This window comes from Kushneria sinocarnis, from assembly GCF_003633775.1.
Taxonomy (GTDB): Bacteria; Pseudomonadota; Gammaproteobacteria; order Pseudomonadales; family Halomonadaceae; genus Kushneria; species Kushneria sinocarnis.
Genome location: NZ_RBIN01000002.1, coordinates 340,621 through 454,944, shown reverse-complemented (window position 1 = coordinate 454,944; position 114,324 = coordinate 340,621). Strand labels below are relative to the sequence as shown.

The 114,324-nt window shown below is 65.3% G+C and carries 102 protein-coding genes and 1 tRNA gene (2 of these 103 cut by a window edge); 43 read left to right on the top strand and 60 right to left on the bottom strand.

Features of this window, described 5'->3' with window-relative positions; all coding sequences use genetic code 11:
* From C7446_RS04640 to C7446_RS04625, 4 genes are all read left to right on the top strand, one after another.
* Nucleotides 1-720 carry the 3' portion of an SIR2 family NAD-dependent protein deacylase gene (locus C7446_RS04640; RefSeq protein WP_121171706.1) on the top strand. The gene continues 3 nt to the left of window position 1, outside the view, so the window shows 720 of its 723 coding nt (coding positions 4-723); its start codon lies off the left edge, out of view; the stop codon is at nucleotides 718-720.
* A 115-nt stretch (nucleotides 721-835) separates the two neighbouring features.
* Nucleotides 836-1,783: a bile acid:sodium symporter family protein gene (locus tag C7446_RS04635; protein ID WP_121171704.1), complete on the top strand. Its 948-nt coding sequence runs from the start codon at nucleotides 836-838 to the stop codon at nucleotides 1,781-1,783.
* A complete protein-coding gene (locus C7446_RS04630) occupies nucleotides 1,780-2,553 on the top strand; it encodes a tRNA-uridine aminocarboxypropyltransferase (RefSeq protein ID WP_121171702.1) in 774 nt (257 codons plus the stop codon). Before C7446_RS04635 ends, C7446_RS04630 begins: the two co-directional genes overlap by 4 nt.
* Nucleotides 2,554-2,579: 26 nt before the next feature.
* Nucleotides 2,580-2,867 (top strand): putative quinol monooxygenase, encoded by a 288-nt coding sequence (locus C7446_RS04625; protein ID WP_121171700.1) that lies wholly within the window; start codon nucleotides 2,580-2,582, stop codon nucleotides 2,865-2,867.
* 12 nt (nucleotides 2,868-2,879) lie between these two features.
* Here the strand turns inward: C7446_RS04625 and trkA are convergent, their stop codons facing one another.
* The 6 genes from trkA to def all read right to left on the bottom strand — a co-directional run bounded on the left by trkA (nucleotide 2,880) and on the right by def (nucleotide 8,306).
* Nucleotides 2,880-4,253, bottom strand: a complete 1,374-nt coding sequence (gene trkA, locus C7446_RS04620) for a Trk system potassium transporter TrkA (protein ID WP_121171698.1) — start codon at nucleotides 4,251-4,253, stop codon at nucleotides 2,880-2,882.
* Between the two features lie 151 nt (nucleotides 4,254-4,404).
* Nucleotides 4,405-4,611, bottom strand: coding sequence for a dodecin (locus C7446_RS04615; protein ID WP_121171696.1), 207 nt, complete (start codon nucleotides 4,609-4,611; stop codon nucleotides 4,405-4,407).
* Nucleotides 4,612-4,657: 46 nt separating this feature from the next.
* Nucleotides 4,658-5,347, bottom strand: coding sequence for a nicotinamidase (locus tag C7446_RS04610; RefSeq protein ID WP_121171695.1), 690 nt, complete (start codon nucleotides 5,345-5,347; stop codon nucleotides 4,658-4,660).
* Nucleotides 5,348-5,425: 78 nt separating this feature from the next.
* Nucleotides 5,426-6,754 (bottom strand): 16S rRNA (cytosine(967)-C(5))-methyltransferase RsmB, encoded by a 1,329-nt coding sequence (gene rsmB / locus C7446_RS04605; protein ID WP_121171693.1) that lies wholly within the window; start codon nucleotides 6,752-6,754, stop codon nucleotides 5,426-5,428.
* Nucleotides 6,751-7,716, bottom strand: coding sequence for a methionyl-tRNA formyltransferase (gene fmt / locus C7446_RS04600; RefSeq protein WP_121171691.1), 966 nt, complete (start codon nucleotides 7,714-7,716; stop codon nucleotides 6,751-6,753). The genes rsmB and fmt overlap by 4 nt, the downstream gene beginning before the upstream one ends.
* 83 nt (nucleotides 7,717-7,799) lie before the next feature.
* Nucleotides 7,800-8,306, bottom strand: coding sequence for a peptide deformylase (def, locus tag C7446_RS04595; RefSeq protein ID WP_121171689.1), 507 nt, complete (start codon nucleotides 8,304-8,306; stop codon nucleotides 7,800-7,802).
* 223 nt (nucleotides 8,307-8,529) lie between these two features.
* Here def and C7446_RS04590 point away from each other — a divergent pair, with 223 nt between their 5' ends.
* From C7446_RS04590 to aroE, 5 genes are all read left to right on the top strand, one after another.
* Entirely contained in the window at nucleotides 8,530-9,486 is a 957-nt protein-coding gene (locus C7446_RS04590) for a LysM peptidoglycan-binding domain-containing protein (RefSeq protein WP_121171687.1), read from the top strand.
* 11 nt (nucleotides 9,487-9,497) lie between these two features.
* Nucleotides 9,498-10,610, top strand: coding sequence for a DNA-processing protein DprA (gene dprA, locus C7446_RS04585; RefSeq protein WP_121171685.1), 1,113 nt, complete (start codon nucleotides 9,498-9,500; stop codon nucleotides 10,608-10,610).
* A 90-nt stretch (nucleotides 10,611-10,700) separates the two neighbouring features.
* Nucleotides 10,701-11,273, top strand: coding sequence for an L-threonylcarbamoyladenylate synthase type 1 TsaC (gene tsaC / locus C7446_RS04580; RefSeq protein WP_121171683.1), 573 nt, complete (start codon nucleotides 10,701-10,703; stop codon nucleotides 11,271-11,273).
* Nucleotides 11,274-11,305: 32 nt separating this feature from the next.
* Nucleotides 11,306-12,253 carry an oxygen-dependent coproporphyrinogen oxidase gene (gene hemF / locus C7446_RS04575; RefSeq protein WP_121171681.1) on the top strand — a complete coding sequence of 316 codons (948 nt, stop codon included), beginning with the start codon at nucleotides 11,306-11,308 and terminating at the stop codon, nucleotides 12,251-12,253.
* Entirely contained in the window at nucleotides 12,253-13,086 is an 834-nt protein-coding gene (gene aroE, locus C7446_RS04570) for a shikimate dehydrogenase (protein ID WP_121171679.1), read from the top strand. Before hemF ends, aroE begins: the two co-directional genes overlap by 1 nt.
* Nucleotides 13,087-13,101: 15 nt before the next feature.
* Here aroE and C7446_RS04565 read toward each other — a convergent pair whose 3' ends face one another.
* On the bottom strand, nucleotides 13,102-13,899 hold the full coding sequence (locus tag C7446_RS04565) for a M48 family metallopeptidase (protein WP_121171677.1): 798 nt from the start codon (nucleotides 13,897-13,899) through the stop codon (nucleotides 13,102-13,104).
* A gap of 101 nt (nucleotides 13,900-14,000) precedes the next feature.
* Here C7446_RS04565 and C7446_RS04560 point away from each other — a divergent pair, with 101 nt between their 5' ends.
* Complete coding sequence (locus tag C7446_RS04560) at nucleotides 14,001-14,855, top strand: ATP-binding protein (protein WP_121171675.1); 855 nt, start codon at nucleotides 14,001-14,003, stop codon at nucleotides 14,853-14,855.
* Between the two features lie 14 nt (nucleotides 14,856-14,869).
* On the opposite strand, the gene C7446_RS04555 is transcribed toward C7446_RS04560, so the two are convergent.
* The 15 genes from C7446_RS04555 to C7446_RS04485 all read right to left on the bottom strand — a co-directional run bounded on the left by C7446_RS04555 (nucleotide 14,870) and on the right by C7446_RS04485 (nucleotide 29,284).
* Nucleotides 14,870-15,574 carry a TVP38/TMEM64 family protein gene (locus C7446_RS04555; RefSeq protein WP_121171673.1) on the bottom strand — a complete coding sequence of 235 codons (705 nt, stop codon included), beginning with the start codon at nucleotides 15,572-15,574 and terminating at the stop codon, nucleotides 14,870-14,872.
* A 57-nt stretch (nucleotides 15,575-15,631) separates the two neighbouring features.
* On the bottom strand, nucleotides 15,632-17,035 hold the full coding sequence (der, locus tag C7446_RS04550) for a ribosome biogenesis GTPase Der (RefSeq protein ID WP_121171671.1): 1,404 nt from the start codon (nucleotides 17,033-17,035) through the stop codon (nucleotides 15,632-15,634).
* Between the two features lie 134 nt (nucleotides 17,036-17,169).
* A complete protein-coding gene (bamB, locus tag C7446_RS04545; protein ID WP_121171669.1) occupies nucleotides 17,170-18,348 on the bottom strand; it encodes an outer membrane protein assembly factor BamB in 1,179 nt (392 codons plus the stop codon).
* Nucleotides 18,345-19,019 carry a YfgM family protein gene (locus C7446_RS04540; RefSeq protein ID WP_121171667.1) on the bottom strand — a complete coding sequence of 225 codons (675 nt, stop codon included), beginning with the start codon at nucleotides 19,017-19,019 and terminating at the stop codon, nucleotides 18,345-18,347. The genes bamB and C7446_RS04540 overlap by 4 nt, the downstream gene beginning before the upstream one ends.
* A 60-nt stretch (nucleotides 19,020-19,079) precedes the next feature.
* Nucleotides 19,080-20,372: a histidine--tRNA ligase gene (hisS, locus tag C7446_RS04535; RefSeq protein WP_121171665.1), complete on the bottom strand. Its 1,293-nt coding sequence runs from the start codon at nucleotides 20,370-20,372 to the stop codon at nucleotides 19,080-19,082.
* Nucleotides 20,373-20,429: 57 nt separating this feature from the next.
* Nucleotides 20,430-21,545, bottom strand: coding sequence for a flavodoxin-dependent (E)-4-hydroxy-3-methylbut-2-enyl-diphosphate synthase (gene ispG, locus C7446_RS04530; protein WP_121171664.1), 1,116 nt, complete (start codon nucleotides 21,543-21,545; stop codon nucleotides 20,430-20,432).
* Complete coding sequence (locus C7446_RS04525) at nucleotides 21,542-22,579, bottom strand: RodZ domain-containing protein (RefSeq protein ID WP_121171662.1); 1,038 nt, start codon at nucleotides 22,577-22,579, stop codon at nucleotides 21,542-21,544. Before C7446_RS04525 ends, ispG begins: the two co-directional genes overlap by 4 nt.
* An 11-nt stretch (nucleotides 22,580-22,590) precedes the next feature.
* Nucleotides 22,591-23,355, bottom strand: coding sequence for a tetratricopeptide repeat protein (locus C7446_RS04520; RefSeq protein WP_121171660.1), 765 nt, complete (start codon nucleotides 23,353-23,355; stop codon nucleotides 22,591-22,593).
* Between the two features lie 158 nt (nucleotides 23,356-23,513).
* Nucleotides 23,514-24,677: a dual-specificity RNA methyltransferase RlmN gene (rlmN, locus tag C7446_RS04515; RefSeq protein ID WP_121171658.1), complete on the bottom strand. Its 1,164-nt coding sequence runs from the start codon at nucleotides 24,675-24,677 to the stop codon at nucleotides 23,514-23,516.
* Nucleotides 24,678-24,776: 99 nt separating this feature from the next.
* Complete coding sequence (ndk, locus tag C7446_RS04510) at nucleotides 24,777-25,205, bottom strand: nucleoside-diphosphate kinase (RefSeq protein WP_121171656.1); 429 nt, start codon at nucleotides 25,203-25,205, stop codon at nucleotides 24,777-24,779.
* A gap of 155 nt (nucleotides 25,206-25,360) precedes the next feature.
* Nucleotides 25,361-25,687, bottom strand: coding sequence for a HesB/IscA family protein (locus C7446_RS04505; RefSeq protein WP_121171654.1), 327 nt, complete (start codon nucleotides 25,685-25,687; stop codon nucleotides 25,361-25,363).
* A 110-nt stretch (nucleotides 25,688-25,797) separates the two neighbouring features.
* The gene (locus C7446_RS04500; protein ID WP_121171652.1) at nucleotides 25,798-26,955 is read right to left on the bottom strand and encodes a cysteine desulfurase family protein; all 1,158 of its coding nucleotides are present in this window, start codon (nucleotides 26,953-26,955) and stop codon (nucleotides 25,798-25,800) included.
* Between the two features lie 58 nt (nucleotides 26,956-27,013).
* On the bottom strand, nucleotides 27,014-27,481 hold the full coding sequence (iscR, locus tag C7446_RS04495) for a Fe-S cluster assembly transcriptional regulator IscR (protein ID WP_121171650.1): 468 nt from the start codon (nucleotides 27,479-27,481) through the stop codon (nucleotides 27,014-27,016).
* Between the two features lie 60 nt (nucleotides 27,482-27,541).
* Nucleotides 27,542-28,438, bottom strand: coding sequence for a serine O-acetyltransferase (cysE, locus tag C7446_RS04490; RefSeq protein ID WP_121171648.1), 897 nt, complete (start codon nucleotides 28,436-28,438; stop codon nucleotides 27,542-27,544).
* Between the two features lie 78 nt (nucleotides 28,439-28,516).
* Nucleotides 28,517-29,284, bottom strand: a complete 768-nt coding sequence (locus C7446_RS04485) for an RNA methyltransferase (protein ID WP_121171646.1) — start codon at nucleotides 29,282-29,284, stop codon at nucleotides 28,517-28,519.
* Nucleotides 29,285-29,587: 303 nt separating this feature from the next.
* Here C7446_RS04485 and C7446_RS04480 point away from each other — a divergent pair, with 303 nt between their 5' ends.
* Nucleotides 29,588-30,382, top strand: a complete 795-nt coding sequence (locus C7446_RS04480) for an inositol monophosphatase family protein (RefSeq protein ID WP_121171644.1) — start codon at nucleotides 29,588-29,590, stop codon at nucleotides 30,380-30,382.
* Between the two features lie 108 nt (nucleotides 30,383-30,490).
* Here C7446_RS04480 and secF read toward each other — a convergent pair whose 3' ends face one another.
* The 5 genes from secF to queA form a co-directional block, all read right to left on the bottom strand.
* Nucleotides 30,491-31,399 (bottom strand): protein translocase subunit SecF, encoded by a 909-nt coding sequence (gene secF / locus C7446_RS04475; RefSeq protein ID WP_121171642.1) that lies wholly within the window; start codon nucleotides 31,397-31,399, stop codon nucleotides 30,491-30,493.
* Nucleotides 31,400-31,410: 11 nt separating this feature from the next.
* Entirely contained in the window at nucleotides 31,411-33,261 is a 1,851-nt protein-coding gene (gene secD / locus C7446_RS04470; RefSeq protein ID WP_121171640.1) for a protein translocase subunit SecD, read from the bottom strand.
* Nucleotides 33,262-33,411: 150 nt separating this feature from the next.
* A complete protein-coding gene (yajC, locus tag C7446_RS04465) occupies nucleotides 33,412-33,753 on the bottom strand; it encodes a preprotein translocase subunit YajC (RefSeq protein ID WP_121171638.1) in 342 nt (113 codons plus the stop codon).
* 114 nt (nucleotides 33,754-33,867) lie between these two features.
* Entirely contained in the window at nucleotides 33,868-34,986 is a 1,119-nt protein-coding gene (tgt, locus tag C7446_RS04460; RefSeq protein ID WP_211327852.1) for a tRNA guanosine(34) transglycosylase Tgt, read from the bottom strand.
* A 126-nt stretch (nucleotides 34,987-35,112) separates the two neighbouring features.
* The gene (queA, locus tag C7446_RS04455) at nucleotides 35,113-36,153 is read right to left on the bottom strand and encodes a tRNA preQ1(34) S-adenosylmethionine ribosyltransferase-isomerase QueA (RefSeq protein WP_121171634.1); all 1,041 of its coding nucleotides are present in this window, start codon (nucleotides 36,151-36,153) and stop codon (nucleotides 35,113-35,115) included.
* A gap of 149 nt (nucleotides 36,154-36,302) precedes the next feature.
* On the opposite strand from queA, the gene C7446_RS04450 reads away from it, so the two are divergent.
* Nucleotides 36,303-36,390 (top strand) — tRNA-Leu (locus tag C7446_RS04450).
* A gap of 605 nt (nucleotides 36,391-36,995) precedes the next feature.
* Here C7446_RS04450 and C7446_RS04445 read toward each other — a convergent pair.
* Both C7446_RS04445 and C7446_RS04435 read right to left on the bottom strand, forming a co-directional pair.
* Nucleotides 36,996-37,847 carry an aldo/keto reductase gene (locus C7446_RS04445; RefSeq protein ID WP_121171632.1) on the bottom strand — a complete coding sequence of 284 codons (852 nt, stop codon included), beginning with the start codon at nucleotides 37,845-37,847 and terminating at the stop codon, nucleotides 36,996-36,998.
* A gap of 685 nt (nucleotides 37,848-38,532) precedes the next feature.
* Nucleotides 38,533-38,829 carry a DUF4282 domain-containing protein gene (locus tag C7446_RS04435; RefSeq protein ID WP_170150000.1) on the bottom strand — a complete coding sequence of 99 codons (297 nt, stop codon included), beginning with the start codon at nucleotides 38,827-38,829 and terminating at the stop codon, nucleotides 38,533-38,535.
* Nucleotides 38,830-39,057: 228 nt separating this feature from the next.
* Between C7446_RS04435 and C7446_RS04430 the strand changes: the two genes are divergently transcribed.
* Nucleotides 39,058-39,258 (top strand): DUF2158 domain-containing protein, encoded by a 201-nt coding sequence (locus tag C7446_RS04430; protein ID WP_121171626.1) that lies wholly within the window; start codon nucleotides 39,058-39,060, stop codon nucleotides 39,256-39,258.
* Between the two features lie 77 nt (nucleotides 39,259-39,335).
* On the opposite strand, the gene C7446_RS04425 is transcribed toward C7446_RS04430, so the two are convergent.
* From C7446_RS04425 to C7446_RS04410, 4 genes are all read right to left on the bottom strand, one after another.
* Nucleotides 39,336-40,124: an OBAP family protein gene (locus tag C7446_RS04425; RefSeq protein WP_121171625.1), complete on the bottom strand. Its 789-nt coding sequence runs from the start codon at nucleotides 40,122-40,124 to the stop codon at nucleotides 39,336-39,338.
* Nucleotides 40,125-40,372: 248 nt separating this feature from the next.
* A complete protein-coding gene (locus C7446_RS04420) occupies nucleotides 40,373-40,801 on the bottom strand; it encodes a universal stress protein (protein ID WP_121171623.1) in 429 nt (142 codons plus the stop codon).
* A 201-nt stretch (nucleotides 40,802-41,002) separates the two neighbouring features.
* Nucleotides 41,003-42,112, bottom strand: coding sequence for a Gfo/Idh/MocA family protein (locus C7446_RS04415; protein WP_121171621.1), 1,110 nt, complete (start codon nucleotides 42,110-42,112; stop codon nucleotides 41,003-41,005).
* A gap of 84 nt (nucleotides 42,113-42,196) precedes the next feature.
* Nucleotides 42,197-42,547, bottom strand: a complete 351-nt coding sequence (locus C7446_RS04410; RefSeq protein WP_170149999.1) for a glycine zipper domain-containing protein — start codon at nucleotides 42,545-42,547, stop codon at nucleotides 42,197-42,199.
* A gap of 417 nt (nucleotides 42,548-42,964) precedes the next feature.
* Between C7446_RS04410 and C7446_RS04405 the strand changes: the two genes are divergently transcribed.
* A complete protein-coding gene (locus tag C7446_RS04405; RefSeq protein WP_245977672.1) occupies nucleotides 42,965-43,462 on the top strand; it encodes an NUDIX hydrolase in 498 nt (165 codons plus the stop codon).
* A gap of 6 nt (nucleotides 43,463-43,468) precedes the next feature.
* Here the strand turns inward: C7446_RS04405 and ehuA are convergent, their stop codons facing one another.
* The 4 genes from ehuA to ehuB form a co-directional block, all read right to left on the bottom strand.
* Nucleotides 43,469-44,254 (bottom strand): ectoine/hydroxyectoine ABC transporter ATP-binding protein EhuA, encoded by a 786-nt coding sequence (ehuA, locus tag C7446_RS04400; RefSeq protein ID WP_121171615.1) that lies wholly within the window; start codon nucleotides 44,252-44,254, stop codon nucleotides 43,469-43,471.
* A 40-nt stretch (nucleotides 44,255-44,294) separates the two neighbouring features.
* Nucleotides 44,295-44,987: an ectoine/hydroxyectoine ABC transporter permease subunit EhuD gene (ehuD, locus tag C7446_RS04395; RefSeq protein ID WP_121171613.1), complete on the bottom strand. Its 693-nt coding sequence runs from the start codon at nucleotides 44,985-44,987 to the stop codon at nucleotides 44,295-44,297.
* 2 nt (nucleotides 44,988-44,989) lie between these two features.
* Nucleotides 44,990-45,658, bottom strand: a complete 669-nt coding sequence (gene ehuC / locus C7446_RS04390) for an ectoine/hydroxyectoine ABC transporter permease subunit EhuC (protein ID WP_121171611.1) — start codon at nucleotides 45,656-45,658, stop codon at nucleotides 44,990-44,992.
* Nucleotides 45,659-45,777: 119 nt separating this feature from the next.
* Nucleotides 45,778-46,650: an ectoine/hydroxyectoine ABC transporter substrate-binding protein EhuB gene (gene ehuB / locus C7446_RS04385; RefSeq protein ID WP_121171609.1), complete on the bottom strand. Its 873-nt coding sequence runs from the start codon at nucleotides 46,648-46,650 to the stop codon at nucleotides 45,778-45,780.
* A 246-nt stretch (nucleotides 46,651-46,896) separates the two neighbouring features.
* Between ehuB and C7446_RS04380 the strand changes: the two genes are divergently transcribed.
* Together C7446_RS04380 and ybiO are read left to right on the top strand one after the other, a co-directional pair.
* Nucleotides 46,897-47,391: a glutathione peroxidase gene (locus C7446_RS04380; RefSeq protein ID WP_121171838.1), complete on the top strand. Its 495-nt coding sequence runs from the start codon at nucleotides 46,897-46,899 to the stop codon at nucleotides 47,389-47,391.
* Between the two features lie 260 nt (nucleotides 47,392-47,651).
* Nucleotides 47,652-50,075: a mechanosensitive channel protein gene (gene ybiO, locus C7446_RS04375; protein WP_245977669.1), complete on the top strand. Its 2,424-nt coding sequence runs from the start codon at nucleotides 47,652-47,654 to the stop codon at nucleotides 50,073-50,075.
* Between the two features lie 51 nt (nucleotides 50,076-50,126).
* Here the strand turns inward: ybiO and C7446_RS04370 are convergent, their stop codons facing one another.
* Nucleotides 50,127-50,528, bottom strand: a complete 402-nt coding sequence (locus C7446_RS04370; RefSeq protein WP_121171605.1) for a DUF7079 family protein — start codon at nucleotides 50,526-50,528, stop codon at nucleotides 50,127-50,129.
* Between the two features lie 164 nt (nucleotides 50,529-50,692).
* Here C7446_RS04370 and fabV point away from each other — a divergent pair, with 164 nt between their 5' ends.
* The 18 genes from fabV to C7446_RS04280 all read left to right on the top strand — a co-directional run bounded on the left by fabV (nucleotide 50,693) and on the right by C7446_RS04280 (nucleotide 83,733).
* Nucleotides 50,693-51,895 (top strand): enoyl-ACP reductase FabV, encoded by a 1,203-nt coding sequence (gene fabV, locus C7446_RS04365; RefSeq protein WP_121171603.1) that lies wholly within the window; start codon nucleotides 50,693-50,695, stop codon nucleotides 51,893-51,895.
* Nucleotides 51,896-51,947: 52 nt separating this feature from the next.
* A complete protein-coding gene (locus tag C7446_RS04360; protein ID WP_121171602.1) occupies nucleotides 51,948-52,598 on the top strand; it encodes a DUF2959 family protein in 651 nt (216 codons plus the stop codon).
* A 302-nt stretch (nucleotides 52,599-52,900) separates the two neighbouring features.
* Nucleotides 52,901-53,251, top strand: coding sequence for a hypothetical protein (locus C7446_RS04355; protein ID WP_121171600.1), 351 nt, complete (start codon nucleotides 52,901-52,903; stop codon nucleotides 53,249-53,251).
* Between the two features lie 355 nt (nucleotides 53,252-53,606).
* Nucleotides 53,607-65,345: an Ig-like domain-containing protein gene (locus tag C7446_RS04350; RefSeq protein ID WP_147408722.1), complete on the top strand. Its 11,739-nt coding sequence runs from the start codon at nucleotides 53,607-53,609 to the stop codon at nucleotides 65,343-65,345.
* Between the two features lie 134 nt (nucleotides 65,346-65,479).
* Nucleotides 65,480-67,723, top strand: coding sequence for a type I secretion system permease/ATPase (locus tag C7446_RS04345; protein WP_211327851.1), 2,244 nt, complete (start codon nucleotides 65,480-65,482; stop codon nucleotides 67,721-67,723).
* Nucleotides 67,707-69,110, top strand: coding sequence for an HlyD family type I secretion periplasmic adaptor subunit (locus tag C7446_RS04340; RefSeq protein ID WP_170149998.1), 1,404 nt, complete (start codon nucleotides 67,707-67,709; stop codon nucleotides 69,108-69,110). The genes C7446_RS04345 and C7446_RS04340 overlap by 17 nt, the downstream gene beginning before the upstream one ends.
* Nucleotides 69,111-69,190: 80 nt before the next feature.
* On the top strand, nucleotides 69,191-70,540 hold the full coding sequence (locus tag C7446_RS04335) for a TolC family outer membrane protein (protein ID WP_121171594.1): 1,350 nt from the start codon (nucleotides 69,191-69,193) through the stop codon (nucleotides 70,538-70,540).
* Between the two features lie 83 nt (nucleotides 70,541-70,623).
* Nucleotides 70,624-72,591: an EAL domain-containing protein gene (locus C7446_RS04330; protein WP_121171592.1), complete on the top strand. Its 1,968-nt coding sequence runs from the start codon at nucleotides 70,624-70,626 to the stop codon at nucleotides 72,589-72,591.
* The gene (locus C7446_RS04325; RefSeq protein ID WP_211327850.1) at nucleotides 72,588-73,346 is read left to right on the top strand and encodes a transglutaminase-like cysteine peptidase; all 759 of its coding nucleotides are present in this window, start codon (nucleotides 72,588-72,590) and stop codon (nucleotides 73,344-73,346) included. The genes C7446_RS04330 and C7446_RS04325 overlap by 4 nt, the downstream gene beginning before the upstream one ends.
* 181 nt (nucleotides 73,347-73,527) lie before the next feature.
* Nucleotides 73,528-74,736 carry an aspartate aminotransferase family protein gene (locus C7446_RS04320; protein WP_121171591.1) on the top strand — a complete coding sequence of 403 codons (1,209 nt, stop codon included), beginning with the start codon at nucleotides 73,528-73,530 and terminating at the stop codon, nucleotides 74,734-74,736.
* Nucleotides 74,737-74,749: 13 nt separating this feature from the next.
* A complete protein-coding gene (locus C7446_RS04315) occupies nucleotides 74,750-75,808 on the top strand; it encodes an arginine N-succinyltransferase (protein WP_121171589.1) in 1,059 nt (352 codons plus the stop codon).
* A complete protein-coding gene (gene astA, locus C7446_RS04310) occupies nucleotides 75,802-76,860 on the top strand; it encodes an arginine N-succinyltransferase (protein ID WP_121171587.1) in 1,059 nt (352 codons plus the stop codon). The genes C7446_RS04315 and astA overlap by 7 nt, the downstream gene beginning before the upstream one ends.
* Nucleotides 76,861-76,895: 35 nt before the next feature.
* Nucleotides 76,896-78,395, top strand: coding sequence for a succinylglutamate-semialdehyde dehydrogenase (astD, locus tag C7446_RS04305; protein WP_121171832.1), 1,500 nt, complete (start codon nucleotides 76,896-76,898; stop codon nucleotides 78,393-78,395).
* A complete protein-coding gene (gene astB, locus C7446_RS04300) occupies nucleotides 78,392-79,756 on the top strand; it encodes an N-succinylarginine dihydrolase (protein ID WP_245977667.1) in 1,365 nt (454 codons plus the stop codon). The genes astD and astB overlap by 4 nt, the downstream gene beginning before the upstream one ends.
* Nucleotides 79,757-79,839: 83 nt before the next feature.
* A complete protein-coding gene (locus tag C7446_RS04295; RefSeq protein ID WP_121171585.1) occupies nucleotides 79,840-80,799 on the top strand; it encodes a carbohydrate kinase family protein in 960 nt (319 codons plus the stop codon).
* Nucleotides 80,800-80,923: 124 nt separating this feature from the next.
* Complete coding sequence (copM, locus tag C7446_RS04290) at nucleotides 80,924-81,322, top strand: CopM family metallochaperone (protein ID WP_211327849.1); 399 nt, start codon at nucleotides 80,924-80,926, stop codon at nucleotides 81,320-81,322.
* A 191-nt stretch (nucleotides 81,323-81,513) separates the two neighbouring features.
* The gene (eat, locus tag C7446_RS04285; protein WP_121171581.1) at nucleotides 81,514-82,947 is read left to right on the top strand and encodes an ethanolamine permease; all 1,434 of its coding nucleotides are present in this window, start codon (nucleotides 81,514-81,516) and stop codon (nucleotides 82,945-82,947) included.
* Between the two features lie 69 nt (nucleotides 82,948-83,016).
* Nucleotides 83,017-83,733 (top strand): type 1 glutamine amidotransferase, encoded by a 717-nt coding sequence (locus tag C7446_RS04280; RefSeq protein WP_121171579.1) that lies wholly within the window; start codon nucleotides 83,017-83,019, stop codon nucleotides 83,731-83,733.
* Between the two features lie 10 nt (nucleotides 83,734-83,743).
* Here C7446_RS04280 and C7446_RS04275 read toward each other — a convergent pair whose 3' ends face one another.
* Entirely contained in the window at nucleotides 83,744-84,973 is a 1,230-nt protein-coding gene (locus C7446_RS04275; protein WP_121171577.1) for a mechanosensitive ion channel family protein, read from the bottom strand.
* A 65-nt stretch (nucleotides 84,974-85,038) separates the two neighbouring features.
* Nucleotides 85,039-86,115, bottom strand: a complete 1,077-nt coding sequence (locus tag C7446_RS04270) for an FAD:protein FMN transferase (protein ID WP_170149997.1) — start codon at nucleotides 86,113-86,115, stop codon at nucleotides 85,039-85,041.
* A 292-nt stretch (nucleotides 86,116-86,407) separates the two neighbouring features.
* On the opposite strand from C7446_RS04270, the gene C7446_RS04265 reads away from it, so the two are divergent.
* Nucleotides 86,408-87,880: a carbon starvation CstA family protein gene (locus tag C7446_RS04265; RefSeq protein ID WP_121171573.1), complete on the top strand. Its 1,473-nt coding sequence runs from the start codon at nucleotides 86,408-86,410 to the stop codon at nucleotides 87,878-87,880.
* 139 nt (nucleotides 87,881-88,019) lie between these two features.
* Here C7446_RS04265 and C7446_RS04260 read toward each other — a convergent pair whose 3' ends face one another.
* From C7446_RS04260 to C7446_RS04235, 6 genes are all read right to left on the bottom strand, one after another.
* Nucleotides 88,020-88,814, bottom strand: a complete 795-nt coding sequence (locus tag C7446_RS04260; RefSeq protein WP_121171571.1) for a transporter substrate-binding domain-containing protein — start codon at nucleotides 88,812-88,814, stop codon at nucleotides 88,020-88,022.
* A gap of 111 nt (nucleotides 88,815-88,925) precedes the next feature.
* The gene (locus C7446_RS04255) at nucleotides 88,926-89,753 is read right to left on the bottom strand and encodes a transporter substrate-binding domain-containing protein (RefSeq protein ID WP_245977665.1); all 828 of its coding nucleotides are present in this window, start codon (nucleotides 89,751-89,753) and stop codon (nucleotides 88,926-88,928) included.
* Between the two features lie 66 nt (nucleotides 89,754-89,819).
* Nucleotides 89,820-90,548 carry an ABC transporter permease gene (locus C7446_RS04250; RefSeq protein WP_121171570.1) on the bottom strand — a complete coding sequence of 243 codons (729 nt, stop codon included), beginning with the start codon at nucleotides 90,546-90,548 and terminating at the stop codon, nucleotides 89,820-89,822.
* A complete protein-coding gene (locus C7446_RS04245) occupies nucleotides 90,548-91,252 on the bottom strand; it encodes an ABC transporter permease (protein WP_121171568.1) in 705 nt (234 codons plus the stop codon). The genes C7446_RS04250 and C7446_RS04245 overlap by 1 nt, the downstream gene beginning before the upstream one ends.
* A gap of 9 nt (nucleotides 91,253-91,261) precedes the next feature.
* Nucleotides 91,262-92,032, bottom strand: a complete 771-nt coding sequence (locus C7446_RS04240; RefSeq protein WP_121171566.1) for an ABC transporter ATP-binding protein — start codon at nucleotides 92,030-92,032, stop codon at nucleotides 91,262-91,264.
* A 229-nt stretch (nucleotides 92,033-92,261) separates the two neighbouring features.
* The gene (locus C7446_RS04235) at nucleotides 92,262-93,332 is read right to left on the bottom strand and encodes a succinylglutamate desuccinylase (RefSeq protein ID WP_121171564.1); all 1,071 of its coding nucleotides are present in this window, start codon (nucleotides 93,330-93,332) and stop codon (nucleotides 92,262-92,264) included.
* Nucleotides 93,333-93,448: 116 nt separating this feature from the next.
* Here C7446_RS04235 and C7446_RS04230 point away from each other — a divergent pair, with 116 nt between their 5' ends.
* A complete protein-coding gene (locus C7446_RS04230; RefSeq protein ID WP_121171562.1) occupies nucleotides 93,449-93,955 on the top strand; it encodes a shikimate kinase in 507 nt (168 codons plus the stop codon).
* Here C7446_RS04230 and C7446_RS04225 read toward each other — a convergent pair.
* On the bottom strand, nucleotides 93,945-94,262 hold the full coding sequence (locus C7446_RS04225; protein WP_121171560.1) for a DMT family transporter: 318 nt from the start codon (nucleotides 94,260-94,262) through the stop codon (nucleotides 93,945-93,947). The two genes, C7446_RS04230 and C7446_RS04225, sit on opposite strands and share 11 nt — an antisense overlap.
* 28 nt (nucleotides 94,263-94,290) lie before the next feature.
* Nucleotides 94,291-94,629: a DMT family transporter gene (locus tag C7446_RS04220; protein WP_121171558.1), complete on the bottom strand. Its 339-nt coding sequence runs from the start codon at nucleotides 94,627-94,629 to the stop codon at nucleotides 94,291-94,293.
* A 151-nt stretch (nucleotides 94,630-94,780) separates the two neighbouring features.
* Here C7446_RS04220 and C7446_RS04215 point away from each other — a divergent pair, with 151 nt between their 5' ends.
* Complete coding sequence (locus C7446_RS04215) at nucleotides 94,781-95,362, top strand: TetR/AcrR family transcriptional regulator (RefSeq protein ID WP_121171557.1); 582 nt, start codon at nucleotides 94,781-94,783, stop codon at nucleotides 95,360-95,362.
* A 6-nt stretch (nucleotides 95,363-95,368) separates the two neighbouring features.
* Here C7446_RS04215 and C7446_RS04210 read toward each other — a convergent pair whose 3' ends face one another.
* Nucleotides 95,369-95,914, bottom strand: a complete 546-nt coding sequence (locus C7446_RS04210; protein WP_245977664.1) for a lipocalin family protein — start codon at nucleotides 95,912-95,914, stop codon at nucleotides 95,369-95,371.
* Between the two features lie 219 nt (nucleotides 95,915-96,133).
* Between C7446_RS04210 and C7446_RS04205 the strand changes: the two genes are divergently transcribed.
* The gene (locus tag C7446_RS04205) at nucleotides 96,134-97,798 is read left to right on the top strand and encodes a methyl-accepting chemotaxis protein (RefSeq protein WP_245977663.1); all 1,665 of its coding nucleotides are present in this window, start codon (nucleotides 96,134-96,136) and stop codon (nucleotides 97,796-97,798) included.
* Nucleotides 97,799-97,862: 64 nt separating this feature from the next.
* Here the strand turns inward: C7446_RS04205 and C7446_RS04200 are convergent, their stop codons facing one another.
* From C7446_RS04200 to C7446_RS04180, 5 genes are all read right to left on the bottom strand, one after another.
* A complete protein-coding gene (locus C7446_RS04200; RefSeq protein ID WP_121171553.1) occupies nucleotides 97,863-98,951 on the bottom strand; it encodes a tartrate dehydrogenase in 1,089 nt (362 codons plus the stop codon).
* 131 nt (nucleotides 98,952-99,082) lie between these two features.
* Entirely contained in the window at nucleotides 99,083-99,733 is a 651-nt protein-coding gene (thiE, locus tag C7446_RS04195) for a thiamine phosphate synthase (RefSeq protein WP_121171551.1), read from the bottom strand.
* A gap of 13 nt (nucleotides 99,734-99,746) precedes the next feature.
* On the bottom strand, nucleotides 99,747-100,532 hold the full coding sequence (gene thiM / locus C7446_RS04190; RefSeq protein WP_211327848.1) for a hydroxyethylthiazole kinase: 786 nt from the start codon (nucleotides 100,530-100,532) through the stop codon (nucleotides 99,747-99,749).
* A 54-nt stretch (nucleotides 100,533-100,586) separates the two neighbouring features.
* A complete protein-coding gene (locus C7446_RS04185) occupies nucleotides 100,587-101,030 on the bottom strand; it encodes a hemerythrin domain-containing protein (protein ID WP_121171549.1) in 444 nt (147 codons plus the stop codon).
* Nucleotides 101,031-101,225: 195 nt separating this feature from the next.
* The gene (locus C7446_RS04180; protein WP_121171547.1) at nucleotides 101,226-102,404 is read right to left on the bottom strand and encodes a TauD/TfdA family dioxygenase; all 1,179 of its coding nucleotides are present in this window, start codon (nucleotides 102,402-102,404) and stop codon (nucleotides 101,226-101,228) included.
* Nucleotides 102,405-102,698: 294 nt separating this feature from the next.
* Between C7446_RS04180 and C7446_RS04175 the strand changes: the two genes are divergently transcribed.
* The gene (locus C7446_RS04175) at nucleotides 102,699-104,054 is read left to right on the top strand and encodes a glycosyltransferase (RefSeq protein ID WP_245977662.1); all 1,356 of its coding nucleotides are present in this window, start codon (nucleotides 102,699-102,701) and stop codon (nucleotides 104,052-104,054) included.
* Nucleotides 104,055-104,131: 77 nt separating this feature from the next.
* Here C7446_RS04175 and C7446_RS04170 read toward each other — a convergent pair whose 3' ends face one another.
* A complete protein-coding gene (locus tag C7446_RS04170; protein WP_121171545.1) occupies nucleotides 104,132-104,809 on the bottom strand; it encodes a TVP38/TMEM64 family protein in 678 nt (225 codons plus the stop codon).
* Between the two features lie 194 nt (nucleotides 104,810-105,003).
* Between C7446_RS04170 and C7446_RS04165 the strand changes: the two genes are divergently transcribed.
* Nucleotides 105,004-105,882, top strand: a complete 879-nt coding sequence (locus tag C7446_RS04165) for a LysR substrate-binding domain-containing protein (protein ID WP_121171543.1) — start codon at nucleotides 105,004-105,006, stop codon at nucleotides 105,880-105,882.
* A gap of 24 nt (nucleotides 105,883-105,906) precedes the next feature.
* On the opposite strand, the gene C7446_RS04160 is transcribed toward C7446_RS04165, so the two are convergent.
* Nucleotides 105,907-106,716 (bottom strand): M90 family metallopeptidase, encoded by an 810-nt coding sequence (locus C7446_RS04160; protein ID WP_121171541.1) that lies wholly within the window; start codon nucleotides 106,714-106,716, stop codon nucleotides 105,907-105,909.
* A gap of 40 nt (nucleotides 106,717-106,756) precedes the next feature.
* Nucleotides 106,757-108,313 (bottom strand): bifunctional GNAT family N-acetyltransferase/carbon-nitrogen hydrolase family protein, encoded by a 1,557-nt coding sequence (locus C7446_RS04155; protein WP_121171539.1) that lies wholly within the window; start codon nucleotides 108,311-108,313, stop codon nucleotides 106,757-106,759.
* 201 nt (nucleotides 108,314-108,514) lie between these two features.
* Here C7446_RS04155 and C7446_RS04150 point away from each other — a divergent pair, with 201 nt between their 5' ends.
* Nucleotides 108,515-109,234, top strand: coding sequence for a glutathione S-transferase family protein (locus C7446_RS04150; protein WP_121171537.1), 720 nt, complete (start codon nucleotides 108,515-108,517; stop codon nucleotides 109,232-109,234).
* A 107-nt stretch (nucleotides 109,235-109,341) separates the two neighbouring features.
* Here C7446_RS04150 and cadR read toward each other — a convergent pair whose 3' ends face one another.
* The gene (gene cadR, locus C7446_RS04145; RefSeq protein WP_121171534.1) at nucleotides 109,342-109,773 is read right to left on the bottom strand and encodes a Cd(II)/Pb(II)-responsive transcriptional regulator; all 432 of its coding nucleotides are present in this window, start codon (nucleotides 109,771-109,773) and stop codon (nucleotides 109,342-109,344) included.
* A 78-nt stretch (nucleotides 109,774-109,851) separates the two neighbouring features.
* Here cadR and C7446_RS04140 point away from each other — a divergent pair, with 78 nt between their 5' ends.
* Nucleotides 109,852-112,188, top strand: a complete 2,337-nt coding sequence (locus tag C7446_RS04140) for a heavy metal translocating P-type ATPase (protein WP_121171820.1) — start codon at nucleotides 109,852-109,854, stop codon at nucleotides 112,186-112,188.
* A gap of 19 nt (nucleotides 112,189-112,207) precedes the next feature.
* On the opposite strand, the gene C7446_RS04135 is transcribed toward C7446_RS04140, so the two are convergent.
* The gene (locus tag C7446_RS04135) at nucleotides 112,208-112,789 is read right to left on the bottom strand and encodes an acetate uptake transporter (protein WP_121171532.1); all 582 of its coding nucleotides are present in this window, start codon (nucleotides 112,787-112,789) and stop codon (nucleotides 112,208-112,210) included.
* A gap of 318 nt (nucleotides 112,790-113,107) precedes the next feature.
* On the opposite strand from C7446_RS04135, the gene C7446_RS04130 reads away from it, so the two are divergent.
* The gene (locus C7446_RS04130; RefSeq protein ID WP_170149996.1) at nucleotides 113,108-114,160 is read left to right on the top strand and encodes a YncE family protein; all 1,053 of its coding nucleotides are present in this window, start codon (nucleotides 113,108-113,110) and stop codon (nucleotides 114,158-114,160) included.
* A 14-nt stretch (nucleotides 114,161-114,174) separates the two neighbouring features.
* Here the strand turns inward: C7446_RS04130 and C7446_RS04125 are convergent, their stop codons facing one another.
* On the bottom strand, nucleotides 114,175-114,324 hold the final stretch of the coding sequence (locus C7446_RS04125) for a LysR family transcriptional regulator (protein ID WP_121171529.1). The gene runs 798 nt beyond the window's last position; 150 of the gene's 948 nt are visible here — the last part of the coding sequence; its start codon lies beyond the right edge, outside the window — the gene reads right to left on this strand; the stop codon is at nucleotides 114,175-114,177.

Here is a 114,324-nt window from a genome sequence, read left to right as displayed (position 1 = left end):
TCGCATCTGGTCGTGCTGACCGGTGCCGGAGTCAGCGCCGAAAGCGGGATCCGCACCTTCCGCGATGGCAATGGCCTGTGGGAAAACCATCGGGTCGAGGATGTCGCCACGCCGGAAGGCTGGCATCGCGATCCCGAAACGGTACTGGCCTTTTACAACGAGCGCCGCCGTCAGGTGCGGGCAGCGCAGCCCAACGCGGCCCACAGGGCTCTGGCCGCGCTCGAAAGCGATGGCTTCCGGGTCAGCATCGTGACCCAGAACATCGATGATCTGCATGAACGGGCGGGCTCGCGCTCGGTGCTGCATCTGCACGGTGAAATCCTCAAGGCCCGTTCCAGCGCCGATCCGCGATTGATCTACCGGCTCGACGAAGACCAGGAGATCCGCATCGGCGATCACTGCGATCGTGGCAGTCAGCTGCGTCCGCACGTGGTCTGGTTCGGCGAGTCGGTGCCGCTGTTTCCGACGGCCTGTGAGCTGGTGGCCGAGGCCGATCTGGTGCTGGTGGTGGGCACCTCGCTGGCGGTGGCACCGGCCTCCGGGCTGGTCAACGAGGCCGACTGGCACGTGCCCCGCATTCTCGTTGATCCGGCTGCTGCCGAACTGACTCCGGCAGGCATTACTGCCATGACCACCAGCGCGACCGAGGGCGTCTCGCAGCTGGTCGATTACTGGCGGCAACACCGTCGACTCGAACTGCCCGATTTTCTCGCCGACTGAACCGGCCTGAGCCGGCGACCCCGCCGGTCGGCCCACCCGGGTGTGATCCACCGAAGGTGCCGTGGCGATCCGTGCTGCCCGTGCGCGGCAATCTGTTGTTGACCGGATGACTAGCATGTTCACGACACTCAATCGTCTTTTTCCGCTCTGGGCCATTGGTGCGGCGGCCATCGCCGCCTTCATGCCCGGCCTGTTCCAGCCTGGGGCCGTCGCCATTCAGCCGCTGCTGGCACTGATCATGTTCACCATGGGGCTGACGCTGTCGCGGGCCGATTTTGCCGGGGTGCTGCGCTCGCCACGGGCGATCGTGATCGGCGTGGTGCTGCAGTATGCGCTGATGCCGGCAGCGGCTTTCGTGATTGCCTCGGTGCTCGGTCTGTCGCCGGCACTGACCATCGGCATGGTGCTGGTCGGGGCGACCTCGGGCGGCACGGCCTCCAACGTGATGGCCTGGCTGGCCGGCGGCAATGTCGCCCTGTCGGTCAGCATGACGCTGGTCTCGACGCTGCTGTCGATCTTCCTGACGCCGCTGCTGGTCTGGCTGTGGATGGGCGCCTCGATCGATGTGCCCGTGCTCGGTCTTTTGTGGAGCATCGCGAAGCTGGTGGTACTGCCGATCGTGGCCGGCTGTCTCGTGCATCACTGGCTGGCGGCCACGATCCGCCGTATCGAGCCGGCGCTGGCCACGGTAGCGATGGTGGCCATCGTGCTCATCATTGCCATCGTGGTGTCGCTCAATGCCGATCGCCTGACGTCGCTGGGGCCGATGGTCGCGCTGGCGGTCGTGCTGCACAACGTCAGCGGGCTGGCCATGGGCTATGGGCTGGCCCGGGCGCTGCGTCTCGACCGGCGCGACAGCCGCACCGTGGCGATCGAGGTCGGCATGCAGAACTCCGGGCTGGCTGCGTCGCTGGCGGCCCAGTTCTTCTCGCCCGTGGCGGCGCTGCCCGGTGCGCTGTTTTCGGTCTGGCACAATATCTCCGGGTCACTGCTGGCGGGCTACTGGAAGCGGCGTGAACTGCCTCCGGCCGAACCCCGTCAGCCCCGTGAGGTGAGCTCATGAGTCGCGACGCCGGCCGGCTGCTGAACGAGGAAGCGGATGCCGAGGAGGGGACGTCGCCGCCGCGACGGCCCTTCACGGCGCGCGGCAGTTTCGTCGTGCGCTGCGACGAGTGCCGGCTGCCGGCGCTCAACTGCCTCTGCCCCTATCGGGTGGCGGTCGTCAGCCATGCCCGGTTCTGGCTGATCACTCATCGCCTGGAGCACTACAAGCCGACCAACACCGGGCGACTGATCGGCGACTGCCTGACGCATACCGAGACCTTTACCTGGTCGCGCACCGAGCCCGATCCGCGGCTGCTCGAGCGGCTGGCCGACCCGCGCTTTCAGCCGTTCCTGGTCTATCCTGATGACCAGTCGGACTATGCCGAGCGGGTGGTCACTGCGCTGGAGGATCACCGTGACGAGGGGCGCATTCCGGTATTCGTGCTGCTGGACGGGACTTGGCGTCAGGCGCGCAAGATGTTTCGCCAGAGCCCGTATCTGCAGCAGCTGCCGATCGTGGCCCTGCGCTCCGACCGGGTCACCCGCTACCATCTGCGCAAGCCGAGCTCGCCCCACCATCTGTGTACCGCCGAGGTGGCCGCCGAGCTGCTGCGCCTGAATCACGAGCCCGGGCCCGCGGCGGTGCTGGACGATTACTTCGAAGCCTTCAACGACTGCTACGCCGCCAGCCGGGTACACCGCCGCCTGCACGAGGATACGCCGGCGATGGCACGACTGCGGGCGCGGCACGCTTTCGCGGACGAGGCGGGCGGCTATACTGGTGAGTGATCATTCCACCCGCTGAGGAGCCATCCATGGCACTGGGCATCATCGCCACCATCGAGGCGCAGGCCGATCAGGTCGAGTTCGTCGGGCAGACCCTGCAGGAGGTCGTGCCTCCCTCGCGCCGGGATGACGGCTGTGAACACTATACGCTGACCCGCGATCGCGAGAACGAGCGGGTGTTCGTCATGGTCGAGCAGTGGCGCGATCGCGCGGCGCTCGAGGCGCACCTCGCCACCGAGCACTACCGACAGATGGCCGCGACCCTCGAAAACCGCATCGCGCAGATGTCGGTCCGCGAGTACGACATCCTGACCTGACCTCACCCCCGCTCAGAAGAAGGTCAGGCCCACCTGGAAGAGACGCTCGACCTCGCGCATGCGGCGCTTGTCGACGACGAACAGGATGACGTGGTCGGCACTCTCGATGCGCAGGTCGTGATGGGCAATCAGCACTTCGCGGCCACGCACGATGGCACCGATCGACACGCCATCGGGGAGGGCGATCTCCTCGATGGTGCGGCCCACCACCTTCGAGGAGCGCGCATCGCCGTGGGCGATGGCCTCGATCGCCTCGGCGGCGCCGCGCCGCAGCGAGTGCACATTGACGATGTCGCCACGCCGCACATGGGTCAGCAGGCTGCCGATGGTGGCCTGCTGGGGCGAGATGGCGATATCGATCTCGCCGCCCTGCACCAGGTCGACGTAGGCCGGGTTGTTGATCAGGGTCAAAACCTTCTTGGCACCGAGCCGCTTGGCCAGCATCGAGGACATCACGTTGACCTCGTCATCGTTGGTCAGCGCGCAGAAGATGTCGCACTCCTCGATGTTCTCCTCGAGCAGCAGTCGCTTGCTGGTGGCGCTGCCATGCAGCACCACGGTGCGATCGAGCCGCTCGGAGAGCTGGGTACAGCGCTCCAGACTCTGTTCGAGAATCTTGACCTGGTGGCCCTGCTCGAGCGTTTCGGCGAGCCGTTCGCCGATGTGACCGCCACCGGCCACCATGACGCGCCGGAAACCGCGATCGATGCGTCGCAGCTCGCCCATCACGGTCCGGATATCCTTGCGCGCGGCAATGAAGAAGACCTCGTCATCCGCCTCGATGACGGTATCACCATGCGGAATGATGGGGCGGTTGCGGCGGTAGATGGCGGCCACCCGGGTATCCACGTTGGGCATGTGACGCCGCAGGAAGCCGAGCTCCTGACCGACCAGCGGTCCGCCATAGTACGCCTTGACCGCCACCAGCTGGGCAAGCCCGCCGGCGAAGTCGAGCACCTGCAGGGCGCCGGGATACTCGATCAGCCGGCGAATGTGATTGGTCACGACCTGCTCGGGGCTGATCAGCACATCGACCGGAATCGCATCCTGGGAGAACAGCCCCTTGCGGGTGAGGTAGGCGGTGGAGCGCACCCGGGCAATCTTGGTGGGGGTGCTGAACAGGGTATGCGCCACCTGACAGGCCACCATGTTGACCTCATCGGAGTTGGTCACGGCGATCAGCATGTCGGCATCCTCGCCGCCTGCCTGGCGCAGGATGGCGGGATAGGAGGCGGGGCCCTGGACGGTGCGGATGTCGAGCCGGTTGTGCAGGTCACGCAGCATCGTGGTGTCGGTGTCCACCACGGTGATGTCGTTCTCCTCGTGCGCCAGGTGCTCGGCAAGCGTGCCACCGACCTGACCGGCGCCCAGAATGATGATTTTCATGGTAGCCCGGGAAGTTGGGAAAGCGGATCACGGTATCCGCGCAAGGATAAACCACTGTCCGTGTCAGCGCCCAGCCTGGCGTCGGGGCGGGTAGCGAACGACAGCGCCCCGGACGGACCGGGGCGCTGTGACCATCGTGACGGCGGCGGTATCAGTCCAGCCGGAAGCCGACTTTGAGGCTGACCTGCCAGTGCCCGACACTGCCGTTCTCGATGTGGCCACGGGTTTCGGTCACCTCGAACCACTCCATGTTGCGGATGGTCTGACTGGCCTTGGTGAGGGCGTTCTGTACCGCATCCTCGATGCTGCTCTCGGAGGAGCCGGTCAGTTCGACGGACTTGTAGACGTGATCGCTCATTGCACTCTTCCCTGATCGGGGTCTGAAGGGCCTGCGGCGCAGGGATTCAGACAGGGTCCATGAAATCGGCATCGACGATGTCGATACCCTGCTGCTGCAGTCGCTGACGCGTGTCGGCATCGCTTTCGAAGCTGACCGGACGCGTCAGCGACCATAGAAAACGGGTTTCGAAGCCGGCCAGCACGGCATCCTCGGCGGTCCACAGCACGCAGACATCGCGGGCCAGTCCGCAGAGCCAGACGTGGGTCACGCCGCGCTCGCGCAGCCAGCCGGCCAGCCCGGTCGGCGGGCGGCTGCCATCGGGAGCGAGGTTGTGACGAAAGCCGCTGTAGCTGTCGATCCGGCGATCGGTACCCTTGCGAATGATGGTATCGGCCCGCGACCAGTCGATCGCCGGATGCAGCGCCGCGCCGGGCGAACCCTGCAGGCAGTGATCCGGCCACAGGGTCTGGGACTCGCCATACAGCTGCGTCGATTCAAAGGGCCGCCAGCCGGGGTGGCGGCTGGCAAACGAGATATGATCCGCCGGATGCCAGTCCTGGGTGGCCACGACATGACCGAAATGGTGCGCGCTCAGCAGTGCCTGCAGGCCGGGCAGGAGAGCATCGCCCTCGGCACAGGCCAGCGGGCCGCCGGGCATGAAGTCGGGCTGCACGTCGACCACGATCAGGGCGCGCTGTCCGGGGTCGATGCCCTCGGCTTGCAGGGCGGATTGGCCACTTGTGGTTTCGGTCATGGTATCTCGGCCGGCGATGGTCCCGGCAGTCAGTATCGAAGCTGGCGGCGAAGCTGACAAGCCGGCATGTGCAACGTCTCAGCCGTCGGCGCTGCGCGTCAGGACAGCGTAGAAGAAGCCATCGTGTCCGTTGATCGCCGGCAGCAGCTGACGCCCCGGGCCGGCCGGACTGCCCCAGTCGGCTTCGATCGGCAGGGTACGGGCATCCGGCGTTCGCGCCAGAAAGGCCTCGATGCGCTGCTGGTTCTCTTCGGGCATCACCGAGCAGGTGGCATATACCAGCCGGCCACCGGGGGCGAGCATCGGCCACAGGGTATCAAGCAGGCGATCCTGCAGCTCGGCCAGGCTGGCGATATCGCTGTCGCGCCGCAGCTGCTTGATGTCCGGATGGCGCCGGATCACGCCGGTGCCGGAACAGGGGGCATCCAGCAGCAGGGCATCAAAGGGCGTGCCATCCCACCACCGGGTGCCGGTCGCATCGGCGTGACGCAGGGTGGCCGTCAGTCCCAGCCGACGCAGGGTCGCTTCGACGCGGGTCAGGCGTTCGCCATCGCTGTCCAGCCCCGTCAGTGCCAGATCGGGACGCTGTTCGAGCAGATGCGCGGTCTTGCCCCCCGGCGCACAGCAGGCATCGAGCACCCGCGCCGCTGCCGGCAGATCGCGCAGCAGTAGCGGTGCGGCCAGCTGGGCGGCTTCATCCTGAACACTGAGCTCACCCTCGGCGAAGCCGGGCAGCTGCTCCACATCGCAGGCCTGGGTCAGGCTGATGCCTTCACTGCTGTGGAGACAGGGCGTTGCGCCGATGCCCGCGGCGTCGAGGCGTTCAAGGCAGCTGTCACGGCTGATGCGCCGGGTATTGACGCGCAGCGTCATCGGGCCGGGCACGTTGTTGGCCGTGGCAATGGCTTCCCACTGCTGCGGCCAGGCACGGCGCAACCGCTCGAGCAGCCACTGCGGGTGGGACCAGTACGCCTCGGGGTGCTCGTCGACCCGGGCGAGCAGGGCGTCGCGTTCACGGTCGGCGCGGCGCAGACAGCCGTTGAGCACCCGTGTCGCCCAGGCCTTGTTGAGGCTGCGGGCGGCACCGGCGGTTTCGCCCACTGCGGCATGGGTCGGTACCCGCATCTCGTAGAGCTGGTAGAGCCCGATCAGCAGCAGTGCCTGGATGTCGAGATCGCGCTGACGCAGCGGGCTGCGCAGCAGCTCACCGGCGAGTGCCTGCAGGCGGGGCAGCTGGCGGCAGACGCCGAAGCAGAGCGCACGCATCAGGCCGCGATCGCGCTCGCCGACCGAGGAGGTATCGAGTCCGGCCAGCGAACCCTGGCGGGAGAGCACCGGTACCAGTGCCCGGGCCGCAGCGGCGCGCACATTGGTCGTCTCTGTGCGGGAACGGGTGGTGGACGTCATGAGTGCCGGCCCAGGCGCATGCCAGCGCCGTGCAGGTGGCGTCGATTGTGCATCAGCTGCTGTATAGGCATGGGGCGGCCGCCGGGCAGCTGGGCGGTGGTAACGCGCAGCACGCCATGGCCGCAGGCAATGCGCAGGGCATCGGTCGGCCCCGGCAGCAGGGTGCCCGGCGCGGTAGCGCTGTCGGTCGCCGCCCGCGGTTCGGCGACGGCTTCCCAGATGCGCAGACGCTCCTCGCCCAGCCGGGTCCAGGCGACCGGCACCGGATTGAAGGCGCGCACCCGGGCGGCCAGTTCGTCGGCGGCGCGGCTGAAGTCCAGCTCGGCTTCCGCCTTGCTGACCTTGGCGGCGTAGGTTACGCCATCACCGGGTTGCGGGGTGGCCGGGAGCTCGCCCGCGGCCAGCCGGTCCAGGCCCTCGATCAGGGTCTCGCTGCCGAGTTCGGCCAGCCGGTCATGCAGCGTGGCCGCCGTGGTGTGTTCATCGATGGGCGTTTCCCGCACCAGCAGCATGTCGCCGGTATCCAGCCCTTCGTCCATCGCCATCAGGGTGATGCCGCTGCGCGCATCGCGTGCCTCGATGGCGCGCTGGATGGGGGCCGCTCCCCGCCAGCGCGGCAGCAGCGAGGCGTGTACGTTGATCGCGCCGAGACGGGGCAGGTCGAGCACGGCGCGTGGCAGGATCAGCCCGTAGGCCACCACCACCAGGACGTCGATGTCGGCTTCGACAAGCGGGGCCTGGTCCGCTGGCTCTTTCAGGCGTTCGGGCTGATGCACCGGCAGGGCATGCTCGAGTGCCAGCGCCTTGACCGGGGACGGCGTCAGCTGACGCCCGCGTCCGGCCGGCCGGTCCGGCTGGGTCAGGACCAGCGCGATTTCGTGTCGACTGTCGAGCAGGGCACGCAGATGGCCGGCGGCAAATTCGGGCGTGCCGGCAAAGGCGACGCGAAGGCTTCGGGACATGGTCGGATCCGGATGGTGGGCCCGATGCCGGGGCAGCGGGCCTGTCGTGGCAGATGGAGCGCGGCGCTCCCGGCGTGCGGTGCTCAGGTCGTGGCGCGGTGGCGTTTCTGCATCTTCTTTCTGACTCGTTCGCGCTTGAGCGGCGAGAGATAATCGACGAACAGCACGCCGTCGAGGTGATCGCACTCATGCTGGATGCAGTGGGCGAGCAGGCCATCGGCATCGAGCTGCCAGGGCTGGCCGTGGCGATCGAGCGCGCTGAGCCGTACCCGCAGCGCCCTGGGGACCTCGGCATAGTAATCGGGGATCGACAGGCAGCCCTCCTGCAGGGGGGCACGTTCGTCGTCCAGCGCCTCCCATTCGGGATTGATCAGCACCATGGGCTGATTCTTCTGCTCGCTGATATCCATGACGACGATGCGACGGTGCACATCCACCTGGGGCGCGGCCAGGCCGATACCCGGCGCGTCGTACATGGTCTCGAACATGTCGTCGACCAGTCGGCGCACCTCGTCATCGACCTGCTCGACGGGCGCTGCCCGGGTACGCAGGCGCTCATCGGGATATTCGAGAATGTCCAGTAGGGCCATGAATAGTGTTCCGGTGTCGGGATTGCGGCGCGACCGGGGCGATCGCCATCAAGTGATCCCCCGGTGCTGCCGTAAAATCAGTCAGGAAGCATGCGGCGCTGCGGGAAGCCACAGCGTCGTGCGCACTGACCTTATTGTAGTGCGCGCGACCGGGCAACGGAACCGGCGCGACGCAAGAGGAGCTTCGATGCCGCGGGTTGCGGGAAGGAGATGGACAGCCGTCGTGCTGGGACTCTGGCTGTGGCCGGGGGTGGGGCTGGCCGCGGCCGGCGCAAGCCATACCGTACAGCCGGGGGAAACCCTCTGGGAGATTGCCGAACAGCTGCAGGCGCCGCCCTGGGCGTGGGAGACGGCTGACCCGGCGCGACCCCTGACGCCGCGCCCGGGGGATCGGGTGCACCGCACCCCGGCCGGCCTGAGCGTGGAACGGGTGGAGTCGGCGGTGGTAAGACTCTCGCCACAGATGCGTCGGCTGCCGCCGCGCGAGGAGATTACCCCGGTGCCGATGGCACCGATCCGGGTCTGGCTGACCGAACATCGGATCGTGACGGCCTGCTGTGACCGGCTGCCCCGGGTCGTCGCCGGGGAGCAGGGGCAGCTGCTCAGCGTGCCCGGGCAGCGCATTCTGGCGCGCGGGCTGCAGGGAGAGCCGGGGCGCTATTACGGTCTTTACACGCCGGCCGGCACGATCCGCGATGCCAGTGGCAGCGTCCGCGGATATTCGCTGGAGGGGGTGGGGGAAGCGCGGCTGGAACGGGTCGACTCATCGCTTGCGATGCTGACCCTGGTTCGCAGCCAGCGGGAAGTGGCGGCCGGCGCTCTGCTGCTGCCCCGCGAGGATGATATTCCCCCGGAAAGCCTGTGGCCGCATGCGCCGCCTTCCGGCGTTACCGGTCATGTCATCCGTGATCCGGACGCTGCCGATGTCATCGCGCCCCATGACGTCATCACCATTGACCTGGGGCGGCGCGACGGCATAACGCCCGGTACGGTGCTGGGGATCTACCGGGATGACCCCGGGGTGCGTGATCCGCGTACTCGCGAGCCACTTGCGCTGCCACCGCGCCGGATCGGCCTGGCACTGGTCTTTCGCAGCGATGAAGGTGCCGGTCATGCGCTGGTCATGCAGGCCGATGAGCCGATCGCGCCCGGGGATCGGCTGGCGGCCCCGCGCTCATGAGCGGCGCACGGATGTCATCGCGGCACTGGCTGGCCCTCTCGCTCTTGCCGCGGGTGGGGGCCAATCGGCTGGCCGCCATGCGTCTGCAGCAGCCGGGGTGGCCGGACGGCTGGCTGGCGGCGCTGCCGGGAGAGGCCCGCCATCAGCTGATGGCCTGGCTGCAGGCCCCGTCACGCAGTCCCCTGAATGCCCCCATCGAACGTGCCATGGCCTGGCTCGAGGCGGGGCCCGATCGGCATCTGCTGACGCCGGATCACCCCGCCTGGCCACGCCTGCTTGATGAACTGCCCGATCCGCCGCCCCTGCTCTGGGGCTGGGGAGAGCTGGCGGCCCTGACGCCGCCGGCGCTGGCCATGGTTGGCACCCGCCGGCCGACCCGGGAGGGGCGCGACAATGCGCTCGGTTTCAGCCGGGCGCTGGCGGAGTACGGACTGACGATCGTCAGCGGCCTGGCGCTGGGCATCGATGGTCATGCCCACGAAGCGGCCCTCGATGCCGGGGGACGTACCGTGGCCGTGCTGGGCTGCGGGGTCGATGTGCTCTATCCGCGCAGTCACCGGCGGCTGCGCCAGCGCCTGCTCGACAGCGGTGGCCTGCTGCTGTCGGAGCATCTGCCGGGGACTCCGGCGCGGGCACCGTTCTTTCCTCGCCGCAATCGCATCATTACCGGACTCTCGCTGGGCGTGCTGGTGGTTGAAGCGGCCTTCAGGAGCGGTTCGCTGGTCAGCGCCCGGCTGGCCATGGAGCAGAACCGGGAGGTGTTCGCGCTGCCCGGCTCGCTGCACAACCCCCAGGCCGGGGGCTGTCTGTGGCTGATCCAGGAGGGGGCCCGCCTGGTCACCTGTCGGGATGACCTGCTCAGCGAGCTGCCGGCGCTGGCCGGACGAACGGTATCGGCGAGCCCGCCCGCCACGGCGGCGCCGGCTACGGCTGCGGCCGGCGAGGGAGCTCCGGACGATCCGCTCTGGCGTCATCTGACCGGCGAGCCCTGTCCGCTGGATCGGCTGGTCGAGCTCAGCGGGGTGGCCGTCGGCGAGTGTCAGCAGCGGCTGCTGATGCTCGAGCTGGAAGGCTGGGCGGCGCAGGCCCCGGGTGGCTGGGTGCGGCGAAATACCACCGCATGAACCGGGGCGGGCCTCGACCGGACGGTAGAGACGCCGGCAGGCGAGCGTTACACTTGGGTCTACCCGGTTAGCGGCTGCGAAACTGTCCCGATGTCCTTTTCCGATACCCGGCCGGAAGCGGCCATGCTGCAGCAGGCACTCACCGCCCTGAGCCAGGGGCAGGTGGTGGCCTATCCGACTGAAACCGTCTGGGGGCTGGGGTGCGATCCGGATCATGACCGGGCGCTCGAACAGGTGCTGGTACTCAAGTCGCGTCCGGCGGACAAGGGGCTGATTCTGGTGGCGGACAGCGTTGAGCGCTGTGCGCCCTGGCTCGAGGGGCTCGATCCGGCCCTGAAGGCGCGTTTTGCAGCCCCGACCGAGGTGCCGACCACCTGGCTGGTGCCGGACAACGGTCGGGCGCATCCGCTGGTGCGCGGCCGTTTCGACAGCGTGGCGCTGCGCCTCAGCGCGCATCCGGTGGTGGTGGCGCTGGTACAGGCAATGGGCAGGCCGCTGGTGTCGACCTCGGCCAACCGGGCCGGTGAATCCCCCTGCCGCAGCCTGGCCGAGATCCGAACCGTGTTCGGCGAGCAGCTCGTGGCGTTCGATGGCGCCACGGGTAATCATGATCGCCCCAGCCGCATCCGTGACCTTGTCACCGGGGCCACCCTGCGTGACTGAATCCCCTCCTCTCCCTGCATGGAGCCATACGCGTGTCACATGCCTATCTCGAACCGGTCAAGAGCTTTCTGCTGGATTTTCAGGACCGCCTCTGCGCGGCGCTGGAGCAGGAGGATGGCAGTACCCGCTTTCACGAGGACAGCTGGACGCGCGAGGAGGGCGGCGGTGGCCGCACCCGGGTGTTGACCGACGGTGATCTGATCGAGAAGGGCGGGGTCAACTTCTCGCATGTCTTCGGTCATGAACTGCCGCCCTCGGCGTCGGCCTCTCGGCCGGAGCTGGCCGGGCGCAGCTTTCATGCCGTGGGTGTCTCCTGGGTACTGCATCCGCGCAGCCCCCATATCCCGACCACGCATGGCAATGTCCGCTTCTTCATCGCCGAGAAGGAAGGGGAGGAGCCGGTCTGGTGGTTCGGCGGCGGTATCGACCTGACACCCTACTATCCCTGTCTTGAAGATGTGCTGCACTGGCACCGCACCATCCGCGACGCCTGTGCGCCGTTCGGAGACGAGGTCTATCCGCGTTACAAGGCCTGGTGTGACGAATATTTCTACCTGCGTCATCGTGATGAAACCCGGGGCGTGGGCGGGCTCTTCTTCGATGATGTCAACGAGGGCGGCTTCGAGACCTGCCTGGCCTTTTTGCAGGCAGTGGCCGAGAGCTTCCTGCCGGCCTGGCAGCCGATTGCCCGGGCGCGCCGGCAGCTCGACTGGGGGCAGCGCGAGCGCGACTTCCAGACCTACCGGCGCGGTCGTTACGTCGAGTTCAATCTGGTCTATGATCGCGGCACCCTGTTCGGACTGCAGAGCGGTGGCCGTACCGAGTCGATCCTGATGTCGATGCCGCCGGTGGCGCGCTGGATCTATCAGTATCAGCCCGAGCCGGATACACCGGAAGCCGAACTCTATCGGGATTATCTCCGCCCCCGGGACTGGTTGGGGGAACACACCGAAGCCGAGCAAGGAGGGCCGCGGGCCTGATGAATCTCCCGACCGATCTTTATGCCGTCTTCGGCAATCCGGTCAAGCACTCGCTGTCACCGGACATTCACAACATCTTTGCCGAGCAGCTGGGCGAGACCCTGCACTATGAGGCGCGTCTGGCCCCGGTGGACGATTTTGCCGGCGCCTGGCGCAGCTTTCTCGATGACGGCGGCTACGGGGCCAACGTGACCCTGCCGTTCAAGCAGGAGGCGCTGGATCTGGCCGATACCCTGGGCGTGCGGGCGCGTCGCGCCGGGGCCGTGAATACCCTGATGCTGGGCCGGCGCGGGGATATCTTCGGTGACAATACCGATGGCGTTGGCCTGATCCGCGATCTGCAGCGGGCCCGGGCGCCGCTTGCCGGCGCCCGGGTGCTGGTGCTCGGCGCCGGCGGTGCCGTGCGCGGGGTGGTTGAGCCGCTGCTCAACGAGGGGCCCGAGCAGCTGGTGATTGCCAACCGGACCGAGGCAAGGGCCGTCGAGCTGGCCGAGGATTTCAGTGATCTCGGTACGGTCAGCGGAATCGGGCTGCCGGCCATCAGCGGCGGGTTCGATCTGGTGATCAATGCCACCAGTGCCAGTCTGGCCGGTGACCTGCCGCCGCTGCCGGACGATCTCTTCAACGAAGGCGCCCTGGCCTACGACATGATGTATGGTGTCGAGTCCACCGTTTTCATGCAGTGGGCCAGGGCGCGTGGCGTGCGGGGCACCGACGGGCTCGGCATGCTGGTCGAACAGGCTGCCGAATCCTTCTTCCTGTGGCGCCAGCGCCGCCCCCTGACGGCGCCGGTGCTGATGGCGCTGCGTGCCAGGCTCATCTCCCGGCGCTGATTGCCAGCCACCGCTTCAGGGGCGCTGACAGTCGGGACGAAGGCTTGCCTCGCGGGCCCGGGCGGCCGTCTGCTGCGCTTCGCTCATGTGGCTTTCAAGGGCGTTGATGCGCTGGCCGTTGCTCGGGTGGGTCGAGGCCCAGGCCGGTGGTTCATTGCTTCCGGAGGCCTGCGACATGTTCTGCCACAGCTGGAGGCTGGCTTCGGGGTTGAACCCGGCGCGTGCCATCAGCCGCAGGCCCAGCACGTCGGCTTCGCTCTCCTGCTTGCGTGAATAGGGCAGCAGGATGCCGTACTGGGCGCCGGCTCCCAGCAGGGTGGCAAGCTGTTCGCCGCCGCTTCCGGCAACCGCCTGGATGACCCCGAGACCGGACTGGGTCAGTGTCTGGGTAGAGGTCCGCTCGTTGGCATGATCGGCCAGCACGTGTGCCATTTCATGGCCGACCACGGTGGCCAGCTGATCCTGGTTCTCGGCGACCTTCAGCATACCGCTGTTGATCACGACATAGCCGCCCGGCAGGGCGAAGGCATTGGGAGAGTCATCCTTGAATACGCCCACCTGCCACTGCTCCGGGCCATCTCCCTGCGGCAGCTCCCTGATGATGGCATTGGCCACACAGCTGGCGTAATCGGCCGTGGCGCCGGTGGCCCGCTCATGGCTGCCGGCATACTGCTGATAGGCTTCGGCTCCCTGCTGCTGGAGCTGGCTGTCATCAAACAGGGCCAGCTGCGAGCGTCCCAGCGGGGACGTGGCGCAGGCGCCCAGCCCCAGCGGCAACAGCATGACCAGCAGGATGGTAAGGCGACGACACATGATGGGTGAAACTCCCTTTTTGACATGATGGTGGGCGCAGCCCGTGACACGCATCTTGAATGATGCCATCCGAGAGGGTGGCATGGGGATGGAAAAGACGCATGGATGAGAGACTGAACGAACGACTGGCCAATCTGCTGGACCGGCTGGAACCCCTGCTGCCACCGGAGAGCGTACCGATCGACTGGCACAGTGACGTGGCCGCCCTGTGGGAGCGTCACGCCCTGGGGGGCCGACTGGTGCCGGTGGTGCCGCGCGATACGCTGCAGCTGTCGGCGCTGGTGGGCATCGACCGCCAGAAACGGGCGCTGGTGGATAATACCCGCGCCTTTCTGGCCGGTCGACCGGCCAACCACGTGCTGCTGTGGGGCGCCCGGGGTACCGGCAAATCCTCGGTCGTCCGGGCGCTGATCAATGATCTGGCTGCAGAGGGGCTGCGCCTGATCCAGGTGGATCGTCATGACCTTGGCAGCCTGCCGACGCTGGTCAATCGGTTGCGGGACAGTGAGTACCGCTTTGTCGTCTACTGTGACGATCTCTCCTTCGAGAGCAATGACGATGCCTACAAGGCGCTCAAGAGCGTACTGGACGGGGCACTGACCGGTCCGCCGGACAATGTGCTGCTCTATGCCACCTCGAACCGGCGCCATCTGATGCCGGAGTCCAGCGCCGACAATCAGGAGACACACATCGAGAACGGCGAACTTCATCACGGCGATGCCGTGGAGGAGAAGATCTCGCTTTCCGATCGTTTCGGGCTGTGGCTGTCGTTCTACCCCTTCAACCAGGAGACCTATCTCGAGGCCTGTGGCTGGTGGGTCGAGCAGCTCGGCGGCACCTTCGACGAGGCGGCCCGGGAAGCGGCCCACCGCCATGCCATTGCCCGCGGTGTGCGCAGCGGACGGGCGGCCTGGCAGTTCGCGGCCGGCTGGGTAGGCGATCCCTCGCACGGTTGAGGTTGGCGGTCACGCTATGATTCGTGGCGTGATTGGTCGGCCGGGCGCCAGCGATTGCGCCGGCGCTGCAGCAGATAGAGTGTCAGCTGCAGCGTTGCCAGCAGCGCCAGAGCGCCCAGCAGATCGGGTGAAAGCAGGTCGTGAAAGTCCTGCAGTTCGCTGATCTGCTGGCCGGCATTGACGAAAACCACGATGCCGGGCAGCAGACCGAGCTGGGTGGCCGCATAGAAGACCGCCGGGCGCAGCCGGGTTACCCCCATGGCCAGGTTGACCACGGCAAAGGGGAAGATCGGCAGCAGGCGCAGCATGAACAGATAGTGTCCGCCTTCGCGTTCGATGCCGCGATTGATGATGCCGATATGCCGGGCCAGCCGCCTTTCAACACTGCTGCGCAGCAGGGTACGGGCGAGCAGGAAGGCCAGCATGGCGCCCAGGGCGCTGGCGAAGGAGACGATCGGCACGCCCCAGCCCAGCCCGAACAGCGCCCCGGCCAGCAGGTTGAGCGGCGTGGCGCCGGGCAGCATCAGTACTGCAAACAGCAGATAGCCGCCGAAGAAGGCGCCGGCGATCAGCCAGGGGGAGTGATCGAACCACGCGCGAAAGTGCGCCTGGCCGCTTTGCAGGTTGTGCAGGGACAGCGCCTCGTTCAGCCCGGTGGCAAAGAACAGCACCATCACGGTAATCAGCACCAGTATGACCAGCAGCTTGGCTCTGCTCATGACGGGTCTGGTGGTTCGATGGGCCACCCGCAAGGGTCGTGCATCCGCCAATGCGAATCAGCGTTTGCCGCGTCGGGACTGGCGTGTACGCGCCAGCTGACGCTCGCGCGCCCGCTCGCGGTCACTGGCGTCGGGGTTGCTGTCATAGGGGTTGCGGCCCGAACGGAACTCGAAGCGCATTGGCGTGCCTCGCACCTTCAGTACCTTGCGGAAGGTGTTGGTCAGATAGCGCTTGTAGGCTTCCGGCAGCGCATCGGTCTGGTTGCCGTGCACCACGATCAGCGGCGGATTGGCACCCCCCTGGTGGGCCATGCGCAGCTTGATGCGACGCCCGTTGACCATGGGTGGCTGATGTTCGCTGACGGCGTCATGCAGCAGATTGGTCAGGCGATTGGTCGACCAGCGGGTGGTGGAGGAGGCAAAGGCGCGCTCGATCGAGGGATAGAGATCGCCGACCGCGGTGCCGTGCAGCGCCGAGATGAAGTGCAGGTCGGCGTAATCGGCAAAGCCGAGCCGGCGCTTGAGCTCGCTGCGCATCTTGTCCTTCACGTCGGCTTCTAGGCCGTCCCACTTATTGACCGCCAGCACCAGCGCCCGCCCGCTGGAGAGCACGAAATCCAGCAGATGCAGGTCCTGCTCGACCAGCCCGGTGCGGGCATCGAGGACCATGACGGCGACATGGCACTCCTTGATCGCCTCCAGGGTCTTGATGATGGAGAACTTCTCGGCGGTCAGGCTGACGTTCTTGCGCCGTCGCACGCCGGCGGTATCGATCAGCACATAGGGCCGGCCGCGCCGCTCGAAGGGGATTTCGATGGCATCCCGGGTCGTGCCGGCCTCGTCATAGACGACCACCCGCTCTTCACCGAGCAGCCGGTTGACCAGCGTGGACTTGCCGACATTGGGACGGCCGACGATGCCGATGCGAATGCCTTCATCAAGCAGCTCCGGATGCGCTTCCTCCTCGGGTTCGGGGAAGGGCTCGAGCACATGCTCGATCAGGGTGGTCACGTTGCGACCGTGGGCGGCCGCAATGGGATGCGGGTCGCCCAGCCCCAGTGCCCAGAACTCGGCGCCGGCCACCTCTTCCTGCATGCCGTCGGACTTGTTGACCACCAGCCAGGTCTTCTTCTGGTTGACCCGCAGATGGTTGGCGATCGCTTCGTCATCGGGCATCAGGCCGGCCCGGGCATCGACCATGAACAGCACGATGTCGGCCTCGTCGATCGCCAGCAGCGACTGATCGGCCATGGCAGCCTCGATGCCGGCCTCTTCCTCGCCGATGCCACCGGTATCGATGACCGTGTAGGCCTTGCCGCCCAGCACGCCGTTGCCGTACTGGCGGTCGCGGGTCAGGCCGGGATAGTCGGCGACGATGGCGTCACGCGACCGCGTCAGGCGGTTGAACAGCGTGGACTTGCCGACATTGGGTCGGCCGACGAGGGCGATAACGGGATTCATGATGGTCCGACGGGCAGTGGATCGGGAAAAAAGCGATGGCGCGCGACCGTTGCCGGCCACGCGCCACCATTGTAACCGAATCGGCGGGAAACGCCGACCCTGTCGATCTGCCCGCCAGGGGCGGGCAAACCGGGTCAGCCGCCGTTGCCGGAGAGCTGTTTCAGGTCGTAGTCGATCAGCTCGCCGTCATTGGTGAAGACGTAGAGCTGGTTGCCGTCGGTCAGCGGGCGGACGCTGATGCCGTCGCCGCCGGCATGGGTGCGGCCGGCAATTTCGCCCGTTTCGGCGTCCAGCAGATGGACATAGCCCTGGTAGTCGCCCATGGCCAGTTCGCCGTCGATGAAGACGGGAGCGGTCAGGTTGCGCCCGCTGAGCGCGTCCTGCTTCCAGATCACCCGCCCGGTATCGACATCCAGCGCCAGCACCTCACTTCTGGAATTGACGGTAAACAGGTGATCGCCGACCCGCACCGGCGTCAGATAGCTGGATTCATCACGGCTCCAGAGGGTATCTCCATTGCGGGCGTTGAGTGCCATCACGCGGCCATTGTAGCTGGTCACGAACAGCCGGCCGTCCTCGGTCAGCACCGGCTGGCCGTCGAGATCGACCAGCTGCTCGACGGCCGTACGTCCCTTCGGGACCGCCACGCGCATGTCCCAGAGCTGCTGGCCGTTGCGATTGTCGAAGACACCGAGACGGCCGTTGGCAAATCCGGCAAAGGTGACCGGTTCGATGGTCCGGGGAGTACCGGTGCCCCGCAGGGTCAGCGCCGGCTGGCTCGAGGTATAGAGCCACTGCTGCTCGCCCGAGAAACGATCCAGCGCCGTCAGCGCACCGTCCACGCTCTGTACCACTACCAGCGAGCTGTTGAGCTGCGGTGGCGCCAGTACCTCACTGGAGACGGTACTCTGCCAGGCGACATCGCCGCTCTCGCCATCGAGGGCCATTACCTCGCCGTTGCGGGTACCGAAGTAGAGCCGTCCGGAATCGAAGGTCAGCCCGCTGGAGATCCTGGCATCGAGATCCTGCTCCCAGCGGACCTCGCCGCTGTCGATATCGATGGCCTTGAGATGACCGCTGGCGCTGGCGGCATAGATGGTATCGGAGGAGATGGCCGGGGTAATGGGATAGCGTGCCCGGCTCAGTGAGCCGATACCCGCTGACCACTGGCCGTCGAGCTCGGCGCTCGGCGTAAAGTCGGTCAGCGGCTTGGGCGGATTCTCCTGAACGTTGCCGGAGCACCCGGCCAGCAGCGTCAGGGCGGCTGCACAGGTCAGGATGCGCAGGGCAGGGCGCGAAGCAGAAACAGTCATGAGGCCTCCGCAGGTGCCAGATCGTCGAGCTTGAGTTGAATGCCGAAGGCCGGCTGGTCGTTCTCCTGTGCCGTCTGCAGTGCCTGCTGCCAAGCCTTGCGAGCATCGGCAGGGCGGTCGAGCGCCTTCAGGATATCCCCGCGGACATCCAGTGCCCGGGCGCCGAGGGCGCCGGAGAAATCATGCTGATCGAGGGTCGCCAGCGCCTGCTCCGGATTGGAGCGGGCCAGCTGGATGCGTGCCAGATCCAGCCGAGCCAGCGACTGTACATAGCCACGCTCGGTGCGGTCCATCAGGTTGTTCAGCGCCTGGGCGGCCCTGTCGAGACTGTCGCCCTCGACCAGCACCCGGGCTTCGATCAGACCTGCCAGATCGGCATAGAGGCTGCCGCCGAACTCGCTCTCGAGCTGACTGGCCAGTTCGAGCGCATTGCTGCGCGCGCCCTCATCGAGCGACTGGCCGCTGACCAGCGTCACGAGCTGACTGTAGCGCAGTGATGCGGCCTGCTGACGCTCGGCCTGGTGGTTCTGCCACCACTGCCAGCCCAGCACGGCGATCACGGCGATGATCACGCCACCGAGGATCGGTTTGCCGTAGTTGCGCCACATCTGTTTGGCGCGTTCGAGCTCCTGATCCTCGTCGTCTTCCAGATGATTCCTGATTTCCGCCACGGGCGGTCTCCTGTTCGACTCTCGGTCCTGTCACCGCACGTCCGTCGGACGTCGGAGGGCTCAGGCCCGCGGGGCGGATGAGCACGGGGCCAGCGTGGTGACCAGCGTTTCGAAGTCCAGTGTCTGCTGTTCGGCTTCGCTGCGCAGGTCCTTGACGCCGACCATGCCGCTGCGCTGCTCCTCTTCACCCAGAATCAGGGCGTAGCGGGCACCGCTGCGATCGGCCCTGCGGATCCGGCTTTTGAAACTGCCGCCGCCGCAGTGTACCTGTACGCGCAGCTCAGGCAAGCGGCTGCGCAACTGCTCGCCGAGGGCGAGGGCATGACGGGTGCCATCATCGCCGAGTGCCATGACATAGACATCCAGGGTGTCATGCGCCTGTTCGGGGATCAGGGCCAGCGTCTCCAGCAGCAGGATCAGCCGCTCGACCCCCATCGCAAACCCGACCGCGGGGGTAGCACGGCCGCCGAGCTGTTCCACCAGCCCATCATACCGACCGCCGGCGCAGATGGTGCCCTGACTGCCCAGCGCGGTCGTGGTCCACTCGAACACGGTGCGATCGTAATAGTCCAGCCCGCGCACCAGCCGCGGATTGATGACGTATTCGATGCCGATGGTATCCAGCAGGGTGCGCAGGGCATCGAAGTGCGCCTGCGATTCGGCATCGAGATGATCGATCAGCTGCGGCGCCCCCTCGACCAGCGTCTGCATGTCGGGATTCTTGGTATCGAGGATGCGCATCGGATTGCTGTGCAGGCGGCGTCTGGCATCGTCATCGAGCTGATCGTGGTGTGCTTCGAAATACTCGACCAGCTGCTGGCGATAGGCCGCCCGGGCCTCGGCCGAACCGAGCGAATTGAGCTCGAGCTGCACATGCTCGTAGAGCCCGAGCTGCTGCCACAGGCGTGCCGACATCAGAATGACCTCGGCGTCGATGTCCGGGCCTTCCAGACCGAAGGTCTCCACGCCGACCTGATGGAACTGGCGGTAGCGACCCTTCTGCGGCCGCTCGTGGCGGAACATCGGTCCGGCATACCAGAGGCGCTGGGTCTGATTGTGCAGCAGACCGTTTTCAATCGCGGCGCGCACCACCGAGGCGGTACCTTCCGGACGCAGGGTCAGGCTGTCGCCGTTGCGATCCTCGAAGGTATACATTTCCTTTTCGACGATGTCGGTAACCTCGCCGATGGAGCGCTTGAACAGGGCAGTCTGCTCGAGGGTGGGCGTACGGATCTCGAGATAGCCGTAGCGCGCCATGAGCCGGCGCACCTGATCTTCGAAATACTGCCAGAGCGGCGAGCGCTCCGGCAGCAGGTCGTTCATGCCACGGATGGCCTGGAGTTTGCTGGACACGATATTGCTCGGTGACTGAAGGTTGACGGTCGTCGCTTCACGACGAGCTGACGCGGATCAGGCTTCGCGCGTGATCACGTTCTGTTCCTCGGCCTCTTTCTGGGCCACGCGCTCGCGGATCATGGCTTCCAGATCATCGACGAGGTGGTCGTTGCGCAGCTTGCGGGCCGGCTTGCCGTCGATGTAGATGAGGTTGTTGGGGCTGCCGCCGGTCAGGCCCAGATCGGCTTCCTTCGCCTCGCCGGGGCCGTTGACCACGCAGCCGATCACGGCCACGTCCAGCGGCGTCATGACGTCCTCGAGCCGTTCCTCGAGCTGGTTCATGGTGCCGATGACATCGAAGTTCTGACGCGAGCAGCTCGGGCAGGCAATGAAGTTGATGCCCTTGCTGCGCAGTCGCAGGCTCTTGAGGATGTCATAACCGACCTTGATCTCCTCGACCGGGTCGGCCGCCAGCGAGATGCGCACGGTATCGCCGATACCGTCCATCAGCAGCGAGCCCAGTCCGATCGAGGACTTGACGGTACCGCTGCGCAGACCGCCGGCCTCGGTGATGCCCAGATGCAGGGGCTGCTCGATGCGATCGGCAATCTGGCGATAGGCCTCGACGGCCATGAAGACATCACTGGCCTTGAGCGAAACCTTGAAGTCGTGGAAGTCCAGGCGATCGAGGTACTCGATGTGACGCAGGGCGGACTCGACCAGCGCGGCGGCGGTCGGTTCGCCGTATTTTTTCTGCAGGTCCTTCTCCAGCGAACCGGCGTTGACCCCGATGCGGATCGGGATGCCGTTGTCACGGGCGGCCTGGACCACCGCCCGCACCCGGTCCTCGCGACCGATGTTGCCGGGGTTGATGCGCAGGCAGTCGGCGCCCAGTTCGGCAACCCGCAGGGCGATGCGGTAGTCGAAGTGGATATCGGTGACCAGCGGCACCGAGGTGCGCTGCTTGATCTGGCCGAACGCCTCGGCACACTCCATGTCCGGCACCGAAACGCGGACGATGTCGCCGCCGGCGGCAGCGATGCGCTCGATCTGTTCGACCGTGGCTTCGACATCGAGGGTGTTGGTGTTGGTCATGCTCTGTACCGAGATCGGCGCGTTACCGCCGACCGGAACATTGCCGACATGAATCTGACGGGACTGGCGACGGTTGATCGGGGACTGGCTGATCATGATGTGGAATCACTCCCCAGGCTGAAACGGGCAACATTGTTGCCACCGGCATGCGAGGACAGATCGACCGGCTCGTTCAGATAGTCAAGCTCGACCTGACTGGCATTGCCGATGGTCAGATGAAAGGGTGGATTACCCCTGATCGTGGTTGAGGTACCGCCCTGTTGTAAACCGCGTAGTACGGTCGTGCCGCTGGCATCGCGGATATCCACCCAGGAGTCGCCGTTGAAGACGAGCCGGGCCTGACGGGGGTTGGGAGCATCATCCTGCTCGCTGCTTTGCGAGGTGGCGGTCTCTTCCGCTCCGGAGAGCCCGGCGGTGGCGCCATCACGCCCCTCGGGGGTGGAAACCTGCAGATTGTTCCGCTCGCTGTCCGCGTTGTTCAACGGGCGATTGGCAACAATCAGGGCAGCGGCCAGGTTGATGTCCTCGCTGCCCATCGACAGCGACGCGGCATTGCTGTCGCTGCTTTCCGGCGGTGGACCGCCGGTTTCGATGTTCTGCTCGGGCAGCGGGGGCAGCGAGCTGTCCTCGCCGCTGCTGTTCGACTCGACGCTTTCCTGTGCTGCCGCGTCACCGTTGCCGGCACTGTCGTAATCGGGCGAGCTGTCGCGATTCTGCCACCAGCTCAGGGTCAGCACGATCAGCGCGATCACCACGATCAGTGTCACCAGCCTAAAAAGGATACGCCCCCAGCGGTTGGGGGGCTTGATGGTGGTGACCGGCTTGACCTGGCGGGCATCGAGGTCCTGGCGGCCGTGAGTGCGGTCATGCGCCGCCACGACCTTCGAGTCGTTGATTCCCAGCAGGCGCGCATAGGCGCGCAGGTAGCCGCGCCGATAGGTGGCAACGGGGACCTGCTCGTAGTTGTCCTGCTCCAGATCGGCGACCAGCGAGGGGCGCAGATTGAGCTGTTCGGCAACTTCTTCCCGGGAGAGGCGCTGCTGTTCACGCTCCGCACGCAGCAGTTCACCGGGACTCTGTGCAGTGTCCTCGGAATCGGTCGAAACTGTCGAGACGTGAGGATCGCTCATGCAGGAGGTCCTTATCGGTTATTGGTGGCAGGGACATCGCTCGCCGCCCCGGCAGGCTGCGATGACGATGGTACAGGACGAAAACCCGGATCGGCGGCGTCCCTGTCACCGGATAGCTCGCGGGCCAGCCGGCGGGTTGCCTCGTTCGGACCGGCCATCTGTTCATATCTTGCCAGCTGACGACTGGCAGTCGTTCGATCACCCAGCTGCCAGGCCAGCTCGGCCACGGCCAGATAGCTGTCGGTCATTTCCGGGGCGATGGTCTGGGCGCGCTGCCAGGCAGCCAGGGCGCGGCGGGGCTGGCCGAGCTGACGGCGGCACTGGCCGAGGTTGGCGTAGAGCCGGGCGCGCTTGTCATAGCGCAGATTACCGGTGGCCTGCTCCAGCTGCTCGCAGGCGCGGGCGATGTCGCCGCGTTCGTAGAGAAAGGCGGCATAGTTGTTGTGAATCCGGGTAGCCTGCCCGTCTGCCGCCAGTGCGCGCTGGAAATAACGCTCGGCGGCCTCATGCTCACCCTGGCGCTGATAGAGCAGGGCCAGACCCTGGAGGACATCGGGATTGCCGGCGGAAAGATCGAGCGCCCGATCCAGCGCCTGCTGGGCGCGCTCAAGCTCGTTGCGCTGCAGGTAGGCCATGCCGAGTCGGGTATAGGCCCCGACGGCGTCATCATCTCCCCGGGTGTGCGCATCACCGGTGGTGGCGCAGCCGACGACCCAGGTACTGACAAGCAGTACGCAGGCCACCAGGGTCGGCGTCCGGCAGAAACGATGAATCATGTGCTCCTCGGTCGGTAGCGGGGGCAGGATCGGTTACCCCGCGATCGATGCATGGCCCCTGACGGGTCGCGATGATCGCACCGGTGGCCTCGAACGACGACCATCAAAGCGCCGGCTGCCAGTGAAGTCAAGGCGTGGCGAGCGAACGGCAGCCGCTTTTACCCGGCATCCAGCTGCACGGTGCTGATATAGCGCTGCGAGCGTTTGGTGCGATCCTTGACCCGGCCCACCAGCTGACCGCAGGCGGCGTCGATGTCGTCACCGCGGGTCATGCGGATGGGCGCGGTATAGCCCAGCTCGTAGAGCCACTGCTGAAAGCGCATGATCTGGTTGCGGGATGGCTTCTCGTACCCGGAACCGGGGAAGGGGTTGAACGGAATCAGATTGATCTTGCAGGGCAGATCGGCAAGGATTTCGGCCAGCCCTTCGGCATGCTCGCGCTGATCGTTGACATCCTTGATCAGGGTGTACTCGACGGTGAGCATGCGGGTGTCATCACACTTGGCCAGATAGCGACGACAGGCATCGAGCAGGGTGTCGATGTTGTACTTGCGGTTGAGCGGTACCAGGGTATTGCGCAACTCATCAGTAGGCGCGTGCAGCGAGATGGCCAGGCTGACATCCATGATGTCACCGAGCTGATCAATGCGCGGCACCACACCGGAGGTCGACAGCGTGACCCGGCGCTTGGAGAGGCCATAGGCATTGTCATCAAGCATCAGCTGCATCGCCGAGACGACATTGTCGAAGTTCATCAGCGGCTCGCCCATGCCCATCATCACCACGTTGGTCACGGCCTTGCGGCCGTCGCCGGAGCCTTCCCGGCCGCCGGCACTGCGCTGCGCCACCCAGACCTGACCGATGATCTCGGCGCTGGTCAGGTTGCGCTGATAACCCTGCTTGCCGGTCGAGCAGAAGCTGCAGTCCAGGGTACAGCCGACCTGGGAAGAGACACACAGGGTGCGGCGATGACCGTTCTCGGAAGGGATCAGCACCGTCTCCACATAGCTGCCGTCCTCGACTTCCAGCACCCACTTGCGGGTGCCATCCTTCGAGTCGCCCTCATAGACCACCCCGGGGGCGCGCACTTCGGCCCGCTGCTCGAGTTTGGCGCGCAGTGCCTTGGACAGGTTGGTCATGTCGGCGAAGCTGTCGACCCCTTCCTGGTGGATCCACTTCATGACCTGGGTGGCACGAAACGGCTTTTCACCGAGCTCGGCGAAGAATGTTCGCAGCTGCTCGCGCGAGAGACCGAGCAGGTTGACGCGCGACGTCTCGGCCGCATCGGCCTGAACGTGGGTCGGTTGCGTGTCTCGAGTCATGGCAGCGGATACCTCATGGCAGGGGCGACGGCGTCGGTGACCGACGGCTGAAACGGCGGTATGGCGATGGCCGCAGGGCGGGCCATCGCCGTGCCTGCTTCAGCCGCGCGCGCAGATCTCGGCGTCGCCGAAGAAATAATGAATTTCGCGCTCGGCCGACTCCGGCGAATCGGAGCCATGAACGGCGTTGGCATCGATCGAGGAGGCGAAATCGGCGCGGATGGTGCCGGCATCGGCTTCCTTCGGGTTGGTGGCGCCCATCAGCTCGCGGTTGCGGGCGATGGCGTTGTCACCCTCGAGTACCTGAACAATGACCGGACCGGAGGTCATGAAGGCGACCAGATCATTGAAGAAGGGACGCTCCCTGTGTTCCGCGTAAAAGCCTTCGGCCTGCTCGCGGGTCAGACGCATCATGCGTGCTGCGACCACACTCAGACCACCCTTTTCGAAGCGGCTGATGATCTCGCCGATGGCATTTTTGGCAATGGCGTCGGGCTTGATGATGGACAGGGTGCGTTCCTGGGCCATGAACTCTCTCCTTGATTGAAAGTGGCCACGCAAGTGCGTGAAGAAGATGAAACGGCGCCCATCGGCGCTGCATGAACGCGATGGGCGCGATCAAAATCGCGGCATTATACCGGCCACGCGGGGTGCTTGCATCCCCCGGGGCCGGGGATGCGCGATCAGACGCTGAAGCTCTCGCCGCAGCCGCACTCGTCCGTGACATTGGGGTTGTTGAAGCGGAAGAACCGGTTCAGACCCTCGTTGACATAGTCGACTTCGGTACCGTCGAGGATTTCCAGCGCTTCGGGATCGACGATGAGTCTGACACCATGATCCTCGAACACCTCATCGCCGGAGGCGACTTCATCGGCGAAATCGAGCACATAGCTGTAACCCGAACAGCCGCTGGGTTTGACGGCGACACGCAGCCCCATGCCTTCGCCGCGCTCGTCGAGCACGTGCCTGATCTGGTGGGCTGCCGATTCGGTAATGCTGATCCGGGCCATCTGGCTCTCCTCCCGGTGGTTGGCTACCGCTCATCAGTGAAGGTAGCAGTCAGTAATGTCAATCCTGTTGCCGGACATGCGTGCGCTCGATGCGTCCTTCGGCAACGGACTCAGGCACTGGTCGGCTGGCGCAACGAGGCGAGGGCCTGCTGCAGGGCCTCGCCGGCCCGGTCGATCTCCTCCGGCGTGGTGAACCGGCCGAAGCTGAAGCGCAGCGAGGCCAGCGCCCGTTCGCGCGGCAGGCCGATCTCGGTCAGCACGTAGGAAGGATCCACGCTGGCCGAGTTGCAGGCCGAGCCGGTAGACACTGCCACATCGCGCAGCGCCATCAGCAGGGCCTCGCCATCAACGCCATCGAAGCCGAGACTGAGGATATTGGGCACGCTGACATTGCCGTCACCATTGATGTGGATACCGTCCTGATCGCTCAGTGACGAAAGCAGGCGTTTTCTCATGGCCTCGGCATGACGGCGATCCTGCTCGATGGCATCGGCCGCGAGGGCAAAGGCCTGCCCCATGCCGACGATCTGATGGGTCGCCAGGGTGCCCGAGCGCATGCCGCGCTCGTGACCGCCGCCGTGAATCAGCGCCTCGAGTCGGATGCCGCGGCGGACATGGAGTGCTCCGATGCCCTTGGGTCCATAGACCTTGTGGCCCGACAGCGACAGCAGGTCGATCGGTTGTTCGGCCATGTCGAGTTCGAGCCGGCCGGCTGCCTGGGCGGCATCGACGTGAAAGGCGGCGCCATGGTCCCGGACGACACGCCCCAGCGCAGTGATGTCATTGATGCTGCCGAGCTCGTTGTTCACCGCCATCAGCGATACCAGCACGGTATCGGGGCGCAGGGCGGCCTGCAGGTCAGCCGGGTCGATCCGGCCATCGGCGCGGGGCGTCAGGCGGGTCACCTCGAAGCCTTCCTGTTCGAGCATGGCCGCCGTGTCGAGCACCGCCTTGTGCTCGATGGCGGAGGTGACCAGGTGGCGGCCGCGGGCACGATTGGCGCGCATGTAGCCGGTCAGCGCCAGGTTGTCGGCTTCGGTGGCGCCCGAGGTCCAGACGATTTCACGCGGGTCGGCCCCGATCAGGTCACTGACCTGACGGCGGGCGCCCTCGACGGCCTGTTCCGCCATCCAGCCGGCCATGTGCGAGCGCGACGCCGGGTTGGCAAAGGTGCCCTCACGGGTCAGATGACGGGCCATGACCTCGGCCACCTGGGGATCGACCGGCGTGGTAGCCGCATAATCGAGATAGATGAGTGACGTGTTCATGGTTTCGTTTCCGGCATCCGGCAGGGTGGCTTTCAGCGTAGCAGCCGCCGGATGTGTGCTATTGGGCAACGATGGTATCGGCATCGGTGCTGCTGCGCTGCTGGCGCAGGGCCACGGCGCGTATATCCTGACGCCGGAGCAGTTCACCGAGCGTGATACCGCTCAGAAAATCGTGGATGGCATCGGAGAGATCGCTCCACAGGAAGTGGGTCAGACAGGTCTCCCCGTTGTGACAGTTCCCGGCGCCCTGACAACGGGTGGCGTCGATCGACTCGTTGACGGCGTCAATGATGCAGGCCACCGAGATGTCATCGGCATCATCGGCCAGCAGGTAACCGCCACCCGGGCCACGCACGCTTCTGACCAGCGACTGGCGACGCAGTCGGGCGAACAGCTGTTCCAGGTAGGAGAGCGAGATCTGCTGGCGGCGCGAGATGTCGGCAAGACTGACGGGCGTGCCGTTACCCTGCAGGGCCAGGTCCAGCATCGCCGTTACCGCATATCGCCCCTTGGTCGTCAGACGCATGGAATACTCTCGAGCAGGAGTGGCCGAATGACGAAATTATGAGAAGTCTGAGTGTTTTGGTCAACTATCGGGCCGCGGGTTCGAGGCCGCTTGCCTGGCATCGCCGTCGTTTCCGGTATGGCGCTGTCGGGCGGGATCATCATGGCGGGGCGGTGAGCAGGGGAAGTCGAGCTCATCGAGCATGGCATCGAAGTCCTCGCGCTCCAGCGGTGGCAGTTCACGAATGCGATCGGCACCGTCGAGTCGCCGCAGTACCCGGCACATCTGCTCCATGCGCTCGTCGACGGCATGCATGTGATCGAGCATGGCCTGCACCGAGCGGGCCATCGGGTCGGGCATCTCTTCGCTCATGCCGTAGGCGTCGAAGCCGAACTTGTCCTGCATGGCCTGACGCCGGGCCGGGTCGACCCCATGCCGCAGGTCAGCCCCGGCCTGCCGGTCGTCGGACTGGCGCACCACCTTGCCGGGAATGCCGACCACCGTTGCCCCGGCGGGTACTTCCCGGGTGACCACGGCATTGGCGCCGACCCGCGCATCGGCACCGACCGTGAACGGGCCGAGGATCTTGGCGCCGGCACCGACGATGACTCCCTTTTCCAGCGTGGGGTGACGCTTGCCGGCGCTCCAGCTGGTCCCGCCCAGGGTCACGCCGTGATAGAGGGTGACATCATCGCCGATTTCGGCGGTTTCGCCGATCACTACTCCCATGCCATGGTCGATGAAGAAACGCCGGCCGATGACCGCGCCGGGGTGGATCTCGATGCCGGTCAACCAGCGCATCAGGGTCGAGAGGGTACGCGCCAGCCAGCGCGCGCCGCGCTGCCACAGCCAGTGTGCCAGGCGGTGGGCGAGCAGGGCGTGCAGGCCGGGATAGTTGGTCAGTACTTCGAAGAAGTTGCGGGCCGCCGGATCGCGGCTGAACACGCTATCAATGTCTTCGCGCAGACGTGCAAACATGGGGTGATCCTGGCGTTGCCTCGGGAAACCGGTCCCGCTTTTTTTCAGCATAGCGGCGCGGTGTGGCGCAGGGAATGGTCAGCGGGAGTGCTCGCTGTCGCCCTTCTGCGTGGCCCGGTCGATCCGGGTCAGAATGCCGCGCAGGATATTCAGTTCCATGCTGTCCAGACGTGAACGCAGCAGCAGCCGCCGCAGTCGCGCCATCAGCTGACGGGGATTGGCGGGGTCGTGAAAGCCGATCCCGGTCAGGGTGTGCTCGAGATGGGTGAAAAGCCGCTCGGTATCGTCATGGCTGGCCAGCGGGTTGTCCCACTCGACGCCGAACGGCTCCGGGGCGGAGGCGGGCGCAGTGGTCAGCCAGGCCTGACGGCACTCGTAGGCCAGTACCTGGACGGCCGCCGCCAGGTTGAGCGAGCCGTAGGAGTCGCTGGTGGGAATGTGCACGTGACTGTGACAGCGCTGCAGCTCTTCGTTGGAGAGTCCGACATCCTCGCGGCCGAACACCAGGGCTGCCCGCGCCTCTGCCGGGCGCAGCTCGCCGGGCAGTCGCGCGGAGAGTTCGCGCGGTGAGCACAGCGGCCAGGGCAGGGTCCGCGAGCGGGCGCTGGCGCCGACCACCAGCGTGCAGTCGGCAACCGCCTGCTCGAGGGTGTCGTCATGGCGCATGCGATCGAGTATGTCCTCTGATCCCGAGGAGCGGGCATGGGCTTCCCCATCCCGGGGATCACAGCGTGGCGCTACCACCGCCAGATCACCGAGCCCCATGGTTTTCATGGCGCGGGCGGCGCCACCGATGTTGCCGGGGTGGCTGGTGCCGATGAGGACGATACGGATACGGTCGAGCATGAAACGGGCTCACGGAGTTCAGGGGCGGGACGAACGAAACGGTGCGCGACGATTCTATCATGGGCGCAAGGGCTCTGCCGGGGTGACTGGCCGACGGGGAACGGGTCTGGTAGCATCGCGGCACTTCTGCTGTCACCCGAGCCCGGATTCAGTGGCGCTCGTCTCCCGGACAGCTTCCGATCCCGTTGCCACGAACATGAGATCACTGCATCGCAGCGACGGTGTATCGAACCGGCACCGATCGCTTGTCTCGGTGCCAGCGTGTCCGCTCTTTAAAAGTCTTCCGATGCCCAGGGGTTGATGATGCAACCGATGGTTCAATTCGCGCTGCGTGCGCTGCGCGGTGCCCAGGAACAGTTCGTGCGTATCCGCGAACGTCTCGAAATCGCCCGCGAGGACAACACCCTCGATGAACTGCTGGCCGACGCCGGCGGTCGTGCCGAGTCACTGATCGCCTCGCATTTTGCGCGCGGCTATCCGCAGCACGGCCTGTCGGGGCGCTATATCCCCCGCCGCGAGAGCAGCGGCGAAAGCCGGGGCTGGGAGTGGCAGATCGAGCTCTTTCACGGCTATCCCAATCTGGCCATCGGGGCGCCGGGCTGTGCCATTTCACTGGTTTGTCTGCACAACGGCCGCCCCGAGTGCGCCGTGGTCATCTCGCCCTTTACCGACGAGGAGTTCGTCGCCAGCCGTGGTCGCGGTGTGCAGATGAACGGGCATCGGCTGCGTGTGACCCGCCGGACGGCGGTTGATGGGGCGCGGCTGGCGATGGGGCTGCCCGAGAGCTGGATGCAGGCGCGTCACATTGATCGCTGGCAGTCGCTGAGTACCCGGCTGGGACCCCGCATGGGGCTGCTGCGAACCTCCGGCTGCCCGCTGCTCGATCTGCTCGAACTCGCCTCCGGCCGCGTGGATGCGGCGCTGGTGCTGGGTATCGATGAGCAGGATCTGCATATCGCCAATCTGATGCTCAAGGAGGCCGGGGCGCTGATGGGCTCTCCCGAAGGGCATCCTCAGGTGGCCCCGGAAGGGGTGCTGATGGCGGCTGCGCCGCGTCTCTACAAGCAGCTGGTACAGCTGGTAGGCACCGCCGCCTGACATGGCCTGCTCTCGCATCTGCCGGGAGGATTGAAAGCAAAAGCCCGCCTCGAAAGAGGCGGGCTTTTTTTGATGGCGCGACGACGGTGATGACGCTGCGGTGGTGTTTCAGGGCAGTTCGTCGTCCTCGGCGTTCTCCTTCTTCGCCGGGATCAGGTCGGCACGCTGCAGGCCGAAGACCAGCAGCAGCGCCGCGGCAACATAGACCGACGAGAAGGTGCCCAGTACCACGCCGATGATCAGGGCCAGCGAGAAGCCGTGGATCATGTCGCCGCCCAGGAAGAAGAGGGCGAACAGCACCAGCAGCGTGGTGCCCGATGTCGACAGGGTTCTGGCCAGCGTCTGGTTGATGGCGTCGTTGTAGATCGCGGCCATGTCGGTGGTACGGGATTTGCGGATGTTCTCGCGTATCCGGTCATAGACGATGATGGTGTCGTTGAGCGAGTATCCGATCACCGCCAGTACCGCCGCCAGCACCGTCAGGTCGAAGTCGATCCGGAACAGCGAAAACACGCCCAGCAGGATGACCACATCGTGGCCCAGCGACAGCAGTACGCCGAGGGCAAACTTGTACTGGAAGCGGAAGGCCACGTACAGCGAGACTATCCCGAGCGCGACCAGCAGGCCGAGCCCGCTCTGATCGCGCAGCTGGTCGCCGACCTGGGCGCCGACGAATTCGGCACGTACCAGATCGACGCTCTCGCCATCGGCGCCCAGGGTCTGCGTGACCTGGTTGCCGATGCTCTGATCATAGCTCTGCTGCAGGCGTACCATGATCTCGCTCGGCGAGCCGAAGGTCTGCACCGAGAAGTTGCTGTAGCCGGCGGTCGACAGGGTACTGCGCACCTGGTCGAGCTCCGGCGGCGTATCGTAACGGACCTCGACCAGCGTCCCCCCGGTGAAATCCAGCCCCAGATTGAGGTGCTGGATCGCCAGCGACCCCAGGGCCACGATCAGCAGCAGCAGAGAGACGGCGTAGGCAATCCGGCGTTTGCCCATGAAATCGATTTGCGGCATTCCGGGCGTCCTCATATCCAGAGTTTCTTCAACGGCTTGCCGCCGATGGTCAGATTGGTGATGGCGCGGCTGACGAAGACGCCGGTGAATACCGAAGTGATGATCCCCAGCGACAGGGTCACCGCAAAGCCCTTGACCGGACCGCTGCCGATCGAGAACAGGATGACGGCCACCAGCAGGGTGGTGATGTTGGCATCCAGGATCGAGGTAAAGGCGCGATCATAACCATTGTGAATCGCCTGCTGTACCGAGGCCCTGCCGCGCAGCTCCTCGCGGATGCGCTCGTAGATCAGGACGTTGGCGTCGACCGCCATCCCCAGCGTCAGGACGATCCCGGCAATCCCCGGCAGTGTCAGGGTAGCGCCGAGCAGTGACATCGCCGCGATCAGCAGGGTCAGGTTGATGGTCAGGGCGGCATTGGCAATCAGCCCGAAGGCCTTGTAGCGAATTACCATGAAGACCAGCAGCAGGGCAGCGCCCACCAGCACCGACATGATACCGCGATCGATGTTCTGCTGGCCGAGGCTGGGGCCGATGGTGCGTTCTTGGGCAAAGTAGATCGGTGCCGCCAGCGAGCCGGAGCGCAGCAGCAGCGACAGCTCGCGGGCCTCGGTCGGGGAGTCCAGCCCGGTGATGCGGAACTGATTGCCCAGCGTGCTCTGAATGGTCGCCAGGCTGATGATTCGGCGCGTGGTATAGGTATCGCGCTGTTCGACCTGCTCACCATCCTCCATCACCGTGCGGGTACGGCTCTTGTGCTGGATATAGAGCACCGCCATGTTGCGGCCGATGTTGTCGCGGCTGATCCGGGTCATCTTGGAACCGCCGGCGCCATCGAGGTTGATGTTGACCTGCGGTCGGCCGTTCTGGTCAAAAGAGGTGCTGGCGCTGGAGACCCGGTCACCGGTGATGATGACATCCTTCTGCAGCGCGGCGCTGCGGGAGGAGTCATTGCGGAACCTGAAGCTCTCCTGCTCCTCGGCCGGGGTGTCGCCGGCGGCTTCAAGACGGAATTCGAGATTGGCGGTAGCACCGACCACGCGCTTGGCTTCTGCCGTGTCCTGGATGCCGGGCAGCTCGACCACGATGCGGCTGGGCCCCTGACGCTGTACCAGAGGTTCGGAAACCCCCAGCTCGTTGACACGGTTGCGCAGCGTGGTGAGGTTCTGGTTGACGGCGTAATCCTGGATGTCGCTGACCGCCTGCTGGGTCAGGCTCATCGTCAGCGTCTGCGCGCGTCCCTGCTGCGACTGCTCGAAGTTGAAGTTGTCGTACTGCTGACGAAAGAGCTGCTCGGCCTGTTCCAGATCCTCCTCGCTGGCGAAGGTGAATCGGATCGAGCGATCCTCGACCTGGTTGTCGCGATAACGGATGCGCTCGTTGCGCAGCGTTTCGCGCATGGCGCTGGCATTGACGTCGAGGCGCTGCTGAAGGGCGGCATCCATGTCGACCTGCAGCAGGAAGTGCACGCCGCCGCGCAGGTCGAGGCCGAGCTTCATCGGCTGGGCGCCGATGGCGCGCAGCCAGCCCGGGGTGGAGTCGGCCAGGTTGAGGGCGGCCACGAAGTCCTGTCCCAGTGCGTCGGAGATGACATCACGCGCCTGCAGCTGCTTGTCGCCGTCCCTGAGCCGGATCAGTCCGGTGTTGTTGTCCAGACTGCTCGATTGAACCCCGATACCGGCATCATCCAGTGCTGCGCGGGCCTGCTTCATGTCTGTGGCGGTCACGGTGTCGGAGCCGCTGGCACCACTGATCTGAACGGCGGGATCGGCGGGGTAGAGATTCGGCAACGCGTAGAGCACGCCCACGACGAGCACGAGGAGTATCAGCAGATACTTCCAGAGCGGATAGCGGTTGAGCATCGGGGCCCTGTCCTGATTGGCTGGTATTTCGGGGAAGTTCGGGGCGGCACACTACCGGCACGGGCCAGTCCGATCATCCTGCTGACAGGGTGATGGTTGCCGTTCCGCACCGTGAGGTGCGGAACGGAAGCAAGGTGCCGCCTGCGGGAATCAGATGGACTTCAGGGTCCCCTTGGGCAGCACGGATGCCACGGCGTTCTTCTGAACGTTGACCTCGGTACCGCTGGCAATCTCGATGGTCAGGAATTCCTCGCCGACCTTGGTAATGCGACCTGCCAGCCCTCCGTTGAGAAGGACCTCGTTACCTTCGGAAAGTTCAGCCATCAGCTTCTTGTGGGCCTTGGCGCGCTTGGATTGCGGCCGCCACAGCAGGAAGTAGAAGATCAGCACGAAGCCGACCAGCATCACGATCTGGGCGATTGCACCACCGCCGGCACCGCCGGCACCACCCCCGCCTGCAGCATGCGCAGCGGGAATCAGGAATTCGAACATGGATGTTCCTCTTCAGGGCTTGTTGTATGACCGGAAGGATCGGGTCGTCGTGCCACTCCCTGCCGACGCGTCAACGCGGTGACGAAAGGCTTCGCCACGGCAGCGAAGTGGTCTTCAGCCCGCCAGCGGCGGCACTTCCAGACCGCGACGGGCGTAGAACCGTGCCACGAAGTCCGCCAATGTACCCGCTTCGATGGCACCGCGCAAACCGGCCATCAGGCGCTGGTAGTGGCGCAGGTTGTGGATGGTGTTGAGTTGTGCACCGAGCATCTCGCCACAGCGATCGAGATGATGCAGATAGGCGCGGGAAAAATTCTGACAGGTATAACAGTCACATGTTGCCTCGAGCGGCCGGGTATCGGTGCGGTGACGGGCATTGCGCAGCCGGATGACGCCCTCGTCGGTGAACAGATGACCGTTGCGGGCGTTGCGGGTAGGCATCACGCAGTCGAACATGTCGACGCCGCGGCGCACGCCCTCGACCAGATCCTCGGGCTTGCCGACCCCCATCAGGTAGCGTGGGCTGCTCTCGGGCATCAGCCCGGGCAGGTAGTCCAGCACGCCCATCATCTCTTCCTTGGGCTCGCCGACCGACAGCCCGCCGATGGCCAGACCATCGAAGCCGATCTCCTGCAGGCCCGCCAGCGAGCGTTCGCGCAGGTCGCGGTACATCCCCCCCTGGATGATACCGAACAGCGCCGCCGGGGAGTCGCCGTGTGCCTCACGCGAGCGGGCCGCCCAGCGCAGCGACAGCTCCATCGAGCGCTCCGCCTCCTCGAAGGTGGCCGGATAGGGCGTGCATTCATCGAAGATCATGACCACATCGGAACCCAGCGCCCGCTGCACCGCCATCGACTCTTCCGGCCCCATGAACACCTTTGCGCCATCCACCGGCGAACGGAAGTGCACCCCCTGTTCGGTGATCTTGCGCATCTCGCCCAGCGAGAAGACCTGAAAGCCCCCGGAGTCGGTCAGGATCGGCCGCTGCCACTGGGCAAAATCATGCAGGTCGCCATGGGCGGAGACGATCTCCGTGCCCGGTCTCAGCCAGAGATGAAAGGTATTGCCAAGGATGATTTCGGCGCCGATCTCCTCGACCGCACCGGGTGTCATCCCCTTGACCGTGCCGTAGGTGCCCACCGGCATGAAGGCGGGGGTTTCCACCGTGCCGCGCGGGAAGCTCAGGCGGCCGCGACGGGCGCGCCCATCGGTGGCCAGAGGCTCGAATTTCATGAAACAGTCGTTACGCATCGGTCATCTCGATAATGGGGCAGGGGCCGGCACAAGGCGAATGAGGCCAGTACCGCCGGAAAACCCGGTCGCCCGTGGCAATCCGGTAAAAACGGGGCCGGGTCGAGCTCAGGCCGGTCTGCGGGTCAGGAACATGGCATCGCCGTAACTGAAAAAGCGGTAGCGCTGTTCGACTGCCTCGCGATAGGCGCGCATTACCGGTTCAAGGCCGGCGAAGGCCGTGACCAGCATCAGCAGGGTGGACTCCGGCAGATGGAAGTTGGTCACCAGCGCATCGACACAGCGCCACCGGTAGCCCGGGTAGATGAAGATATCGGTATCGCCGGTCAGCGGGGCGATATCGCCATCCGGTGACTGCTGACAGGCGCTCTCGAGACAGCGCACGCTGGTGGTGCCGACGGCCACCACCCGATTGCCACGAGCACGGGCAACACGCACCTGATCACAGACCTCGGGCGTGACCTCGACCCACTCGCTGTGCATGTGGTGTTCCTGGATGTTGTCGACCCGGACCGGCTGAAAGGTGCCGGCGCCGACATGCAGGGTGACAAAGGCGTGCTCGATGCCCCGCTCGCGCATTTCGGCCATCAGCGGTTCATCGAAGTGCAGGCCGGCGGTCGGGGCGGCCACCGCACCCTCGCGTCGGGCGTAAACGGTCTGGTAGCGCTCGCGATCGGCGAGTTCATCCTCGCGTTCGATATAGGGCGGCAGCGGCATGTGACCGTGGGTATCCAGCAGCTCGACCAGCGGGGTGTCACCGAGAAAGCGCAGCTCGAACAGGGTATCGCGACGCTCCTCGACGACCGCGCGGATATCCCCCTCGAAGATCAGTTCGGTGCCCGGCTTCGGTGCCCGGCTGGCGCGCAGGTGAGCGAGTCCGCGATGGGCATCCAGCGGGCGCTCCAGCAACATCTCGACCCGACCGCCGCTGGCCTTGTGGCCGAACAGCCGTGCCGGTATGACCCGGGTGTCGTTGAAGACCACCAGATCGCCGGGATCAAGATGGTCGAGCAGGTCGGGAAACTGCTGATGCTCGATCGTGCCGGCAGCACCATCGACGCACAACAGGCGACAGTCGCGGCGCTGTTCGCTGGGATAGCGGGCAATCAGCTCATCGGGCAGATCGAAGTGGAAATCGGTACGCTGCATGTAAAGGGTGCGGGCTCTGACATTCGAAGGCCGGTTCGGTGTGCGCGCATGATAGCGAAGCCGGGATGGCGCGGAAAGACCGGGGCGGCCAGCCGGGGCGGATGCATTGACCCATCGGCTGGTACTCGTATAATACGTCCCGCCCCAATGCCGGTGTGGCGAAATTGGTAGACGCAGCGGATTCAAAATCCGCCGGGCTAATACCCCGTGTCGGTTCGAGTCCGACCACCGGCACCACTCGAATCAGTGGTTTACGGCTTTTTCTCCTTCCTCCTGTACCTGCGAATCGGCGATCGTTTGTGCGCCGGTGTCAGTGTCTGTCTGCGGTTTCGGTCATGGCGCCGGCCGATGGCAGCACGGAAAGTGCCCGCCCCTGTGCGTTTCGCCCTGCTCGGTCATCCGCATCCGCGACTGCTGCTGAAACGCCGAGAGCTCGAAGTACGTCTGGCAGCCAGGCATGCAGCGCTTGAAACGGGATTATCGGCGACGAGCAAGTCAAACCGGCCTGACAGGAAAAGTGATCCGGCGAAAAACCGTCGGGGCGCCGTCGTTGAATAAGCGCACTCATACGCTGGCTTTACCTGACTTCGCCGGATGTGGGGCACAGCAGAAGGCGACTGCCGCTGGTGGGGGGCGTAAAACCGAAGACCTGCTCAGGTGGGCCTCTTGCCACCCCTGGCGAGGGGCCGGGATGGATCAGGCAGGCTGTATCCGATGCATTCCAGTAGCGGATGATGGCTGTTACATCGCGGATCACGCGATACCGGGCAATGGACACGGGGAGGGCCATCGCCCGGTGTACAGGAGGGGGGTCCGGTCGCCGCCGGCGACCGGATCACGGCTTACTGGTAGACCGGGAAGGCGCTGGCGTCGCCGTAGTCCTTGATGGTCTCCATGCCCTCGAGCACGGCCATGTCCTCGGCCGCGATCTCGAAGTCGACGTCTGCGTTGTTCTGCATGTGCGCCGGATTGGCGGTCTTGGGCAGCGGCAGCAGGCCGAGCTGCAGGGTATAACGGATGCACAGCTGCGGCACGGAGACGCCGTACTTGTCGGCCATCTGCGCAATCTCGTCGTTCTTGAACAGCTCGCCATGGCCCATCGGCGAGTAGGCCTCGACCAGCATGCCCCTGGCTTGGGAGTACTCGATCAGCGCCCCGGGCGTGTTGCTCACGTGCGCCAGGATCTGGTTGACCATCGGCGCCACACTGCAGGTGGAGAGGATGTTGTCGATGTCCTGCTCGGTGAAGTTGGACAGTCCGATCGCGTGCAGCCTGCCCGCCTCGTAGGCCTCCTCGAGCGCGCGCCAGGCCCGGTTGCCCTCGAAGAAGCGCTCATCTCCGCCGAACTCGCCCCATGGCTGCGGGCTGTGGATGATCATCATGTCGATGTAGTCCAGGCCCATGCGCTCGAGCGAGGCGTCGATGGCCTCGGCCGCGCCCTCGTAGGACTTGTACTGCGCTGCCAGCTTTGTGGTCACGAACAGCTCGTCACGGCTGACGCCGGAAGCCTTCATGGCCGCGCCGACCCCGGCCTCGTTGCCGTAGTCTTGGGCGGTATCGATATGGCGGTAGCCGAGCCTGATCGCTTCCTTCACCGCCTGTTCGGTATCCGTTTCGCTGATCAGCCAGGTGCCGAGTCCCAGTTTGGGGATCTTCACGCCGTTGGAAAGTGTGTAGGTGTCCTGCAGGCTCATGATTTCATCTCCTTGTTCCAGACAGGCGGTGGGTGCCGCCGCGCCCCGAGCAGGGTCGGGGCCTTCCAGCCGCCGTGCAGCCGGAGCCTCACCAGCGGCTGATCCTCACGCTTTCTGATGCCGTACTCACGAGCGTACGCCCTTTCCGCGCGCCACCTCCCGGGCATGCCATCATCGCCGCAACGGAGGTGGGCTTTCTGCATCCCTCGAGCGATACACGCTCCGGGAAAACATCAGCAAGCATAACATGAGCAAATAGGAATGAGGCTGTCCGGGCCCGCGGCGGAGAACCGCAGGACTCGCTGCTCAGGGGACGGGGAAGGTGTGAAAACCGTGCAGGGCGAAAAAGCGGGGAAGGGCATGCTCGTGTGGTGGCGCCGGCAGGACTTGAACCGTGCCCCGGACGTCATGAGTGCGATTGTGCTGAGCCGGGGGGCGCCTGCGTGGTTTCCCCTGCAGCAGAAAGGGGGAAGATGCCTCGGAGCTCATGCCTGTGACGCCGGTCAGGTGCCATCGGCAAGCCAGACCGCCACCGGATGGATGGGTCGCGGCATCCGAAAGCGGGCGGCCTGTTACCGGAGCCGGGTCTTGATCGCGTTGCTGCCCTGGGGCACGGGTCATCCGGGGATGGCGCGAGCCACCCTGTTTTTTCATTGCAATGAAAATGTTGCCGGATGGATGAGCGTCAGGAGTGTCCGTCCTCGTCCCCGCGCTCCCGGGTCGGCTTCAGTTCGCCGAGCCGATCATGAATGGCAAACAGCAGAAAGGCGAGTTCGCAGAATACCCGCCAGAAGATCAGCGTGACCAGCGTCCCCATCACGATCATGAAGGCCGTACCGATGCTGCCGCCATAACCGGCCACTGCCGATATGGCAGCGGAAAGACCGGAGAGGATGATCATGGCAATGCCGATCCAGTAGCCGATCCGGATCAGGGTGGGAGAGACAAACCTGTCAAAGGAAACGAGATCGCTGAATTTCATCGGGAAGGCCCTTGTGCATGAGTGGCCGGGCGCAAAAGCGATACCCGGGCAGTTGCGCATGATAACGGCTCTCGTGTGCCCGGCTGCTGTGCCGAAACAGCAGTGTCATGCCTGGCCGGGTTGCTGAAGATCCGGCGGCGGAAAGCGGCTTTTCCACGCCCGGTCCTTGAACTTCCTGCTCATCGTCGATACTTCCCGGTCAGATCAATCAATCGGGGAGTCACGGACATGAATGAACAGATTGCCGAAGGCTACATGGTCAAGCTGCGATCGGGCGGTCCGGTCATGGTGGTCGAGAGCGTGGAGGATCGTGACGTGACCTGCGTCTGGTTCGACAAGGATCAGAACCTGCAGCACGCCCGGTTCCGGCTGGCGACCCTGGCGATCCAGGATTCCGGTGCCAGCCAGAAGGGGCCGATCAACCTCTGACGCTCCAAACGCCTCGGCTGGATAATGCAGACCCCGCCATGCAGCGGGGTTTGATGCGTGTGGTCGATGGGCAGGGCTCAGCGACGCCGGAACGCCTGTTCCTCCAGCCGGGTCTGCAGGGCGCGGCCGCTCTCCCAGAAGTTGGCGTCCTGCATGACGGCAGGGGTGGGGATGTCGGCACGATGCTGACGGCGCTTCGAGGTGGAAACCCCCAGCCGGCGATCACGTGCCTCGACCAGTGCTTCATCCACCTGGCCGTCGCCGGTAAAGGCCATCATCAGCTGGGGGGCGCCGTAGGGGAAGTCGTGCCGGTCGATCTGCCAGGTGTGAAAGGTCTTGCCGTAGGTGGTGATCAGATCCTCGAAGTAGGCATGCTCGGCGAGCTCGGGGATGCCCGGGGCTACCAGCTGGCCGGACTTGATCTCGTAATGGTGGCTGTGCCAGAGCTTCTTCTCTTCCTCGGGCAGCCGACTGAAACGCTCGGCGCTGATGATGTATTCGATGCCGATGAGCCGGGCATCGGGCCGGTTGGAGTCGAAGATGACGCACTGATGCAGATCGGGTTCGAGATGGATGCAGAAATGACTGGCCTCGACCTGACGGCCCATGTCATCGGCATACATGTGAAAGCCGTTGAGGTAGGTGTTCATCGCCTCCAGCGGATACTTGCGCTGCAGCGTGCCGGAAGCCATGTCGAGCGCGCGATGCTTGAGCGGATGACCGCTGCTGCTGCGCGCCATGCTCAGGGCGCGGCGCCCCAGCAGGGTGCCGAGCGCGGCGGCGGCTCCGGCTGCCACTCCCAGTCCGAGGGCGCCGAGTCCGCCGCCACTGCAATGGGGGCATGATGGGTTGCGACGCTGTGCCATGACAATCTCCTTTCAACATCCCTGTCGGTCATGATCCGCCCTGCGTGGCAGGGGCTTTAGCTGACTGTAGTTAACGTGCGCCACCTGAACCAGCATGGGCTGCCAGTGGATGTTGTGGTGGGCAGCGGGCATGGGCTGTCCGGAAGGCAGGACAGACCGCAGCAGCGGTCTGTCCCGGTGGCATTCGCCGGGCCGGATGCTGTCCGAAAAAGTGCCTCGTGCCCGTCAGCTTTTCGGACAGCCCGGCGCTAGCGGACCGTGATCACGCGGCAGGCAGCACGTGCAAGGATCTCACGGGAGACGTGGCCACCGCTCTCGCCGGTGCCTCGGGTGAGTCCCCGATGGCCCATGACAATGGCATCCGCATCCAGACGAATGGCTTCACGCTCGATGATCTCACCCGGCGTGCCATCAATGACCAGCACGTGGTGGCGAACATCACGTGGATCTACCACATCCAGCGCATTATCGATGATGGTGCGGCCACTCTTCTCGGCGGTGCATCCGGAGGCGTGGGTCGGGCCGGTACCCGCCGGGGTGCCCGAGGCACTGCCGGGCTCGGGAATGTGCAGCAGATAGAGCTCCCCCTCGCCTGGGCGGGCCAGTTGCGCCGCTACATCCAGTGCCTTGTTGGCATTGCCCGAGCCATCAAGGGGCACCAGCAGGGTCTTGTACATGTGTCCTCCGTGGTTGTTGTCGGGAGGGCGAACGCGGCGCAATCACGGGGTCGACCCGAGCCGGGTAGCGCCTGCTCCCTGTGAATGTCATTACGCAACGGGGCACGTCCGGTTACGTCCCCCGTCCCATTATAGATTGGCAGTCGATACTGCCAATAAGGCGGCTGTCAGGTTAATGAATGCTTATGTGACCAGCGCCGGTCAGCCGCTGATGGTTTCCACGCTGACCACCCGTGGCGGAATGGCCGGCGGCAGTCGCCGCACCTGATCGCTGCGAATGCGATCACGATAGGCCAGCGGTTCGAGCGACTGCGGCTGCCCGGTTTCCATGGCCCGTTCGATGGCCGCCAGGATGCGCACGTCACGCAGTCCTTCGATGCCGTCCGCTTCCGGAGCGCGATCATTGAGGATGCAGTCCGAAAAGTAATCGGTCTGACCGCCGAACTGCTCCACGGCGCCGGGGGCGACGGTGGTGGTGGTGTTGTCCCGGGTCAGCGAGTGGGTAATCGACACGCCCGGACCGAAGAAGTAGCAGGGCGACGCCTGCAGCTGCCCCTTTGTGCCGACCACCGAGAACTGATTGAAGACGGAAGCAGCGTAGCCGACGATGAACTGCGCCATGCGGCCTTCCGGGAACCGCATGGTCACCGACCAGGTGTCGTGACAGTCGTAGTCGCGGCCCGGGGTGTTATCCGCCATGGCGCTGACCTCGATGGGTTCGCTGGCGAACAGGTGGCGCACGGCATTGATCGGGTAGGTGCCCATGTCGGGCACCGGGCCGGCCCAGTAGCCGTTGAGTGCACGATGATTGCGCTGGTTGAGATTCTGCAGGAAATGCGAGCTGAAGGTGCGTGGCTGGCCGATGTCGCCCTGCCGCAGTCGCTCGATCATGTCCAGCGTGCCGGGCTCGTGGTGCAGCCGGTACGCGATCATCAGTTTGGCGCCGCCCTGTTCGGCGGCTGCCAGCATCGCTTCGCAATCCTCGATGCTGGTGGCCATCGGCTTTTCCAGCAGCACATGAATGCCGGCCTGCAGTGCCGGCACGGTATGTTCACGGTGGCGGAAATTGGGTGAGGCGACATAGACGGCATCGATATCGCCGGAGTGCAGCAGCGCTTCGTAGTCCTCGTAGCCACAGGTGGTAATGCCGTAGCGCTCGCCGAGCACCCGGGCCTTTTCCGAATCACCGGTGACCAGTGCGGCCAGCTCGGAGTTGGTGGTGCTGGCCACCCCCGGCATGAAGGCGCCCTGGGAAATTTCGCCGCCGCTGACAACGGCGTAGCGGATGCGATCACCTTTGACGGAACTCAAGCTCGATCCTCCCTGATCACGGCTCGAAACAGTGACAGCGGCCGAAGCCGCTGTCCCTGTCGAGTCGTCATGCGTAGTGATGATTCAGACGCGACGGCTCAGCAGCAGGCCGGCCACGACGCCTACGGCAACGCCTGCCCCGATATAGCTCCAGGCATTGCTGTGGACATGATTGTCGATGTCGCGTGCCGTGTGCTCGGTGAACTCCCATGCGCGCTGACCTTCGGAACCGACTCGCTGACGGGCGTGGTCCCACTGCTCGTGCGCATCCTCGCCCAGTTCGCGCAGGCGGCGTCTGGCCCGGTTGCCCCGGGCACCGAGCTCCTCCTCGTACTGACGCAGTGCTCGCGCGCCACGACGACTCAGTTCCTTCTCGTATTGATCGAGCCTGGCACGGGCATCACGTTCCCGGCGTGAGGGTAACAATCCGAACATGGGTGTCCTCCATTGACATGCATTGACTGGACCGGTGAGGCCGACCACGCGGTCGCTTCTTGTTGCCCGGGGGCACGATCTCAGAATAGTGCACATGACGTCCATGTTTCGAACCGCGGACGTTTTTCGTGGTCATGGAATTCGGAAGGTCGGCGAAGGCAGTGAAAAAAAGTTTCCTGTGTTGGACAGTTCCTTTACAAGGGCTATATTTGTTGTAGTCGCAACGATTCGGATGCCGTACCGACCGCTTGTCTGCCGATACGGCGCTGTCTCGTCTTGCCCGAATTCTTCGTGATGCCATGGTGATGGCTCCTGACTCGCTCCGGTATTTTGCCGGAGCTTTTTTTTTTGCCTGCCCGGTGGCTGCCTGCATGCGAGACGGCTGCAATAATGATGGCTTTGTCGAGGAGGATGGCCATGGAACAGGTGCAGCTTGTCGATCGGCACAATCGCCCCCGGGGGAGTGCGCCGCGCAGTGTCATGCGTCGGCTTGCCCTCTGGCATCGTGCCAGTTACATCTTCGTGTTCGACGCCGCGGGGCGGCTGTGTGTGCAGCGTCGTACATCGACCAAGGATATCTTCCCGAGCGGGCTCGATCTGGCGGCCGGCGGCGTGGTGGCGGCCGGTGAGGCAATGCATGTCGGGGCGCGTCGCGAGCTGTTCGAGGAGCTGGGCATCCGCAGGGTGCCACTGCACTGGTGCTTCAATTTCACTCATGTATCGCCCGGTCTGCACCTGCATGGTGGCGTGTACCGGGTGAGGCATGACGGGCCGGTGACCTGTCAGCCCAGTGAGGTCGAAGCGGTGGAGTGGTGGCGGCCCGAGCACGCGCTGGCGCAGGAGGACGTGACACCCGATACCCGGGCGGCACTGGCGCAATTGCTCGAGGCCGGGCTGGCACCCGAGCCGACCTGAACCGGGCTACTCGTCGGGATTGAGGACGGCGTGCAGGAACTCCCGGGTCCGCGCCTCCTTCGGTGAGGAGAGGATCTCCTCCGGTGGCCCCTGCTCCAGGATGCGGCCCTGGTCGAAGAAGCACACCCGATCGGAAATCTGCCGGGCGAAGTGCATCTCGTGGGTCACCATCAGCATGGTGAGATCGTGCGTATCCGCCAGCTGGCGAATGACCTTGAGCACTTCGCCCACCAGTTCGGGGTCGAGTGCCGAGGTCGGCTCGTCGAACAGCATGATTCTGGGGCGCATCATCAGCGCCCGGGCAACCCCCACGCGCTGCTGCTGACCGCCGGAGAGCTGGCCGGGGTACTTGTCGGCCTGATTGCCGAGATTGACCAGCTCGAGCAGTTCATGTGCCCGCTCATCGGCTTCGGCGCGAGAAAGGCCGAGCACCCGGCGGGGCGCTTCGGTGAGGTTGCGGCGCACGGTCATGTGAGGAAAGAGATTGAACTGCTGAAAGACCATGCCCAGCCGTTCACGCATGCGCCGCAGATGCGCCCCCCGGGCGGGGGACAGCTCATTGTTGCGGCGGTATTCGTGCCACAGCGGATCGCCGCCAACGTAGACCACGCCCTCGTTGATCGGCTCCAGCGTCATCAGCACGCGCAGTACCGTGGACTTGCCCGAGCCCGAGGGGCCGATGATGGTGACCTTCTCGTTGGGCTGGACCTGGAAATCGAGGTTGTCGAGCACGGTAAAGTCGCCGAAGCGCTTGCTCACCCTGTCAAAGCGAATGATCGGTTCGCGGCTCATGCGGGGGTGTCCCTCTTTTCGGTTTGCGGGCTCGTGAACATCATTTCAGGGCCACGCCGTGGCTGGGCAGGTGGGTGTCCAGCCAGCGAATGCCCCAGGCAGCGATCAGGGTCAGCAGCAGGTAGAGAATGCCGACAATGGTCAGGGGCACCAGGTAGTTGAAGGTACGATCGCCGATGATCCGGGCCACATTGAGCATCTCCAGTACCGTGACCACGGAGAGCACCGGGACATCCTTCATGATCGACACCAGGTAGTTGCCCAGTGCCGGTATGATGCGGGGGATGGCCTGGGGCAGGATGATGTGGGTGAAGGTTCGCCCCGGTGCCATGCTCAGGGCCCGGGCGGCTTCACGCTGGCCGCGCGGTACCGCTTCCAGGCCGGCGCGATAGACCTCCGAAGTGTAGGCGCTGTACTGCAGGCCCAGTGCCAGCGCGCCGGTCATGAAGGCCGGCAGCGTCAGGCCGAAATCGGGCAGCACATAGAACAGGAAGAACAGCTGGATCAGCAGTGGCGTATCCCGGATGAACTCGGTGATGGCCCGGGCCGGCCAGGCAATCAGACGGGTAGGGGCTGCCTTGAGGGCGGCCAGTAGCAGCCCCAGTACCAGGGCGATGGCGAAGCCGATCACGGTGGCCTTGAGGGTGACCCACAGGCCGATCAGCAAAATCGGCATGATCGAGATCACGAAGGGCCAGAAGCCGCTGGTATCCCACGCATATCCGAACAGCATGATCAGTTCTCCGTGCGCCAGCGGCCGACCCGGTGCTCCAGCAGCTTCATCAGTGCTGTCAGCACCAGGGCCATGCCGAAGTACATCAGCAGTACCATGGTGTAGATGGTCGTGCTGTCCTGGGTGAAGTTGCGGATCTGTTCCGCCCGGAAGGCGAGATCGCCGAGGCTGATCAGCGACACCAGGGCGGTGTCCTTGAGGTTCTGCACCGCCAGATTGCCGAACGGCGGCATCATCTCGGGAATCGCCTGGGGCAGGTCGATGCGCCAGAGTCGCTGGCGCGGGGTGAAGTTGAGCGCAACGGCAGCCTCGTGCTGGCTGCGCGGCACCGATTTCAGCGCGCCCCGCACGACCTCGGCCCCGTAGGCACCGATATTCAGCGACAGCGCCAGCACGCCTGCCGTGACAGGCGCCAGCTGCAGATTGACCCCTATTGCCTGGCCGATGACCGGCAGCGCGAAGTAGAGCCAGAACAGCTGGACCAGCAGTGAGGTGCCGCGAAAGATTTCGATATAGCCGATCGACAGCCAGCGCAGCAGCCGGGTATGGGCGTCGCGCCCGATACCGAAAACAAAGGAGAGCAGAGCACCCAGCAGGGTTGAATAGACGGTCAGTTCGATCGTGACCCAGGCGCCCTGCGACAGGGGCGCCAGATAGTCTTGCCAATCCATGACGGAAGCCTCGCAGGGTTCTGGCCGATGGGGATGGCAGCCGCTGTATCCGGGCTGCCACCGCTGGCATCACGCTACAGCCGACCGCGACTCATGCGCATGGCCGGATTGACCGAACGTTACTCTTCGGCGCTGCAAAGCTCACTGGTGTCGTGATTGAAGGACGCCTTGATGTCGGTTTCGGTGAAACCGTACTGCGAGAGTGTATTGCGCCATTCGTCGGTCTGCTTGTACTGCGCAAGCTCCTCGTTGACGGCATCTCGCAGGGCGTCGTTGCCCTGTGCGAAGGTGAAACCGCCCCAGCTGCGCACTTCTTCACCATCGATCACGGGGTCCTGGAACTCTTCCACCACGACCACCTCATCGCTCTTGCCTGCCAGATTGCTGGCCGTCAGGCCGGTCGCCGCATAGGCATCCGCCCGACCCGTGGCCACGGTGGAAATGGCATCGGCATTGCTGGAGAGCTGTACGATGCGGTCCTGCGGTACACCGAGCTGCTGCAGCATTTCGAGCTGATCGGCGCCGGACATGATGGCGACCCTGATGTCTTCCCGATCGGCAAAGTCGGAGAAGGCGTGGATGTTCTTCGGATTGCCCTGCTTCACCAGCAGACCCTCGCCGTAGGAGGAGTTGGGCTGGGAGAATTCGGCCTGCTTGCAGCGATCCGGCAGGATGGCCATTTCGGCGGCCACCATGTCGAAGCGATCGGCCTTGAGACCGGGAATCAGCGAGCTGAAGCTGGTGGTGACCCACTGGATGTTGTCGATGCCCAGTTCACCGACGATGTGTTTGGCCACGTCGGGGCCGGCACCTTTGGCTTCTCCGTTCATGTCGGTGTAGCCATAGGGAATTTCATTGGCGACGGCGATGCGAATCGTGTTGCGATCGCGGATGGTGTCCAAGTCGGCCGCCTGGGCCTGACTCAGGGTCAGGCAGCCCAGCAGGGCGGTGGCGGCAAGAAGGGAGGAGTGTTTCTTGAAGTTGTCGAGCATATGATGGTCCCTACACGCACATGTTGGTCATTATATTGAGATCGGACCGTTGGCTGCGAAAAGGCTCCGCCGTCCGGTCGAACCGTGTATGGTCGGGTTCAACATACGTGGTTTGTCAGTGAATGTTCAAGTTGCGGTCGCTTCGCCGGCCCGTGAACCCTTTCGATTCCTGCCCGATTCCGGCGGCTTTGCATGCAGGTTCAGCCGCTGGTTGCCCGGCGCCATGCTCATGATGTGACCCTGACCATGCAAATCCATGATTATGACTGTCGAACACTGAACGGAGAGCCCTTCAATCTTCGCGCACTGCGCGGCCAGGTGCTGCTGGTGGTCAATGTTGCCAGTCGCTGTCGCTTTACCGAGCAGCTTTCCGAGCTCGATCGACTCTACCGGCTGCATCGTGATCAGGGGTTCACCGTGCTGGGTTTCCCCTGTAATCAGTTCGCCCATCAGGCTCCGGAGTCATCCGCGCGCTTCGAGCAGTTCTGCACCCGGCATTACGGCATCACCTTTCCCCTGATGGAGAAGGTGAGGGTCAACGGCCCCCATGCCCATCCGCTGTTCACGAGGCTCAAGCAGCAGGCGCCGGGCGTGCTGGGGTCGACACCGATCAAATGGAATTTTACCAAGTTTCTGGTCGGTCGGGATGGCCAGGTCATCTGCCGGTTCGGTCCTTCGGTCCCGCGGCAGCGACTCGATGGTGCCATCGTGGCAGCGCTGGAGACGCCCTTTTCGGCCTGACCGGGGGGCATTTCCACGCGCTTCGTATTCATTGTCATCCTGTCATTGTGGCAGGCTTGCAGGGCACCGCGGCGAATGGCACCCGGCTGGTCTTGTAAAGGCAGCCGGACCTGAACCAGGTTAAACTCTCACGTTGCCTCGCCGATTCCGGGACGGAAGAGCACTTTTCGATGGCGCGAAAGATCGTTGTCGAGAGGTGGAGAAAGAGGTTGCGATCGACATGAAAAAGCCATCGACAAGGGAGACAACCCGTGGCATTGATGAAGTTCCTACGGTGGCTGCGTGTGCTGCCGTTCATCATGCTGTTGGCACTGATGATGCCGACCGCACATGCGGCCAGCGGTGATGCATCGGCAGCCGAACAGCAGGCGCAACAGACCCCCTATGCCACGCTGGCGGACATGCTCGAGAATGAGCAGACCCGTCAACAGCTGATCGATCAGCTCCGGCAGCTGGCGACGTCACGGACCGAGAACGCGGCCGATCAGCCCGCCGTTGCCGAAGAGCAGCCGGTGCAATCCCGCGAGGCATCCGAGTCCGAATCCGAAGTCATGTCGTTGCCGCGTCAGGTGGCGAGCGTAACCCAGTCATTTGCCGAAAATGTCGGTTCCATGGTGACCGGGGCCATTGCCGCCATCGGGGCTCTGGGCAGCGACTCCGCCGCAGCCAGCGGCCCGGCATTCGATACCGGGGCCTTTTTGAGTGCGCTGCTCGAGTTCGCGCTGGTGGTGGTCGGGACCGTTGTGGCCTTTTTCATCTTCCGGCGGCTGGCCGGTCCGCTGTTCGCCCGGGCGGGTCACTGGGTCCAGCGTGATGACGGGCCTTCCTATCTGCTCAAGCGCGTCATTGCGATCGTGCTGTCGCTGCTGGTGGATATCGTGGTCATCGTGCTGGCCTGCGTGGCCGGTTACGCCATCGGGCTGTTCGGCGCCGGTGACCAGGGCAGCATCGCGACCCGGCAGTCGCTGTTCATCAATGCCTTTGCCATCATCGAGATCGTCAAGGCGCTGATCCGCATGGTCTTCGCGGCCCGCTACGAAGGGCTGCGTCCCTTTGCCATGTCGGCCGATGTGGCGCGCTACTGGAATACCCGGCTGGCGCTGCTGGTAGGGTTTGTCGGTTATGGCCTGATGGTGGCCGTACCGATCATCAACAACATCGTTTCCTCGGCGCTGGGCCAGTTTGCCGGACTGGTCATCATGGTCGTGACATGGTGCTATGCGCTGTCGGTCATTCTCTCCAACCGGCGCGATCTGCATGATCGGCTGCTTGAAAGTGCCAGCCATGCGTCACTCGGCTTCTTTGCCGTGCTGCAGCGTATCCTCGCCAAGACCTGGCATCTGCTGGCCATTGCCTATTTCACCGTGCTGCTGGTGATGTCGCAGGTGCAGCCCGAGCAGGCGCTGCCCTATATCTCCCGGGCGACGGTGCAGACCCTGCTGGCCTTTGCCGTCGGGGGTATCGTTTCCGCGCTGCTGACACGGCTGATCGGGCAGCGGGTGGCCCTGCCGCAAAACATGAGCAGCCGGCTGCCTCTGCTGGAGAAGCGGCTCAACGCCTATGTGCCCAACGCCCTCAAGGTGATTCGCGTCATCCTGCTGATCATCGTGGCGCTGGTGGTGCTGGATGCCTGGCGGGTCTTTGACCTGACCGGCTGGCTGGCGTCCGAAGCCGGCATCGGTACCGTCGCCATGATCGTGCATGTGTCCATCATCCTGCTGATCGCGGCGCTGATCTGGGTCACTCTGGCCAGTGTCATCGAGCATCGGCTCAGCCCCGATACCGGCAACGGCGAGCCCAGCGCCCGGGAGAGGACGCTGCTGTCGCTGTTCCGCAATGCCATTGCGATTGCCATCGTGACGCTGACGGTGATGATCGTGCTCTCGCAGATCGGCATCAACATCGGCCCGCTGATCGCCGGTGCCGGGGTACTGGGGCTGGCCATCGGGTTCGGTGCCCAGAAGCTGGTCCAGGATGTCATTACCGGGGTATTCATTCAGCTCGAAAACGCCATGAATACCGGCGATGTGGTGACGGCCGGCGGGGTGGTCGGCACGGCCGAGCGGCTCACCATCCGCTCGGTCGGCATTCGCGACCTGTCAGGAACCTATCACGTGGTGCCGTTCTCGTCGGTGGATGTGGTCTCCAACTACATGCGCGACTTTGCCAACCATGTGGGTGAGTACGGCATCGCCTATCGCGAGAATGTCGATTACGCCATCGAGCAGCTGCACAAGGCCTTCGAGGCCCTCAAGGCCGATGAAACCGTGGCGCCCAACATTCTCGACGAGATGACGGTACCCGGGGTAGTGGCGCTGGCCGACAGTTCGGTCAACATCCGTATCGTGATCAAGTGTGCACCGGGCACCCAGTGGGGCGTTGGCCGTGCCTTCAACAAGCTGGTCAAGGAGCATTTCGATGCGGCCGGCATCGAGATTCCGTTCCCGCATACCACGCTCTACTTCGGTCAGGACAAGAATGGTGATGCGCCGCCGGCCAACATTCACATGATCGAAAATCATGACGTGTTGGAAGGTCAGGCGAGTGCGGCCGGACAGACCCCGGGTGGCGGGAGAACGCCTGCTGCCGGCGCCGGCAGCGACCGCCGGAAGGAAGGTGACGGCGATCACGAACGTCTGCCCGACAGTGATGAAGTGGATGACAGCACCGGCGGGGATCGCTGAGTCTCCCGGTCCGCTCTCATCCGGTAAAGGGGCGCCTTCGGGCGCCCCGTTTTATTCGGGCGGGTGCTGACCGGTGCGCCGGTGCGACATCAGTTGCCGGATCAGATGGTGCCAGCGGTGGCGCGTCATGGCAGTCGTCAGCCCCGACATCAGCCACCAGAGCCGGCGTCGCCATGGCGTCAGGCGAAGGGCGTGGCGCATCAGGGCATGCAGCAGCGGTTCCTCCTCGAAGTGCCGCCAGCCTCCCACCATCGACACCTGGTGACGTGCCAGTACCGGGGCCAGTTCAAGCCGGTAGATGCGTTCCAGGCTGCGAAAATCGAGCTCGAGTCGTTCGATTTCCGCGATCATGCGCTGATAGTCGCGCTCGCCGGGCTCCCGGTCGAGCCAGAGGGGTGCCAGTACCATCCAGAGGTGACGGCGATGGTCGAGCAGTGCCTGGGCTTCGGTCATGACACTGCTCCCGGCGCTGTCGGTTCGTTATTCGGTGACATGCGGCAAGAGTACCATCGAACAAGGGCGGACAGTCCGGGTCGCTGTCGTTAAAATAGCGCTCAGCAATGGCACGCCTCAATGGCGTGCCGACCCAATCAGTCAGCGATAGTCGAGGTTCCTGCGTGGTCATACATCCCAAGGTTCGCGGTTTCATCTGCACCACCACTCATCCGGTCGGCTGCGAGCAGAATGTGCTCGAGCAGATCGAGGCAACCCGGGCCCGCGGTGTCGAATCCGATGGCCCCAAAAGGGTGCTGGTGATCGGCGCCTCGAGCGGTTATGGCCTGGCGGCGCGCATTACCGCGGCCTTTGGTTATGGCGCGGATACCCTGGGGGTCTTCTTCGAAAAGCCGGGAACCGAGAAAAGGCCCGGGACTGCCGGCTGGTACAATTCGGCGGCCTTCGACAAGCATGCCAAACAGGCGGGGCTCTACAGCCGATCGATCAATGGTGATGCCTTCTCGCATGAGGTGCGTGACCAGGCGATCGAGATGATCCGCAACGAAATGGGTGGCCAGGTGGATCTGGTGGTCTATTCGCTGGCCTCGCCGGTACGCAAGCATCCCGACAGCGGTGAGGTGAAGCGCTCGGCCCTCAAGCCGATCGGGGAAACCTATCGTGCCACGGCCGTGGACACCAACCGCGACCAGATCATCGAGGCCGAAGTCGAGCCTGCCACCCAGCAGGAGGTCGAGGACACCGTGGCCGTGATGGGCGGCGAGGACTGGGAACTCTGGATCGATGCCCTCGACCGGGCCGGCGTGCTCGCCGACGGCGCCAGATCGGTGGCGTTCAGCTACATCGGCACCGAGATCACCTGGCCGATCTACTGGCACGGAGCGCTGGGCAGGGCCAAGGAGGACCTTGACCGGGCTGCCGGCGAGATCGACCGGCGCCTCGACGCCAGTGGCGGTCATGCCAATGTCGCCGTGCTCAAGTCCGTGGTCACCCAGGCCAGCGCCGCGATTCCGGTGATGCCGCTGTATATCTCGATGGTCTATCGTGTCATGAAGGAGCAGGGGCTGCACGAAGGTACCATCGATCAGCTCAATCGGCTCTATCGTGAGCGGCTCTATACCAGCGCGCCGGTCGAAACCGACGAGGCCGGACGGCTGCGGGTCGATGACCGTGAGTTGCGCGATGACGTGCAACAGGCCTGCCGTGATCTCTGGCCTCAAGTCACCAGCGAGAATCTGTTCGAGCTGACCGACTATGCCGAGTACAAGCGCGAATTCCTCAAGCTGTTCGGGTTCGGTCGGGAAGATGTCGATTATGATGCCGATGTCGATCCCCGGCGTGAGTTCGACGTCGTCAACATGACCTGAGCGGGCGGGGTTTCCGCCATCGCTTGCAAACCATGGCAAATCGGGGGCACGGATGCGTCCAGCGTACCTGCAGGGGCTGTGCTGCGCAGTATTACTGCTGAGCATGAATGGCTGTCAGAGCGCCTACTACAGCGCCATGGAGCAGGCGGGTGTCCCCATTCGCACGCTGGTGGTCAATCGGGTCGAAGCGGCCCGGGATGCGCAACAGGAGGCCGGTGACCAGTTCTCATCGGCACTCGAGCGCTTTCGCAGTGTGGTGCAGGTCCCCGAGAGTGAGCTCTCGCGGACCTACGACGCCCTGGCTGACGAGTATGAGGCCAGTCAGCGTGCCGCCCAGGCGGTGCACCAGCGGATTGATGCCATCGAAGGGGCCTCCGAGGCCCTGTTCGATGAGTGGCAGGGTGAACTCGACGACTATCACAATGCCAGCTACCGCCAGCGCAGTGCCGCCGAGCTGAAGCAGGCGCGCCAGCACTATGCCGAGATGCTCGATGCCATGCATGAAGCGGAGCAGAGCCTGCAGCCGGCGCTTGATCTGATGCATGACAACGTGCTTTTTCTCAAGCACAACCTCAACGCCCGGGCCATTGGCGCCCTGGCCCCCGAAGTCGACAGGCTCGAGGCTCGGGTGACCCGGCTGCGTCAGCAGATGCATGCGGCCATCGAACGCTCCAACCGTTTCATTGCGACCCTCCCCGACTAATCCTCGCACTCTCTTTCCAGCCGATGCACCGTCGCTGCGCGCCCTTTCCAGCTGAAAGGGTGGGGCAGGCGGCTGCGTGTCTCTGATGACCAATTCCTCATACCCTGAAAAGGGTGGTTTATGTACTTCTTTTGAATTATTCAGGTCTGAAGAAAAAAATATATAAGGTTCTAGTATTAATTGGTAAGTCATGCATCTCATTTAATTAGAAAAACCGAAAATATGGCCATCGGCTCCGGAGCCTTCAGCCCATGAGACGGCATTCGGAACTGAAATCCTTCAGCAGGGGTGGGAAACAATAAATGGCAGCATCGCTCATCGTCGCCCGCGTTGACGGCATACTTCATCAGTCGGAAACCCGGAGTCCGATCGTTCAGGGGGCCATACTGACGCCGCCGGTGATGCTGTTTGCATTGAAGGGGGCGCGGCTGGTGCTGGCCGATGGCACCGTGCTGATGGTGCCGGCGAATCAGCGGATGCAGCTGAGTGTCACGGCGGATGTCCCACCGACGCTTGAGCCCGGCGCCCCCGGTGACGCCGGGAGCGATCCTGATGTGGCCACCCTGCAGCAGGCCATTGCACAGGGTGAAGACCCCACACTGATCCAGCAGGCCCCGTCAGCAGGGGGGGCTCTCCGATGCGGGACTCAGTGATGGCGGCAGTCTCGCCGGGGATGGCGGCTCCGGCTCGAGTTTCGATATTGCCCGCACCGGTCGCGAAGAACGCACCGCCTATACCTACCAGGCTGATTTCAGTGACAACACCAGCACGCCAACGGTGACGCCGGCTGCCTTTGCAGGCAATGGGCGTGCTGCTTCCAGCCCGGCGGATGCGACAACCGGTACCCCCCCGGAGGGCAGTGGCACGGCGCCTGCCGCGCCCGGTGATACTGCGACTGCTCCGACTACCGGTGGTGGTGCTGCCTCCGGGCCGAGCGATGGCGGATCTGATATCGACTTGCCCGCGACCGGCGGGACGACGCCCGGCTCCACTGACGACGAAGGGGCCGTGACCGATCCGACCAGTGGCGGCACTTCGGATCCCACGCATGAAAACCCTGCCATCGATCCGCCCGTGAGCGGTGGTACGCCGCCCGAGCCCACGGATGGTGGTGCTGTCATTACCGATCCGGCTGGAGAGGGTGAGGTATTACAGCCGGTCATGGGTATTGTCCTGAGTCCGATCGCCGAAGACGACCTCATCAATGCTGCCGAAGCCGATGGCTTCATTACGCTTTCCGGAAGTGCCACCGGTGATGCCCGTCCGGGCGATCCCGTATCGCTGACGATCGGCGGCACTACGCTTGTCACCACACTGAACGATGATCTGGCCTTCTCACTGCGCGTGCCGGGTACGCAGCTGGTAGACCACCGGGTAGTGACCGCCACGGTCACCCATGCCGCTGCCAACGGCTCGGTGACTTCCACCCTCACCAGAAACTACGACGTGGATCTGCAGGCTCCCGAGGTTTCGATCAGCCTTGAGCCGATTACCGGCGATAATCTGATCAATGCAGTCGAGGCCGGTGCGTCCTTTACCATTGTCGGCAGCGTCGGCGGCGACGTGATGGCAGGAGATACCGTTGCCATTACCCTGGGAGGTCGGGCCTTTTTCAGCACGGTCGGGGATGACCTGACCTTTGGCATCACTGTGCCGGGTATCGCACTGGCCGACAGCGCCGATCATTCCGTGCTGGCGATAGTCAGCAAGGTTGATGCCGCCGGCAATACCGGCACGGCTACAGCCTCGCAATCTTATACCCTCGACACGGCATCGCCGGAACTGGTGATCACGCTCGACACCATCGCCGGTGATGAAGTCATCAACGCCGAAGAAGCCGGGCAGTCGATCCCGGTCACCGGCACGGTCAGCGGCGAATATGCCGCCGGCGATCGCGTCACCCTGACGGTCGGTGATCAGCTCTACACCGGTGCGCTTAATGCCGATGGCAGCTTCGCGATCAACGTGCCCGGCAGCCAGCTGGCGCAGAATGGCGCGCTCCAGGCCTCCGTCAGTCATACCGATGCGGCGGGCAATGTGGGCGCGGCGAATACCGCGGTCAGCTACGGCGTCGATATTGATGCGCCGGAAGTCACTATCTCGCTGGATACGATTGCCGGCGACGATGTGATCAACGCCGCCGAGGCGGGGCAGGACGTTGCGATCACCGGCACCGCCGGCGGTGACGCCGTGCCCGGCGATACGGTTACGGTTAATGTCGGCGGTCAGAACTACACCACGGTCGTCGGCCAGAACGGCGCGTTCAGCGTTGCCGTCGCTGGTTCGGTACTGGCCGCAGTTAGTGCAGGCAAAGTCTCGGCGTCTGTCTCGCATACCGATGCGGCGGGGAATATCGGCAGCGCGACGATCTCGCGTGACTACAGCGTCGACACCACACCGCCGCAGCTGTCGATCACGCTCGACACCCTGGCCGGTGACGATGTCATCAACGCCGAAGAAGCCGGGCAATCGATCCCGGTGACCGGCACGGTCAGCGGTGAGTACGCTGCCGGCGATCTCGTCACCCTGACGGTCGGTGATCAGAGCTATACCGGCGCAGTCAACGCTGACGGCAGCTTCGCGATTAACGTACCGGGCAGTCAGCTGGTACAGAACGGTTCGCTCCAGGCGTCCGTCAGCCATACCGATGCAGCGGGTAACGTGGGTGCGGCGAATGCCGCGGTCAGCTATGGCGTCGATGTTGATGCGCCGATCGTGACGATCAGTCTCGATACCATCGCCGGCGATGATGTGATCAACGCCGCCGAAGCGGGCGAGCAGATCAATCTGACGGGTTCAGTGGGTGGCGACGCCGTGCCCGGCGATACGGTCACCGTCTCGGTCGGTGGCCAGAGCTATGTTGCCACCGTCGGCCAGGACGGCGCGTTCAGCGTTGCCGTCGCCGGTTCGGTAATGGCGGCGGCTGGAACCAACAGCATCGCTGCTTCGGTTAGCCATACTGATGTCGCCGGCAATGTCGGCAGTGCCACCACCTCGCGTGACTACAGCGTCGACACCACGCCGCCGGCGCTGAGCATCCAGCTCGATACCATCGCCGACGACAATATCGTCAATGCCGAAGAAGCCGGGCAATCGGTCCCGGTGACCGGCACGGTCAGCGGCGAATACGCCGCCGGCGATCTCGTCACCCTGACGGTCGGTGATCAGGTCTATACCGGTGCGGTCAACGCTGATGGCAGCTTCGCGATCAACGTACCGGGCGGCCAGCTGGCGCAGCACGATTCGTTCCAGGCGTCCGTCAGTCACACCGACGCGGCGGGCAACGTCGGCGCGGTCAATACGGCGATCAGCTACGGCGTCGATACCGACGTGCCGGAAGTCTCCATCAGCCTCGACACGATTGCCGGCGATGACGTGCTCAATGCTGCGGAAGCGGGGCAGGACGTTGCGATCACCGGCACCGCCGGCGGCGAAGCCGTGCCGGGTGACACGGTCACGGTTAACGTCGGTGGCCAGAGCTATACCACGGCTGTCGGGCAGCATGGCGCGTTCAGCATCGCCGTGGCAGGTAGCGTGCTGGACGCGGCCGGAACCAACAGCATCGCTGCTTCGGTCAGCCACACTGACGCCGCCGGCAACGTTGGGTCGGCAACGACCTCGCGCGACTACAGCGTCGACACCACGCCGCCGGCGCTGAGCATTCAGCTCGATACGCTGGCCGGCGACAATATCGTCAACGCCGAAGAGGCGAACCAGACCATTCCGGTGACCGGCTCGGTCGGCGGCGAATACGTTGCCGGGGACCTCGTCACCCTGACGGTCGGTGATCAGCTCTACACCGGCGCGGTTAATGCCGATGGCAGCTTCGCGATCAACGTACCGGGCAGCCAGCTGGCACAGAATGGTTCGATTGAGGCCTCCGTCAGTCATACCGATGCGGCGGGCAACGTTGGCGTGGCCAATACTGCGGCCAGCTACGGCGTCGATGTTGATGCGCCGATCGTGACGATCAGTCTCGATACCATCGCCGGCGACGACGTCATTAATGCTGCGGAAGCGGGGCAGGACGTTGCGATCACCGGCACCGCCGGTGGTGACGCCGTGCCAGGTGATACCGTCACCGTCTCGGTCGGTGGCCAGAGCTACACCACCACCGTCGGCCAGAACGGCGCGTTCAGCGTTGCCGTCGCCGGTTCTGTACTGGCTACGGCCGGCACCAACAGCGTCTCAGCCTCGGTCAGTCATACCGATGCGGCCGGCAATGTCGGCAGTGCCACCACCAGCCGTGACTACAGCGTCGACACCACACCGCCGCAGCTGGCGATCACGCTCGACACCCTGACCGGTGACAATATCGTCAACGCCGAAGAGGCGGGGCAGACGATCCTGGTGACCGGCTCAGTCAGCGGCGAGTATGTCGCCGGCAATCTCGTTAGCCTGACGGTCGGTGATCAGGTCTATACTGGCGCGGTCAATGCCGATGGCCGCTTCGCCATCACCGTACCGGGCAGCCAGCTGGCACTGAACGGCTCGCTCCAGGCGTCCGTCAGTCATACCGACGCGGCGGGGAATATCGGGTCCGTTAATGTTGCGGCCAGCTACGGCATCGATGTTGATGCGCCGATCGTGACGATCAGTCTCGATACCATCGCCGGCGATGACGTCATCAATGCCGCCGAGGCAGGGCGGGACGTCGCGATCTCCGGCACCGCCAGTGGCGACGCCGTGCCCGGCGATACGGTCACCGTCTCGGTCGGCGATCAGAGCTATGTCGCCACCGTCGGCCAGAACGGCGCGTTCAGTGTCGCCGTCGCCGGTTCCATATTGGCTACGGCCGGCACCGACCGGGTCAGTGCCTCGGTCAGCCACACCGATGCCGCCGGCAACGTCGGCAGTGCCACCACCTCGCGCGACTATAGCGTCGACAACACGCCCCCGGCGCTGAGCATCCAGCTCGATATGCTGGCGAGCGACAATATCGTCAACGCCGAAGAAGCGGGTCAGCCGATCCCGGTGACCGGCTCGGTCGGCGGTGAATACGCCGCCGGCGACCTCGTCACCCTGACGGTGGGCAGCCAAAGCTACACCGGCGCGGTTAATGCTGATGGTTCCTTCTCCATTGCCATTCCCGGCAGCCAGTTGGCGCAGAACGGTTCGCTCCAGGCCTCCGTCAGTCATACCGACGCGGCAGGCAACGTCGGCGCGGCCAACATCGCGGCCAGCTACTCGGTGGATACCGATGCGCCTGAAGTCACGATCACGCTGGATACGATTGCCGGCGATGACGTCATCAACGCCGCCGAGGCTGGCGAGCAGGTCACTCTGACGGGGTCAGTGGGTGGCGATGCCGTGCCGGGTGACACGGTTACGGTTAACGTCGGCGGTCAGAACTACACCGCGATGGTCGGACAGAATGGTGCGTTCAGTGTCGCCGTCGCCGGTTCGGTCCTGGCTGCCAGCGGCGCCAACAGTATTTCAGCCTCGGTCAGCCACACCGATGTTGCCGGCAACACCGGGTCAGCCAGCACCAGCCGTGACTACAGCGTCGACACCACGCCGCCGGCGCTGAACATCCAGCTCGACACCCTGGCGAGCGACAATATCGTCAATGCCGAAGAGGCGGGGCAGATGATCCCGGTGACCGGCTCGGTCAGCGGCGAATACGCCGCCGGCGATCTCGTCACTCTGACGGTCGGTGATCAGGTCTACACCGGCGCGGTGAATGCCGATGGCTCCTTCTCCATTGCCATTCCCGGCAGCCAGTTGGCGCAGAACGGTTCGTTCCAGGCCTCCGTCAGTCATACCGATGCGGCAGGCAACGTGGGCGCGACCAACACCGCAGCCAGCTACTCGGTGGATATCGACGCACCGGAAGTCTCGATCTTGCTGGATACGGTCGCCGGCGATGACGTGCTCAACGCCGCCGAAGCGGGCGAGCAGATCACTCTGACGGGGTCAGTGGGTGGCTATGCCGTGCCCGGCGATACGGTCACCGTCTCGATCGGCGGCCAGAGCTACACCGCGGTTGTCGGCCAGAACGGTGCGTTCAGCGTTGCCGTTGCCGGTTCGGTGCTGGCTACGGCCGGCACCGACCGGGTCAGTGCCTCGGTCAGCCACACCGATGCCGCCGGCAATATCGGCTCAGCCAGCACCAGCCGTGATTACAGCGTCGACACCGCGCCGCCGGCGCTGAGCATTCAGCTCGCTACCCTGGCCGGCGACGATGTGCTCAACGCCGACGAGGCGAATCAGACCATTCCGATCACCGGCGCGGTCAATGCCGACGGCTCTTTCGCGATCAACGTACCGGGCAGCCAGCTGGTACAGCACGGTTCGCTCCAGGCCTCCGTCAGTCATGCCGATGCGGCGGGCAATGTCGGCGCGGCCAACATCGCGGCCAGCTACTCGGTGGATACCGACGCGCCTGAAGTCTCCATCAGCCTCGATACCATCGCCGGCGATGACGTGCTCAACGCCGCCGAGGCGGGCCGTGACGTTGCCATTACCGGTACCGCCGGTGGTGATGTCGTGCCCGGCGATACCGTGACCGTCTCGGTCGGCGGCCAGAACTACACCACCACCGTCGGCCAGGACGGCGCGTTCGGTGTTGTGGTCCCGGGCAGTGTCCTGGCGAATGCCGGTACCGGTAGTGTTACTGCTGGCGTGATTCATGTGGATGCCGCCGGTAACAGCGGTCGTGCAACCACCGCGCGCCACTATGGCATCGATATTCTGGCGCCTGAGGCGGTCGCTGACACCGAGGCCACCGAACAGGATGTGGCGCTGACGGTCGAAGTGGAGCGTGGCGTACTGGCCAATGACAGCGACGCCGACAGCCCGGCGGACACGCTGCGGGTTATTGCCATCAATGACAGTGCCACCGGTGTCGGTCAGGCCGTCAGCGGCAGCCATGGGGGCAGCTTCATCCTGGCGGGTGATGGCAGCTATCGCTTTGAACCGGGCAGTGCCTTCGCGGCTCTTCCGGCCGGAGAGACGGCCACGACGGCGATCGCCTATACGGTCAGCGACGGGCAGGGCAACAGCTCGACTTCAACCCTGACCGTGACCGTCACCGGCACCAATGACCTGCCTCTGATTACCGGTCAGGCCGGGGGTGACGTCACCGAAATGGCCGTTACGGCGCCAGTGGGGGGCGCCGGACACGAGACGATACACGGCAGCGGCTCGCTGGCCGGGGTACTGTCCGGACTGCTCGACCTTGACCTGTTGCCGAATACGGTAGTGCCCGGCGTCGGAACGCTGGGCGTACTCTCCGTTGAGGCGAATGGCAGTTTCGATTACCGCGTGGAGCGCGCCAGTCTCGGCACTCTGCTGGAGGGCGAAGTTCGGGTCGAGGTGTTCGAATTCACCGATGCTGCCGGTCATCAGCACGCGATTACGGTGGATCTGGTGGGCACCGCTGAAGGGGCGGTGATCGGGCAGCCGATCGTGGATGCACTGCTCCCGCAGACGCTGCATCTGAGCGGCGAACTGGCTGCCGAAGTCGGCGTGACACTGGCTCCCGGTGCGGCCGTGCCGGCGCTCGGCACGCTGGGCACACTGACGATCGCGGCGGATGGCCGCTTTGCCTATCAGCTGGCCGGTGCCAGCGCGCCGGCACTGGCTCGCGGCGAGGTGAAGGCCGAAGTCTTTACCTGGACCGATAACGCCGGCACCCGTCATACCCTGACCCTCAATCTGGTGGGGACCGGCGGTGTGCCGATTCCGGTCGATCCGAATGCCGGCACCGGGGGCAGCAGCGATCACGCGGATACCGAGTCGGCGATGCTGACCACCGGCGGCACGCTGAATGTGGCCGACATCGATACCGGTGAGAGTGTCTTCCTGCCGGACAGTGTCGAAGCGGCCGAAGGCACCCTGGGCACACTGACGATCACGCCTGACGGGCAGTGGGCCTACAGCGTGGCCAACGACCGCGTGCGCTATCTCGATGCCGATGAGACGAAGCAGGAGAGCTTCACGGTCAGAACCGCCGACGGTACTTCGCAGACCATTACGGTGACCGTTCATGGCATCAATACCCCGGCCGTGATCACCGGTCAGAACAGCGGGGTGGTGACCGAGTTCGTGGAGTCGAATGAGGCATCGACAGCGGGCTCCGTGGTAACGGGACTCGGTGGGCTGCTGGGCAGCCTGCTCGAGGTGGCGCTGCTGCCGGCCACGGTCGTCACCGGGCCGGACACGCTGGGGCTGCTTTCGGTCAGTGTCTCGGGCGATCTCGACTATCGCCTCGACAGGAGTCTTTTGCCGACCCTGGCCGAGGGTGAGGTTCGGGTCGAATTGTTCAGCGTCACCGATGCCCGCGGCGAATCGCATGCCGTGAGTGTCGAGCTGACAGGGTCCGCTGACGGTGTGCGAATCGGGCAGCCGGTCCTGGATGGGCTGCTTTCGCAGAGCGGTCTGCTGGGGGCCGGGGTGGGCATCGAGCTTGATCCGACCACCCTGCTGGCCGGAGAGGGCACGCTCGGTACGCTCTCCCTGGATGCCTCGGGGGCCTGGCTCTACAGCGTCCAGGCCGAGGCCACGGTCGATCTGGCGAGCGGAGCGACCCGCCAGGAGCGCTTCACCGTGGCGGATACGCTGGGTAACCTGCATACCCTCGTGATCGACCTGCTCGGCACCGGCGGTACGGCGATCGTGCAGTCGCCGGGCGAGGGCGGGACGACCCTGGTGACCAGCGGCACCCTGACCGTCACGGATGCCGATGCCGGTGAGTCGGCCTTCGATCCGGCCAGCGTGACGCCGGCGCCGGACACCCTTGGCCAGCTTTCGCTGAGTGCCGATGGCCACTGGACCTACAGCGTGGCCAACAGTGCCATTGCCTATCTGGGGGCGGGCGAGACGAAGACCGAACACTTCACGGTCGCCACGCGCGATGGCACGAGCGAAACGATCACCGTCACCGTGGTGGGTCGCAACAGCGCAACGGTTGCGGTCGCCGATACCGGCACGATCGATGAAGACAGCGTGCTGAGCATGGATGCGGCGAGCGGGGTACTGGTCAATGACCTCGATCCGGATGCCAGTGCCGAGCTGACGGTCAGTGCGGTCAATGGTGTCGGCACCGCGGTCGGACAGATCGTGGCGGGCAGTCATGGCGGTACCTTCGTACTCAATGGCGATGGCAGCTACCGCTTTGATCCGGGCAGTGATTTTCAGGCGCTGGCGGAGGGCAGTCAGCAGTCCACCTCGATCCGCTACAGTGTCAGTGACGGCCAGGGCAGCATGACCACCAGTACCCTGACCGTGACGGTGGAAGGGCGTGTCGATGCGCCGGTCGTGGCGGTGGTCGAGCACTCGCTGGGCAGTGCCGATACCGGACTGCTGGATGTGTCGCTGGGATTGAGTGCCGGAATCTATACCGGTGGCGCTGCCACCCTGACCGGAGCGCTCGGCTCGCTGGTCGATGGCCTGGGCGGCACGGTAGGAGGGCTGGGCACCGTGGTCGGCGGTCTGGGGGATGTGCTCGGCGGCAGGGGATCGCTGCTGGGCGGACTGGTCGGCGGTCTCGGTGATGTCGTGGCAGGAACGGGAGATACCGTCAGCAGGGTCGGCGCTGCGGTCGGTGATATCGACCTGCTCGCCGGGCTGACGCCATCGGCCACGCTGACCGTTGATGCCGGGATCGGTACCTCCCTCGCCGCCGGTGATGCCTACGCCGTACAGGGGCTGGTCTATCTCGAAGCCGGCCACAGCTACACCTTTACCGGATCGACCCGGGGGGCAGCGCTGCTCTCCGTGGGCGGTGAAGCGCTGCTGGCCAGCCCGGCGATCGAGGGTAACTACCATTCAACGGCCTTCACGCCGAGCGCCAGCGGTTATTATCCGCTCGAGCTCTATGTCGGCAACACTGGCAGCTCGGCCAGCACGCTGTCGCTCGGGGTCAGTCTCGATGGCGGCACTGCGCTCGCGCTGTCGGCGGCCAACTTCGGGCTCTATACCGACCTCGGGGCGCTGCTTTCGCTGCAGCAGCCCTGCTCGCCGCTGACGATGACCGAGGCGGGTGTCAGCTACTACCCGATCCGCGAGGATCAGGGCATGAGCGGGACACGGATCGAGTTGGGCACCCCGGTGGCCTCGCTCAAGGATACGATCGGCCACGAAACCCTGTCGTTGAGCATCAGTGCGCTGCCGGCCGGCAGCGTGCTCAGTGACGGCGCCGGACACCGCTCGGTAGTCACGGGCGAGGGCGACCCGGTCATACTCGATGGCTGGGCGCTGGAGAGCCTCAGGCTGCTGCCCCCGGCCGACTTTGTCGGCATCATTCCGGCGGTCTATACCGCCACGGCCATCGGCGTGGCCGGCGGCACGGCCTCCGCGTCGGTAACACAGAACGTGGTGGTCTTCGATGCCACGCCGACCACCGGCACCGTGACCGAGGATCAGTCACCGCAGACACTGGGCAGCGAGGGTCTGCTGCTGCTGGTGGATGGCCACAATCAGCAGATCGCCCTCGATCCGGCCAGCGTCAGCCCGGCGCAGGGCAACCTGGGCAGTCTGACCATTGATGCCGGCGGACACTGGCAGTATAGCGTGGCCAATGCGGCCACCCAGGCGCTCGGCGCCGAACAGGTACGGGTGGATCGCTTCACGGTAACCGCCGCCGACGGCAGCCAGCGCACCATCAGCGTCACCGTCAATGGCGTCAATGATGCGCCGAGCGCTGTCGCGGACAGCGCCGCCGTCAGTGGCCGGGGTGAACAGAAGGTGGTTTATCTCTCGACCAGCGCGGGGGTACTGGAAAGCTGGAACCTGACCACCGGCGCTCAGACCAGCCTCACCATGAAGACGGCCAGCGGTGGTTCGGTGCCGACGCTGGGCGATATTGCCCAGAGCGCCACCGCCGGTCGGCTTTACGGCGTCAGCTATTCCGGCACCGCCAACGCCACCGTCCTTTACAGCATCAACGCCGGTACCGGCGTGGCGACATCGCTGGGTACCCTGGCCGGTACGCTCGGGCTGTCGGCGCTGACCCTGATGCCCGGCGGCCAGCTGCTGGCGGCGAGCTACACCAACAACAGCCTGTATCAGATCAATCCGGTCAACCTGCAGGTCACCCGGGTTGCCAGCAATACCTTCCTCTCCGGCGGCGACCTCAAGTATGTCGGCGGCCATCTCTATGGCTCGGATCAGAGCGGCAGGGTCCATGAAATTGCGACCAACAGCGATGGCACGATCAGAACCAGCGGCGGTAACGCCACCACGACGCCGGTTGCCACCATGTCGGCCCAGGTCTACGGACTGGGCGAGGATGCCAGCGGCCGGCTGCTGATCATCACCACCGATAACCGAGCCACGCCAATGGACGTGGAGACCCGCGTGCTGGGGGCACCGACGGCACTGACCGCGCTGGGCAGTGGGACGCTCTACGGCACTGCTGGCGAGGTGGATGTGGCAACGGCGGGGACACCGAGTGCCAGCGGCAACCTGCTCGGCAACGATCGCGATGTCGACAGTGGCGATGTACTGAGCATCACCGCAGTCGCCAACGCCACGGCGGGCAGCGCCGCGGCAGTGGCCGGTGCTGCCACGGTGATCCAGGGCGTCTACGGCACGCTGACGCTGGCCGCCGATGGCAGCTATACCTACACACTCGACGCCGGGCGGCCGGCCAGCCGCAGTCTGTTCGGTGGCAAGAGCGCCGACGATACCTTCAGCTATACCATCAGCGACGGTCATGGCGGTACCGCCACGGCCACGCTGGCGGTACACGTGACCGGCAGTGCGCATGACAGTGTGCCGACCGCCGCCGATTTCTCGGTGGCGCTGACCGCGACCAGTGTCAAGAACGATGTGGTCTACATCGACCTTGCCGCCAGCGGCCGGCTTCATGACAGCGAGAGCGGCACCGACCTGGGCGTGATCATCACGGCCCTGCCCACCCATGGCGCGCTCTACTCCGGCACTACCGCCGTGACCGCGGCTGACGTGCTGGCGGGCAAGGTGTTCGATGCCCATACGCTGACCTACAACCCTGCTGATCAGAAGGCTACCTTGCTGGGCTTCCTGCCACTGGGGGATCCCGGGCCCAGGAGCGACGCCTTCAGCTTTGCCACCGTGGATGGCAGCGGCCAGCACAGCGAAAGCCATACCGTGACACTCAACAGTCCGTCCCTGCTGGGTATCGGTGCCGGTGCCTCGGTCAATGTCGTCTCCGGCAGCAATATTGCGGGCACGACCGGCGACGACCTGGAACTCGGCACCTCCGGCAACGACATCCTGACCGGCGGCGACGGCAATGATCTGCTGTTCGGCCATGGCGGGAATGACACCCTGAAAGGCGATAGTGGCAGCGATCGGCTCCATGGCGGTGCCGGCAACGACACCCTCTTCGGAGGCAGCGGGGACGACTGCCTCGAAGGCGGTGCCGGCAACGACATCCTGACCGGCGGCGCGGGCAGCGACACCTTCGCCTGGATGCGCGGCGACGAGGGCACGGCCGCCAGCCCGGCGATCGATCGCATCACCGATTTCACCCGTGGCAGCGGCGGGGATGTCATCGATCTCTCCGATATGCTCGATCTGGGCTCCGGCAATGCCGATCTGGCGGCGCAGTATCTCCACTTCTCCTCGGGCGATACGGCCGGTGCCGGCGTGGGCGGGACCAGCTCGACCCTGGAAGTCAAGACGGAAGGCCCCGCAGGGCCGGTGACCCAGAAGATCGTGTTCGGTGGCGTTGATCTCACCAGTCTCGGCGGTTCGGATACCGAAATCATCAGATCACTGATCGATACCGGCAACCTCAAGACGCACCTGGATGGCTGAGCGACACCCGACGGGCAGGGCAAAGCGCCAGTAAGGTCGCATCTGCCCTGTCTGATTGCGGCTTTGCGAACGGCCCGGTGGGGTTACCGTGCCGGGCAACAGGTATCTTCAAAACGGCAGGCAAGGAGAGCGACTTGGCGGAAGATCCTACGCCCTTACGCCCTGATCCCATCGGCGATCGCGAGCGCGACCCGCTGCTGGCCTCGCTGGTGTTTCTCGCCCGTTATCACGGTGAGCCCCGCTCCGAGGAGGTGATCGCCGATGGACTGCCGCTGGACAACGGCCGTCTGACGCTGGCGCTGGTGCCTCGTGCGGCACAGCGCGCCGGACTTTCGGCCAGGCTGGTCAGCCAGCAGCTCGATCGGGTACCCGATCTGCTGCTGCCCTGTATCGTACTGCTGCCCGAGCGCCGCGCGGTGGTGCTGCTTGCACGTGATGTCGAGAATCACCAGGCCACCATCTATGTACCCGAGGCGGATGGTACCCAGACCATCACGCTCGAGGCGCTGGCGGATCGGGCAACCGGGCAGGTGATCTATGTCCGCCGCGAGCACCGTTTTGACGAGCGGGCGCCCGAAACGGTCAGTCTGGCGGAGGGGCACTGGTTCTGGTCGACGCTCAGGCTCTCCAGCTCGATCTATCGTGACGCCCTGATCGCTTCGGTGCTGATCAACCTGTTCGCGCTGGCAGCGCCGCTGTTCACCATGAACGTCTACGACAAGGTGGTGCCCAACCTGGCCTTCAACACCCTCTGGGTACTGGCAAGCGGCATGGGCATCGTGGTGGCGTTCGATCTGCTGGTCCGCCAGGTGCGGGCGTACTTTCTCGATACCGCCGGCAAGAAGTCGGAGATCCTGCTGGCCTCGAAGATCTTCGCCAAGACCATGAACCTGCGCATGGATGCCCGGCCGGCCTCGGTCGGTGCCTTCGTCAAGCATCTGCAGGAGTTCGACTCGGTCCGCGATTTCTTCACCTCGATGACCATGACCACCCTGATCGATCTGCCCTTTGCGCTCTTCTTTCTGGTGGTGGTGTGGATCGTGGCCGGCCCGCTGGTGTGGATACCGATCATCGCGCTGCTGATTCTGCTGGCCTACAGCATCATCATCCAGTGGCCGCTCAAGCGCTCGATCGAGCTCGGTTCGCGACTGGCCACCGAGAAGCATGCCCGGCTGGTGGAGAGTGTCTCCGGGCTGGAAAGCCTCAAGCTGGCCAATGCCCAGGGCGAGACCCAGCGCCACTATGAGCGCGCGGCCGGCGAGATCGCCAAATGGGGCGTGCGCAGCCGCAACCTGTCGACGTCGGTCTCCTCCCTGACCACCAGCGTCAGTCAGCTCTCCACCGTGGCGCTGGTGGTTTTCGGCGTCTATCAGATCAGCCATGCCGCGCTGTCGATGGGCGGGCTGATTGCAGCGGTGATGCTGACCGGACGGGCGCTGCAGCCGATGGCGCAGATGGCGCTGTTGATCACCCGTTTCGGCCAGACGCGCAGCGCCATGGCCGCGATCGAGCAGATCATGGCGCTGCCCGAGGAGGTCGAGCCGGAGAAGCACTATGTCCACCGCGAGCGGCTCAGCATGCAGCTCGAATTCGACCATGTCGGCTTTCGCTACAACCCCGAAGCGCCGATGGCGCTCGCCGATGTCTCGCTGAGCGTGTCGCCCGGTGAGCGGGTCGCGATCATCGGCCGCATCGGTTCCGGCAAGAGTACCCTGCAGCGGCTGATGACCGGTCTCTACCGCGCCACCGAGGGCAGCGTGCGCGTTGACGGGGTCGATCTCAATCAGCTGCATCCGGCGGATGTGCGTCGTCACATCGGCCACGCCGGCCAGGACAGTGCCCTCTTTTTCGGCTCGGTGCGCGACAACATCGTGCTCGGCCATCAGCACGCCAGTGAAGCCGCCATCGAGCGGGCGGCCGATCTGGCCGGCGTGACCGAGTTTACCCGGCGCGACCCCGACGGGCTGGATCGCCAGGTCGGCGAGGGCGGCCGGCTGCTCTCCAGCGGGCAGCGGCAGGCGGTCATCCTTGCCCGGGCGCTGCTGGGCAGCGCGCCGCTACTGCTGCTCGACGAGCCCGGTGCCCACATGGACAACCGCGCCGAATACCGATTGCGTCGCATGCTGATGGAGCTGCCGCGCAGCCAGACCCTGGTACTGATTACCCACAAGAGTTCGATGCTGGAGGTGGTCGAGCGCGTGATCGTGGTCGATGGCGGTCGGGTGATTGCCGATGGCCCCAAGCAGAACGTGCTCAAGGCGCTCAACGAAGGGCGTATCCACGCGACCACGGCGGACCAGCCGGGCAGCGGGTCCGATGTGCCGCAGCCCGCACAGGCACCGGCAGCACGGGAGGCGCGTCATGGCACGCATGGCTGAGCGGCGCAGGCGTTCCAGGCTGTCTCGCCAGGAAACGGAGTTGGTGGATGACGCCAGTGCCGCCATGCTGCTGGCCACCCCCTGGCGTTCACGGGTGCTCCTGTGGGTGCTGCTGGCGGTACTGGTCAGTTTCCTGGTCTGGGCGTCGCTGGCCCGGATCGAGATCGTGGCGCGGGGCACCGGCCAGGTCGTGCCCTCCACGCGGCTTCAGACCATTCAGAACCTGGAAGGCGGCATCATCCGCGATATCTATATCCAGGAGGGGGATGTGGTGGCCCCCGGGCAGCCCCTGGCCCGGATCGACCCCACCCGGGCGAGCTCCGATCTGGCCGAGCGCGAATCGACGCTGGCCGGAATGCGGGCGTCGATCGCCCAGTATCACGCCGAACTGGCCTCGGTCGGCATCGCTACCGGCGCCGACGCCTGGCAGGACCAGGTCACGGTCGAGCATCAGCCGCTGGATCTCGGCGAGAACTTCAGGGAGCACAATGGCGAGCTCTATCAGGCCGCCCGCTCGGCCTATGAGGCCAGGCTCTCGGGGCTCGAGACCCAGCTCAGCCAGGCCGGTCAGGTCATCCGCCAGCGGGCCGAGGAGCTGCGCGAGCTCAAGGGACGGGCCGCCAGCCTGGCCAGCAGTCTGGCGCTGCTGCAGAAGCAGCTCGATATCACCACCCCGCTGGTGAAGGAGGGCGTGGTCTCACGAATGGATCTGTTGCAGATCCAGCGCGAGGTCAACGACAAGCGCGGTGAGCTGCAGTCGACCCGGCTGTCGATTCCCGCCAAGCAGGCCGAATACGGCCAGGCGATCAGCAAGCGCAACGATCTGGCCTCCCAGTTCCGCTCGCGGGCCGCGGATGCGCTCAACGAGGTGCAGGGCAAGCTGGAGAGTCTCCAGCAGGGGCGTACCAGCCTGCAGGATCGGGTCGATCGCACGCTGGTGACGTCGCCGGTGCAGGGCATCGTGCGCTCGATCAACGTCAACACCATCGGCGGGGTGGTCGATCCCGGCGCCAGCCTGATGGAGATCGTGCCGATCGAGGATCAGCTGCAGGTCGAGGCCCGGGTACAGCCGCGGGACATCGGCTTCATTCACCAGGGCCAGCCTGCCACGGTCAAGCTGTCGGCCTATGACTTTACCGTCTACGGCGGTCTCAGGGGCACGGTGACCCGCATCAGTCCCGACACGGTGCAGGACCAGGAGGGCAACAGCTTCTACGAGATCACCGTGCGCACGCAGAGCAACCATCTGGGCAGCGACGCCAGTCCGCTGCCGATCATTCCGGGGATGCAGGCCACGGTGGATGTGCTGACCGGTGAGCAGACGGTACTCCAGTACCTGCTCAAGCCGATTCTGAGAGCACAGCAGGGCGCGCTGCGCGAGCGCTGACAGCCATCAGGGCGCCACCACGCGGAAAACAGGGTCAGCCGGATCACGTGCTGGCGGGCAAAGGGGAAACGAGGCAGAGCATGAAGCACAGGTGCACCGTCAAACGCTGGAGCTGGCTGCTGGGCAGCCAGGTACAGGCTCAGACACTGACCGAGGCGGTCACCGAAGCGGTGCGTGAGCACCCGGTGACCCGCACCGAGCTGTCACGCTATCAGCAGCGGCTCGAGGAGGCGCGGGCACAGAAGGGCGCTTATCTGCCGTCGGTCACGCTGGAAGGACGTACCGGCTATGGGCGCCAGGAGAGTGAAGTCGAGGGCGTCGACCAGAGCAGTGATCCGCACGACTACCAGCGCGGTTCGATCACGCTGAGCCAGCTGATCTGGGATGGCAACCGCACCGTCAACCGGATTCGTCAGGCCAATGACGAGGCCGACTATCAGCGCTGGCAGACCGCCTCGGCGGCCAACCAGATAGCGCTCTCGACGGTACAGGCCTATCTGGAGGTGCTGCTCAATCAGCAGCTGGTCGAGCTGGCCGAGCGCAACGTCGAGCAGCATCAGCGCACGGCCGCCGATATCCGGCGGCGCAGCGAGGCCGGGGCGGGCACCACCACCGATACCAGCCAGGTCGAAGGGCGCCTGGCCCGCGCCCGTGCCAGCCTGGTGGCGGCGCGCAACAATCTCGAGGATGCCCGTTCCGCCTACATCCGCCTTGTCGGTGAAGCGCCCGGTCAGCTGAGGCTGCCGGAGACGGTCGACATGACGGCCATCCCGGAGGATCTGGAGCGGGTCATGGCGATGGCGACGGCCAACAACCCGTTGCTGATTGCCACGCGGGAGTCGGTGCAGGCCGCGGGCCATGAGGTGGCCGCCGAGCGGGGCGACTTCCTGCCCAGCTTCAATGTCGAGGCGAGTCGGCTGACCAGCCGTGATTACGACTTCGAAGGCAGCGATGCCGACGACTGGAAGGCCGAGCTGGTGATGCGCTACAACCTCTACCGCGGCGGCAGTGACCTGGCCGAACTGCGCGCCCGCGATCATGCCCTTGAAGCGGTACGTCACGACAGTGACCGTGCCCTGCGCGAGGTGCGCGACGAGCTGCGACTGGCCTGGAATGCCCGCGACTACCTGCGCAACGAGCTGCCCTATCTCGAGCAGCATGTCGACGCCAGCGAGCAGACCCGGACCAATTACCGCAAGCAGTTCGATATCGGTCGACGCACCCTGCTGGACCTGCTGGACAGCGAGAACGAGGTCTATGATGCCCGCCGGGCGCGACTGCAGGCGGAGTTCGATCTGCGCCGGGCGCGCTATCGGCTGCTGGCGGTAACCGGCCAGCTGCTCGACAGCATGCGGGTCAATGTTCGTCCCTCGGCCGATGGCACGCTGATCGCCCGGGACACACCCCCCTATCGCGGCGAGCAGCCATGACGCTCAATCGCTGATTTTCGAAGCCGATATCATTGCAGCAGTCGAAGCCGACCAACCGGTGTCGGCTCGAGCGGAGAAAGTACATGAAATCCATTGCCGGCACCGTCCGTCACCGTCATCCCAGTCTGCTGAACCTGCTGATCGGTGCCATCATCGCGCTGCTGCTGCTGTTCTCGCTGGGCATCTTTACCATCCAGGTACTGCAGGCCCGGGATGCGCTGGTCGACCGGCAGCGGGGCGAGATCAACAATCTGGCCCAGAGCCTCAGTCTGTCGCTGGTGCCCGCCGTGCGTCAGGGGGACTGGACCAGTGCGCGGGTGCTGCTGCAGTCGGTCTGCGATGGCGGCGCAGTCAGCCGGATCCGGCTGGAGTCTGCCGATGGCGAGCACTCGGTGCTGGTGGAACACGCTCGGCCGGCGGCGGCACCCGGCTGGTTCCGTAGTCTGGTGCCGATCTCGCAGATCAGCGCCCGCCGCATGCTGGCCGGTGGCTGGATGCAGATGGGCGAGGTCAGGGTCGAGGCCGACGAGGGGCTGGCCTATGCCCAGCTCTGGGAGCTGACTCGCCAGCTGCTGCTGTGGATGCTGCTGGGCATGGGGGTGGCCATCGTCATCGCCGTGGTCTGCCTGCGTCAGCTGCTGGCTCCGCTTTCGCGCCTTGCGGCCCGGCTGGAGGAGATGCAGCTGCAGGGGTTTGAAACCTCGCTGACCACGAGCCGGTTTCGTGAGCTCAACGGGATCACCGGGGCGGTCAACCGGCTCGGCAGTCGGCTCAACGCCCAGTTCGAAGCCCAGGCGGAGCAGGTGGTACGGCTGCAGCGTCTGGCGGAGCGCGACGAGGTCTCACGGCTGGGCAATCGGGCCTATCTGGTGCGGGCCATGGATGACTGGCTGGCGGCGCCGGTGGGCGGCAGCGCCATGATCATTCGCATCCATCAGCTCGAAGTCATTTATCGCGAGGAGGGCTTCGCGGCACGGGATACGGCCATTCGGGCCATCGGTGACTATCTGGCCGGGGTGCGCATCGACGAGGAAGCCCTGATGGCTGCTCGCCTGAGTGCCCATGAGTTTGCCCTGATCCTGCCGGATCTGACGGAGCAGGCGCGTGATCGGCAGGTCGAGGAGATCCTTGATCGTATCGACGATATCGTTGATGCCAATCCGCTGGCACTGGAGCGTATCCATCATGCACGTGCCGGGGTGGTGCCGCGCGAGCCCGGGCTGGGGCGGATGACCCTGCTGAGCGCCGCCGACAACGCCCTGCGCGAGGCCGATGAGCAGGGCCGGCGCTGGATCGTCACGCAGAGGGTATCGGCACTGGACGAACGCGGACGCAACGAGTGGCGCCAGGTGATCGAGACGGCGCTGGCGCAGCGGCACTACCATTTCGTGGCGCAGTCGGTGGTCATGAACGATGGCAGCGAGTTCCATCAGGAAGTCTACATACGGCTGGACGAGTCGGGGCAGGAGCACCTGGCCTCGGCCTTCATGCCGGTGGCACGGCAGTTCCGGATTGCCGATCGGGTCGATCAGTGCGTCCTCGACTGGCTGGCGGGTTGGCCGCGGCTGCCGGAGTATCGGCTGGCCCTCAACCTGAGCATGGATACGCTGACCGGGGAGGAGAGTCTGACCCATGTCATCCAGTGGCTGGAGCAGCGCCCCCGCTGGGCGGCACTGCTCGACCTGGAGGTCAATGGCGAAGTGGTGGTCCGGCATCGTGAACGGGTCGAGCAGCTCTTCCGTTCGGTGCGTCGTCTCGGTACCCGGGTCGGCATCGACCGCTTCGGTCGCAACCTGCAGGCGATGCCCAGCCTGATCCGGCTGCGTCCGGACTACATCAAGATCGATCAGACCTTCTTCGTGCGTGACAACGTCAATGCCGAATTCCTGCACAGCCTCTGCATTGCGGTACATCAGCTCGATACTCGAGTGATCGTGACCCGGGTCGAGAGCGAGGAGCACCGGGAGCGCATCGTCGAGCTGGGCGCGGACGGTTTCCAGGGGTATCTGACCCCGTCGCAGCCGCTGCTGCCGGGCGGTCGCGACTCATGAGCCGCTCCTGCCCCGGTTCCGGCGCCGTGGCCCTTGTCGGCTGCCACCGGTCATGGCAATGGCTGGGGGGCTTCGGCCGGCGCCTGGGGCGGCTGTACCGTCACTCTCCGGCGGTGGTGCTGGCCAGTACGCTGACGGTGTCGATGTGCTGTTCGCTGGTGGCCTTTTCGGAGATCACCGAGGACTCTGCCGTCACCTCGGTCTATGGCGAACAGGGGCGTGAGCGGGTCGAGCAGTGGCATGCCCTGATCGCGCGGCTGCAGGGCGCGCCGGTGGCGCGCCAGCTTGCCGGGGTCAATGACTTCTTCAACCGGCTGGCGTTTCGCGATGATCGCGAGGTCTGGCAGGTCAGGGACTACTGGGCCACCCCGCGGGAATTTCTCGGCGTGGGCGCCGGGGACTGCGAGGATTTCGCCATGGCCAAGTATGAGACCCTGCGCCGGCTGGGCGTGCCCGACAGTTCGATGCGGCTGAACTATGTCAAGTACCGGCCATGGGATCAGTTTCACATGGTACTGACCTGGTTCAAATCGTCGGCCGCCACGCCACTGGTGCTGGATAACATCAACGGGGAGATCGTGCCGGCCACGCTGCGCAGCGATCTGCTGCCGATCTACAGCTTCAACGGCTCCTCGCTGTGGCTGGAGCAGCGGGGGAGTGGAGGGCAGCGGGTCGGCGATGCCTCGCGGCTGAGCCAGTGGGATGCCTGGCAGATGCGTCTGAACGACGGCACGCTGCGCGCGCCGCCCCGCTGAGCCCCGGTTGCCGCCGCGCCCTGGCGGGCGCGGGCCGGCCACGGCTGTCCATGGGCGTTTCGTCCCCTGGCGTGTACGGGCTGCCTCGGAGTACCCTCATGGCATGACCGGCAGGCCATGGTTCACAAGACCGCTTGTGTCTGCCGGTTTCCACAGGACGTTGTATCGACGGAGAGCGACCATGAGCTGGACCCCCACCCGGGAAGATTTCGACCGTTACATGCTGCCCAACTATTCGCCACAGCGCGTCATCCCGGTGCGTGGCGAGGGCAGCCGGATGTGGGACCAGGAGGATCGCGAGTACATCGATTTCGCCGGCGGCATCGCCGTCAATGCGCTGGGGCACAACCATCCGGCGCTGGTCGGGGCGCTGAAGGAGCAGGGCGAGAAGCTCTGGCACCTCTCCAATGTCTACACCAACGAGCCGGCGCTCAGACTGGCCCGCAGCCTGGTCGACAACACCTTCGCCGACCGGGTCTTTCTCTGCTCCTCGGGGGGCGAGGCCAACGAGGCCGCACTCAAGCTGGCCCGCCGCTACGCCCATGATGTGCATGGGCCCGAGAAGGACACCATCATCTCCTTTCGCCAGTCCTTCCACGGCCGCACCTTCTTTACCGTCAGCGTCGGCGGTCAGCCCAAATACTCCCAGGGCTTCGGCCCGGTGCCCGGTGGCATTGAGCACGCCACCTACAACGATCTCGACAGCGTGCGCGAACTGATCAGCGAGCGCACCTGCGCGGTGATGGTCGAGCCGATGCAGGGCGAGGGCGGTGTGACACCGGCCGATCCGGCCTTCCTGCGCGGCCTGCGCGAACTGTGCGACGAGTACCAGGCGCTGCTGATCCTTGATGAAGTGCAGTGTGGCGTGGGGCGTACCGGCAGCCTCTATGCCTACATGGAGTACGGCATCACGCCGGATATCCTGACCTCCGCCAAGGCGCTGGGCGGCGGTTTCCCGATCGGGGCGATGCTGACCACCGAAGAGGTCGGTCGGGTCTTCGTGGTGGGCACCCACGGCTCGACGTACGGGGGCAATCCGCTGGCCAGTGCCGTGGCGCATGCGGCCGTCGAGACCATCAATCAGCCTGAAGTGCTGGAAGGGGTCAGAAGGCGCCACCAGCTGATTCGCGAACATCTCGAAGCCCTCGATGAACGCTTTGACTGCTTTTGCGAGATTCGCGGCATGGGGCTGCTGATCGGCGCCGAATTCAACGAGCGCTATCACGAGCGCGGGCGCGACGTGCTGGCGGCCGCCATCAATGAGGGTCTGATGCTGCTGGTGGCCGGGCCCAATGTGCTGCGCCTTGCACCGTCTCTGATCATTCCCGAAGAGGATATCCGCGAGGGCATGGCACGTCTGGAACGCGCCCTTGCCTCACTGACGGTCTGAGCGGAGAGACACCATGCTGCTGGTAAGACCTGCCGGCACCGCCGACCTGCCGGCGCTGATGCGCCTGGCCGAGGCGTCGGTCCCGCGTCTGACCAATCTCCCGGCGCATCGGGAACGGCTGGCCGCCCGGCTCGAGCAGTCGACCCGGGCGCTGGCCGCGCCCGTCGAGGCGCCGGGCGAGGAGTGCTACACCTTCGTGCTCGAGGATCACGCCGCCGAGACCCCCGAGGTGGTCGGCACCGCCAGCCTGCGCGCCTGCGCCGGGGCACGCGAGGCCTACTATACCTGGCGGCGCGAAACGCTGATTCACGCCTCGCAGCAGCTGGATGTGCGCCGCGAGGTCTCCATTCTCTCGCTCTCCCACGAACTCTCCGAGGCGTCGCTGCTGTGTGCCTTCTCCCTGGATGGGCGCTATCGCGGCACGCCCGCCGAGCGCCTGCTGCGCCGCTCCCGGCTGCTGTTTGCCGCCCAGTATCCCGAGCGTTTCCGGGCGGTCATGGGGGTGGCCATGCCGGGCTGGCTCGATGATCAGCACCGCTCGCCGTTCTGGGAGAGCGTGGGGCGGCGGTTCTTCGCGCGGGACTTTCACGAGATCAACGAGCTGGCGGGCATTCACTCCAAGAGTTTCATTGCCGAGGTGATGCCGCCGTTTCCACTCTATGAGCCGCTTCTGAGCGATGCCGCCCGCAGCGTGATCGGCAGTGTGCATGATGGCCATCAGGCGGCCGCGGCCGACCTGCGCGACGAGGGATTCACCGATTCGCGCCACGTCGATCTGTTCGATGGCGGGCTGCTGCTGGAGGCGCCCTTCGGGCAGCTGCACAGTGTCCGCAACGGCCAGTGGCATCCGGTGGTCATCGATGATGAGGTGGCGCCGGCCGGCCATGCGCCGGCGCTGGTGGCCAACCAGCAGACCGGTGAATTCCGCTGCATGCTGGTGCCCCATGCTCTCAGTGCCACCCGTCAGCTGCGGCTCTCCACCGCCTGCGCCGGGCAGTTGGGCGTGGCCGCCGGCCAGGCGATACTGGCCGTGGCGCTGGGAGAGGGTGCCAGGGAGATGCCGGCATGCTGATGCGACCGATCGAATTCGATGATCTCGAGGCGCTGCAGGCGATTGCCGTGGAGACCGGGGTCGGCTTTACCTCGCTGCCGGACAATCGTGACTTCCTGGCGGCCCGGATCGACGAGACCCGGCGCGCCTTCGAGATGCCCGATGGCGCGCCGGGGCTGGCCACGGACCCGGCGAACTACTTCTTTGTCCTCGAGGATGATGAGCTGTCCGCCGGGGTGCCGCGTGCCGAGCGCATCGCCGGCTGCTGTGCGATCGAGGCCCGGGTGGGGCTGGACGTTCCCTTCTACAACTATCGGGTCGGGCGGCTGGCACAGTCCTCCCGGCTGCTCGACCTGCACCGCATCGTGGATACGCTCTTTCTCTCCTCCGATCATACCGGCGATGCCGAGGTCTGCTCGCTCTATCTGCGCCCGCAGTGGCGCGAGAAGGGCGCGCGCAACGGTACCCTGCTGTCGCGGATGCGCTGGCTGTTCATGGCGAGCTGGCGCGAACGCTTCCCCGATCGGGTGCTGGCGGAGATGCGCGGTCGCTTCGACGATCAGGGTCGCAGTCCGTTCTGGGAGAGCCTGGGGCGGCACTTCTTCCCCATTGACTTCCGTCATGCCGACCGGCTGACCGGCCTTGGCCAGAAGAGCTTCATCGGCGAGCTGATGCCGCGCTATCCCATCTGTACCGCCCTGCTGCCCGAAAGCGCCCGGGCCTGTATCGGCCAGGTGCATGAGCAGACCCGCCCGGCGCTGGCCATGCTCAATGCCCAGGGGCTGCGCTTCGAGGGGTATATCGATATCTTCGATGCCGGTCCCACCGTCGAGGCCTATCTGGATGACGTGCGGGCGGTCCGCCACAGCCGGGAGGTCGAGGCCGTGATCAGCGAGCGTGCCGAGGCTCCGGGGGTGCCCCGGGTGCTGGCCTCCACCACACGGGCGTGCGCCACCTTTCGCGCCTGCTGGGTCGGTCGCGGGCCCGATGAGGGCCGGCTCATGCTGCATCCCGATGAAGCCCGACGACTGGGCGTGAGTGCCGGCGAACGCTTGCGGGTGCTGGCTGACTGAATCCGGCGTGACCACCGAAGGAAACGAACATGACCATTTCCGTGAAGCAGCAACAGTTCATCGGCGGTGCCTGGCAGGGCGGGGCGGCAGCCGTCTTCGAAAAGACCAACCCGGTGCGCGGCGAGCGTCTCTGGCAGGGCGCCGCGGCCGATGACGGCCAGGTGGCCGCGGCCGTGCAGGCGGCCCGGGCTGCCTTCCCTGCCTGGGCGCGTGCCGGATTCGAGGCCCGCCGGGCGATCGTCGAAGCCTTCCGTGAGCGTCTCGAACACCACCGGGACCGGCTGGCGCGCACCATCGCCGCGGAGACCGGCAAGCCGCTGTGGGAGGCCGGCACCGAGGTGCAGGCGATGATCGGCAAGATCGCCATCTCGGAAGCCGCTTATCACGAGCGCACCGGCGAACGCAGCAAGGAGATTCCCGGTGGGCAGGCCGTCCTGCGCCATCGGCCGCACGGCGTGCTGGCCGTGTTCGGGCCCTACAACTTCCCCGGTCATCTGCCCAACGGTCATATCGTGCCGGCGCTGCTGGCGGGCAATGCGGTGGTGTTCAAGCCCAGCGAGCTGACGCCGGCCACGGCCGATCTCACCGTGCAGTGCTGGCAGGAAGCGGGACTCCCCGACGGGGTGCTCAACCTGGTGCAGGGCGCCGTTCCGGTGGGGCAGGCACTGGCCGGCAGCGCCGACATCGACGGTTTGCTGTTCACCGGCAGTGCCAATACCGGCAAGCGGCTGCACGAGCAGTTCGGAGGTCGGGTCGACAGGATTCTGGCCCTGGAAATGGGGGGCAACAATCCGCTGGTGGTCACCGAGGGCTTCGATCCGGCGGCCGCGGTGCTGACCATCGTGCAGTCGGCCTTCGTCTCCGGTGGCCAGCGCTGTACCTGCGCCCGCCGCCTGCTGGTGCCGGCCGGTGACACCGGCGACCGGCTGATCGAGGCGCTGGTGCGCACGCTCGCCTCGCTCAAGGTCAGTGACCCCTTTGCCGAGTGTGAACAGTCGCCGTTCTACGGGGGGCTGGCCACTCCCGAGGCCGCCGAGCGGCTGTGCGCCGTGCAGGATGAACTGGAAGCGCAGGGCGCCCGGGTGCTGTCGCGGATGCGGCTGCTCGAGCCCGGCACCAGCCTGGTCTCGCCGGGGCTGCTCGATGTGACGGGCATGACGCTCCCCGATGAAGAGTATTTCGGCCCGCTGCTCAAGGTGTATCGCTATCGGAGCTGGGACGAGGCCATCGACATGGCCAATGATACCCGTTACGGCCTGGCGGCCGGGCTGATCGGTGGTACCCCCCATGACTGGGAGGATTTCCGGCTGCGCATTCGCGCCGGTATCGTCAACTGGAATCGCCAGACCACCGGTGCGGCCTCGGATGCCCCCTTCGGCGGCATCGGCGACAGCGGCAATCATCGCCCCAGCGCCTGGTATGCGGCGGACTACTGCGCCTGGCCGATGGCCTCGATGGAGTCCGAGACGGCTTCGCTGCCCCAGCAGCTGCCGCCGGGCATTTCGCTGGACGCCGTGACGGAGCATGACACATGAGCGATAGCGCCCCGAAGATGACCGGCGAGATCAATTTCGATGGTCTGGTCGGGCCGACCCACAACTACAGCGGGCTGGCGCATGGCAATCTGGCGGCGAGTCGCCATGAGGGCATGGTCTCCAATCCCCGCGAGGCAGCGCTGCAGGGACTGGCCAAGATGAAGGCGCTGCACGATGACGGCTTCCTGCAGGGCGTGCTGCCGCCCCAGCAGCGCCCCGATCTGGCCGCGCTGCGCCAGCTCGGATTCAGCGGCTCGCCGTCGCAGCTGCTGGGCGCCGCGGCACGCGAGGCTCCGGCGCTGCTGCGCGCGGTCTGCTCGGCGGCCGGGATGTGGACCGCCAATGCCGCCACCATCACGCCGAGCGCCGATGCCCCGGATGGCCGGGTGCATGTCACGCCCGCCAACCTGCAGTCGAGCTTTCATCGCTCGCTGGAGACGGCCACCACGGCGCGCGTACTCGGCCATATCCTTGGCGATGAGCGTCATTTTGCCCATCATCCGGCGCTGCCGGCGACGCCGGCGTTTGCCGATGAGGGCGCGGCCAATCACACCCGGCTGTGTGGCGAGTATGGGGCCGAGGGCGTGCAGCTTTACGTTTACGGGCGCCGGGCGTTCGAGCAGGGGCCCGAGCCGCAGCGCTTCCGTGCCCGCCAGACGCTGGAAGCGAGTCGGGCGATCGCCCGGCAGCATGGCCTGACCGAGGACCGTTGCGTGTTTGCCCAGCAGCATCCCGAGGCGATCGATGCCGGCGTCTTTCACAACGATGTGATCGCGGTCGGCAACGGGCCGGTGCTGCTCTATCACGAGCGGGCCTTTCTCGACGAGGAGAGCGTGCTGGACGGTCTGCGCGAACGCATGGATGCGCTGGGCGAGCCGCTGCGGACGATCCGCGTGCCCGAGGCCGCGATCGGTCTCGAAACCGCGGTCAACACCTATCTGTTCAACTCCCAGCTGCTGACCCGGCCGGATGGCAGCATGACGCTGATCGTCCCTTCGGAGTGCGAGGAGGACCCGGAGGTCTGGCAGGCGATTTCGTCGCTGATCCTGGAAGGCCACAACCCGATCAGCGAGCTGCGCGCCCATGACGTCAAGCAGAGCATGCGCAACGGCGGCGGCCCCGCCTGCCTGCGCCTGCGGGTGGTGCTGAGCGAGCAGGAGCGGGCCGCGCTGCAGGGCCGGGTGCTGCTCGATGATGCGCTCCATGCGGAGCTGGTGGCGTGGGTCGAGCGGCACTATCGCGATCGGCTGGCGATCGGTGATCTGGCCGATCCCGCGCTGGTCGAGGAGTCGCGCACCGCGCTGGATGAACTGACCCGCATCATGGCGCTCGGTTCGGTCTATCCTTTCCAGCTGTCCTGAGCGGCCGGCCGGCAGGCCGGCCTCGCTCGCAGCTGTCATGACCCCTACGCTGGGTCCGCAATCATCATCTCAGGAGAATCGCCATGTTTCTGGTGTGTGGAGAGGCGCTGTTCGATGTGTTCGCCGAATCCGGAAGGGTCGCACCGGATGCGTCCTCGCTGGGTATGGAGGCGGTCGCCGGTGGCTCGCCGTTCAACGTGGCGATCGGGCTGGCCCGGCTGGAATGCGAATCGGCGCTGCTGACCGGGCTGGCCGACGATCTGCTGGGAGAGCGCCTGCGGGCGGTGCTCGGGCGCGAACAGGTCAGCACCGAATTTCTGGCCACCATCGATGACGCCGCGACCACGCTGGCGATGGTCGGACTCGATGAGCGCGGCTCGCCTCATTATGTGTTCTACAACGCCCGCGGTGCGGATCGTCAGCTGACCCGGCAGCACCTGCCGGCACTCGATGAGCGGATTCGCGGTATTCACGTCGGTTCCTACTCGCTGGTGGTGTCCCCGACCGCGGAGACGCTGGAAGCGCTGGTGACCGGTGAGAACGAACGCCGGCTGATCACCCTCGATCCCAACGTGCGCCTGAAGATCGAGCCCGACCTGGCTCGCTGGCGCGAGCGGCTGGCGGTCATGACCCGCCACGCCCACATGATCAAGGTCAGCGAGGAGGATCTGGAGTCGCTCTATGACGACGCTCCGGAAGAGGTGATTCGTGGCTGGCTGGCCGGTCCGAGCTGTGCGCTGGTGATCCTGACCCGCGGAGAGCGTGGAGTCTGCGCCTTCACCCGGGCCGGTGACACCGTTGAGCTGCCGGCACGCCGGGTCGAGGTGGTCGATACGGTGGGGGCCGGCGATACCTTTCAGGCCGCACTGATCTGCTGGCTGGAGGAGCACGAGCGGGCCACTCCAGCAGGCGTGGCCGGCCTGGACCGGTCCGCCATCGAGGCGATGCTCGATTTTGCCAGCCGGGCCTCGGCGCTGACCTGCACCCGGCGCGGCCCCGATCTGCCCCGACGGGGCGAACTCGACGGTCCGGATTCGATGTGACAACGCGCCGCATTCGGCGGGCAACTGCACGATTGACCCCTGGGTAGCCCTGCGGCATTACGATGTCGGACACCGTGAACCGATTCGCGGTGTCGCCCGTCAATTGCACAGAGTCGAGCCGAACATGACAACGATGAAACGCAGGCTATCCCCCGGCAGTCTTGCGGTCGCGGTACTGATGACAGTGGTGTTGGTCCCCGTGGCGCAGGCGGACCCGCCAATGAAGCATGGAGACCATGGTGCGCAGGCAAGCGATGACAACGAGGCGGCAAGGGCCTATCGCGACGCGAACGATCGAATGCATCAGGCAATGACTTCAAGCTACAGCGGTAATGCGGATGTGGATTTCGCCCGTGGCATGATCCCGCACCATCAGGGGGCGATCGATATGGCCAGGGTGGAACTCAGGTACGGCAGTGATCCCAGCATGCGCATGCTGGCCGAACAGGTGATCAATGCCCAGCAGGCCGAGATCGAAACGCTCAGAAACTGGCTCGAACAGCATGACAGCGCGGCGCGCTAGTCAGCGTGATAACGGCCGCGGCGCGGAGTGGCATGCCGCTCGCACACGTCGATGAGTACCGAGCGGCGCAAAAAGCATTCACGCGGCACTCGTCAACCTGACATGATGAACCTGCAGCCGAAGCCGGGCGGTCGCCCCACTCGGCCTCGGCAGTCGCCCACTCCACCAAAAACAACGGTGAGGCATGCATCATGGCCAACAATACGAATGACAGCCGGGTCGGTTATGAAGCCGTCGAATCGGACTATCTCGAAAAGAGACAACTGAAGCAGGGGGCGGCAGGCTGGATCCTGCTGGCCAGCCTGGGGGTGTCCTACGTCATCTCCGGCGATTACGCCGGCTGGAACTTCGGCCTGGCGGCCGGTGGCTTCGGCGGCATGCTGATTGCCACCCTGCTGATGGCGATCATGTACACCGGCATGGTGTTCTCGCTGGCCGAGCTCTCCTCGTCACTGCCCACGGCCGGCGGCGGTTACAGCTTTGCCCGCCGCGTGATGGGGCCCTGGGGCGGTTATATCACCGGCACGGCGATCCTGCTGGAATACGCCATTGCCCCGGCGGCGATCGCGATCTTCATCGGCGGCTACGTCGAGTCGCTGATCGGCCTCAACGGGCCGCTGGTCTATGCGGCGTTCTATATCGTGTTTGTCGGCATCCACCTGTGGGGGGCCGGCGAGGCGCTGAAGATCATGATGGCGATCACGGCGCTGGCGGTGCTGGCCATCGTGGTCTTCGTGCTGGGCATGCTGCCGCACTTCAGCGTGGCCAACCTGTTCGATATTGCCCCCGGCAGCGCCGCCGGCGCTTCCGCTTTCCTGCCGCACGGCTATCTGGGCATCTGGAGCGCGCTGCCGTTCGCGATGTGGCTGTTTCTGGCTGTCGAGGGGGTGCCGCTGGCGGCCGAGGAGTCGCGCAATCCGGGCCGGGACATGCCGCGCGGCATCATTACCGCGATGATCGTGCTGCTGATCTTCGCCGCCTGTATCCTGCTGCTGGGACCGGGCGGGGCCGGAGCGCAGCTCATGAGCCAGAGCGACGCACCGCTGGTCGATGCGCTGACAGCCGTCTATGGTCAGGGGAACTGGGCATCGGGCTTCGTCAATCTGATCGGGCTGGCCGGACTGATTGCCTCCTTCTTCTCGATCATCTTCGGTTATTCGCGCCAGGTCTTTGCGCTTTCCCGGGCCGGTTACCTGCCACGTCTGCTGTCGATTACCAACCGGCGGCGGGCGCCGGCACTGGCGCTGATCGTGCCGGGCATCATCGGCTTTCTGCTGTCGCTGACCGGGCAGGGCGATCTGATGATTACCATGGCGGTGTTCGGGGCAACCATCTCCTATGCCATGATGACGCTCTCGCACATCCTGTTGCGCCGGCGTGAACCGGGACTCGAGCGGCCGTATCGCACCCCGGGCGGCACCCTGACTTCGGGCGTGGCGTTCGTGCTGTCGCTGGTGGCCTTTGCCTCGACCTTCGTGGTGAGCGTTCAGGCGGCGCTGTGGTCGGCGCTGTTCTACGCCATCATGCTGGCATGGTTCGGCTTCTACAGCCGCAAGCGACTGGTGGCTCGGGCGCCCGAGGAGGAGTTCGAGGCCATTGCCCGCGCCGAGGCGGAACTCGACTAGCCCGTGCCCGGCACACTCCGACCGCGAGCGCCGGATGGCGCTCGCGGTCCGTACCCATGGAGAGGCTGAATGCATATCGGTTTGCTGCAGTGCGATGACCTCGCGCCCCATCTGCGCGACAAGCACGGCAACTACCCCGAACTCTACGCTGAGCTGCTCAGGAGCGTGGACCCCACCCTGACCTTCGAGACCTGGCGTGCTCATGACGGCGAGCTGCCCGATCGCATCGATGGCTGTGATGGCTGGCTGATTTCCGGCAGCAAGGCGGGCATCTACGAGGATCTCGACTGGATTCCGGGGCTGCTGCAGCTGATCCGGCGGCTATGGGAGGCCCGCGCGCCGGTGGTCGGCATCTGCTTCGGCCACCAGGCGCTGGCCCATGCCATGGGCGCCGAGGTCGGCAAGAGCGATCGCGGCTGGGGCGTCGGTGTCGCCTTCAATGAAGTACTGGCTCACCAATCGTGGATGACCCCCTGGCAGGAAGGCCTGGATCTGATCATCAGTCATCAGGATCAGGTGCTGACGCTGCCCGAGAACAGCGAACTGCTGGCGGAGAACGGTTTCTGCCCCTATTTCATGATCCAGTACGGCACGTGTTTTCTGAGCCTGCAGGGGCATCCGGAATTCAGCCGGACCCTGAGCGCCGATCTGATGGCCGGCAAGAGCGGATCGATGCCGGACAGCCGGCGGCGCCAGGGGATGGCGTCGCTGACCGCGGATACCGATGAGCGGGTGATGGCCCGCTGGATGGTCAATTTCCTGCGCGATGCGGCCGGTTTCGTGTGACCAGAGCCGGTCATGGCCTGCTGCCGTGATCGTCTGCCGGCACGCCGGGCTGCCCGGCGGTTTCGGCAGGCGCCGGGTGGGCTGACTGGCGCACGCCTTTTCCGGGATCTGCGGAGTGACGCAGGGTCATGTCGGCGTCATTGAGACGCAGCCGCGAGGTGGGGATCGCCAGCGTGGCACCGTGTTCCTCGATGATCTCGCTGATGCGGATCAGGATCTCCTGCTTGAGCTCCTGAAAGGTCTGCCAGTCGGTGGGCACCGTGAAGGCATAGATCATCAGTTCCAGCGCGTAATCACCGAAGGTCACGAAGTTGACGGTGATCAGCTCCTGCTGATCGATCCGCTCGTGCGCCATCAGATAGCGGCGAATATCGCCGGTGATCTCGCGCACCCGGCGGATGTCTTCATAGTGGATGCCGACCGTTTCCCACAGTCGTCGACTGAACATGCGGGTCGGGTTTTCCACGATGATCTGGTTGAACACGGCGTTGGGCACATAGATCGGTGGCCCGGCGAAGGTGCGGATGGTGGTCAGTCGCCAGCCGATATCCTCGACCACGCCCTCGATGTCGCGCTCGGTGGACTTGACCCAGTCGCCGACCACGAACGGCTTGTCGATGTAGATCACCATGCCGCTGAAGAAGTTGGCAATCAGATCGCGGGTGGCAAAGCCGATCACCAGCCCGCCGAATCCCCCCAGCGCCAGCAGGCTGGAAATGGAAAATCCCATCAGCTGCAGCGCCATCAGGGTCAGGGCGGTCAGCAGCAGGGCACCGATGATCTTGGTGATGGCGGAGGCACTGGTGGGGTCGACCGGGCGCGCCCGGCCGGCCGGGGGCGGAAAGACCAGCCGCTTTTCCAGCCGGCTGATCAGCCGGATACCGGCCCACCCGATCGCGGCCAGGGTCAGCAGCCCCTGCGCGGTCGCGATGTTGTGCTCGATCCAGCCGATATGCAGCTGGGAGCCGAGCACGCTGGCGAGAATGGTGATGACCGTCAGCCAGACCCAGAGACGAAAGGGGCGGCGAATGCCGTGGATCAGGGCGTCGTCCCAGCGATGGCCGCTGCGGTTGAGGCGCCTTTCCAGTCGCGCCAGCACGAAATAGAGGGTGGTATCGAGCACCAGCGCCACCACGATGGTGACCACCGGCATCCAGACCCAGCCGGGCAGTGACAGGGTGCCGTCAATGCTTTCCTGCAGCGATTCGATCGGCGCCAGGCCGGTGCGGTCATCGGTCATGGGCTCTCGAGGGTGGGAAATGTAGCCCCAGCATAACGCAGTCGCGGACCGCCGGCTCGCTGGTATCAGTCGCGCGGCCGGGCGAGGTCGATTTCGTCATGATGTTCGAGCCGTGGCGAGATGTGGCTGATGAACTGCTGCGGCTGACGCTCGATGAGATAGACCGGCAGCTGCTGTCGGCGGGCCACCTGCATCCCTTCCTCGCCGCCGAGACAGAGCATGGCCGTGGCCCACGCATCCGAGAGCGCGGCGTCATGGCCGAAGACCGAGGCCGATACCAGATCGTGTGTCGTGGGGCGGCCGCTGCGGGCATCGATGATGTGGCCGTAGGTGTGGCCGTCGTCATCGAAGAAGCGCTGGTAGGTGCCGGAGGTATCGAGGGTGACGCCGTGCTCGGAGTCGAGCGTGACGATCCGCTGTACCCGGCGCTGCCCCGGCACGGGAGCCTGGATGCCGACCCGCCAGGCACTGCCATCCGGCTTGTGGCCGCGCGCCTTGAGATCCCCGCCCATCTCGACCAGATAGTTGTCGATGCCGTGGGCTTCCAGCACGGCGGCCAGGCGATTGAGGGTATGCCCCTCGCCCATGGCGGAGAGATCAATGGAGAGTCCCGGCAGATCCTTGCGAATGCGTCCCCGCTCGGCGTCGACATGGACGTGTTCGAGCCCGACTTCGGCGAGCGTGTTGCTGATGGCGCGCTCCGGTGGCACCCGGAACTGCTCGTCGTGAAAGCCCCAGAGGCGAAAGAGCGGGGCGATGGTGGGGTCGAAGCAGCCCCCGGAGGCGTGGTGCACCTGCCGGGCAACGCCGAGCAGTGCGATCACCTGCTCGGGAGCCGACTGCCAGTCGGTACTCGTGCCGGCATTGAAGCGTGCCAGCCAGGAGTCGTCCCGGTAGGTCGAAATCGCCAGGTCGATGTCCTGAAAGACCTGCTGGAACGCAGCATCGAGGGCCTGTGGTTCGACCGGCTGGCGACTCCACCACTTGATGTGCCAGGTGGTGCCCTGGGCATGCCCCCGGGCGAGCTGCAGCTCGGGTGGCCGATCGCAGCCGGCCAGCAGCGCTGACAGCAGCAGCAGGCGGGTACACTGCGTCAGAAGGGCAGCGAATCGGTCGGGCAGCAGGGGCAGACGTCTGAGCATGATGAAGCAATTCCGTGACATTCGGGAGCGACCGGCGATGCGGGCGGCCTCATTGTGCTCGAAGGGGCAACGGGGCTCCACCCCAGCAGGGCGTCAGGCCGAAATGCCGCCGGCACGCTGATCCTGGACCAGAGTCGTATGGCATCCGAGCGGGCAACCCCCTAACCTGCGACCGGAGCCGGCGCACCGCCGTGATGTCCAGCCGTTGTTTCAATCCGTCTGCATGAGTGGTCTGCCCGGGTGTTGCCCACCTCGGCCGACGGGCTTGTGTGTTCATTATCAGGGGGCCGATATGGTGACCTTTCTGGCAGCCATCGCGCTGCTGATTGTCGGTTATTTCACCTACGGGAAATTCGTCGAGCGGGTCTTCGAATCCAATCAGCGGCGGCCGACACCGGCCTATGCGATGCGTGATGACGTGGACTACCTGCCGATGGGGACCAAGCGCAACTCCCTGATCCAGCTGCTCAACATCGCCGGGGTCGGACCCATCTTCGGGCCGATCCTGGGCGCGCTGTACGGTCCGGTGGCCTTCTTCTGGATCGTGATCGGCTGCATCTTCGCCGGCGCGGTGCACGACTACCTGACCGGGATGATCTCGATTCGCAATCACGGGGCCCATCTGCCCCAGCTGGCGGGCAAGTTCCTCGGCCGGGCGATGAAGCACATCGTCAATGCCTTTGCGATCCTGCTGCTGCTGCTGGTGGCTACCGTCTTCGTCACCGCGCCGGCCCAGCTGCTCTCCAACATGCTGCCGATCGGAGTGGCGCTGATCTCGCTGGCGATCTTTGCCTACTATCTGCTGGCCACGCTGCTGCCGATCGACAAGATCATCGGGCGCATCTATCCGTGGTTCGGGGCGCTGCTGCTGTTCAGCGCGCTGGGCATCGGGCTGGGCATGGTGGTGATCGGGGCACCGATTCCGGAGATGAGTCTTGCCAACATGCATCCGGACAACGCCCCGATCTTTCCGCTGCTGTTTCTGACCATCTCCTGCGGTGCGCTGTCGGGCTTTCATGCCACCCAGACGCCGATCATCTCGCGTACCACGCAGAACGAGAACAACGGGCGCAAGATCTTCTACGGCATGATGATCGTCGAGGGCATTATCGCCATGATCTGGGCCGCGGCGGCGATGAGCATGTTCCACGGCGAGCAGACGCTCTCCGGCGTGCTCGCCCAGGGCGGGCCGGCGGCAGTAGTCAGTGCCGTTTCCACCAATATGCTGGGTGCCATCGGTGGCACCCTGGCGGTACTGGGCGTGATCGTGCTGCCGATCACCTCGGGTGATACGGCCTTTCGCAGTGCACGCATGATCATTGCCGACTATCTGAAGATCGACCAGAAGGTGGTTGCCCGGCGGATCGCGATCGCCGTGCCGCTGTTCGTGCTCTCCTATCTGCTGACGAAGATCGACTTCACGCTGCTGTGGCGTTACTTCTCCTGGGCCAACCAGACCACGGCCGTGATCGCCCTGTGGGTGGCCACCATGTATCTGGTGCTGGCGAAAAAACCGTACTGGATCACCCTGATTCCGGCACTGTTCATGACCATGGCGACCTTTACCTATATCGCCTGGGCGCCGATCGGCTTCGGTCTGCCGCTGACGGTGGCCTATGTGGTCGCGGCGCTGGGCACGGCGGCTGCCCTGGCACTGTTCATGAAGCGGGTGAAGCGACTCTCCGGCGGCATCTTTGCCGTGGATGAACCTGCCACGCCGACCTCTGCTGCTTCCCCGGCCGGGGTGGCGGCCTCGGCAGGCTGATCCGCTCGACCGCTCGCTCGAAGGGGCGCTCCACTGGAGCGCCCCTTTGCATGTTCGGTGCTGTCATGGGGCCGAGTCACCATGAAAAAGCGGCGGCGCCCGAAGGCGCCGCCGCGATCATGACTGGCGTATCACAGGGTTAGTCGGCGGAATCGCCGCCGTTGTCCTTGTTGAAATACCGGTCGTAGATCTTCTGGTAGGTGCCGTTCTCCCTGACGGTTTCCAGCGCCTGGTTGAACTGCTCGGCGAGCTCCTTGTCACGCTTGCGAAAGGCAATGCCGAAGCCTTCGCCGAAGTACTTCTTCGGCTCGGTCAGCTTGTCGCCGACAGTGCGATAGTCGCGCTTGTCGTCATCCAGCAGGGCGGCCTGACCGGTCGGATAGTCGAGGAAGGCCAGGTCAAGTCGGCCCGCATCCATGTCGACTGCAACATCGTCGGCACTGGCGTAGCGCTTGATGTTGGCGATGCTGCCGTACATGTCGGTCACGTAGTTGTCCTGCACGGTACCCCGCTGGACACCGATGTCCCGGCCCTCGAGCGCGCTCTCGTCGGGGGTCTGGATATCACTGCTGCCCGGCACGAACCAGGCCGAGGGCGGCACGATGTAGGGGTCGGAGAACAGCAGCTGCTGGCGGCGCTCGTCGTTGATCGTCATCGACGACATGATGGCGTCGAACTTGCGTGCCATCAGGCCGGGGATGATGCCATCCCAGGACTGTTCCACCCACTTGCACTCGAGTTCGGCCTGCTTGCACAGGGCGTTGCCGAGCTCGATGTCGAAACCGGTCAGGGTACCGTCGGGCTTGCGGTACTCCATCGGCACGTAGGGGATATCCACGCCAATGCGCACCGTGTCGTAGTCCCGGGCCTGAGCGGTGCCGGAGCCGGCTGCAATGGCAGCGCCCAGCAGGGAGACGGTCAGCAGTCTTTTCATTGTTTACAGCATCCTTGATCAGTAATGACGCAGCGACAAAACCTGCCCGTGATGGGCTTACAAGCCGTTACGCCGTGATTATCAGCACGTAGTCGCCCCCGGTTGCAAGCGTCAGTCGCGCGAGGGCGGTCGAATATCGTAGTCGAAATACCGCTGCATCAGCCGTTCGAAGGTACCATCCCGGTAGACGTCGTCCAGCGCCCGGTTGAAGGCCTCGGCCAGCGCCCGGTCGTAGGGGCGTACGGCAATTGCATTGCCTTTGCCGAAGATCGATTGCGGCGAGTTGATCCGGGGCCCCAGCTGGGTGAAGTCGCTCTCCGGCCGGGTGATCTGCAGCGTGTCCAGTGCCACCGGGTAATTCAGGAAGGCGAGATCGAGCCGGCCCGACTGCATGTCCACGGCGACATCATCGGCGGTGGCATAACGGCGGATGTCGAGGACATCACCGTAGCGTTCGGTGACGTAGCGGTCCTGGGTGGTGCCGCGCTGCACCCCGACATTCAGCTCCTTCAGCCCCGCGCGATCAGCGATATCGATGTCGCGGCCCTGGCGAGCGACCCAGACCTTGGGCGACAGGGCGTAGGGTTCGGTGAACAGCACCCGGCGACTGCGTGCTTCGGTGATCCGCATCGACGACATGATGGCGTCATACTTGCGCGCCATCAGCCCGGGGATGATGCCATCCCAGTTCTGCACCACCCATGTGCACTCGAACTGCGCGCGCTCGCACAGGGCGTTGCCGAGGTCGATGTCAAAGCCGGTCAGTTCACCTTCGGGCGTACGATACTCCATCGGCGGGTAGGGGACATCAACGGCGATACGCACGATGTCCCGCTCTTCGCCGTCGGCTGCGGCCTCGTCTGCCTGTACTGACACACCGGCGCCGAGCAGCATGGGCAGCAGCAGGGCGCCGACAAGGCGAGGAGAGAGTCGATTCATTGGCGGACTATCCGGTTGTTGTGGTTGTGACCGAAGCGGGCCGGCGGGAGGCCGGCCCGGGAGTTATCAGCTGCCCGAGCGCAGATGGCGCAGCATGCGCTTTTCAAGCTGGCGAAAAATGCCCTGAATGCCGAAGCTCAGCGCCATGTAGACCAGCGCCACGAAGATGAACGCCGGGAAGGGCGAGTAGAAACGGGCATAGACGTAATAGGCGGCCCCGGTCAGATCCATGATGGTTACCACGCTGGCAATGGCACTGGCATGGAGCATGAAGATGACTTCATTACCGTAGGCCGGCAGGGCGCGGCGAAAGGCGCTGGGCAGGATGATCCGGCGATAGGCCAGCACCTTCGACATGCCGTAGGCCCGCGCCGCCTCGATTTCGCCGCGAGGCGTGGCCTTGATCGCGCCGCGGAAGATCTCCGTGGTATAGGCCGCGGTATTGAGCGTGAAGGCCAGCAATGCCGGATAGGTGGGGTCATCGATGAAGAACCACAGCCAGGTTTCCTGGATGCCGGGGATGAAGGCAAAGCCGTAATAGGCCAGATAGAGCTGGATCAGCAGCGGGGTGCCGCGAAAGATATAGGTGTAGAACCAGATCGGCCACTTGAGCCAGGGCCACCGCGAGCCCCGGGCGATGGCCAGCGGCACCGCCAGCACCACGCCGACCAGCAGCGAGATGAACACCAGCTGGACGGTATTGACCAGCCCCTGCCAGTACTGCGCCAGCGTGGCGGGCGTGAAGATGTCGTTCTGCGCCAGCCACGGCGCGATCTCGGTCAGCCACTGCTGCATCAGTCCTGCTCCTCGAAGCCGGTGTCATAGCGTTTGCGCAGCCACAGCATGACCAGCTCGGACACGCTGGTAATGGCGAGATAGCCCAGAGCAACCGGAATCATGAACAGGAAGGGTTCGTGGGTCGCCTTGGTGGCCTCGGCCGCCACCCGGACCATATCGGTCAGGCCGATGATCGACACCAGCGCGGTGGTCTTGAGCAGGACCATCCAGTTGTTGCCCAGCCCCGGCAAGGCATGGCGCATCATCAGCGGAAAGCGGATGCGGCGGAAGGCCAGCCAGCCGCTCATGCCGTAGGCGCGTGCCGCCTCCATCTGGCCCTCCTCGACGGCGAGAAAGGCGCCGCGAAAGGTCTCCGACATGTAGGCGCCGAAGATGAAGCCGATGGTCACCACGCCGGCCACGAAGGCGTTGATGTTGATGAAGATATCAATGTCGAAGGCGTAATAGAGCTGATCGGTCAGCATGTTGACACCGATCTGGCCGCCATAGAACAGCAGCATCATCAGCACCAGATCGGGCACACCGCGCACCACGGTGGTGTAGAAGGTGGCCACGCCGTGGGCAAGACGTGAACCGGACAGCTTGGCGCTGGCAGCCAGCAGCCCGAGCGCCACGGCCAGAATCAGTGACAGTACTGCCAGTTCGAAGGTCAGCAGGGCGCCATCGAGCAGGCGCGGACCATAGCCCTGGAAATCGATCATGACCTGACCTCAGAAATTGGGAGCGAGGAACTGCTTCAGCCGTTCCGAACTCGGCTGGTTGAGGACATCCTGCGGCTTGCCGGCTTCCTCGACCCGACCCTGGTGAAGAAACATCACCTGGTTTGAGACATCGCGGGCGAAATCCATCTCGTGGGTCACCACGATCATGGTGCGGCCCTCTTCGGCAAGCTCCCGCATGACCCTGAGCACTCCGCCGACCAGCTCCGGATCGAGCGCCGAGGTCGGCTCGTCGAACAGCATCACCTCGGGCTCCATGGCCAGTGCGCGGGCGATTGCGCCGCGCTGCTGCTGGCCGCCGGAGAGCTGGGCGGGAAAATAGTCGGCGCGCTCGGCCAGCCCCACCCGTTCGAGCAGGGCCATGCCGCGTTCGCGGGCTTCCCGCCTGGGGACGCCGAGCACGTGAATCGGTGCCTCGGTGACATTCTGCAGCAGGGTCAGATGGGCCCACAGGTTGAAGTTCTGAAAGACCATCGACAGTTTGGCGCGAATGCGTTCGACCTGTTTCCAGTCCGCCGGTACCCGGCCATTGCGCAGCTGGCGGAACCGGATCTGTTCACCGTGCACCAGGATCTCGCCGGCATCGGGGCGCTCGAGCAGGTTCATGCAGCGCAGGAAGGTGCTCTTGCCGGAGCCGGAGGCGCCGATCAGGCTGATGACGTCGCCCTGATGGGCCTCCAGGGAGAGCCCCTTGAGCACCGGGTTATCGCCGAAGCGCTTGTGCAGGTCATTGATGACCAGGGGTATGGGTTGGTCGGCCATGAAGGTGAATACTCGTACTGTGGCGTGGCTGACAGGACGGCGGCCGACGCCCGCCCGGCGTGTGCGGACCCGGGCGCCGGCTCATCCTGCTGCGCTGTTGACTGCGTCATGTCTTCTCTCCGGCTCGGGAGTGCACGCTGGCTGCACTTGCGCCGCCCGGCTCAAGGCGCTCCAGTCTATCAGGGAGAAGCCCCGGGGTGGACTGCTGCGTGACCATTGGACCGTTCGGTCAGGTCGCGGCCGGGGGCGCCCCGGGAGCGGGCACCGCGCGCGCCAGCAGCGCTGCCCGTGCGCCGCGCTCCACCCCGGCATTGGGAAAGACCACGTGCAGTGGCACATCGCCCACCCGGGTTTCGCCATCGATGCCGTCCACGGCGATCAGCTCGCCGCTGTCGAAGCGGGTGAAGTTGGCGATGTCCTCGGCGAAGGCGAGGGTGAAGTCGTCGCTGGTGCGCATCAGCTCCTGTTCCACCCGGAAGAAGGCAAGCCGGGCCGTGTCCGCGGTGGCCGGTGGGGTGCCGGCCAGCCGCGCCTGCAGCAGGGCGGCCATCGGCTCCAGGGCGTCGAGATCATTGGCGCCGAAGGGGGCCACCCGGCCCAGTTCGAGGGTGAAGCCGGCCAGGCCGTGGTAGTACCGGCTGTAGTGGGAGAAGGTCCAGCTGTGGCGGTGCTGGGCGAGTGCGGCCTGCAGGCCGGCGCCGGCCAGCACCGGCCAGACGGTGGCCGGCGTCGGCGTATCGGAGCAGGGCTCGACGGCAAAGCGCGGGTAGCGGCTGTCGCGGATGGCGGTATGCAGGTCGAGATGCAGGGGCACATCGGTGGCGCCGGGCAGCCCGGCACCGGAGGGGGCGGCGTGCTCGGCCAGGAATGCATCCACCGCCTGCATCAGTACCCGGGCCCGCTGCGCTTCCTGACGCGGATCATCGGCCGCCACGCCATCACGCCGGAACAGCCGGTTGAGGTTGGTGTCGAGATAGCGCCGCCCTGCGCGGATGGCGTCGGCATGACCGATGATCAGCAGGGCGGGGGCCGCGAGCTGCCACTGACCGGCATCGAGCCGGGCGGCGACCCGGCCCAGCAGTTCGATGGGGGCGGTTTCGTCGCCATGCAGGCCGACCGAGATGATGGTGGCGGCCGCATCGGTTGCCGGGGTGTCGGGCACCAGTGCGATCACGCCCGGCGCCCGCGGCTCGGCGTGGCCGCCGGGCAGGCGAAAGCGCTGCGGGAGGGCGGCGTCGGCGTGTTCGATCAGACGGGCCAGGGCATCGCTGAGGAGGCAGTCGTTGGGGGTGTCGGCCATGAGAGGGGTCCGGGCAGGGGTGGGTGGCTGTCCCGCGCAGCGGGACTTCTATACTGAGCAGTCATTCCCGCCGAGCGCAATGCTCGAGGCAGGCTTCAACCGAAGGAGATCATGCCATGGGCGGCAGAACGGTCATCGCCCTCAATGGACCCCTCAATGCCGGCAAGAGTCATGTCGGGCGCGAATTGAGCCGGCGGCTGCCGGAGGCCCGCTTCATCGAGGGGGATGATCATGGTGCGCCGCCCGACAGTCCGCTCGCCGTGCGCATCGGGGCCGCCATGACGCGTCTGGAAACTCAGGTGCTGGGCATGCGCTGTCGCTGGCTGATCGTGGCCTTCCCCCTGCGGGAAGCCGACATGGCCCGGCTGCGCCGGGCCGCCGAGCAGCGCGGCGCGGCGATCTGTTGCATTACCCTGGCGCCGCCGCTGGCCGTGACACTCGCCAACCGGGGCGCCCGTGAGCTGACCGCGTGGGAGCGGATGCGGCTGCCCCGGATGTACGAGGAGGGGTTCGCGCAGCGCGCGTTCAGCGACCTGCTGCTCGACAACAGCGAGGAGACGGTCGCGGCCACCGCCGAGCGGATTCTGGTCTGGCTGGAAACGTTTCCGAGCTTCAGCCACTGACCAGCTTGAGGCCCACCACCGAGGCGATGATCAGCGCGATCCAGCCGACCCGCACCGGGTCCCGGGGCTCGTTCCAGAGTGTCATGCCGAGCAGCGCACTGACGACCGTGCCGATGGCGGTGAATACGGCGTAGGCGATGCCGAGCGGAATCGCGCGCATCGCCAGGCTGATCAGCAGCAGCGAGCTGCCGAAGCCCAGTGCCAGCAGGCCCAGCCCCAGCGGTCTTGAGCCGCGATTGAGTTTTTCCATGCCCATGACCCCCACGACTTCCATCAGCCCGGAGGCCAGCAGTGCCAGCCAGTACATGCGGTTCTCCTGCGTTCGAAAGGGGATGTCAGTGTGCCGATCGCCGGCGCAGGCCGATCACGCCGATCAGCAGCGTAACGACCAGCATCAGCATCAGCGGATTCGCCGGAGTGCCGAGAAAGAGGATGTCGACGGCCACCGTGCCGGCCGCCCCCAGTCCGACAAAGACCGTATAGACGGTGCTGGTGGGCAGGTGGCGTGCCATGCGCGTCGCCAGGGTCAGGCTGATGGCCACCAGTATCAGCGTGATCGCCCAGTCGAGCACCCCGTCGGCATACTTGGCGCCCATTGCCCAGCCCACTTCACAGGCGGCGGCCGGCAACATCAGCCACCACTGGCGGGCGCTTGCTGCTTTGTTCGAAGCCATGTTCACCTCTGATTGCATGAATGAGCCGGTTAACTAACTAACGTTCGTTAGTTATCATTGTAGCACTCTGCCATGACAGGGCAATCCCGGTACTCCACGACGTGGCAGCGAGGCGATTGTCCGGGGATTTCGACCAGCGAAGGAGCGTGCGATGACCACGACCGAAGAGCGGATCCGGGCCGCGGGGCTGCGGCTGTTTGCCGAGCAGGGCTATGAAGCGACGCCGCTGTCGATGATCGCGGGAGAAGTCGGCATTCGTACCCCATCGCTCTACAACCACTTCGACAGCAAGGAGGCGCTGTTCATGGCGCTGGCCGAAGAGGTCGAGGCTGACATGCTGGCCCACTTCAGCCGCAGCATCGCACGCTACGCCGAGCAACCGGTGCGTGATCGGCTGCACGCGTTGATCGTGGATACCAGCGACTTCATCTTCCAGCAGCACCGGGGCGTGTTCTACAAGCGCTTTCTGCTGTTTCCGCCGCCGGCACTGAAGGAGGCCCTGGCCGCGATCAATCAGGACAGCGAGCGCTACATCGACCGGCTGCTGCTCGAACTCTTCCACGAGGGACAGCGCCGCGGCGAGCTGCGCGCCCTGGATGAGCGCGCCTTTGTCAGTGCCCTCTACTGCCTCGTCGATGGCCTGTTCAGCGAGCGTTTTCTCTACGCCCGCGAGGAGTTCGATCGCCGACTGGAAGGGGCGTGGACGGTCTTCTGGGCCGGGGTGTGCGCCTGAGCGCCCCTACTCCGTGGCGTCGCTGTCGTGCCCGACCCGCAGCAGTCGTGCGACATCGAAACCGTTGGCGCGGGCCTGTTCCAGCATGGCGTGATACGCGCGCTCGGCGGGTTGAGGGGTGCGGGCCAGCAGCCAGAGATAGTCATGCGTCGGGCCGGCCACCACGGCGTGCTGATAGTGCTCATCCACCCACAGGACGTTGTAACCGGCGTAGAAGGGGCCGAAGAAGGTCACCCGCAGCCTTCCCAGCCGGTGATCGTCGGTCTCGAAGCGCGCCCGTCCGCGGGCTTCGTCCCACTTCTGTTCGGTCGTGCTGAAACCGCGGTTGATGACCTCGATATCGCCATCTTCGCGCAGTTCATAGGTGGCCGTCACATGGGTCAGCTCGCGCTCGAAGGAGTGATCCAGCCGTGCGATCTCGTACCAGCGGCCGAGATAGCGCTGCATGTCGAAGTCGGTGACGGCGTGCGCCCCTTCCGGGATGCGTGTTTCACCACCCAGCGCCGTGACCAGCCCGTACATCATTCCCTTCAGATCGGCCTTGTCGGGCATTTTGTTGCTCCCGTGTTGAATGCGGCTGACCTGCAGTCTAGTTCGCCTGTCGCCGACTGGCCCGGCGGCGTGACGCCGCAGTCCGCTACAGGCTTAAGCACTGTTTCAGCAGGCTGTCAAGATATCCCTTGGCAAGGGGTCAAGTTCTCGAGGGCAGCGCCGATGAAGCGACTGAATGCCCGGTGAGCGGGCAGCTACGTGAAACCGGGGGGCGGGACAATGGCAAGTGAAACCGGCTGGATGAGACATGAGGCGCCCTCGTCCAGGGAGACTTCCTGGTGGCAGCGCCTGAGCGAGCAGCGTCGGGGGCCGGCGGTCTCCGGCAGTCGTGACGAGTGGACCCTCAGGCGCAAGCTTTGGCTGACGCTGGGACTGATGTGGCTGGCGATGATCGCGATCGTCTTCAGCATGGCCTGGCAGAGTCGTGATCTGATGTTCAGCGATCGCCGGGCGGCGCTCTCCGATACCATCGCCATGGTGCATACGCTGCTTGATGGCTATGCCGCCAGAGTCGACAGTGGCGAGCTGACCGAGGCCGAAGCGAAGCAGCGGGCCGTGGCCGCCATCGGCGCCATGCGCTTCGGGGCGGAGCGTGACAACTATGTGTTCGTGTTCGATAACCGCTCCCATCTGCTTTATCACCCCCGGCGTGATGCCGGTACCGACATGTCCGGCTACACCGATCCCAACGGGGTCGCGGTCTATCGGGAGCTGGCCTCGATTGCCGGCACGCAGGGCAGCGGTTATCTCGATTACTCTTCCCGCGATTCGACCAGCAATGCGCTGTTTCCCAAGGTCAGCTATGTCGAGCGCTTCAAGCCGTGGGGCTGGAACATGGCAGCCGGTGTCTATACCAATGACATCCAGGCCGCCTTCTACAGCAAGCTGATGCAGTATGCGCTGGTGCTGCTGGGCGCGGGCGGGCTGGTCACGCTGGCCTTCGTGCTGATCATGCGCAATATCTATCGCAGCCTGGGCGGCGAGCCGGCCGAGGCGACGGCCGTGGTGGGGCGGATCGCCGAGGGGGACCTGTCGCAGCCGGTGCCGGTACATGGCAACGACGAGCGCAGCCTGATGCATGCCATCGAGCGCATGCGCGTGGAGCTCGGCGAGACCATCGCCGTGATCCGGCGCTCGAGCGAGTCGATCGACGTCGGCGCGCGCGAGATCGCCGCCGGCAATACCGATCTCTCCTCGCGTACCGAGCAGCAGGCCGCCTCGCTGGAGGAGACCGCGGCCAGCATGGAAGAGCTCACCGCCACGGTGCGTCAGAATGCCGACAACGCCGGGCAGGCCAGTCGCCTGTCGCACAGCACCACCGAATCGGTACAGCAGGGTCAGGAGGTGATCAATCGGGTGGTCAGCACCATGGGCGAGATCCGCGAGAGTTCCGGCAAGATCGCCGACATCATCACCCTGATCGACGGCATCGCCTTTCAGACCAACCTGCTGGCACTCAATGCCGCAGTGGAAGCCGCCCGCGCCGGTGAGCAGGGTCGTGGTTTCGCGGTCGTCGCCGGCGAGGTGCGCCAGCTGGCCAGCCGCTCGGCGGAGGCCGCGCGCGACATCAAGGGGCTGATCGAGCGCTCGGTGAACCAGGTCAGCACCGGCACCGAGCTGGTCGATGAGGCTCATCGGGCGATGGGCGAGATCCAGACCAGTGCGCAGCGGGTGAGCGATCTGATGTCGGAAATCTCGGCGGCCTCCCAGGAGCAGACCGCGGGCATCGAGCAGGTCAACGATGCCGTCACCCAGATGGACCAGGTCACCCAGCAGAATGCCGCGCTGGTGGAAGAGGCCGCGGCGGCATCGGGGTCGCTGGAGACCCAGGCCGGTGAGCTGCACCGCTCGGTGGCGCGCTTTCGGATCGTCAACGAAGCCTGAGTCGTCATGCCATGACAGCGCCGCCCCGGCTCGACCGGGGCGGCGCTTCTTGTTGCAGCCGGTGTCAGCGCTGTCCGCCATCCCGGATGGCTGCGGCAATCGCTTCACCGAGCTCGCTGGTGGAGCCCTTTCCCCCCAGGTCCGGCGTCAGCGGTGCCGCTTCCGGCCCGGCCGCCAGCACGGCCTCGATCCCCTCGACGATCGCTCGGCCGGCCTGTTCGTGGCCGAAGTGCTCCAGCATCATGGCGCCGCACCAGATCTGGCCGATCGGATTGGCGATATTGCGACCGTGGATATCCGGCGCGCTGCCGTGCACCGGCTCGAACAGGCTCGGAAAGTGATGCTCGGGGTTGATGTTGGCGGAAGGCGCCACGCCGATGGTGCCGGTGCAGGCCGGGCCGAGATCGGAGAGGATGTCGCCGAACAGGTTGCTGGCCACTACCACATCGAACCAGTCCGGATGCAGCACGAAGTTGGCGGTCAGGATGTCGATGTGGAACTTGTCGACGTCGACATTCGGGTAGTGTTCCGCCATCGCCTGCACGCGCTCGTCCCAGTAGGGCATGGTGATCGAGATGCCGTTGGACTTGGTGGCCGAGGTCAGCTTGCGGCGCGGGCGGCGCTCGGCGAGCTCGAAGGCGTATTTCAGTACCCGGTCGATGCCGGTACGGGTCATCACCGTATCCTGGATGACCACTTCCCGCTCGGTGCCCTCGAACATCCTGCCGCCGACGCTGGAGTATTCGCCCTCGGTATTTTCGCGCACCACGTAGAAGTCGATGTCGCCGGGGCGGCGGTCGGCCAGCGGGCTGCGAATGCCCGGCATCAGCCGGCAGGGGCGCAGGTTGACGTACTGATCGAAGCTGCGCCGGAACTGCAGCAGCGAGCCCCACAGGGAGATGTGATCGGGCACCTTGTCGGGCATGCCCACGGCGCCGAAGAACAGTCCGTCAAAGCCGCCCAGCTGTTCCTTCCAGTCCTCGGGCAGCATGCGACCGTGATCGAGATAGTAGTCGCAGCTGGCGAAATCGAAGTGCCTGAAGTCGAGCTTCAGGTCAAAGCGACGGGCAGCGGCTTCCAGAGCACGGATACCCTCGGGCATGACCTCGTTGCCGATACCGTCGCCGGGGATGACGGCGATGCGCTGACTCATGACGAAACTCCTGACGGACCGAAAGGTTGCCCTGACAGTCTAGTCGGTCGCAGGGTGCTGTTGAGAAACCGATCTGCGCTGAATGGCCGATTCCCCCGACTGCCGTTGGCACCTGCTGGCCGGGCGAGCAGTCAGTCGGCTGGCTGTCGTGCGGTCAGCGACTTCAGCCCTGCGGCAGCCTGACGGGGGGCGGCGGCCCGGCTGATGGCCGAGATGACCGCCACGCCATCAACTCCGGTACGCATCACCCGGGCACAACAGCTCGCGTCGATGCCGCCGATCGCCACTGTCGGCAGCCCGCCGGTGAATGGCAGGATATCGGCGAGCCCCTGCAGCCCGATCGGCCGCTCGGCATCGGCCTTGCTGCCGGTAGCCAGCACCGGCCCGATGCCGAGATAGTCCGCGCCTTCCCGGCTGGCGCGTTCGGCCTCCTCCCGGGAGATCGCGGAAGCGCCGATGATGAAATTCCGCGGGCAGCGTGCGCGGATGGCGGCCACGGACTCATCCTGCTGACCGACATGCACGCCATCTGCACCGATGGCCAGTGCCAGCTCGACGTCGTCATTGACCACGAAGGGCACGTCATGGCGGCGGCAGCGCTGCTGAAGTTCGAGTGCCAGCGCTCTGGTGGCCGTATCGCTGTGGGCTCTGGCTCCCTTCTCGCGAAACTGGAACAGGGTGATGCCGCCTGCCAGGGCCTCTTCCACGACCTGTTCGGGCGCATGCAGACAGTCATCGCTGCCCATGATGAAGTAGAGTTGCAGCCGTTGCCGGAGGGTCATTGGCCGATTTCCGTCAGTCGAGCTGTAAGTGAGGGGTCAGGCCTGCGGTATCGAGCTCGGCCAGCCTGTCCAGCAGCCGGTGGCGAAAGCTGCCCGGACCTTCGCCGTGCGCCGCTGCCAGTTCCGCGGCAACGCCGTAAAAGCCCGTGGCATCGGCTGTTGCACGCATGACCTGATCGTCGCAGGCCAGAAAGGCGGCCGTGATCGAGCTGAGCAGACAGCCGGTACCGGTTACCCGGGACAGCAGCGGATGGCCATTGCGTACGACATGCAGGGTGCTGCCATCGGTCATGGCATCCTCCCGGCCGGTCACGAGTACCGGCAGGCCCAGCTGTTCGCAGGCGCGCTCGGCGATGGCCGGGGTGTCCGCCCCGGCAGTTGCATCAACGCCCGAGACCCGGCTGTCGAGTCCTGCCAGATAGCCGAGTTCGCCGGCGTTGCCGCGGATCAGCGCCAGCTCGAGCTCATCGAGCAGGGTACGCACCGTACGGTTGCGGAAGGGCGTGGCGCCCACGCCAACGGGGTCGAGCACCACGGGGATACCGTGCTGATTGGCCGCCCGGCCGGCGGCCAGCATGGCCTCGACCTGGGCCGCACTCGGCGTTCCGATGTTCAAAACCAGTGCATCGGCAGCGGCCGCCATGTCGGCGGCCTCTTCGAGGGCATTGGACATTACCGGCGAGGCGCCGACGGCCAGCAGGCCGTTGGCCGTCAGATCGGTCACCACCGCATTGGTGATATTGAAGATCAGCGGATGCTGTGCCCTTACCCGATCGATGGAGGTCAAAGCGGTCATCATTGCTGTCTCCCGAGGTGGTCCATGATTCGTGGCAACCGGACCGGCGTGGTCATGTCACTCGCCGTTGAGCCGTTCCATCTCGCTGCGATACTCGCGCCCCAGCTCGCTTTTCTGTTCGTCGCTGAGCTTCTGTCCGGCGGAGATGAAGAAGTGCTGCTCCTCGTCCTCGAAGTGGTGCAGCGCCATCTCCTGGAGCCTTTTGGCGTAGCCGAGCCAGGCGGGCGAGCTGAAATCGGTCTGCTCCATCTGCTCGATCACCTCATCCATCTCGTGGTGTTCGGCAATGCCGTGACGGGATTTGCCGATGGCAGTGTCGTACTCCATCAGCGGGTTGTAGAAATAGCGCTCTTCCGCCGCTTCATGCGTCTGCAGGGCGCTCTTGACCCGCTGAAACAGCTCCTCGCGGCCATCGCTGTCGCCATGGGTCTTCACCAGCAGGTCGAGCAGGGTGCGCTGGGTCTCATGGTCCTTGCGAATCTCGTCAAAGATCGTGCTCATTGCCTTGTCTCCGGTCCCTGTATGTAAAGAAGCAGTGGCGCGGGTCAGCGCAGCCACCGATCCGTCTTCCAGCGTAGACGTCCAGCCGCGATTGCACAGGCCGGGCGGGCGTCGGCATGGCGAGAGCGGGGCGGGCACGCACGCAAGACCCCGCTCCGGGGAGCGGGGTACAGGGGAGAGCCGGCTGGTCTCGGGTCAGCCGTGGCGGCCGAGCACGCGCAGCTTGGATTCGACCATGTCGTAGTCGAGATAGCAGCCCTGCAGGTGACGCTTGCCGGTATTGGGATCGAACTGGCCGCGCCCGTGCAGCACGCGCCGGTTGTCGAAGGCAATCATCTGGCCGGGCGCGAGCTCGAAATCGGCGCGATAGCGCGGTTCGCGCAGCCGGGCCCAGAAGTCGCGATAGGCGTCGTACCAGGCTTCGATCTGCTCCGGTGCCAGATCGAGCGCATCGCGGATCCAGTTGTTGAAACGGATTTCGCGCAGCACACCGTGATCGTCGACCCGGATGATCGGCTCGCGCACCGCGATATCGTGATCGCCGTCCTGAAAGCGCAGATCGATCGGGGTTTCCGCCAGCATGGCAAAGTGGTGCGGCGCTTCACGACGCATCGCCTCGGCCACCGCGAAACCGTCGGCAAAGGTGGAAGCCCCTCCCCGGGCGTCGTTCTCCAGGCAGTAGAGCAGCTGGATATCCGGCGGATGGCGCCAGTTGGGCAGATCGGTATGCAGTTCCAGCTCGATGGCGGTATAGGCCGCATTGTTGGGGTTGGGCTTGGACTGCACGTCGAAGCGGGCACCGAAGTTGGTGGCGCGCAGCGGGCCGATCGATTCGGCAATGCGGATCACCTCGTCCAGCTCGGTCGGGCCGTTGTCGAGCATCACCAGGCCGTCGCGGATCAGCGCTTCCAGCCAGCTGCGCTTGCCGGCCACGCTTTCGGTGAAGTCGCGATGCTCGACATGATCGGGTAGAAAGCCTTCACGCCAGGCACGTGCCTCGGGGATGGCCGGCTGGAATCCATGCTGGCCGGGGCGGCGCTGATAGAGCCAGACGCCATCGAAGCGGCTTTCATGGCCATCGGGCCAGTGCAGCACCAGCTCGTTGTTCGCCAGGGCCACTTCGGGTACGCCGACCCGGTCGTCGATGACCTTGTAGAGGCGCTCGCGTGACGTGGTGTGACGGCAGGCATCGCAGGGGCAGTGATCGCGCAGCCAGATCGGCGGCAGCCAGGTCTGGGTACCATCCTCCCAGGCCAGGGTGATCCGGGAGCGACCATCCGGATTCTCCAGCGTGGCCGAGGTCAGCGCCGGGCCCTCGCTGTAGTCGGCAAGCTCCTTCATCTCGGTGCGACCCCGGGCGAGTGTCGATGACATTGGCTCTCCTCCTGAATCCGGTACGGGCAGTCATGCCCGCAAACGTTGATGTGTTGCGTCACATGGTGTGGGAGGGCGCACAATGCGGCAAACGATGAATATAACCTCTGAGGCTTAGCTGAGCTGGGGCAAATGGCTGCAATGGCGCCGGTTCCTTAATGGATTTGCCGGACTCCCCCGGTAGGCGGTGGGATAAGCAGGGCGTCGATGCCACAATAGGGGCAAGGGCCGATATCGTTCGGCAGGCCAGGATAATGCAGCAATGGGTTACGGGAACCGCCGGGAGGACCGGCATTGAACATTCTGATGTTCACCAATACCTACCGCCCGATCGTGGGCGGCGTAAGCGAATCGGTGCAGCGCTTCGTCAATGCCTTCGAAGCGCTGGGGCATCGTGTACTGGTGGTGGCACCCACCCTGTCGGGTCAGCCGGAGCGGGAGGAGAGCGTGATTCGCGTGCCGGCGCTGCAGCGTTTCAACGGCAGCGACTTCTCGTGGCCGATCATGCTGCCCGGGATTCTGGACGAGGCCATCCGCAGCTTCGAACCGGATGTGGTGCATGCCAATCATCCCTTTCTGCTGGGAGATACCGCTGCGCGGGTGGCGCGTATTCATCGGCTGCCGCTGATCTTCACGCACCACACGCTCTATGAGCACTATACCCATTACGTGCCCGGTGATCCGGCGGCGATGCGCCGCTTTGCCGTCGCCGTGGCTACCGGGTTTGCCCGCATGAGTGATGCCGTGATCGCCCCCAGCGAAAGCATTCGTGACCTGCTCTACGAGCGGGGGCTGGAGCCTCCCGTGCACGTGGTGCCCAGTGGGGTCGATACCGAGCGCTTTACCGGCGGCGATCGTGCCGGTTTTCGCGCCCGGCTGGGGCTGGGCGGGGACGCCCGGGTGATCGGCCACGTTGGCCGGCTCGCCCAGGAGAAGAATCTCGGCTTTCTGGCTCGTGGGGTGTGTCAGGCACTGCATGAACACCCGGAGCATCACTTCCTGGTGGTCGGCAGTGGCGACGAGGAGCACCAGATTCGCGAGCTCGCCGTCGATTACGGGGTCAGCGATCGGGTGCATCTGACCGGCGTTCTGCGCGACGGGGCGCTGGTGGATGCCTACAGCGCCATGGACTGTTTCGCCTTTGCCTCGCACAGCGAAACCCAGGGCATGGTGGTGGTCGAGGCGATGGCGGCCGGCCTGCCGGTGATTGCACTGGCAGCCCCCGGGGTCAGCGAGGTGGTCGAGGATGGCATCAACGGGGTGCTGCTCGATGAGGAGTGCGAGGTCAGCTTTGCCCGGGCGCTGCTGTCGCTTGATGAACCCTCGCGGCTGGCTGCATTGCGCCAGGGCGCGCGCGACACCGCGTCGCGCTTCGATCAGTGGGTCTGTGCCGAACGCTGTCTGGATGTCTACCGGATGGCGATGGCGGAAAACAGCCACCGACGCGGCGCACGACGCCTGCGTCGTACCCCCTGGCAGACGGCGCGGGCGCATCTCGACTCGGAGTGGAAGCTGTTTCGGCACCGCGGGCGGGTGCTCAAGGCGGTGCTCGATGAGTTCGATGACGGGGATGATTCGCTGCCATCGGACAGCGAGCGCGACCCGCTGGATCGCGAGGACCCGTCGGCGACGCTGTCGCCGAGCGAGTGATCCTCCGGCGGCCCTGCCATCGCCGCCTGCAGGTGGCGCCGTGGCGCAGGTGCGTCACGAGGGCTGTCGGCTGCCGCTCAGGGGCCGTTGCGACGCCGGGCGAGATGACGCAGCAGCAGCAGCACGGCCACGGCGGCAATCAGGGCGCCGATGGCCAGTCCGGTATCGCCGAGATGATGGTTCTGCAGCAGGACCCCGAGCTGGCTGCCGGCCACCGTGACCGCAATGAGTCCCGGCGCGATGCCGATGATCGAGCCGAGCAGATATTCGGAAAAGCGCAGGCGACAGGCGCCGGCCACCATGTTGGTGAAGGTGAAGGGGGCCAGCGGCAGCAGGTTGAAGATGATCATGGTGCGAATGCCGTGGCGGGCCAGGGCATCGGCCATGCCGTGGATGCGTTCGCTGCCGTAGCGCGCCAGCACATCCCGGCCGAGGGCGCGCCCCAGCCAGTAGGTGGCGATCGACGAGCACATGGTGCCAGCCAGCGCGTAGCCGGTACCCCACCAGGGCCCGAAGATCAGTCCGGTGGCCCCGACCAGCACGGTGAGCGGAAAGACGATCACGGCGGCAATCGGATAGATGGCCAGCAGTACAACCGGTGCCCAGACGGCCTCGCGCATCTGCATGGTATCGGCGAGCAGCCGTTCCATGGCTTCGGGCGTGACGGTATCGCCCATGGTCAGCCACTGCCAGAGGCAGCCCAAGGCAATCATCAGGACGACGATGGTGATCAGAAGCCAGAGTCGTCGCGACATGCTTGTGTTTCCTCGCTGAGAAAGGACGCCACTGCTCGGAGGGCATGAAATGGGACAGCATACGTCACATGACGCGGCGCTGCAGGTCCCCCGTTGCCGGCATGTCATCCACCGCTTGCCCCTGCCAGTGACCACAGCCAGCGCAGGAGTTCCACGGGGGGCATCATTTCAGCACATTCAGTGGAGATTGCCCGATGTCATCCCTGCCCCCGGTGACCTGGCTGCAGGCCTTCGAGGCGGCGGCACGTACCCTGAGCTTCACCCGCGCCGGTGAGGAACTGGCCGTCTCCCAGTCGGCGATCAGTCAGCGTATCCGCCTGCTCGAGGATCGGCTCGGTCAGGCGCTGTTCATTCGTCACCCCCGCTCGCTGAGTCTGACCGAAGCCGGCCAGGCATGGCTGCCGAGCATTCAGGAAGCCTTCGAGCGGCTCGCCCAGGGCACGGCCGAAGTGTTCGGCCCGGAGCCGGATGCCCCGGTCCTCATCCGCGCCACGCCGGCCGTACAGCAGTACTGGCTGGCGCCCCGGCTGTGCGCACTGCATCGGGCCCATCCCGAGCTGGCCCTGCGCGTGGTGACCGGTGTCTGGACTCAGGACTTTGTCGGCGAGGATGTCGATATCGAGATCCGTTACGGGCAGGGCGAATGGCCGGAGATGGTGCGTGAGTCGCTGGGCGAGGAGCGCATGACGCCGCTGTGCACGCCGGCCATGGCCGAACGGCTGACCACGCCTGCCGAACTGGCCGGTACCACCCTGCTGCATGCCGCCGGCTTTGCGGTGGGCTGGCCGGCCTGGCTGGCGGCCGCCGGCGTCGAGGAGATCGAACGCGATACGCATCGGCTGTGGTGCGATACCCAGGTCATGACACTGCGGCTGGCGGCCCACGGCTGCGGGGTGGCGCTGGCGCATCGCCGGCTGATGGGGTCGGCGGAAACGCTGGTGGCGCCCTTTGATATCGAGTGCCACACCGCGGAAGGCTTCTGGCTGACCCGGCCGGCCCGCCGCTCGCTGCGTGAACCGGCCCGCCGGGTCTGGGAGTGGCTGGCCGATCAGACCGGTGAGCAATGGCCGTGAGTCCGGGGCGAGCCGGCCCGGGGCTCAGAACATCGCCGTGCTCGGCGCATCATGGGAGAGCTGCTGCCAGCGGGCGAACGGGTCCTGCCGGAAGTAGCGCGCAAGCAGCCGATAGAGCTCGGGCCAGTGGCCGTTGAGCTGCGCCGGAGCGGTAAAGAACGTCTCGCAGCAGACCGCAAAGCACTCACCGGGGTGCGTCGCGGCATACTCGTCGACGAGAGTGGGGTGGCCGGCTTCGAGGCATGCCTGCAGCTCGTCCCATGCCGCCGTGAAGATCCGGTACCACTCGCGTCCCGAAATGTCGCGCGGCAGCGGCGGGCAGCCGTCGACCTCCATCGAGTTGCCCATGTCGAGCTTGTGGGCAAACTCGTGAATGACGACGTTGAATCCGTTCCAGTGGCCACTGGCCTCGAGATCGGTGCGCGAGAGCACGATCGGCCCCTGGTAGGAGGTCTCGCCGGCACGCTCGTCGACATACTCGTGGACCACCCCGGCCTCATCCATCTCCTCGACCCGGCGGTGAAAGGCGTCGGGCAGCACGATCACCTCGTGCAGATTGGCAAAGGCCTCGGCATGATGCTGCCAGCCCAGCGTCATCAGGTCGATCTGGGCGGCGAGCGCCAGCCGGTCGGTATGGCTCCATGGCGCTTCCCCGGCCAGGGTCACGCGCAGCTCGAACAGCCGCCGCCAGGCGCGCCGGCCCAGCTCGTCAAGCGTGGCGCCATCGAAACCGGCCAGGATCGGCAGCCGCGCCACGGCCGCCTGCCAGTCGGCTTCCGGCAGGGGATGATGAGTCAGGGCGTGGCGGGTACGCAGTGAACGCAGCCAGCTCATGACGGCGACCCTCCTTGCAGTACCGGTGGCCTGCCGGGCCTCAGTGGCCCGGGTTGCCCGACTTCCACGACCAGTCGCGCCAGCGCAGGTCGAACAGGTCCTTGCGACGGTCCTTGAGGTTGGTGACCGAGCCCTCGCTGCGCACCACCCGCAGCCGGGTCAGGTCGAGATCGGAGAACATCACCATCTCGGTATTGGGCGTGGTTTCCGACATCACCGCATCGTGCGGGAAGGCGAAGTCGGAGGGCGAGAAGACCGACGACTGGGCATACTGGATGTCGAGATTCTCGATCGAGGGCACATTGCCGACGCTGCCGCAGGCCACCACATAGCACTCATTCTCGATCGCCCGCGCCTGGCAGCAGTGGCGCACCCGCAGATAGCTGTTCTTGGTATCGGTCCAGAACGGCACGAACAGGATATCCATGTCCTGATCGGCGAGCAGGCGCGGCAGCTCGGGAAACTCGACGTCATAGCAGACCAGGATGCCGACGCGGCCGGCGTCGGTCTCGAACACCTGCAGCTCCTCGCCGCCATCGATGACCCAGTCACGCCGCTCCTGAGGGGTGATGTGCAGCTTGGCCTGGCGCTCGATCTCGCCATCGCGGTGACAGATATAGGCGACGTTGTAGAGCTTGCCGTCCTCGCCTTCCTCGATCATCGAGCCACCGATGATGTTGATGTTGTAGGAGACCGCCATGCGCGAGATCTCACTTTTGAAGCGCTCGGTGAATCCGGCCAGGAAGCGGATCGCCTTCACCTGGTCGGACTGGTCGGTCAGCCCCATCAGCGGCGTGTTGAACAGCTCCGGAAAGACGGCGAAATCGCTCTGATAGTCGGCGATGGCATCGACATAGTACTCCACCTGCTGCAGCACCTGCTCGACCGAGGCGAATTCGCGCATCTGCCACTGCACCGCGCCGATGCGGACCTGGGTCTTGCGCGACTCCAGCACCCGTTCGACCGGTTCATAAAGGATGTTGTTCCACTCCAGCAGGGTGGCGTAGCCCTGCGAGCGCTCATCCTCGGGCAGGTACTTGCGCAGCAGCCGCTTGACCAGGAAGTCGTTGGCCAGCTGAAACGACAGGATCGGGTCATGCAGCTCCTTGCGCGAGACCAGATCGATGTACTGGGTCGGCGAGAGCTCGTCGGCGCGCTCGTAGTAGTTGGGAATGCGCCCGCCGGCGAGGATGGCGCGCAGGTTCATCGACCGGCAGAGATCCTTGCGCGCCTCGTACAGCCGCCGCCCCAGCCGGTATCCGCGATAGGTCGGGTCGATCAGGACATCGAGCCCGTAGAGCGCATCCCCCTTGGGGTTGTTGAGAATGATCTCGCGATTGCCGATCAGATCGTCGTAGCGGTGCGGGTTGGAGAAGGTGTCATAGTCGACTAGTACCGTCAGGGCGACACCGACGATCCGGTCGTCGTCCTCGATGACGATCTGGCCGTCGGGAAATTCGGCAATCAGCCGCTCGATGGTATGTCGTTCCCAGGCGCCGCCGATGTCGTCGTAGACGGCATCCATGAGTCCCTTGAGCCGGGGATAGTCGCTCGGCTCGAGGTTGCGCAGGTTGAGGTGGAGATCCTCGATCGACATGGAAGACGAATCCTCGGTCAGGGTGGTACGAATGCCGCCAGTCTAGCACGCCCCGGATGAGTGCCGGAGAAGGATGCCGGCGCGACTCGACTTCGGCAGGGGGCAGGCAGGAACATGCGCCTGCTGCTACAGTCGTCGGCATCATGCTCTAAACGACAGGCCATGGTTGAGCCGCAACATGGTCGTTATCAGGGAGTCTGCATGGCGCGTATACTGTATGACCTGTGTGGCGCGGACCAGCGTCTGCGCTTTTCCCCTTTCTGCTGGCGAGCGCACATGGCGCTCCGGCACAAGGGGCTCGATTACGAAGCCCGGCCGTGGCTGTTCACCGACAAGGACGAGATTGCCTTCTCGGTGGAAGGTGATGGCAGCAAGGCCACCGTGCCGGTACTGGTCGATGACGATGACCGGGTGATCAACGACAGCTTCGAGATCCTGCGCTATCTCGATCATGCCTATCCGGACACCCCCCTGCTGGATCAGGACCGGGCCGAATCCCGGGCCCGCTTCATCAAGTACTGGTCGGAGACCCAGGTGGCCCCGGCGATCTTCCGGATCATCATCCTGGATATCTTTCGCAATCTCGACGAGCGCGATCAGCCGTACTTCCGCGAAAGCCGCGAGCAGCGCTTCGGGGTCACGCTCGAGGAGTTTCACAACCCCGACCAGGGCCGGGAGATGCTCGACCGGGCGCTGACTCCGCTGCGCTCGCATCTGCAGGAGCTGCCGTTTCTCGACGGTCAGACTGCCGGTGGTGCCGACTACATCGCCTTCGGTATCTTCATGACCGCGCGCGTGATGCGTGGCGAGCCCTTGCTGAGCGGCGAGGACGTGGTCGGCCAGTGGCAGGATCGGCTGCTGGACGAGTTCCACGGCTTTGCGCGCAGTGCCACCACGGTGCGCGAGCTGCAGGCGAACTGAACGACACGAGCCTTCGCCGCAGAGCGATCGGGGCCCGCTTCACGGCGGGCCCCTTTCATGTGCGTTGCATGTGCGACCTGCTGCCCGCCGGGCAGGCGCCACCGCCGTCAGCCGAGGTGGGTCGAGCCACGCGACGGCAGTTCGGTGACCATTTCCGCCAGCCCCTGAACGATACCGCAGTTTTCGACGTGGCGGTCGTGGCCGCAGCGCTGTTGCAGCTCGTGCAGCTGCGAGCGCAGCTGCAGCAGCTCACGGATGCGGGCCTCGACATGGCCGATATGATTTTCGAGCAGATCCTCGACCGGCTGACACTCCTCCAGCGGCCGATCCATCAGCTCGAGCAGCGAGCGGATCTCCTCGTGGCTCATTACCAGTGCACGGCAGTTGCGAATGAAGCGCAGCCGGTCGAGGTGGTGCTGCTGATAGTAGCGGTAGTTGCTGGTATCGCGGGCCGGTTCGGGCAGCAGCCCCTCACGCTCGTAGAAACGAATGGTCTGGTTGGTACAGCCGGCAGCCGTGGCCAGTTCACCAATCTTCATGAAAGCCTCCCGGTCGCTTGACCTTATAGCCACTTGAGGGTTTTTACTGCAACACAAATCCTCATGGGTGACCAGTTCATGTCCGATGAAACCTCTCAGCGCAGCGTGCAGTCCCTGCATCCGGTGGCGCCGGAGCAGGAAGCGCCCGTGCATGGCCCGGTGACTCGCGAAGGCGGCTCTTCCGATCACGGCAGCTGCTGCGGACACGGTGGCGCGTCCTCACAGCGTGAGCACGCGCCTGACCATGGCTGCTGCGGTCATGACCATGGCGGTTCCGACCGGGCAGCCGACCTGAGCGGCCTGCAGGGCAGCGTGGCCGAAGGCGACAAGCAGCGTACTGCCATGCGCATCATGCAGATGGACTGCCCGGTCGAGGAGCAGATGATCCGCAAAAAGCTCGAGGGCATGGCGGGCGTCGAGCGCATGGATTTCAATCTCGTGCAGCGGGTGCTGACGGTGGTCCACGCCCCCGATGCGCTTGACACGGTGCTGGCCGCCATCCGCTCGCTGGGCTTTACCCCGGAGCTGCCCGATGCCTCGGGCGAGCTGGGCAGCAAACCCGAGCAGCATACGCCCTGGTGGCCGCTGGCAGCCAGCGGCGTGGCGGCCATCGCCTCGGAGGCGGTGCACTGGCTGCAGGGGCCGGTGTGGCTGAGTGCGCTGCTGGCCGTCGTGGCCATCGCCGGCTGCGGTCTGACCACCTTCCGCAAGGGGTGGACGGCAGTACGCAACGGCAATCTCAATATCAATGCCCTGATGAGCATCGCCGTGACCGGTGCACTCGCCATCGGCCAGTGGCCGGAGGCGGCGATGGTCATGGTGCTGTTCAACATTGCCGAGCTGATCGAGGCGCGCTCGCTGGATCGGGCCCGCCATGCCATGGAGGGACTGGTCGAGCTGGCGCCGGCGACCGCCACGGTCCGTCAGCCCGATGGTCAATGGCAGGCGGTAGCGGTTGAAGAGATCGCCGTCGGCTCGCGGGTGCGGGTGCGTCCGGGCGAGCGGATCGGACTGGATGGTGAAGTGCTTGCCGGCCAGTCGAGCGTCGACCAGGCGCCGATTACCGGCGAGAGCCTGCCGGTCGAGAAGCAGGTCGGCGATAGCGTCTACGCCGGCACCATCAACCAGGCCGGGGAGCTGGAATTTCGTACCACGGCCACCGCCAGCGATACCACTCTGGCGCGCATCATTCATACCGTCGAGGAGGCGCAGAGCGCCCGGGCACCGACCCAGCGCTTCATCGATCGGTTCTCGCGGATCTATACCCCGGCGGTGGTGGCGCTGGCGGCGCTGATGGCGGTTGTGCCGCCGCTGGTAGCCGGCGGCGCCTGGCTGGAGTGGATCTATCGGGCGCTGGTGCTGCTGGTGATCGCCTGCCCCTGCGCGCTGGTGATCTCCACGCCGGTCACCGTGGTCACCGGACTGGCCAATGCCGCCCGACGGGGCATCCTGATCAAGGGCGGCGTGCATCTCGAACAGGGTCGCAGGCTCGACTGGCTGGCGCTCGACAAGACCGGCACGTTGACCCACGGGCGACCGGTGCAGACCGAGTTCGAGGCGTTGAGCGATGACCCACCGGCGCTGCAGTCGCTGGCCGCCGGGCTGGCGGGGCGCTCCGATCATCCGGTGTCGCTGGCGATTGCCGCCGCAGCCCGTGAGGCGCAGTGTGACGAAGCGGCTGTCGAGCAGTTCGAGGCGCTGCCCGGGCGCGGTGTGAAGGGGCGCATTGATGGCCGAATGCTGTGGCTCGGCAATCATCAGCTGGCGCACGAGCTCGATGTCTGCACGCCGGCCATCGAGCGCCGGCTCGAGGCACTGGAGCGCGAGGGCCGCTCGGTGGTGCTGCTGATGACCGAGCAGCTTGCGCTGGCGCTGTTCGCGGTGGCCGATACGGTCAAGGAGACCAGTCGCGAGGCGATCGACGAGCTGCACCGGCTCGGCATCCGCACTCTGATGCTGACCGGTGACAATCATCACACGGCCCGCTCGATCGCCTCCGCAGTGGGCATCGACAGCGTGCGTGGTCAGCTGATGCCGGAGGAGAAGCTGCAGGCAGTGGCCGAGCTGACCGGGCAGGGCCGGGTCGGCATGATCGGTGATGGCATCAATGACGCCCCGGCGCTGACCCGGGCCGACATCGGCTTTGCGATGGGCGCCATGGGCGCTGATTCGGCCATCGAGACCGCCGATGTGGCGCTGATGGATGACGACCTGCGCAAGGTGCCGGCCTTCATTCGCCTCTCGCGGGCTACCCGTGCGGTGCTGATTCAGAACATCGTGCTGGCGCTGGGCATCAAGGTGGTGTTTCTGGCGCTGACGCTGTTCGGCATGGGCACGCTGTGGATGGCGGTGTTTGCCGATGTCGGCGCCAGCGTGCTGGTGGTGCTCAACGCGCTGCGCATGCTGCGGGCCTGACGACTGCGGTGCCCGCCGCTCAGCGGGCGCCGACGGGCATTACGCCGCGTCCGAAGGTGTGATTTACCACCTCGGCGAAGCTGGTATACATGGCCAGTGCGCCGCAGAGAATACCCAGCCAGCCGCCGGCCAGCGAGAGTGCGGGTACGCCCAGCAGCTCACCGAAGCCGAGCAGCATGAAGGTAATCCAGAGGGTCAGGAAGACCAGCCACAGGGCTCGATTGAGGCGGAAGGTGGCAATCCACATGTAAAGCGTGAACACGCCCCACAGGATGAGTGCCGCGCCAATGGTCGAGGCGGCCTGCTCCAGCGAGATCATGCCGTTATGGCCGAGTAGCAGCATCAGTGCCCACCACCACCAGAAGGCGCCGTAGCTGAGAAAGGCCACCAGCCCGAAGGTATTGCCGGTGCGATACTCCAGTAGTCCCGCGATCAGCTGGATCAATCCTCCGTAGGCCAGTGCCAGGGGAATGACCACGCTCTCGCCACTGCTGGGCAGCAGATGGGCATTGATCAGGCTCAGCAGCACCGTGGTCAGGCCGAAGCCGACCAGTCCGAGGGGGCCGGGATTGGCAAGCGCTATCCTGTCCTGTTCGGCCATGGTTTCCTCCGCTGTTCATTCGGTTGTTCTTTATAAGACGATAGCAGGGCGCAGCGCAGGTGCCTTGGTTCTTTGGTGTGATCGACCGAGGTCGAATGCGAACCTGATCCGGTAGCTGTCGGGTGAAATGGCAGGCCATCGTGTTAAGTTCTGCTTCACCAGACCGGCAAAGTGTCTCGCCTGCCGGGGGTGTCACCATGTACGGTCGCGGATCGAATCCGTGGTCGGATGGGCCGTCACAGTGATGAATCAGTCAAGGATGGAGCAGTAATGAGCGAAACGAGCAGACAGGACGCAGCGGTCTTCGGAACCGCCTGTATGAAGACGCTGCTGATTGGTGCGGGGTTGACGATCATGCCCCTGGCGGCCGCGGCCGCGCCCCATGTCGATCACAGTGCCCGGGTGGGTAGCGGGGTCCACGAGGTGGTCCACGCCGATCACGGCAACCGGCTGTTCGTGACGGCCACCGGTGCATCAGGGGATGACGGGGGTGGCGCCGTACTGCAGCTCGATCCCGAGTCGCTCAAGCTACAGCAGCGGATCGCCATGCCGGCCCGCGCCTACGGCCTGGCCATGAACCACGAGACCGGGATGCTTTATACCACCAACACCGATGACCGCTCGGTCTCGGTGATCGATGCCGCAAGCGGCGAGGTGATCAAGACGCTCAAGCTCGAGCGCGACGAGGCGACCGTGCTGGAGGGTGAGCAGCTCACCCGGCCGCACGAGGCCGTGGTCGATGAAGCGCACAATCGGATCTATATCTCCGGGGTGTCGCGTGATGGCGTGATCTGGGTGCTCGATGGCAAAAGCAACGAGCTGACCGATGCCATCGAAGGGATCGGCGATACCCCCACCGGCGTGGCGCTGGATACAGAGAATCAGAACCTCTACGTCACGCTGCGCAAGTCCGATGCGGTGATCGAGATCAATCTCGACAACCACAGTGTGACCCGCCGCTATGATACGCAGGGCAGTGGCCCGGTCAGCGTGGCACTGGATCGTCAGCGTCAGCGCCTGCTGGTCGCCAACCGGAGTTCCGGCAGTGTCGATGTGATCGACCTGGGTTCCGGGCAGACGCAGCAGAGCATCGATACCGGCGCCGGGGCGATGGATATCACCCTGGATGACGAAGGCGAGCGGATCTACGTCACCAATCATGATGCCGGCACGGTCACCATACTGGATGCCGACGACTATAACCGGCTGGCCGATCTCGACATTGGCGCTCAGCCCGAGGACGTGGCCGTGGAGGCGGACGGCCGGGTGGCCTGGGTCACCGGGCAGGCCGGCACCGACGACAATGATACCTCCGCCGAGGGGGATGACGGCGCTCGGGAGGATACGGTCAGTCGTATCCTGTCCCGGTAACGTGCCCCCGGCCATCAGGCCGTGGCGGTCGGCAGGGTAACGGCTCCTGGCGGCTGTTCCATGGCACTGCGCAGGAAATCCAGAAAGGTATTGACGGCGCGGGGCAGGGTACGGCCCGCCAGGGTCTGAATCTGGATCTGGCGGGCATCCATGCCGGGGTCGCG

Coding starts and splice junctions, on each gene's coding strand:
- C7446_RS04265 (WP_121171573.1), top strand. CDS start 86,408: ATGGTGACCTTTCTGGCAGCCATCGCGCTGCTGATTGTCGGTTATTTC.
- C7446_RS04410 (WP_170149999.1), bottom strand. CDS start 42,547: ATGTTCGGATTGTTACCCTCACGCCGGGAACGTGATGCCCGTGCCAGG.
- fmt (WP_121171691.1), bottom strand. CDS start 7,716: ATGTCCCGAAGCCTTCGCGTCGCCTTTGCCGGCACGCCCGAATTTGCC.
- C7446_RS04320 (WP_121171591.1), top strand. CDS start 73,528: ATGAGCTGGACCCCCACCCGGGAAGATTTCGACCGTTACATGCTGCCC.
- dprA (WP_121171685.1), top strand. CDS start 9,498: ATGTCATCGCGGCACTGGCTGGCCCTCTCGCTCTTGCCGCGGGTGGGG.
- C7446_RS04215 (WP_121171557.1), top strand. CDS start 94,781: ATGACCACGACCGAAGAGCGGATCCGGGCCGCGGGGCTGCGGCTGTTT.
- C7446_RS04360 (WP_121171602.1), top strand. CDS start 51,948: ATGCGTCCAGCGTACCTGCAGGGGCTGTGCTGCGCAGTATTACTGCTG.
- aroE (WP_121171679.1), top strand. CDS start 12,253: ATGAATCTCCCGACCGATCTTTATGCCGTCTTCGGCAATCCGGTCAAG.
- C7446_RS04260 (WP_121171571.1), bottom strand. CDS start 88,814: ATGAAAAGACTGCTGACCGTCTCCCTGCTGGGCGCTGCCATTGCAGCC.
- C7446_RS04185 (WP_121171549.1), bottom strand. CDS start 101,030: ATGAGCACGATCTTTGACGAGATTCGCAAGGACCATGAGACCCAGCGC.
- thiE (WP_121171551.1), bottom strand. CDS start 99,733: ATGACCCTCCGGCAACGGCTGCAACTCTACTTCATCATGGGCAGCGAT.
- C7446_RS04160 (WP_121171541.1), bottom strand. CDS start 106,716: ATGAGCTGGCTGCGTTCACTGCGTACCCGCCACGCCCTGACTCATCAT.
- secF (WP_121171642.1), bottom strand. CDS start 31,399: ATGCCGCAAATCGATTTCATGGGCAAACGCCGGATTGCCTACGCCGTC.
- ehuB (WP_121171609.1), bottom strand. CDS start 46,650: ATGCTCGACAACTTCAAGAAACACTCCTCCCTTCTTGCCGCCACCGCC.
- C7446_RS04165 (WP_121171543.1), top strand. CDS start 105,004: ATGTCATCCCTGCCCCCGGTGACCTGGCTGCAGGCCTTCGAGGCGGCG.
- def (WP_121171689.1), bottom strand. CDS start 8,306: ATGGCCCTACTGGACATTCTCGAATATCCCGATGAGCGCCTGCGTACC.
- C7446_RS04430 (WP_121171626.1), top strand. CDS start 39,058: ATGAATGAACAGATTGCCGAAGGCTACATGGTCAAGCTGCGATCGGGC.
- C7446_RS04615 (WP_121171696.1), bottom strand. CDS start 4,611: ATGAGCGATCACGTCTACAAGTCCGTCGAACTGACCGGCTCCTCCGAG.
- trkA (WP_121171698.1), bottom strand. CDS start 4,253: ATGAAAATCATCATTCTGGGCGCCGGTCAGGTCGGTGGCACGCTTGCC.
- C7446_RS04295 (WP_121171585.1), top strand. CDS start 79,840: ATGTTTCTGGTGTGTGGAGAGGCGCTGTTCGATGTGTTCGCCGAATCC.
- C7446_RS04250 (WP_121171570.1), bottom strand. CDS start 90,548: ATGCAGCAGTGGCTGACCGAGATCGCGCCGTGGCTGGCGCAGAACGAC.
- C7446_RS04625 (WP_121171700.1), top strand. CDS start 2,580: ATGGCACTGGGCATCATCGCCACCATCGAGGCGCAGGCCGATCAGGTC.
- C7446_RS04435 (WP_170150000.1), bottom strand. CDS start 38,829: ATGAAATTCAGCGATCTCGTTTCCTTTGACAGGTTTGTCTCTCCCACC.
- C7446_RS04560 (WP_121171675.1), top strand. CDS start 14,001: ATGGATGAGAGACTGAACGAACGACTGGCCAATCTGCTGGACCGGCTG.
- C7446_RS04155 (WP_121171539.1), bottom strand. CDS start 108,313: ATGTCGATCGAGGATCTCCACCTCAACCTGCGCAACCTCGAGCCGAGC.
- C7446_RS04485 (WP_121171646.1), bottom strand. CDS start 29,284: ATGCTCGACCGTATCCGTATCGTCCTCATCGGCACCAGCCACCCCGGC.
- C7446_RS04525 (WP_121171662.1), bottom strand. CDS start 22,579: ATGAGCGATCCTCACGTCTCGACAGTTTCGACCGATTCCGAGGACACT.
- C7446_RS04425 (WP_121171625.1), bottom strand. CDS start 40,124: ATGGCACAGCGTCGCAACCCATCATGCCCCCATTGCAGTGGCGGCGGA.
- ehuC (WP_121171611.1), bottom strand. CDS start 45,658: ATGGATTGGCAAGACTATCTGGCGCCCCTGTCGCAGGGCGCCTGGGTC.
- C7446_RS04505 (WP_121171654.1), bottom strand. CDS start 25,687: ATGGCCCGGATCAGCATTACCGAATCGGCAGCCCACCAGATCAGGCAC.
- C7446_RS04325 (WP_211327850.1), top strand. CDS start 72,588: ATGAGCCGCTCCTGCCCCGGTTCCGGCGCCGTGGCCCTTGTCGGCTGC.
- C7446_RS04240 (WP_121171566.1), bottom strand. CDS start 92,032: ATGGCCGACCAACCCATACCCCTGGTCATCAATGACCTGCACAAGCGC.
- C7446_RS04280 (WP_121171579.1), top strand. CDS start 83,017: ATGCATATCGGTTTGCTGCAGTGCGATGACCTCGCGCCCCATCTGCGC.
- queA (WP_121171634.1), bottom strand. CDS start 36,153: ATGCAGCGTACCGATTTCCACTTCGATCTGCCCGATGAGCTGATTGCC.
- ndk (WP_121171656.1), bottom strand. CDS start 25,205: ATGGCCCAGGAACGCACCCTGTCCATCATCAAGCCCGACGCCATTGCC.
- C7446_RS04380 (WP_121171838.1), top strand. CDS start 46,897: ATGCAAATCCATGATTATGACTGTCGAACACTGAACGGAGAGCCCTTC.
- C7446_RS04275 (WP_121171577.1), bottom strand. CDS start 84,973: ATGACCGATGACCGCACCGGCCTGGCGCCGATCGAATCGCTGCAGGAA.
- tsaC (WP_121171683.1), top strand. CDS start 10,701: ATGTCCTTTTCCGATACCCGGCCGGAAGCGGCCATGCTGCAGCAGGCA.
- C7446_RS04230 (WP_121171562.1), top strand. CDS start 93,449: ATGGGCGGCAGAACGGTCATCGCCCTCAATGGACCCCTCAATGCCGGC.
- C7446_RS04140 (WP_121171820.1), top strand. CDS start 109,852: ATGTCCGATGAAACCTCTCAGCGCAGCGTGCAGTCCCTGCATCCGGTG.
- C7446_RS04130 (WP_170149996.1), top strand. CDS start 113,108: ATGAAGACGCTGCTGATTGGTGCGGGGTTGACGATCATGCCCCTGGCG.
- C7446_RS04635 (WP_121171704.1), top strand. CDS start 836: ATGTTCACGACACTCAATCGTCTTTTTCCGCTCTGGGCCATTGGTGCG.
- C7446_RS04630 (WP_121171702.1), top strand. CDS start 1,780: ATGAGTCGCGACGCCGGCCGGCTGCTGAACGAGGAAGCGGATGCCGAG.
- rsmB (WP_121171693.1), bottom strand. CDS start 6,754: ATGACGTCCACCACCCGTTCCCGCACAGAGACGACCAATGTGCGCGCC.
- C7446_RS04255 (WP_245977665.1), bottom strand. CDS start 89,753: ATGAATCGACTCTCTCCTCGCCTTGTCGGCGCCCTGCTGCTGCCCATG.
- cadR (WP_121171534.1), bottom strand. CDS start 109,773: ATGAAGATTGGTGAACTGGCCACGGCTGCCGGCTGTACCAACCAGACC.
- C7446_RS04180 (WP_121171547.1), bottom strand. CDS start 102,404: ATGTCATCGACACTCGCCCGGGGTCGCACCGAGATGAAGGAGCTTGCC.
- C7446_RS04315 (WP_121171589.1), top strand. CDS start 74,750: ATGCTGCTGGTAAGACCTGCCGGCACCGCCGACCTGCCGGCGCTGATG.
- rlmN (WP_121171658.1), bottom strand. CDS start 24,677: ATGACTCGAGACACGCAACCGACCCACGTTCAGGCCGATGCGGCCGAG.
- C7446_RS04610 (WP_121171695.1), bottom strand. CDS start 5,347: ATGACCGAAACCACAAGTGGCCAATCCGCCCTGCAAGCCGAGGGCATC.
- C7446_RS04235 (WP_121171564.1), bottom strand. CDS start 93,332: ATGGCCGACACCCCCAACGACTGCCTCCTCAGCGATGCCCTGGCCCGT.
- C7446_RS04340 (WP_170149998.1), top strand. CDS start 67,707: ATGGCACGCATGGCTGAGCGGCGCAGGCGTTCCAGGCTGTCTCGCCAG.
- C7446_RS04150 (WP_121171537.1), top strand. CDS start 108,515: ATGGCGCGTATACTGTATGACCTGTGTGGCGCGGACCAGCGTCTGCGC.
- eat (WP_121171581.1), top strand. CDS start 81,514: ATGGCCAACAATACGAATGACAGCCGGGTCGGTTATGAAGCCGTCGAA.
- tgt (WP_211327852.1), bottom strand. CDS start 34,986: ATGAAATTCGAGCCTCTGGCCACCGATGGGCGCGCCCGTCGCGGCCGC.
- C7446_RS04445 (WP_121171632.1), bottom strand. CDS start 37,847: ATGAGCCTGCAGGACACCTACACACTTTCCAACGGCGTGAAGATCCCC.
- C7446_RS04330 (WP_121171592.1), top strand. CDS start 70,624: ATGAAATCCATTGCCGGCACCGTCCGTCACCGTCATCCCAGTCTGCTG.
- copM (WP_211327849.1), top strand. CDS start 80,924: ATGACAACGATGAAACGCAGGCTATCCCCCGGCAGTCTTGCGGTCGCG.
- C7446_RS04225 (WP_121171560.1), bottom strand. CDS start 94,262: ATGTACTGGCTGGCACTGCTGGCCTCCGGGCTGATGGAAGTCGTGGGG.
- C7446_RS04220 (WP_121171558.1), bottom strand. CDS start 94,629: ATGGCTTCGAACAAAGCAGCAAGCGCCCGCCAGTGGTGGCTGATGTTG.
- bamB (WP_121171669.1), bottom strand. CDS start 18,348: ATGACTGTTTCTGCTTCGCGCCCTGCCCTGCGCATCCTGACCTGTGCA.
- C7446_RS04500 (WP_121171652.1), bottom strand. CDS start 26,955: ATGAACACGTCACTCATCTATCTCGATTATGCGGCTACCACGCCGGTC.
- C7446_RS04245 (WP_121171568.1), bottom strand. CDS start 91,252: ATGATCGATTTCCAGGGCTATGGTCCGCGCCTGCTCGATGGCGCCCTG.
- cysE (WP_121171648.1), bottom strand. CDS start 28,438: ATGTTTGCACGTCTGCGCGAAGACATTGATAGCGTGTTCAGCCGCGAT.
- C7446_RS04135 (WP_121171532.1), bottom strand. CDS start 112,789: ATGGCCGAACAGGACAGGATAGCGCTTGCCAATCCCGGCCCCCTCGGA.
- C7446_RS04170 (WP_121171545.1), bottom strand. CDS start 104,809: ATGTCGCGACGACTCTGGCTTCTGATCACCATCGTCGTCCTGATGATT.
- C7446_RS04420 (WP_121171623.1), bottom strand. CDS start 40,801: ATGTACAAGACCCTGCTGGTGCCCCTTGATGGCTCGGGCAATGCCAAC.
- C7446_RS04555 (WP_121171673.1), bottom strand. CDS start 15,574: ATGAGCAGAGCCAAGCTGCTGGTCATACTGGTGCTGATTACCGTGATG.
- C7446_RS04335 (WP_121171594.1), top strand. CDS start 69,191: ATGAAGCACAGGTGCACCGTCAAACGCTGGAGCTGGCTGCTGGGCAGC.
- der (WP_121171671.1), bottom strand. CDS start 17,035: ATGAATCCCGTTATCGCCCTCGTCGGCCGACCCAATGTCGGCAAGTCC.
- C7446_RS04520 (WP_121171660.1), bottom strand. CDS start 23,355: ATGATTCATCGTTTCTGCCGGACGCCGACCCTGGTGGCCTGCGTACTG.
- C7446_RS04205 (WP_245977663.1), top strand. CDS start 96,134: ATGGCAAGTGAAACCGGCTGGATGAGACATGAGGCGCCCTCGTCCAGG.
- ehuD (WP_121171613.1), bottom strand. CDS start 44,987: ATGCTGTTCGGATATGCGTGGGATACCAGCGGCTTCTGGCCCTTCGTG.
- C7446_RS04370 (WP_121171605.1), bottom strand. CDS start 50,528: ATGACCGAAGCCCAGGCACTGCTCGACCATCGCCGTCACCTCTGGATG.
- ispG (WP_121171664.1), bottom strand. CDS start 21,545: ATGATCAGCCAGTCCCCGATCAACCGTCGCCAGTCCCGTCAGATTCAT.
- iscR (WP_121171650.1), bottom strand. CDS start 27,481: ATGCGTCTGACGACCAAGGGGCGATATGCGGTAACGGCGATGCTGGAC.
- ybiO (WP_245977669.1), top strand. CDS start 47,652: ATGAAGTTCCTACGGTGGCTGCGTGTGCTGCCGTTCATCATGCTGTTG.
- C7446_RS04355 (WP_121171600.1), top strand. CDS start 52,901: ATGGCAGCATCGCTCATCGTCGCCCGCGTTGACGGCATACTTCATCAG.
- ehuA (WP_121171615.1), bottom strand. CDS start 44,254: ATGAGCCGCGAACCGATCATTCGCTTTGACAGGGTGAGCAAGCGCTTC.
- astA (WP_121171587.1), top strand. CDS start 75,802: ATGCTGATGCGACCGATCGAATTCGATGATCTCGAGGCGCTGCAGGCG.
- yajC (WP_121171638.1), bottom strand. CDS start 33,753: ATGTTCGAATTCCTGATTCCCGCTGCGCATGCTGCAGGCGGGGGTGGT.
- C7446_RS04210 (WP_245977664.1), bottom strand. CDS start 95,914: ATGCCCGACAAGGCCGATCTGAAGGGAATGATGTACGGGCTGGTCACG.
- C7446_RS04200 (WP_121171553.1), bottom strand. CDS start 98,951: ATGAGTCAGCGCATCGCCGTCATCCCCGGCGACGGTATCGGCAACGAG.
- thiM (WP_211327848.1), bottom strand. CDS start 100,532: ATGATGACCGCTTTGACCTCCATCGATCGGGTAAGGGCACAGCATCCG.
- C7446_RS04565 (WP_121171677.1), bottom strand. CDS start 13,899: ATGTGTCGTCGCCTTACCATCCTGCTGGTCATGCTGTTGCCGCTGGGG.
- C7446_RS04480 (WP_121171644.1), top strand. CDS start 29,588: ATGCAACCGATGGTTCAATTCGCGCTGCGTGCGCTGCGCGGTGCCCAG.
- astB (WP_245977667.1), top strand. CDS start 78,392: ATGAGCGATAGCGCCCCGAAGATGACCGGCGAGATCAATTTCGATGGT.
- C7446_RS04405 (WP_245977672.1), top strand. CDS start 42,965: ATGGAACAGGTGCAGCTTGTCGATCGGCACAATCGCCCCCGGGGGAGT.
- C7446_RS04270 (WP_170149997.1), bottom strand. CDS start 86,115: ATGCTCAGACGTCTGCCCCTGCTGCCCGACCGATTCGCTGCCCTTCTG.
- secD (WP_121171640.1), bottom strand. CDS start 33,261: ATGCTCAACCGCTATCCGCTCTGGAAGTATCTGCTGATACTCCTCGTG.